Here is a 115,343-nt window from a genome sequence, read left to right on the forward strand (position 1 = left end):
TCCGGCGAGGTCGAGGGCACGAGCGCGTGCCGCTACCTCATGTCGTACTACGACGAGACGCGCTGCGAGACCGTGGCGATGGAGGAGTTCACCGGCCGCGTCGGCGACCGCGAGGGCACGATCATCCTGAGGCACATCGGTGCCTACGAGGACGGCAAGGTCACCGCCGAGATCACCGTCGTCGGCGCGTCCGGCGGGCTCACCGGTCTGCGTGGTGCGGCCGTGGCGGACTGGGCGGAGACTGGCACCGCCACGTTCACGCTGGAGTACGACGTGTGAGGTCACCCATGAGCAATGCGGCCATCTACGACGCGACCAAGCAGCGGATCACCGACCTGGTGACGGGGAAGGACGGCGGCACGCCCGTGAACGCCTGTCCCGGTTGGTCGGTCAAAGACGTGGTGGCTCATCTCGGCGGCGGCCTGCGCGACTTCGTGGACCGCCGCTTCGACGGCGTCGAGTCCGGCGAGTGGGGCGAGCGGCAGGTCCGCGACCGCAAGGACAACACCATCGACGACGCGTTCGTCGAGTGGGACTCCAACCGGCAGCTCGCCGAGCCGCTGTTCGACACGCCCATGGGCTCGGTGCTGATCACCGAGGTCGTCATGCACGAGCACGACCTGCGCGCCGCACTCGATCAGCCGGGCGAGCGCGAGAACGTGGCAGTGCGGTCCGCGTTGACGAAACCCTTGCAGGAGCTGGACAAGCGGATGCGCGAGAACGCCGTGCCCGCGTTGCGCGTCGAGCTGGAGCACGGCGAGCGGGTCATCGGGAGCGGCGATCCGCAGGGCACGCTGCACGCGTCGTCGTTCGAGCTGCTGCGGGCCATCGGCGGGCGGCGGAGCGCGGACCAGATCAAGGCCATGAACTGGGATGGCGACCCGGACACCTGGATCTCCAGCCTCGCGTTGTTCGGCAAGCACCGGCAGTCCGACTTCACCGAGTAAGTCGCGTCCAAGGCTTGACAGGCACGGTCCCGAAGCGGACCGTGCCTAACCATGAGCGCTGCACCTAATCGCGATAGGCGGGCCGAACGACGTGAGGCCACACGAAGGGAGATAGTCGACGCCGCGTGGGAGATCGCGCGGCGCGACGGGATCTCCGCGGTCACGTTGCGCGAGGTCGCGGCCATCGTCGGCATGCGCTCACCGTCGCTGTACTCGCACTTCGAGTCGAAGAACGCGATCTACGACGCGATGTTCGGCGACGCGTGGGCGCTCTACCTCGACCGCGTCACCGAGCACCTCCGGACGCTGCCCGACGCACCGCGCGAAGCGCTGCTGTCGATGTTGCGGCACTTCTTCGACTTCGCGACGGCCGACCTGGCGCGCTACCAGCTCATGAACCAGCGCTCGATCCCCGGCTTCGAGCCGAGCCCCGCGTCGTACGCGCCGTCCGTCGAGGTCATGGCGCAGCTGCACCGGACGATGCGCTCACTCGGCATCACCGACGAGGCGGACATCGACCTCTACACGGCACTGGGCGGCGGGCTCGTCGACATGCAGCTGGCCAACGATCCCGGCGGCGACCGCTGGCGCCGTCACCTTCCCCGAGTCGTGGACATGTTCGCGGACGACGTGAACCTGCCAGGGCCGAGACTGAGGAGCAGCAGATGACCACCGCCACCGCCGAGAAGCCGCGCACGTCCGCACTCGACCGCGACACCGCGATGCGCCTGGCGCAGACCGAGTACGAGCGATTCCTCCAGCTGCTCCAGAGCCTCGCGCCCGGAGACTGGGCCAAGCCGACCGAGTGCGCGGGCTGGGACGTTCGCGCGATGGCCGCGCACCTGCTGGGCATGGCCGAGATGTCCGCGTCGATCCGGGAGAGCATGCGCCAGCTCAAGATCGCCCAGGGCCGCGGCGGCGAGTTCATCGACGCGTTGACCGGGTTGCAGGTCGAGGAACGCGCACACCTGAGCCCGGCCGACATCATCGAGCAGTACGCGCGGGTGACGCCCAAGGCCGCGCAGGCGAGACGCCGCACGCCCTGGTTCCTGCGCCGGCAGAAGATGTCTCCCAACCAGGTGATCAACGGCCGAGAGGAGACCTGGACGCTCGGCTTCCTCACCGACGTGATCATGACGCGCGACCCGTGGATGCACCGGGCCGACATCAGCAGGACGACCGGCGCCGAGCTCGTTCTCACACATGAACACGACGGCCTACTCGTCAACGACGTTGTCCAGGAATGGGCCGAACGGCACGGCCGGTCGTTCAATTTGCGACTGACCGGACCAGCAGGCGGCACTTGGAGCAGCGGCGCGGCTCCCGAGGTTGCGCTGGACGCCGTGGAGTTCTGTCGTGCCTTGTCAGGGCGTGCGCAGGCAGACGGCCTACCTCCGACGGAAGTACCCTTCTAACGAATGGCGTAACGCGGAAAAACACCGTTAACGCTAATATTTCCGCGTTCCTAGAAATCGGACCTCGACGGAGGTTGATTCACCATGCGATTAATTCCCTCTATTGGCTCAGTGCTCGTGGCTTGGGCGGTGGCGGTGGCCGTCGCAAGCCCGGCGCAAGCCGCCCCGGCGGCGGCGCAGAACGCGGGTTCCCCGACGGCGTCGACGATCCAGAGCTCCGAGGAGTACTGGACCCCGGAGCGCATGAAGTCCGCGATCCCGGCCGACCTGCCCCAGGCGACCGTCTCGCAACAACAGCAGGCGGTGCCCAGACCCGGACCATCGGGCAAGCACGACGGCGTGGCGCCGAAGGGCGTGCAGGCCAGCGCTGACGTGATCACCATGTCCGGCCGGGTGTTCTTCGTGAGCGACCAGGGCCAGAACATGTCGTGCAGCGGCAGCACGGTGAACAGCGACGGCAAGAAGCTGGTCTTCACCGCGGGCCACTGCGTGCACGGCGGCGGCGCGGGCCGCGGCTGGTTCGACGTCAACAGGTGGGTGTTCGTGCCCGGCTACAACAACGGCAACCGGCCGTACGGCACGTGGAACGCCTACCAGCAGTGGACGAAGACGGCGTGGATCAACAACGCCAACCGCGCCTTCGACGTGGCCGCGGTCGTCATGCAGCAGCTCAACGGACGCCGGATCGTCGACGCGGTCGGCGGCCAGGGCATCAAGTGGGGCGCCGGCTACGGTCTGCGCACCTACATGTTCGGCTACCCGGCGGGCCCGCCGTTCAACGGCAGCCTGCTGTACCAGTGCAACGGCAACACCCGCAACGAGGGCGGGTTCCCGACCCTCAGCTGCAACATGACCGGCGGCGCGTCCGGCGGGCCGTGGCTGGAGAACTACGGCGCCACGTTCTGGGCGTACGTCAACGGGGTCAACAGCTGGATGTTCTGGAACGGCAGCCCGTCGAACGTGTTCAAGTGGCAGAGCCCGTACTTCAGCTACGACACCGCGGGCAGCCTGTTCGACCAGGTGAAGAACATGTAGTGCAACGGGAATCGCCCGAATCCCGTCCTTCGGTCATGAGCAGACGTGTGCTGTTGGGGTTGCTGGCCGCGCTCGCCGTGGCGGGCATCGCGGTCACCGCCGTGGTGCTCACGACGTCGAGCCCCAAGTGCGGTGATGGGCACATCGCCGTGTCCGATGCTCCGACGGGCAATGCCGCAGGCCCGATCGTCACCTCGTCCGGCGAGGAGTACTGGACCGAGGAGCGGATGAGGAACGCCAAACCCGCTCCGATGCCCACCGTCGACAGCTGCGAGTAGCGCCGTCGGGGGCACTTCATCCGTGAAGTGCCCCCGGCGGACCAGCTGTCAGGCGTTGTAGGCGGAGAGCGGCGGGCAGGAGCAGACCAGGTTGCGGTCGCCCTTCGCGCCGTCGATGCGCCGCACCGGCGGCCAGATCTTCGGGGCACCGGTGCCCGCCGGGTAGACGGCCTCTTCGCGGGTGTACGGGTGGTTCCACTCGCCGATGGTCACGCACGCCGCGGTGTGCGGGGCGTTGCGCAGCGGGTTGTCCTCCACCGGCCACTCCCCCGCGCCCACGCGGTCGATCTCGCGCTTGATCGCGATCATCGCGTCGATGAAGCGGTCGATCTCGGCGAGGTCCTCGGACTCGGTCGGCTCGACCATCAGCGTGCCCGCCACCGGGAACGACATCGTCGGCGCGTGCAGGCCGTAGTCCGCGAGGCGCTTCGCCACGTCGTCGACGGTCACGCCGGTCGCCTTGGTGATCGGGCGCAGGTCGAGGATGCACTCGTGGGCCACGAAACCGCCCTCGCCGGTGTAGAGCACCGGGTAGTGCTCGTCCAGCCGGCGGGCGACGTAGTTCGCGGCCGCCACGGCGGTCAGGGTCGCGCGGCGCAGGCCGTCGCCGCCCATCATCCGCACGTACGCCCACGAGATCGGCAGGATCGACGCGGAACCCCATGGGGCGGCGCTGATCGGGCCGACACCGGTCGCCGGGCCCGCGGTGGGCTGCAGCGGGTGGTTCGGCAGGAACGGCGCGAGGTGCGCGCGCACACCGATCGGGCCGACGCCGGGGCCACCGCCGCCGTGCGGGATGCAGAACGTCTTGTGCAGGTTCAGATGCGAGACGTCCGAGCCGAACTTCCCGTACTGCGCGAGGCCGATGAGCGCGTTGAGGTTCGCACCGTCGACGTACACCTGACCGCCCGCGTCGTGCACCAGGCCGCAGACCTCGCGCACGGTGTCCTCGTACACGCCGTGCGTGGACGGGTAGGTGATCATGATCGCGGCGAGGTCGTTCTTGTGCTCGTCGACCGTCTCGCGCAGGTGGCCGAGGTCGATGTTCCCCTTGTCGTCACAGCGAACCACGACGACGCGCATGCCGGCCATGACGGCGGACGCGGCGTTGGTGCCGTGCGCGGACGACGGGATCAGGCAGACGTCGCGCTCCGCCTGGTCGTTCGAGCGGTGGTACGCGCGGATCGCCAGCAGGCCGGCGAACTCGCCCTGCGAACCGGCGTTGGGCTGCAACGACACCGCGTCGTAGCCGGTGACCTCCGCGAGCCACAGCTCGAGGTCGGACACGATCTTCAGCAGGCCCGCGGCGTCGGAGACGGGCGCGAACGGGTGCAGGCCTGAGAACTCCGGCCAGGTGATGGACTCCATCTCGGCCGTGGCGTTGAGCTTCATCGTGCACGAGCCGAGCGGGATCATGCTGCGGTCGAGCGCGACGTCCTTGTCCGACAAGGCACGCAGGTAGCGCAGCAGCGCGGTCTCGCTGCGGTGCGCGTGGAACACCGGGTGCGTCAGGTAGTCCGAGGTGCGGCGCAGCTCGGCGGGGATGCCGTCCGCGGTGTCCGCGTCGATGGCGTCCACATCGGACCCGGTGACGCCGAACGCCTCCCACACCGCGATGACGTGCGCCCGCGAGGTCTTCTCGTCGCAGGCGATCGCGACGACGTCGTCGGACACCTGGCGCAGGTTGATGCCGAGCGCGCGGGCCTTCTCGACGATCGCGGCGGCCTGGCCCGGCACGGAAACCCGCACGGTGTCGAAGAACTCGCCGTGCACGACGTCGAACCCGGCCTCGCACAGGCCGGTCGCGAGCACCGTCGCCATGCGGTGCGTGCGGGTCGCGATCGCGCGCAGGCCGTCCGGACCGTGGTAGACCGCGTACATCGACGCGATCACCGCGAGCAGCACCTGCGCGGTGCAGATGTTGGACGTCGCCTTCTCGCGGCGGATGTGCTGCTCGCGCGTCTGGAGCGCGAGGCGGTAGGCGAGCGAGCCGTCGGCGTCCACGGACACACCGACGAGACGGCCGGGCAGCTGGCGCTCGAGGCCCTGGCGGACGGCCATGTAGCCGGCGTGCGGACCGCCGAAGCCGATCGGCACGCCGAAGCGCTGGGTGGTGCCGACGACGACGTCCGCGCCGATCTCACCGGGCGGGCGGAGCAGCGTCAGCGCCAGCAGGTCCGCCGCGACGACGGCCTGCGCGCCCGCGGCGTGGATCTCCTCGATGAGCGCCGACTGGTCGCGCACGACGCCGGAGTCGCCGGGGTAGGACAGCAGCACGCCGAAGAAGTCACCGCCGAGGCCGAGGCCCTCGATGCCCTGCGACAGGTCGGCGACGACGATCTCGATGCCCAGCGGCTCGGCGCGCGTCTCGATGACGGCGAGCGTCTGCGGGAGCGTGTCCGCGTCCACCACGAACTTGTTCGACTTGGACCGTCCGGCGCGGCGCACCAGCGTCATCGCCTCGGCGGCGGCGGTCGACTCGTCCAGCATGGACGCGTTCGCCACCGGCAGGCCTGTCAGGTCGCCGACCATGGTCTGGAAGTTCAGCAGCGCTTCGAGACGGCCCTGCGAGATCTCCGGCTGGTACGGCGTGTAAGCCGTGTACCAGGCCGGGCTCTCCAGCACGTTGCGCAGGATCACGCCCGGCGTCACGGTGTCGTGGTAGCCGAGGCCGATCATCTGCGTCATCGGGCGGTTCCGCGAAGCGAGCTCGCGCAGCTCGGCGAGCGCCTCGGTCTCGGTGGCGGGCGCGGGCAGGTCCAGCACCAGGTCGCGCTCGCGAATGGACTCGGGGACCGCGCGCTGGGCCAGTTCCTCCAGCGACCCGACGCCGATGACGTCGAGGATCCGCGCCAGCTCTGCCGGCCGGGGGCCGACGTGCCGGTCCGCGAACGGGGTGCCGTGCTCGAGAGCGGCGAGAGGAATGCGGTCCTGCGACATAGAACGCCTCCGGGGCTGGTGCGGGCACACTGCTGCGGTGCCCTCCCCACTCTGTCCGTACCCGCTAGACGGGCGCCTGAGAGCTTCACCTGGCGAGCCAGGCTTTCACCGTCGGCGGGGCCTGAATCAGCCCACTTTCCAGAGGCGTCTCGCCCACGCGGTCCTGGGTGCCTGAGAGGTTCCGGGGAGGAACTTGCTCCTTCGGCGCCGAGCCGGGTTCGCTCGGACTCTCCCGCACGGGTTCAGCGACTACCCGCGAAGAATACCCGCCTGTTCACCCGCTAGTCCCACAGGCGCGACGGGAATCTCACTCGGGCCTGACGAGACGCGACGAACCCTCGGCGCTGCTCTTCGTCACCGGGGTCGTGAAGCCTGCTCGGCGACTAGCCGGTCGCGCGCTCGCGGCGACGACGGGACAGCTCGTCCTCGGTCATGGGAGCGATCTCGACGCCGTCGGCGCGTTCCGCGGGGAACTCGTGGATGGTGCCGCTGATCTCCCGCATGGCGCCGCTCACCGCGATGCCGAACACGCCCTGGCCGCCCTGGAGCAGGTCCACGACCTCTTCGGGGGAGGTGCACTCGTAGACCGTCGTGCCGTCGCTGAACAGCGTGATCTTCGCCAGGTCCTGCACGCCGTGCCTGCGCAGGTGGTCGACGGCGACGCGGATGTTCTGCAGCGACACCCCGGTGTCCAGCAGTCGTTTGACCACCTTCAGCACCAGCACGTCCTTGAACGAGTACAACCGCTGGCTCCCCGAGCCGTGTGCACTCCTTATGGTCGGAGCCACCAGCCCCGTCCTGGCCCAGTAGTCGAGCTGCCGGTAGGTGATCCCAGCGATCTGACACGCCGCTGGCCCCCGGTAGCCGACGAGTTCGTCCGGCAGCGAGGAGTCCGGGAACAGCTCACCCTGCTGCCCGGATTCGGCCCGGATGGGCGCTTCCTCGACCACGCCTGCCTCCCCTCGAACGGCCCGTACGCACCGGCCGTCAAGCCGCCGCGGAGCTCTAAGCACACCGTGGCGGTTCACTAGTCATCGACGGTAAGACCGGCATGGGGGCAGGTCAACGCGACGCGCGGGGTGTGTCGGCGGTCGACTCACAAGTCAACTTTCCCCATCACCCGAACTAACCGATTGAGGTGACATTTAGTGACCGTTTAGCGAGTCATGTTGCAATGAGTAGTCCGATCGAGCGACACGCACACGTGTGTCCACACCGGCCAAAAGAGACGCGGTGCGACACGCCGAACCTCTCAGGTGTCGGCGCCGCGGAAGTCCTCAGGGGACACCGAGTCGAGGAACTCGCGGAACTTCTCGACCTCGTCCTCCTGCTCGTCCGGGATGATCAGCCCGGCCTCGGCGAGCACGGACTCCTCGGCGTGGATGGGGACGCCGACGCGCAGCGCGAGCGCGACCGAGTCGCTCGGTCGTGCGGACACCCGGATGTCACCGTCGAACACGAGCTCGGCGAAGAACGTGCCTTCCTGGAGGTCCGTGATGCGGACCTGCTCCAGCTGCCGCCCGAGTGCCCCGATGACATCCTTCAGGAGGTCGTGGGTGAGCGGACGCGCCGGACGCACGCCCTGCTGTTCCAGTGCGATGGCCGTCGCCTCGACGGACCCGATCCAGATCGGCAGGTAGCGCTCACCCTCGGTTTCGCGCAGCAGGAGGATCGGCTGGTTCGCGGGCAGCTCCACCCGCACGCCGACGACGCGCATCTCGCTCATCGGGTCTCGCCTCCCTCTGCGTTCGACATCTGCGTTCGATCTCGGGAGCCCCGGTTCGTGTCCCGAGGATCCCCCGCGTTCATCTTCGACGCTACCCGCCAAGCGGGCCCCGTGCCGGGTCGCTGGACACAACGAAGCTAACTCCCCAGCACGTTCCGCAAGCTCGCCTTGACCAGCAACGAGTGCAATGCTGCGGAAAGTCCGGTCAATTCCCTGATCGTCTCGGGATCTGGGAAGGATCTCAACAGGGCGGCTTCCCGGTCGGCTGCGGCGCGAAACGCGCGGAGTTGTTCCTGCTCGACGCCCAGTCCGGTCATCGTCCGGATGATGCGGAGCATGGTGAGGTCGTCGACGGAATAGGCGCCGCCCCGACCTGGCCGGACGAGACCGTCCTGTTCGAGCTGTGCCAGTGTCGCGGCATCGATTCCGGACTGTGCAAGGAGATTCTCGCGGGAAAGGTCAGCGGATCCGATGTCGGAGAGCTGTTCCCTGATGACTCTCAGCGGCAGGTAGCGGTCACGTTGCGCGCACAGCACGAAACGGAGCCGCTCGACGTCCGACCGCGTGAACTCGCGGTAGCCGGACGACGTGCGCGCGGGGCGAACCAGTCCCTCGGACTCGAGGAACCGGATCTTCGAAATCGTGACCTCGGGGAACTCGGGGCGGAGCTCTGCGAGCACCGCCCCGATGCTGAGTCCCCGAGAGGCCACCATCAGCGCCGCTCTAGCTCTGGCCTCCGGCGCCCGGCCCCGTCAGGAAGACGAGCCGGAACTTGCCGATCTGAACCTCGTCACCGTTCGCGAGTACGGCCTGGTCGACCGGCTCGCGGTTGACGTAGGTGCCGTTGAGGCTGCCGACGTCGATGACGACGAACTCGCCGCCCTCCCTGCGGAACTCGGCGTGGCGGCGCGAGACCGTCACGTCGTCCAGGAAGATGTCGCTGTCCGGGTGGCGCCCCGCGCTGGTGGTGTCACGGTCCAGCAGGAAGCGGGAGCCCGCGTTGGGGCCACGCTTCACGACGAGGAGCGCGGAACCAGCGGGAAGTGCGTCTACGCCGGCAACGGCCGGCTCCTGGGCGGGCGCCTCGGCGCCCTCGACCTCGGCGAGGAAGTCCGCCCGGAAGACGGAGGTCCGCTCCGGGGACTGCTCCGGCGGAACGCCTGGGCCGTCGTTCGTGCTCACCTGAGCTCTCCTCCTGCTGCTGGAACCGTCTTGACCCTGCAAACCTATCGTGCCTGCGTCGTCGGCCGAGGAGCGGCTCCCCAACCGACCGAAGATGCGACGGAAGATCGTCGTCACTCCTTCTCCACCAACGCTTTGTACCCGCCCGCGTCGAGCAGGTCGTCAGCGCTGGCGGGATCGGTCAGCCGGAGCTCGATCATCCAGCCCTCGCCGTACGGATCGGTGTTCACCAGCTCCGGCTGCTGGTCGAGCTGGTCGTTGCGCGAGACCACCTCGCCCTCGAGCGGCGCGAAGATGTCGGACACGCTCTTGGTGGACTCCACCTCGCCGAGCGTGTCGCCCGGATTCACGGTCTGCCCGATCTCCGGGAGCTGGACGAACACCACGTCGCCGAGCTGCTCCTGGGCGTAGTCGGTGATGCCGATCCGAACGGTGTCCTCACCCGTGCGCGCGACCCACTCGTGTTCCTCGGTGTACCTGAGCTCCTCGGGAATCACCTAACTGCGCTCCTTGACTACTGGACCTGTTGACAGTGATCTTTCCACGCTCGATCAGGTACTTGACACCGGACGTCGCATGGCCAGGAAGAACTGGTAGACGTACAGCAGCGCCGACCACAGGTAGAGCGCGCCGCCCCAGGCGATGAACGCGTACGCGAACGGCTTCGCGGCCTGCGCCCAGCCGCTGTCCCCCTGCGCGAGCAGCAGCAGCGGGAACGCGTACAGCAGGTTGAAGGTCGCCGCCTTGCCGAGGTACGTCACCTCGAACGGCCCGTACCCGCGGCGCCGCAGGATCAGCAGGCAGATGCCCACCACGAGCTCCCGTGCCACGAGGACGGCCGCGATCCACACCGGAATGATGTCCCTGACCACGAACGCCAGCAGCGTGGAGAACACGTAGAGGCGGTCCGCGGCCGGGTCCAGGAGCGTGCCGAGGCGGCTCGTCTGGTCGAGCCACCTGGCGAGCTTGCCGTCGAGCCAGTCGCTCAGACCCGCGGCGACCAGGACCAGGAGGGCCCAGCCGTCCTCCTTCGGGACCAGCAGGAGGTACAGGAACAGCGGGACACCGGCCAGCCGCAGGACGCTGAGCAGGTTCGGGATGGTCAGCAGGCGATCAGCCGGGTCGCGCACACCCGCACTGTAATGGTCAAGTGGGCCTGATGCGGTGGCAGGCACGCGGTGGGGGCGCGGTGTCACGGGTGGGCCGGTCACGGGCTGCACGAGCGCACCGCAGACCGAAGCGCACCAGGAACTGAAGTGGACCTTCAGGAAGCGAACCGTCGAGCGTCCCGAACCAGTCGCGTCAGCGGGCCGTTGACACCGCGCACGCACCAGAACTGTCGGTGCTCACTGGCAAGAATGAGAACCCGGCGGGGACGGCTGCGAAAGCATGCGCGCCCCACGAGTTGCCGGCGAAGAAGGAAGATCAGGCGCAGCGTGTGCGGGTCCACCCACGACGCTGCAGGTCGGCACCGCTCAGAGCGTGCGGCCGGCCGCGGTCGTCGACGCCGACCCAGCGAGCGCGGAAACCCTCGAGCACGTAGGCGTGACCCTTGCTCCACACAACGCTGCAAGGCGCGGTGGGCAGGGTCGATCCCTGCGTCGGCTGGGCTTCCGTGGCGGTTCTCATCGCATTCCCTCCGTGTGTCAGGGATGTCGGTCGCCGGTGCTCCGGCGTTATCCCTGGAAACGAATTCTGGACCAATGTGGTTCAGGTCACCGCCAACTCGGGGGTGTGACGCGGTCGGCGGAGCTGATCTCGCGCCGAGCTGCAAATGGTCTAAGCCGGGCGGATGACCGGCCGCTCGTCTCATTTGCCGTTCACCGTGCGCGAGCTACCGCACACCCCGCGTCGGCCATAGGCCCGACTGAACGTCCGGCCTAATGTGGGCGCGTGGACCAGGTGAGATTCGGCCCCCAGCTGATCACGCGACTACTCGACTACCTGTGCGCCGAGCTGCACGGATGCCTCGGAGCGGGGCTCACCGTGTGGTCGGACGACACGCTCACGCCGCTCATCCAGCGCGGCGCGGCGGAGGGACGGGAGGAGGACGTCGCGAAATACGGCGCGCTCGAGGAGCAGGTGTGCGTCGACGACCTCGACGGCATGGGGTTTCTCGCGGTGCCCGGCAGCTGGGGCAACGAGGGGCCGTTGGTGCTCACCCTCTACCTCGACCACCCGCCGTCGAGTCACGACCTGCGGGTCGTCGAGGAGATCGAGCCGATGCTGTCGATGGCGGCCGCGGTCGTCGAGTTCTGCGCGGGCGAGGTCATGCGGGCGGACCAGATGGTCACGATGATGCAGCACAGGCGGGTCATCGAGCAGGCGAAGGGCCTCGTCATGGGGCAGCAGCGGATCCCGGCGGGCGCGGCCTTCCAGACGCTCGTGCGGGCCAGCCAGCACGCCAACGTCAAGCTGCGCGACCTGTGCTCCGCGCTCGTGCTGCAGGTGTGCGGCACTCTGGACGAAACGGACGTCGTGCCGGTCACCGCACCCGGCGACGACGCCGTGCGGGTCGCCCGGCAGGTGTGGGCCGCGCTACAGCCGGGTTGAGCACGATGAAACAGGGGTAGGACGTGGGCGTGCAGCGAACAACGGACCACTTGCAGATCCGCCTGTGGGCGGAGCAGCGGGACGCCGTCCCCACGTCCGGGCCCGCGTTCGACTTCCCCGCGTACGACGACGTGGACCCGCTCTCGTGGGACCGGTGGTTCGAGGAGTTCGACCGGCGCGGGCTGGAGTTCGTCTACCGGGAGGATCCCGGCAACTTCTACGAACTGCGACCGCGCTCGCACAGCTGACCCGGCTTGTGATCGCCCAGCCGCGTCCGTACGGTGAGTACGCAGCGGTTGAGCCACCAGCCGCGTTTCCAGGCTGTGGGGAGCACGCTGCGTCGCAGGTGCCCCTGTCGTCAGCGACAAGGGAGAAATAAGTGACCGTGCAGGATCCGAACGTCGTGCGACACGACACGGACCCGCTCATCGAGGTCGTCGTCAAGCGACTCGAGAACGGCGTCACCGTGCTCACCGTGGCCGGTGAGGTCGACATGACGACGGCACCCGGCCTGCGCACCACCGTCGGCGACCACAGCACCAGCGGCTCGAAACTGGTGCTCGACCTGAGCCGGGTCACCTTCCTCGGCTCCGCTGGGCTCGCCGTGCTCGTGGAGGCGTCGCAGCAGACCAAGACCCGCGGCGTCGAGCTGCGCGTCGTGGCCGTCGAGCGCGCGGTGACGCGTCCGCTGGAGGCCACCGGGCTCGGGGACGTGTTCAGCGTCCACCCGTCGGTCGAGTCGGCGATCAGCTCCTGAGGTCCACCACCGCGCTCAACCCTTCGACCGCCGCACGCGCCGCCGCTTGACGAGGCGCGTGCACGGTCAGGCGGTTGCCTGCCGCACGAGCGACTTCCGCGACCGCGTGCAACGCGTGCACCAGGCCGTCGGTCTGTCCGACGAACTCGGCCAGGTCGACGGTCAGCGGCACCGAGCCACCCCTGGCGAGCGTCGAGAGCGTGCGCCTCAGCGTCGGTCCCGCGTGCCCCGGCACGTTGCCCCGCACCACCACCTCGACCTGTCCGGAGGCCTCGTGCACCAGCACCTCGTGCCCGACGGGCACGCGCGGTCCCTCCTGCAGCGGCACGAGCACGGGGTGGCTGGCGAGGCGCAGCGTGACGGTGGTGCCCGTCAGCGCGCGGTCGACGATGACCTGGTCCACGTTCTCGCGCATGAGGAGCAGTCCCCGTCCCCTGCTGGACAGGGTGGCCGGACGGGGGCGCCACCGCCCGCGGTCGGTCACGGCGACGCAGACCGCGCCGTCGGCCGTCACTTCCGCGCGCAGCTGGACGCGGCCCTTCATGGGACCCTGGTAGGCGTGCTCGACAGCGTTGCTCACGGCCTCGCTGACCGCGAGAACCAGGTTGGCGACGGAGTCGTCGTCGAGCCCCGCGTCGTCGAGCCAGGAGGCCACCTGGTGCCTGACAGCCGCCACCTGCCGCGAATGCGCGGGGAACTCCAACGCCAGCTCGTTGGTCACAGCCCTCCAAACGGGGGCTACAACCTCACCCCAGGGTGGTTTTCCCCCGTGGCGCTTTGCCTACACGTGTGAAATGAGATCAATTCGGGTACGGCAGAACATGTGCCGAACCACAGGAGAAACGGACTACGAGGTGGGTGTGTCGCAGTTGGGAGAAGACGAGGGCGTCGAGCTCCGCATGTCGGCGGACGCGAAGCAGCTCGCGGTCGTGCGCACGGTCGCGGCTGACATCGCGATGCGACAGGACTTCGACCTCGACTCGATCGAGGACCTGAAGCTCGCCGTCGACGAGACGTGCTCGACGTTGATCACGCTGGCGGCGCCGAAGGTGGTGCTCTCGTGCCGGTTCGTCGTCGCTCAGGACGGCGCGATCCACGTCTTCGCGCAGGTTCCGTCGAACGGCTCCGCTCCGCCCGACCGGGAGAGCTTCGGCTGGCGGGTGCTGACCGCGCTCGTCGACTCGGTCACGACGTGGGTCGAGCCCGCCACGACCGGCGACGGTCACGTGGTGCACATCGACCTCGTGAAGAGGTCGGCGGGGACGGTGGATGAGTGAGCGGTTCGGACTCCGGCGGATACGACCACCTGGCGCCGCTGTTCGCCGAGCTGGCCGCGACCGAGGAGGGGCCGGCTCGGGAGGCGCTGCGCGACCAGCTGGTCACCGAGCACCTGCCGGTGGCCAAGCACATCGCGCGCCGGTTCGGGCACCGCGGTGAGCCCTACGAGGACCTGGTGCAGGTCGCGACCGTCGGGCTGATCAACGCCGTCGACCGGTTCGACCCCGAACGGGGCAGCGACTTCCTGTCGTTCGCGGTGCCCACGATCATGGGCGAGGTCCGCAAGTACTTCCGCGACTCGTCGTGGTCGGTCCGCATGCCGCGGCGGCTCAAGGAGCTGCACCTGGCGATCAACGCGGGCACGTCGCGGCTCGCGCAGAGCCTCGGTCGCGCGCCGACGCCGTCGGAGCTGGCCGCGCACCTCGGGATGACCCGCGAGGAGATCCACGAAGGCCTCGCCGCGGGCAACGCCTACCAGAGCGCGTCGCTGGACGACATGCTGATGGCGTCGGACGAGTCGTCGATCTCGCTGGGGAGCACGCTCGGCGCCGAGGACCCCGAGCTCGAGATGATCGAGCAGCGGGAAGCGTTGCACCCCTTGCTGGAGCGGCTGCCGGAGCGCGAACGCAAGATCGTGATCATGCGGTTCTTCGGGAACATGACGCAGACGCAGATCGCGCAGAAGGTCGGCATCTCGCAGATGCACGTGTCCCGCCTGCTGGCGAAGACACTCCGCCAGCTGCGGGACGTGCTGGAAGAGGCTTAGGTGATCTCGAGGGTGGCGCCGGATCGCAACGGTCCGGCGCGCCCCTCACCCACACAGCCTGTTCGGCTGCAGCTCAGGCGATCTTCAGACGGCGCCGGGTGGCGGCGATGATCTGGCGCCGCTCGTCCTCGCCCATGCCGCCCCACACGCCGTACGGCTCCTGAGCCCTCAACGCGTGCGCGCGGCACTGCGCGAGCACCGGACAACTCCGGCAGATCTCCTTGGCCTTCGACTCACGGGCGACGCGCGCGTAGCCGCGTTCGTTCTCGGGGTGGAAGAAGATCGCACTGTTGCGGCCCCGGCACAGCCCTTCGAGCTGCCAGTCCCACACGTCGGTCACCGGTTTGGGCAGACGGGTCGTGCAGGTCATCGCGACTCCCTCACGTGGGCGGATCAGGTCGTTGCGATCACTGCGTACCCCCGGCGTCAGCCTGCCCAAACCTCCCGAGTTGCGATCAAAGCCTTTCCGGTGCCTCGATACCCAGAAGTGACAGCCCCAGGGTCAGCACGCGCGACGTGAGGTCCGCCAGGAGCAGGCGCGAGTCCTGGACCTCCTGCGACGGGGCGGTCAGCACCGGGCACTCGTTGTAGAACGTCGAGAACGCGGTGGCCGTCTCGAACAGGTAGCCGGTGAGCTTGTGCGGCGCGTAGCCCTCGATGGCCGCCTGCACGGCCGGCGGGAGCTGGAGCAGCTTGAGCAGCAGCTCGCGCTCGGCAGGCTCCCCCACGACGATGCGGGCAGCGGCCTCGGGAACCCGGCCCACCTTGCGCGAGATCGACAGGGCGCGGGCGTTGGCGTACTGGGAGTAGACGGACGTGTCGCCGTTCTTGGCGAGCATCTTGTCCCAGGTGAAGACGTAGTCCTTCTCGCGGTCGTTGGAGAGGTCCGCGTACTTCACCGCGCCGATGCCGATCGCGCGCGCGACGTCGGGCTGGTCCGCCGCGTCCACTTCGGACTTCTCCGGCATGACCTTGCCGGCCTCGAAAACGGCTTCCTGCAGCAGGTCCGCGAGCTTGACCGTCCCGCCCGTGCGGGTGCGGAACATCTTGCCGTCCTCACCGAGGATCGAGCCGAACCCGATGTGCACGGACGTGTGGTCGTCGGTCAGCCAGCCGGCCTGGCGGGCGATCGCGAACAGCATCTGGAAGTGCTGGGACTGCGGCGATCCCACGACGTACAGCAGGTCGTCGACCTTGCGGTCGCGGATCCAGTAGCGGATGGTCGCGAAGTCCGTCGTCGCGTAGCCGTAGCCGCCGTCGCTCTTGCGCACGATCAGCGGCAGCCGGTCGCCGTCGCGGTTGCGGAAGCCGGGCGGGAACACGCACAGCGCCCCGTCGCTCTCCTCGATCTGCCCGGCGTTCTGCAGCTCGGTGATCGTGTCCGCGAGGAACGGGTTGTAGAAGCTCTCGCCGTAGCTGTCCTCGGCCGTCATGCCGACGCCGAGCAGCTCGTACACCTGCTGGAAGTGCCGCAGCGACTCGTCGACCAGGTCGCGCCACAGCGCGAGGGTCCGCTCGTCGCCGCCCTGGAGCGCCACCACGCGCTTGCGCGCACGGGTCGCGAAGTCCGGGTCGGCGTCGAACTTCTGCCGCGCCTCCTGGTAGAACGCGTTCAGGTCGCTGATCGAGTGGTCGTCGCCCGCGTCCGAGGTCTCGGTGAGGTGCTCGATGAGCATGCCGAACGGCGTGCCCCAGTCACCGAGGTGGTTGTGCGGGATGACCTCGTGCCCGACGAACGTCAGCAGCCGCGACAGCGCGTCGCCGATGATCGCCGACCGCAGGTGGCCGACGTGCATCTCCTTGGCGACGTTCGGGCTGCTGTAGTCGATCGCGATCCGGCGCGGCGACTCGACGACGGGCACGCCGAGGCGGTCGTCGGTCAGCAGCGACACGGCCTCGGACTCGAGCCACGAGGTGCGCAGGGTCAGGTTGATGAACCCCGGCCCGGCGATCTCCGGTTCCTCGACCGCGTCCGCCGCGTCCAGCGCGCCGACGATCAGCGCGGCGACCTCGCGCGGGTTTTTCCCGAGCTTCTTGGCGAGGCTCATCGCGACGTTGCACTGGAAGTCGACGCCGTCGCGGTTGGACGGTCGGATCACCGCTTCCTCGGGGGTGATCTCGACTCCCAGCGACACGCGCAGCGCCGCCGCGACCCGCTGGCCAAGCTCCAGCCCGACATCTCCCCGCAACACGCGAATCGCCCTCCTGAACCGTAAAAGGCCAGTATTCCATCACCGCCCGAGCAGCAGCCCACCGCCGAGCACCAGCGAGCCGACGGACACGACGAGGAACAGCAGCACCCACGCCAGCGCGGGCACCGGCGTGAGCCTGGCCAGGATGTCCGCGTCCGAGCCGCGGGCCTGCCGCCGCCAGCGCTTCACCTGCAGCTCCCACACCGGCCGCACGCCGCCGAAGAGCAGGAACCAGCAGAAGCCGAACGCGCACGCGTCGCGCACCGGGTCGGACGCGTAGAAGGACACCCAGACGAGGATCGCGCCGGTCGCGATCACCGAGATGACGCCGAAGACGTTGCGGGTCATCACCAGCACCGCGGCGAGCAGCGCGATCGACAGCCACAGCATCAACCGCACCTGGTCACCGACGACCAGCAGCGCGAACCCGAGGCCGAGCAGCGACGGCGCGACGTAGCCCGCCATCGCGGTGAACACCATGCCGGGCCCGGTCGGACGGCCGCGCGAGACGGTGAGGCCGGAGGTGTCGGAGTGCAGCTTGATGCCGGACAACCGCCTGCCGGTCAGCACCGCCACCAGGGCGTGCCCGCCCTCGTGGGCGATCGTCACGACGTTGCGGCTCAGCCGCCACAGGACCCCGATCGCGACGAGGAGGAACGCGGCCGCGGCCGGGCCCCACAGGACCAACTGCTCTTGGGTGGGCATATCCGATGTTGACATGGAGCGCGCTCCAGGATGAAACCTGCTCCCCATGGGACACGAGATCTGCTTGGGCGCACTGCCGTTCGGAAACACGCTCGACGAGCGCACCTCGTTCGAGATCCTCGACCGCTTCGTCGACGCCGGCGGCACGTTCATCGACACCGCGAACAACTACGCGTTCTGGACGGGCACCGGCGACGAGAGCGAGGACATGCTCGGCCGCTGGATCAAGGCACGCGGCAACCGGGACTCGCTTTACCTGGCAACGAAGATGGGCGCGCGGCCGCTCACGCCGGGAACCGGACTGGAGAACGCGGAGGGCCTGTCCGCGACGGCCGTGAAGGCGGCGATCGACGGCAGCCTCACCCGGCTGGGCATCGACCGCGTGGACGTCTTCTACGCGCACATCGAGGACCGCGCGGTGCCGCTGGAGGAGACGCTGGGCGCGTTCGCCGAGCTGGTCGACGCGGGCAAGGTGACGACGATCGGCGCCAGCAACCACGCGACCTGGCGGCTGGAACGGGCTCGCGCGCTGGCGAAGGCCAACGGCTGGCCGCTGTTCACGTACGTGCAGGGCAGGCACAGCTACCTGCGGCCGCGGCCGAACGCGGTGCTGAACGAGGCGGGCCACACGCAGCTCACCGACGAGCTGTTCGACTACGCGCGGGCCGAGGGCGACCTGAAGCTGGTGGCGTACACGACGCTGCTGTTCGGCGCCTACACCAACCCGGAGAAGCCGCTGCAGGAGTACTACGACCACCCCGGCACGACGCGGCGGCTCCGGGTGCTGAACGAGGTCGCCGCCGAGCTCGGGGTCACCACCAACCAGGTGGTGCTCGCGTGGCTGCTGCACTCCGACCCGCCCGTGGTGCCGATCGTGGGCGTCAGTGCGGTGGCACAGCTGGAGGAGGCCCTCCAGGCACGCGAGATCGAGCTCGACGGCGACCTGATGTCACGCCTTGATGCTGCTCGCTGAGTCCTTCGGCTTCGGCAGCTTCTCCGTAGCCGGGTCGATCACCGCCTGCTCCTTGGTGATCGGCTCGGGCCTGGCGTCCCGCGCGGCCCGCGGCTCGGGAACGTCCTTCTCCCGCACGTCCTTCTCCCGCACGTCGGTATCCCGCAGGTCGTTCTCCGGCACGTCGGTCTCGGAGGAGGCGACCGGCTCGTCCTCCATCTCGATCAGCTTGCGCCGCGCGGGCAGCACGGCCATGAAGAGACCGAGCACGGCGATGCCGAGGTGCAGCCAGTTGTCGAACGCGTTGAGCGCCAGCGGGTTCCCGAGACCGGAGACCGGGTTGGCTGTCAGCACGCCCGCGATCATCAGGCCCCACACGAACACGGCGCCGTAACCGAGGAGCAGCAGCCAGCCGTACAGCCGCGAGAGGCCGGAGCGCATGGCCATCAGCAGGCCCAGCACGCCGACCGCGACGTGCAGAGCGTTGTGCATCGGGTTGACCGAGAAGCCGAGCACGAACGCGTGGTCGTCGCCGGTCGCGCCGGTGCGGGTGAAGCCGACGACACCGAACACGACGAACGCGATACCGGTGAGCGCGGCCAGCACCTGCACGGGTTGCAGGCCCGCGACCTTGACAGTGACGCGGTGGGTCATGACGCCTCCAGAGGTCTGTCTCACCCACCGCAGGTACCCGAGCGGTCACGCTGGCAAACCCCCGGCGTGCCGTCAGGCGGGCTTGTGCCCCACCGCGGCGTACCCGCCGTGCAGCAGCCGGACCTGCCCGTCCCCGACCAGCGTCAGACCGTCCAGATAGGACTCCATGCGCCCGGTGTGCGACACCGCGAGGAACCCGTTGGGCGGTAACGCGTCCCGGTAGGCCGCGACGAGCCGGTGCGGGTCGGTGGCGTCGTCCACGTACCGGAGCACGTCGACCATGAGCACCGCGAACGGCTCGTTCAGGTCGATGCTCATCTCGGGGTGGTGCAGCAGCCGGTCCGGGCAGCGGAAGTCCGCCTGCACGATCCGCGCGTTCGGGTCGCCGCGCAGGATGGCGCGGCCGAACGCGACGGTCGGCTTGTCGTGGTCGACGTACACCACGCGCGCGCCAGGAGCGGTCTCGTGGACGCTGCCGCACGTCGGTATGCCGGAGCCGAGGTCGAGGAACTGGCGCACGCCCGCGTCGTGGCAGTGCTTGACGGCACGCCGCAGGAACGCCCGGTTCGCCCGGCTGACGAGCGGCAGCTCGGGCTCGATGCGCACCGCCTGCTTGGCGAACGCGCGATCGACGGCGAAGTTGTGCACGCCGCCGAGGTAGTAGTCGTAGATCCGTGCGGCACTCGGCCGACGTACGTCGACCTCGTAGCGTGCGCAGACAGGGACCGCAGGCATCACCAGAGGGTAACCGTCCTCTAGTCCGAACGAGCGAAGTATCCCAAAATCTTTGGGTCCATCTGACATGGGTTTCGGCACCGCGCGCCAGACCCTTTAGACCAGCTTGACAGGTTGACCGGACAGAGACTGGACAAGTGGCCCGCTGGACGTGGGACGGCCCGGTCCACCCCACTGAGACCGGGCCGAGTAGCGCGTACGGGGATCGAACCCGTGTTTCCGGATTGAGATTCCGGTGTCCTCACCACTGGACGAACACGCCGGGGACGCGCATGCGAAAATGACATATCGGCATGCGCGCTGGAAGATTGTGCGAACTAGGTGGCCGACAGCGGCGGTTGTCGACGAACTACCAGGTCAAGTTGAGGGAACCTCGGCAAGTGCGCTCACCGCCGAGGATGGCGGGAGCACCGTTCCAGTCTTCCGCTTCAATAGCGGACAAGAACCTGAATTCGGTGGTCATCGAGGTCCCTCCTTTCTTGTTCACGGGTATTACCTTGCCCCGTGCGGAGGGAGTGGTCAAAGCAATTAATCAGGCCATCCGGGCGGTAGCCAGTGCACCGCCTGCCACAGGTCAGCTCGCACACCGGCGTCCGCCAGGTCAAGACCCAGCATGCGTTCGATGTGCCTGATTCGGTGCCGAACGCTGTTGCGATGGATACCGAGCACGGAGGCGCTGCGGTCCCAGTTGCCATGTTGCGCGAGCCACACCCGCAGTGTTTCGACCAGCCCGCGCGCCGATCGGCCGCTCGCCAGCGGGGCCATCAGGCGCACCGCGAAACGGGCCGCCTGTGCCGGTTCGACCAGCGACGAAACGGATCCGAGTTCGGACGCGCGTTGTGAACGGCCTGACGCGAGCGCCGAACGGAGCAGCGACTCGGCCTCGTCCGACGCGGCGCCGAGCTCGCCTGCGCCGACAGGTCCGCTGACCCCGACGACCCAGCCCTGCTCGGCCACCCGGTCGAGGTCGACGGAGTTACCCGCAGCCACCACCGCACGCAGTCCGGGTTCACCCAGATCGATCAACGGCGTCCCTAACGTCTGGGTCAGCAGCTCGTGGTCCGCGGGAGCTCTTCGCAGGCTCCGCCCGGCGATCACCCGGTACTCGCGGCTGTCCAGCACGAGCGCCAGCTGGTCGGCGGCGGGCAGGCCGAGCAGCAGCCTGGCGGCGAGCCGCGCGGGGTGGCCGCGTGAGGTGTCGGCGTCGCGGCGCAGCAGGCTGAGCACCGCGACGGCGACGGCGACGACCGCGCGTTCGGCGACGGAAAGCGCTGTCTCCCTTCCCACGACGAGGATCGCGGGACGCAGCGACAGCTGTTCGACGGGGTTCAGCACGACGTGGTCGTCGCCGACGGACGTGCTCGCGCTGCGCGGGCCGGTGCCCGCGCCGACGCGCCGGGCGAGCCCGGCCAGTTCGCCGGACAGCTCGGGCGCGCGGGCGGACCTGCCGAGCACCGCGCCGTTCGCGTCGAGCAGCAGCACCCAGCAGTCGAGCGCGACGGCGAGCGCGGTGACCGTGCCGTCGACGGGCCTGATCCGCACCGCTGCTCGGGTGAGCGCGCGTTGCGAGTCCGCGAGCATGCGCAGCTCGGCGTTCTGACGCTCGGCGAGCAGGTCGCCGACTGCCTGGCTGACCGCCAGGAACGGCGTGTCCGGCGGTACCGCGACGAGTGGCATGCCCTGCGCCGCGCACTCCTCGACGAGCCGCGCGGGCACCTCGGCGTACTCGGGCATGACGCCGAACGCGACCGCGCTGACGCCGGACGACACGAGTCCGGCGACGTAGCGGTCGACGTCGTCGGGGAACTTCACGCCCGCCGTCATCAGCAGTTCCTGGCCGACCAGGAACGGGGTCGGGTCGGCGAGCTCGCTCACGTGGGCCCAGCGCACGGGCCGGTCGAGCTGGTCCTCACCGCACAGGACGGCGAGTCCGAGCTCGGGGCGGGCCACCACCGCACGCAACGAGACGGTTTGCACAACCATGGTCCGTCAATTGTGCACATCAACCACTTACCAGCGCCACCGACCATTTCTAGTGTGATCTGCAACCTAAGGAGGTCCGAAGTGGCTCTCGACTACGCGGTGATCGCGGCCTACGTGCTCGGCATGGTCGGCATGGGCTGGTGGGGCATGCGACGCGCGACGAGCAAGAGCGAGTACCTGGTCGCCGGACGGCGGCTCGGGTTCGCGATGTACTCCGGCACCATGTCCGCTGTCGTGCTCGGTGGCGCGTCGACCATCGGCGGCGTCGGGCTGGGCTACAAGTTCGGCATCTCGGGCGCGTGGATGGTGTTCTCCATCGGCCTGGGCATCCTGCTGCTGAGCGCGCTGTTCGCCCGCCGGATCGTGCGGCTCAAGGTCTACACCGTCTCCGAGATGCTGGACCTGCGCTACGGCGGCAACTCCAGCGCCATCTCCGGTGTGGTCATGTGGGGCTACACGCTCATGCTGACGGTCACGTCGACCATCGCGTACTCGACGATCTTCAACGTCCTCTTCGGCTTCGACAAGTGGATCGGTGTCGTCATCGGCGGCAGCATCGTGGTTCTCTACTCGGTGCTCGGCGGCATGTGGTCGATCACGCTGACCGACATCGTCCAGTTCATCGTGAAGACGGTCGGCATCCTGTTCCTGCTGCTGCCCATCGCGTTGTTCCAGGCGGGCGGTTTCGACGGCATCCAGCAGCGGCTCAACGACCCGGCCGTGTTCGACGTCGGCACGATCGGCATCGACACGATCATCACCTACCTGCTGATCTACGTGTTCGGCCTGCTGATCGGCCAGGACATCTGGCAGCGCGTGTTCACCGCGAAGTCCCCGAAGGTCGCGACCTGGGGCGGCATCACGTCCGGTCTGTACTGCCTCGTCTACGCCGTCGCCGGTGCGTTGATCGGCACCGCGGGCAAGGCGCTGTACCCGAACATCGCGAACAAGGACGAGGCGTTCGCGACGATCGTGGAGAACCTGCTCCCGACCGGTGTCCGCGGCCTGGTCCTGGCGGCGGCTCTGGCCGCGATGATGTCGACCTCCAGCGGCGCTCTGATCGCGTCTGCCACGGTGGCCTCCAACGACATCTGGCCGCGTCTGTTCGGGAAGAGGGTTGCCGCGAGGGATGAGAACCACGACGAGGTGCGCTCGAACCGGATCTTCACGCTGGTGCTCGGCATCGTCGCGATCGGCATCGCGGTGGCGCTGAACGACGTGATCGCCGCGCTGACCGTGGCCTACAACATCCTCGTCGGCGGACTGCTCGTCGCGATCATCGGCGGACTGGTGTGGAAGCGCGGCACGCGGGCCGGTGCGATGGCGTCCATGGCCGTCGGCTCGCTGACCGCGATCACGTTCATGGTGATCGACGGGGTGCTCGCCAACACCCCCATCTACTACAGCCTCGCGGCGTCGTTCGTCGTGTACGTGGGCGTCAGCCTCGTCACGCCGCCGACCGAGGCCTCGGTGCTCCGCGTCTGGGAGAGCCGGGTCGCTGGTGAATCAGCTGAGAAGGAACTGGTGAAATCGTGATCGGCCCCACCGACTCCTCGGTCGTTCCCCGGTACGCCGGGCCCGCGACCTTCGCCCGCCTGCCGCGCATCGACCAGGTGCCGAAGGCAGACGTCGCGGTCATCGGAGTCCCCTTCGACACCGGGGTGTCGTACCGCCCCGGTGCGCGTTTCGCCCCTTCGGCGGTGCGCGAGGCGTCGCGGTTGCTGCGGCCCTACAACCCCGGTCTGGACGTCTCGCCGTTCGAGGAGTTCCAGGTCGTGGACGGCGGCGACATCAGCGTCAACCCGTTCCACATCGGCGAGGCCATCGAGACGATCGACGCCGAGTCGAGCGCGCTGCTCGACACCGGCGCCCAACTGGTGACGATCGGCGGTGACCACACGATCGCGCTGCCGCTGCTGCGCGCGGTGTCCCGCAAGCACGGTCCGGTGGCGCTGCTGCACTTCGACGCGCACCTCGACACGTGGGACACGTACTTCAACGAGGCGTACACGCACGGCACGCCGTTCCGCCGCGCGGTCGAGGAGGGCCTCCTCGACACCGAGGCGCTCTCGCACGTCGGTACCCGCGGTCCGTTGTACGGCAAGTCCGACCTGGAGGACGACAAGCGTCTCGGGTTCGGCATCGTGACTTCGGCGGACGTGATGCGGCGCGGTGTCGACGAGACCGTGTCCGCGTTGCGGGACCGGATCGGGAACCGCCCGCTGTACGTGTCGATCGACATCGACGTGCTGGACCCGGCGCACGCGCCCGGCACCGGCACGCCCGAGGCGGGCGGCATGACGTCGCGGGAGCTGCTGGAGATCCTGCGCGGCCTGGCGGGCCTCAACCTGGTGGGCGCGGACGTCGTCGAGGTGGCGCCCGCCTACGACCACGCCGACATCACTTCTGTGGCAGCCTCGCACGTGGCCTACGACCTGGTGAGCCTGATGGCGTTGAACGCGAAAAACGCCCAACGGACAGCCCCCACCCGTCCCGGGGGGACGACCCCGACCCAGTCTACCAGCGCAAACGCCGGTCAAGGCACCGCTCGGCGATCTGTGGACAACTTGCTGGAGGAGGCGAAGTGACCACCCGAACGGGCGGCGACGTCGTCGTCGAAACGCTCGAAGCGCTGGGCGCCCACACCGTGTTCGGCATCCCCGGCCAGCACGCGCTGGGCCTGTTCGACGCGCTCAACCGCTCGGACCTGCGCTACGTGGGCAGCCGCACCGAGGTGAACGCCGCGTTCGCCGCGGACGGCCACGCCCGCGTCACCGGCCAGGTCACGCCGCTGCTCGTGTCGACCGGGCCGGGTGCGCTGCAAACCCTTGCGGGACTTCAGGAATCGGCCGCGGCGAGCGCCCCGGTGCTCGGCATCAGCAGCCAGATCCCGAGCCAGGGCCTCGGCGGCGTGCGCGGCGGGTACCTGCACGAGCTGACCGACCAGCTGGGCAGCTTCCGCGACGTCGTGAAGCACGCGCGCGTGGTGCGGTCGGCGTCGCAGATCCCGTCCGCGCTCACCGAGGCGTGGGAGGTCGCCGCGTCGGCGCCGCACGGCCCGGTGTGGGTGGAGATCCCGCAGGACGTGCTGCTCGGGCCGGCGGGCATCCCCGTGGTCGGGGAGATCACCGCGACACCCCGCCCGCTGCCCCCGCGCCAGGAGCTGGTGGCCGAGGCCGCCCGCCTGCTCGACGGGGCGAAGCGGCCGGTGATCCTCGCCGGTGGCGGCGTCGGCCGGTGCGGTGCGCACGCGGAACTGCTGGAGCTGGCGGAGAAGCTGCGCGCGCCGGTCGTGACGACGTTCGGCGGCAAGGGCTGCTTCCCTTGGGAGCACCCGCTTTCCGCGCAGTCGTGGCTGGAGGACTGGCACACCACTGAGTTCCTCGCCGACGCCGACGTGCTGCTCGTGCTCGGCTCCGGGCTCGGCGAGCTGTCCAGCAACTACCGGACGTTCCGGCCGCGCGGCGCGGTGATCCACGTCGAGGCCGACCTCGGCAAGCTGGAGTCGAACTACCCCGCACTCGGCATCCACGCCGACGCCGGGCTGTTCCTGGAGGCGATCACCGCCGCGACCACCCGCCGCGAACCCGACGGGCAGGCCGAGGAGTCCGTCCGGACGCTGCTCGTCGCCGTCGCGGAACGCCTCACTGAGCAGGAGCTGGACCTCGAGCAGGAGGTGCTCGCGGCGGTTCGCTCCGCGGTGCCGGACGGGACGCCGACGTACTGGGACATGACGATCCTCGCGTACTGGGCGTGGTCGGCGTGGGACCCGCGCGGCGGCGTGCAGTTCTCCGCGCAGGGCGCGGGCGGCCTCGGCTACGGCCTGCCCGCGGCGCTGGGTGCGGCGGCCGCGGTCGACGGTCCGGTGCTCGCGGTGTCCGGTGACGGCGGCGCGATGTACGGCATCCCCGAACTCGCGACCGCGCGCCAGCACAACTCGCGCGTCACGTGGCTGATCATCGACGACGGCGGCTACGGCATCCTGCGCGAGTACATGACCGACGCGTTCGGCCGGGCCACGGCCACCGAGCTGGCGCGCCCGGACTTCGTCGCGCTCGCCGAGGCGTTCGGCGTGCCCGCGACCAGGAGCACGCTCGAGTCGTTGCGCGAGGACCTCGCGAAGGCGCTGGCCGGTGACGGCCCGCACGTGGTAGTGCTGCCGGCTGTACTTCGGATGTTCGCACCGACACACCTGGAGAACCACTGATGACCCTCACCAACGTGATCAACGGCGCCCGCCAGTCCGGTGCGGGCGGCAGCGACCTGGTCGATCCCGCGACCGGCGAGGTGTTCGGCACGGCCGTGGTGTCGGGCGAGGCCGAGGTCGACGCGGCGGTGCGGGCGGCGGAAGCCGCGTTCCCCGCGTGGTCGCGGACCACGCCCGGTGAGCGCATGTCGGCGCTGCTGAAGCTCGCGGACCTGTTGGAGGCCAACGCTTCCACGGTCGCGGACGCCGAGGTGCGCGAGACGGGCAAGATCCGCGACGTGGTGCTCACCGAGGAGATTCCCCAGTGCGCGGACCAGATCCGCTTCTTCGCGGGTGCCGCGCGGCTGCTGCACAGCGCGTCGGCCGGTGAGTACCTGGAGGGCCACACCTCGTACCAGCGGCGCGAGCCGGTGGGTGTGATCGCGCAGATCACGCCGTGGAACTACCCGCTGATGATGGCCGTGTGGAAGATCGCGCCGGCGCTGGCGGCGGGCAACACCGTCGTCGTGAAGCCCGCCGACACCACGCCGACCTCGACGGTGCTGCTCGCCGAGCTGGCCGCGCAGGTGCTGCCGCCCGGCGTGTTCAACGTCGTGCTGGGCGACCGCGACACCGGCCGCCTGCTCGTCGAGCACCCGGTGCCCGCGATGGTGTCGATCACCGGCTCCACGCGTGCCGGCATCGAGGTCGCCCGCAGCGCGGCGGCCACGCTGAAGCGCACGCACCTCGAACTCGGTGGCAACGCGCCGGTTCTGGTGTTCGACGACGTGGACGTGCCCGCCGTGGCGTCCGCGGTCGTCGGTGCCGCGTACTACAACGCGGGCCAGGACTGCACGGCCGCGACGCGCGTGCTGGTGCACTCCGCGGTGCACGAGCAGTTCGTCGCCGCGCTCGCCGATGCCGCTTCCGCCACGGTGCCGGGCAAGGACTTCGGGCCGTTGAACAGCGCGGCCCAGCTGTCCCGCGTGCTCGGCCTGATCGAGCGGCTGCCGTCCCACGCGACCGTCCACTGCGGCGGCAAGCAGTTCGGGGACCGCGGTTTCTTCTTCTCCCCCACCGTGGTCTCCGGCCTGCGCCAGGACGACGAGATCGTGCAGGAGGAGGCGTTCGCGCCCGTCATCACCGTGCAGTCGTTCGCCGATGACGACGAGGCCGTCTACCTCGCGAACGACGTGCCGCAGGGACTGGCGTCGTCGGTGTGGACCGGGTCGGCGGACCGGGCCGCGCGCCTCACCCCGCGCCTGGACTACGGCGTCGTGTGGGTCAACACGCACGGCCCGATCACCCCCGAGATGCCGCACGGCGGGTTCGGTCAGTCCGGGTACGGCAAGGACCTCTCCATGCACGGACTCGAGGACTACACCCGCGTCAAGCACGTCATGCAGGCTCACTGACAGAGCAGCCCCGGCAGCCACTTCTTCTGCGAGAACCGGAGTGGCTGCTGGGGCGCCATCAGCGTGCGCACGGTCGGGCAGTCGGCGTCGGTGTACTCGACGGCCATCAGGAAGGTCGAGCCGTCGCTGACATCACCCTCGAACTTCCCGTAGTGCCGCTGGATCTCGCCGAGCCCGAACTCGGTGCGCAGGTCGAGCGCGCGCCGTCGACCGTGGGGACGCCGGTCCCGCCAGAAGCTCGCGATGCCGCGCCCCAGGCCCTCGTAGCTGGAGGCGATCACGTGGACCGGCTAGCCGGTCTGCAGGACGAAGAACAGGAAGCCCAGGAAGCTCGGGCCTGCGAACCTGCGGAATTCTTCGGGGAACAAGTCGCGGGCGGCGGGCGCGGGCGGCGGCTCGCTGATGATGTTGATGCGGAAACCAGCCGCGGTGAAGGCGTCTGTCATCGCGTGCAGCGGGCGGTCCCAGAAGCTCATCTGGGCGGTCTGCCCGCCCAGAGTCCATTCCTCGGTCCGGTTGCGGGTCTGGAAGTAGTCGAGCTTGTCCCCGGCCAAGCGCTGCATCAGGGTGATGGCGAACGGATGCTCGACCGAGACGATGAGCCGTCCGCCGGGTGTCAGCACGCGTCGCAGTTCGGCCAGTGCCGGCCCCCAGTCCTCCAGGTAGTGCAGCACCAGGGATGCGATCACGTCGTCGAACGCACCGTCGGCGAAGGGCAGCGGGTCGGTCAGGTCGGCGACCCGCAGATCCGCGTCGGCGCCCAGCCGCCGCCGGGCCAGCTCCAGCATGCCTGCGCTCGCGTCGATGCCGGTCACGGCAGCTCCCCGATCGCGCAGCGCGGCGAACAGGGGCCCCGAGCCGCAGCCGGCGTCGAGGATCCGCCGGCCGGTCACGTCCCCGGCGAGTTCCAGCATCGCGGGACGCTCGTAGTACGCGTTCAGGAGACTGGTCTCGTTCTCGGCCGCGTACCCCTCGGCGATGCTGTCGTAGTCGTTGGCCCGAACTGGATCAGTGAGAGACGCATTGCTTTCTGAAGTCGACGTCATGCCAACAGGACGTCCGAGCAGTGAATGAGGTTGGTCAGAACAGCCCGGCCAGCGTTCGCGAGACGGGAGCCGTGGCCGCCTTCGGGTAGTGCGGACGGAGGCTTGCCGCGAGGACGCGGTCGAGCATCCGGTCGGACAGCACCCGCGACAGGCGCGTGATCAGGGCCGCGTCACGGCCGACGGTGTAGCGGGTGCGAGGCTTTCGCGCGGTCACGGCCTTCGTGATCACCAGGGCCGCGGCGTCGGCGGGCGTGCCACCGGGGGCGTGGGCGGCGGACTGCGCGTTGATCGCCTGGATCAGGCTTCCGTAACGGTCGCGCTGGTCCGGTGACATGGCAGCGGCCTGCTGGTTCGTGGCGGCGATGACCCGGTCCGACATCTCCGTGCGGACGGCGCCGGGCTCGACGACGACCACCCGCACACCCAGCGGCGCCAGTTCCCGGCGCAGCGAGTCGCTCACCGCCTCGAGGGCGAACTTCGTGCCCGCATAAGGGCCGTACGCGGGCATGGCGACCCGCCCGCCGACCGAGCTGATGTTGACCACCCGGCCCGAGTGGCGCAGCAACGCGGGCAGCAGCGCCTGGGTGACGGCGACGTGACCGAAGAGGTTGATCTCGAACTGCCGGCGCCACTCGCTCAACGGCAGGATCTCGACCGGGGCGTTGATCTGGATGGCGGCGTTGTTGATCAGCGCCCGCAACGCACCTGCCTGCGAGTCTTCGTCGAGGCGGGCAGCCAGCCGCGCGATGTGGTCGGGCCGGGTGATGTCGAGGATGACCGGCTCGATGCCGTCGGCGCGCAGCGCGTCGGCGTCTCGATCGCGGCGGACTCCGGCGATGACGTGGAACCCCCGGCGAGCCAGTTCGCGCGCGGACGCCGCGCCGATCCCGGTCGAGGCTCCCGTCACGACGACGCGTTCCCGAATTTCAGATGACATTGTCACCTGACTGACGGTAGATATCTCAGATGACACTGTCAACTGTAGGATGATCGGCATGGTCAGCCGTACGGAATCCGCCGCCGCGACGCGACGCGCCCTGCTCGACGCGGCCGCCGAGCTGCTGGACAGCGGTGGCCCGGACGCGGTGACGTTGCGCGCGGTCGGGGCGAGTGCGGGCGTCACCCGCGGGGCGCCGTACCGGCACTTCCCCGACAAGGACAGCCTGCTGACCACCGTCGCGGCCGAGGCGTTGGACCGGCTCGCGGACCAGGTGCGGGCCGTGCGCGCCGATCCGCGGGTCCCCCCGGCCGACACGCTGCACCAAGCCCTGTCCGCACTGATGACGGTCGGCCGCCGTCAGCCGCACCTGTACCGGCTGATGTTCACCTACCCGGCCGGTGACCCGGCCGCGATCCACGCGGCGACCCAGGCGGGCGAACGCGCCCAGGACGAGTTCCTCGCCATCGTCGGCGACCTGGTCGGCGGACAGCACGCCCAGCGGTTCGCCGCGCTGCTGCTGACCAGCGCGCACGGGATCACGGACATGGAGGTCAACGGGCACCTGTCCGCGGACAAGTGGCGCGTCACGGCCGAGGAGCTCGTCTCGACCCTGGTGTCCATGATCGACAAGCAGGCCCGGAGCGAGTAGCGGTGCACGAGCGTCAACGCAGCCGTTAGATGGTCTGATGCGAGTGACAGTCCTGGGGTGCAGCGGCGGCTGGCCCGCGGCGGGCCGCCCGTGTTCGGGTTACCTGCTCGAGGCGGGCGGACGGCAGGTGTGGCTGGACGCGGGCACCGGCACGATGCCGGAGCTCCTGCGCCACACCACGCTGGCCGACCTGGACGCGGTGTGGATCAGCCACCTGCACCCCGACCACTGCTCGGACCTGTTCGGCGCGTTCCAGGCGCTGAAGTACGGCAACGCCCGCGACGATCGGCTACCGGTCTACGGACCGCCGAGGTGGGCGTCGGCGTTCGAGGCGTTCGCCGGGCCGGCCACCGGCGTGTTCGAGGTGCACGAGCTGGTCGACGGCGGGCGCGTCGACCTGGGCCCGCTCCAGCTGGAGGCGGTGTTCGTGCCGCACGTGCTGCCGACGTTCGGTGTGCGCGCATCGGCGGACGGCAAGGTGTTCGGCTACACCGCGGACTACGAACCGGGTGCGGACCTGAGCCGGTTCGCGGACGTCGACCTGCTGCTCGCCGAGGCGTGGCGGTCGGCCGACGCGGTGGCCGCGCTCGGCGTGCGCGCGGTGATCACCCACGTGCATCCCGACCTGGACCCGCTCGAGGTCGCCGGGGACATGGAGGCCGCGGCACCCGGCATGGTCATTTCGATGTGAACCAGCCGATGTCGCGGAACAGCTGCACGCCCTCGCGGGTCAGCGGCCGGAACACGCGGGTCGCGGACAGCTGGAGCAGCCGGGCGATCAGCGGCGTGCTGCGCCGGACCAGCATGCCGGTCTTCGCGGCCTTCTCGGACTTGTCGTGCACCCAGAACAGCACGACCGCCATCTGGTAGAGCCACAGCAGCTCGGGCAGGTCCTCCCGCAGCTCGGGGTCGACCTTCGCGGTCGACCCCAGCAGCACGGACCGCATGAGCCCGATGCCCGCGTCACGGGCCGGGCTCGACTCGTCGGAGAACGGCGACAGCGGGCTCGCCGGGTCTGCGGCGTTCTTGAAGAACTGCGCCGCGAACTCGTGGTACGGCTCCGAGACCTCGAGCCACGCCTGCATCACGCCGTCGAGCCGGGCGGCGAACTTCGGCTCGGACGCCAGCAGCGGCGCCACGGCCTCCCGGTGCAACGCGACCATCCGGTCGTAGAACCCCTGGACCAGGTGTTCCTTCGACTCGAAGTAGTAGTACGCGTTGCCGACCGAGACACCGGCGTCCTTGGCGATCGCCCGCATGGTGGTGCGGTCGTAGCCGTTCTCCTGGAAGAGCCGGAGCGCCGTCTCGAGGATCAGCGCTCTGGTCTGCTCCCCCTTAGGCGCACTCGGCGTGGTTGCAGGTTGATCCACGCGGCACATTCTCCCCACCCAGGCTGTTCGCGCGCAGCCGGTCCGCCAGCGCGGTCGCGGCCCGCACGAACCGCGCCTTCCCAGGCCTGCTCAGCGACACCGCCATCGGCCGCCACGCGGCCAGCGCCCACAGGCACACCAGCCACGCGTCGTCGCCGCGGTAGACGTCGCCGCGATCCGAGATCACCGTGATCTTCCGCAGCGTGTCGTCGTGGTCGAGCTCGGGGAACCGCGACCGGGCCGCCTCCGACCCGGCCGCGACGAAGTCGAGCCACACGACCTGCCGCTGGTTGCGCAGCCACTTGCTCGCGCGCCGGCAGAACCCGCAGTTCTCGTCCGCCAGGACGGTCAGGTACTTCATGCCGTCACGACCGTGTGCGCGGTGGGCACGATCGGCGGCTCCGCCTGCGCGTCCATGATGCTGCGGCGGCGCATCTTGCTCAGCACGATCACGTTGGTGATGTGCAGGACACCCAGCACCACCAGCACCGTGCCGACCTTGACCGACAGCGTCTCGAACACCTGCCGCGCCTCCTCGACGGTGTCGCGGGTGCGCAGGAACCAGCTGACGAACCCGAGGTTCACGAGGTAGAAGCCGACCACCAGCAGCCGGTTGACGGTGACCGCCAGCTCCTCGTTCCCCCGGAACACGTCGACCAGGAACACCTTGCCGTTGCTGCTCAGCACCCGCCCCACCCAGACGGTCAGGCCCACGCTGAGCACGATGTAGATGACGTAGGTGACAACCAGGCTGTCCACTTGAACCCCCATTTGAACGTGTTCAACTCTTGCCCGGCCGACTATACGCCGCGCTTTTGAACGCGTTCAAGTGTTAGCCGCGCCACCGCCACGACGTCAGCCGCTCACGGCCGGGCAGGTCACCGCGCCCGGTCGCCCACAGCAGCGTCTGCCACCGGTTCGTCTCCTCCGGCGCGTCCGGGAACAGCCGCTTCAGGCTGCGGTCGCACAACGCGGCGGGCGGATGGAACTCCAGCCCGAGGCCTTCGGCGATGTCGTGGGTGTGCACCAGCGTCTCCACCACGCCCATGGCCGCGAACCCGTCCGGCGTCGACGCGCCGTACACGTGGTACGCGACCGCGTCCGCGGGCGCCACGCTCACCATCCGCACCAGGAACGCCCCGCACGCCTCCAGCACCTGGAACAGGCCCGGCACCCCGGCGGACCGGTCGGCGAAGATCGTGCTCCGCGGACCTCCCGGCCGGCGCGCCACGAAGTCGAACGCCACCTCGCTCTCGGTGGGCGGGATCCTGGGACCGAACCTGGCCGCGTAGGAGAACAGGTCGTCTGCCAGGTGCTCGACCGTCTCCCAGCAGGTCCACTCCAGGGTGCCGGCGCGGTCGTCCCAGTCGGCGTCCTTCGCGGCGGACAGGGTCTCCAGTGCCAGTTGGACTGCTTCATCGACATCAGCGGCGGTGACCAACGGAAAGCCCTTCAGCAGGGGTGGGATCTCGGGCCATCCTAGGAACTCGGTCGCCTCTTGTCGCTGGACATGCTTCCGGCGAACTCGGCGGCGATCTTCGAGATGAGCCGTTCACCCCGGAGTGCGCCCCTGGGGAGAGGCATCGCGCGGACCGTGATCTTCCTCCAGTCTGCTCGACGCGGGACACCTCGCACCCGGCGCATACGAGAGGTGTTGACCTCGACCTAACTGGAGTTCATACGGTCGGGTCATGTTCGCCATCAGGCAGTACGAGTTCGGTCCGGCCGACAACCTCCGCTTCGAGGAAGTACCGGATCCCCAGCCACAGCAGGACCAGGTGCTCATCAGGGTGACAGCGGCAGGCGTGCACCTGGTCGACACGTCGATCCGCAAGGGACAGTTCGGCAACCCGGAACTCCCGATGACACCGGGCCGCGAGGTAGCGGGCGTGGTCACGCGAGGCCCGGAGGAGTGGATCGGCAGACGTGTCGTCGCGCACCTCGGCATGACGAACGGGGGCTACGCCGAGCAGGCCGTCGCGAACGTGAGCGCGCTGCACGCGTTGCCGGACACCGTGTCCGACGAGGCGGCGGTCGCGATGATCGGCACCGGGCGCACGACGGTCGGCATCCTCAACGCCGCGAATATCACGCCGGAGGACACCGTCCTGGTGCTGTCGGCGGCGGGTGGCATCGGGGCGCTCGTCGTCCAGGAAGCGCGCAACGTCGGCGCGAAGGTCATCGGCGTGGCGAGCAAGAGCAAGCTGCAGCACATCAAGGCCGACCAACAAATCGACTACAGCGAGCTCGAGTCGATCAAGGGCACGACAGTCGTGTTCGACGGCGTGGGCGGCGACGCCGGCGACCAAGCGCTGAAAAGCCTCGCACCGGGCGGCCGCACGATCATCTACGGCTGGGCGTCCGGCAGGTCCACGGACACGTCGGTCGAAACCCTCTTCCGAGCCAGCCTCACCGCGACGGTCGCGCTCGGCCCCGGCCTGATGAAGAACGGCCTGCGCCCGCTGGAAGACGAAGCACTGCAAGGCCTCACCACCGGCCGCTTCGTCCCGCTGATCAACCCGCCGTTCGCGCTGCGGGACGCCGCGAAGGCCCACGAGGCACTGGAATCCCGCGCCACCATCGGCAAAGTGGTGCTCAAGCCGTGAAACGCCGTCAGGGGCACCCTTGCCGCTGAAGCAAGGGTGCCCCTGACGGAACAACGATCAGGCAGGGACTGGCACCGACACGAACTTCTTGCCGTCGAAGTTCTCGATCTCGACGGAAGCGACGTCGTTCGGCGCGACCAAGGCGGAGCCGTCGAGGTTCGTGCCCTCGGTGGCGCCCTTCTTGGAGACGACCCAGCTACCGGCTTCCTGCCGGCTGCCGTCGCGGGCGACGACCCAGATGCGGCACTTCTGCCCCTCTGGGATACCGCCCGACCGCATGTTCAGCCGAACCCACCCTGCGGCGGGAACGACCTTCACGGTCAGCGACGCACCCGTCGCGGCGTCGGTCGCCGTGGCCAGCTTGGTTCCAGCCGGATCCGGTGCGGTCGACTGCGTGGGCAGCGCGACGTTCCCACCGGGTTCGACAGTCGTTCCCTTGCCGAGCCAGACACCGGTGCCCAGCACAGCGGCCGCGATGACGGCCGCGGCGATGCCGACGGTGAACTGACGGCGGCGGGCCACGCCGCCGCGTTCGGTGCGCACCTGACGGAGCGTGCGCTGGAGCAGCAGGTCGCCACCCTCCGGCGGGCCGTCGAGCATGGCCTCCGGCGGGACCTCGCCGAGCGCGGCCTCCATGGCCTTGAGGTCGTCGATCTCGCGGGCGCAGTCGGGGCAGGACGCCAGGTGCTCGTCCACGTCGCGCACCTCCTGCTCGTCCAGAGCGCCGAGGACGTAGGCACCGAGCAGCTGCGGGTCGTGTTGCGTGGTCATCCGGCCACCCCCTTCAGTGCGACCTGTTGACCGACGAACGTCTCCCTCAGGGCTCGCAACGCATAATATGATCTTGATTTCACCGTTCCCGGAGGAACGCCAAGAGCTTCTGCCGCCTCGGTCACGCTACGACCTCGGAAGTAGATCTCCATCAGCACATCGCGGTGATCGGAGGACAACCGGTCGAGCGCTTCCAGCACCACGACCGAGTCGACCACCTGGTCGGCGTGGTCGCGCTGAATCGGAGGCGTCGCCGGTGACTCCGCGACCTCCTGCGGACGCGCCGCCTTGGCCCGGACCCTGTCGGTGACGATGTTGCGCGCCACCGTGAGCAACCAGCCACGCACCGATCCCTTGCCGTTGACGAGGGCGTCGGGGTGTCGCCAAGCGCGGACGAGGGTCTCCTGGACCACGTCCTCGGCCGCCGCCCGATCACCGGTCAACCGCGTCGCGTAGGCGAGCAGAGCCCGACCGTGCTCTTCGTAGAGCGATCGGATCAGCGCCTCGTCGGCCGCGGTCTCCCGTTTGCGGGAGAACAAAGCCGCCATCCACCCACTCCTCCCCGCCCGTGAACATCTTTGGTCGGGCGTCTGCCATGGACCTCAAGCCGACACACGAACGTGGATCGACTTCGGTTCAAAGATTTTCGGGGATACTACGGATCAATGTGCCGAGCTGCAGGAACGGGCTTCGTTGATGCAGCGGACGACGTCGCTCATCATGGCGACGGACATCACGTTGATGAACATCGCGTGGTCGCTGGCCGGATCGCGGTGCTGCTCCGGGAAGCTGTCGATGGCGAAGGGGCGTCCCTGCGGCAGGTCATAGGTCACCGTAAGCCGCAGAACCGGCACGGGAAACGTCTTGGCGGGGCAGATTCCCGCAGCTGACGGGAAGACGACGTGCGTGCGGTGCGAAGCGCTGTCAGCGTTGCCGCCGTCCCAGCAGCTCGCGAACTCGAAGGTGCGGACGACGTCGGCGCCGTCGTCGCAGAGCGGGTACTTCGTGGTGTGGCGGTCGGGCTGGTTCGCGCAGCTCCACCTGGCGCGCACCCGGTCGCCGTGGTCGTGCGTGAACGCCATCGGGTCGCCGGTGATCATCCTGAGGAACCTCGGCATCGGCAGCACCTTGCTCACCGGGTTCCCGTGGTACGACACCCTCACCTGCCGGGGCGGCACCACCTCCCCGGTGTTGCCGTGCGCTCCCCCGCCGTTGGCGTGCGCGTCGTGACCAACCCCGTCGGTCAGCCGCAGCACGGGCCAGAAGTACGCCGACCGGTCGTCGTCGCCGCAGGTGCTCGACGCGGCGGCGAGGCTCTCGTTGGTGGACCTGTGGTCCGACGTCGTGTTGCCGACGTATTCGTGCGTGTGGTGCGCGCCTGCCGGTATCCCCGGTGACATCACGGGGTTGTCGGCGTTGAGGTGGCGCTGCTCGTTGGTGCCGCACTCGATCGTGAACGACCCGGCGGCCGCGGGGTCGTGGGCGACCGGCACGTCCGCGATGTCGACGTACTGGTCGCCGGACGGCGTCGAGCCCTCGGAGGTGCCCACGAGGATCGCCGCCGCGCCGAGCACGACCAACGCCACGGCGACCGCGACGACCAAGGTCATCGGGGAGCGGCGGCTGAGCTCGGGCACCCGGACAGCTTGCCCGGTGGAACAGGGCTGTGACAAACCGTTGTCTCACTACGCGGCACGGCGCATGCGCTGAACTTGACGATCAGCCCAGAAGTTCACCGGAACGGATTCAGCGCCTCAACTGGTGGAGCTTGTCGTAGGAGCCGCGCAGATGTTCCTCGGCGAGTGCCACTGCCCGTTCTCCGTCACCGCTGCGCAACGCGGCCACGAGCGCCGCGTGCTCAGGGGCGATGATCGTCCCGTAGTCGTCGTCGCCCTGGATGCGCGTCAGCAGGAACAGGTGGATCTGGTTGCGAATCGCCCGCCACGCCTCGGTGAGCCGCGCGTGCCCCGTCGCCGCGTACACGGCGTCGTGGAACCTCATGTCGAGTGCGACCAGTTCCTCGCGGCGCGCGGTGCGCATCTCGTCGACGATCTTGTCGAGTGCGTCGAACTGCCGCGCGTCGTTCTTGGCCGCCGCCGTCCGCATGGCGAGGTTGTCCAGCGCGTTGCGCAGTGTGTAGAGCTCGTCGACGTCCTGCGGCGACAGGCTGCGCACCCAGGTGCCCTTGTGCCACTCGGACACGACGAGCCCCTCGCGTTCGAGAATGCCCAGCCCCTCCCGCACCGAACCGCGGCTGACCTGCAGGTTCTGCGCGAGCTCGACCTCCTTGAGCGCGGCGCCTGGCGGGAACACCCCGGCGAAGATCGCCTCGCGGACGCGGTCCGCGGCCTCACCGGCGAGTCCGCGTCGCTGTGCTGGCTGCAACATGTCTGAATGTTGACATTCGGACATGTGCCAGGTCAAATGGACTGCATGACTCCTTCGATCCCTCGTTTCCACCTGGCCGTCCCGGTGACCGACCTGGAGGCGTCGCGCGCCTTCTACGGGGCGGTGCTGGGGTGTCCGGAGGGGCGGTCGAGTGACCGGTGGATCGACTGGAACCTCTACGGGCACCAGTTCGTGACGCACCTCGTCGACTCGGTCAAGGCACCGGACGCGTTCAACCCGGTCGACGGGCACTCGGTGCCGGTGCCGCACTTCGGGGTGCTGCTCTCGGTCGACGAGTTCCAGGTGCTCGCGGAGAAGCTCGAGTCCGCGGGGACCGACTTCGTGATCGCGCCCTACCAGCGATTCGCCGGCGAGCCGGGCGAGCAGTGGACCATGTTCTTCCGCGATCCCTCCGGCAACGCCATCGAGGTCAAGGCCTTCGCCGACGACGCGCAGGTGTTCGCGGTCTGACGTTGGGACCGCGGGCCGGAGGTCCGACCGGCCCGCGGCCGCGAGCTCAGGTGTTGTCCACCTGAGCAGCCACTAATTCACGCTTGTCCGTCCCCATGACGGCAACGCCCGTGACGTCACGAGCGTCCACCACGGCCGCGGCGGGCAGGGTGACGCTCCGGTCGTGCGAGAGCCAGCTGCCCGCGGTGATGGTGCGGCCGTCCTTGGTGCGCACGACCAGCCAGCACTTCTCGCCGTCGGTGATGCCGTCGACGGTGGCGACCAGGCGGACGCCGCCGTCGGTGTTCGTCATCTGGACCGACATCCGCGCTCCACCGGCGGTGCCGCCCTCGAACAGGTGGGTGCTGTCGCCACCCAGTCCCTGTCCAACGAACACCCCTCCGGCGAGTGTCGCCGCGATGAGTGTCGCCGTGACCGCGGCGGCGAGCCTGCCACGACGGCGGACGGCACGCGTGCGCTCAGCGCGCACCGTGCCCAGAGTCCGCTGCAGCAGCAGGTCAGCCTCCGGCGGCGGCCCTTCCATGAAGGCCTCCGGCGGTATTTCTTCCGTCAGCATGTGTCGATCTCGGTTCAGCTCGTTGGAATCAGTGGCGGTGTGGCCGCCACCTTCAAAACGGAACCCGCCGTTAGTTGGTTCAACCGGCGCACAGGGAAGATCGCCGGATCACACAAGACGGTTGACCAGGGCAGCAGGACGGTCGTAGCGTCTCGTATATGATGTACGACCGGGTTGGCGCACCTCCCGCGTCTAGGACCGACTTTGTTCTGGAATCGATCAAAGAAGCGATACTGAACGGAACTCTGCCGCCCGGACAGGCCCTTGTTGAATCCGAACTGGCCACTTCCCTGGGCGTGTCCAAGACCCCGGTGCGGGAGGCGTTGAAGACGCTCGCCGGTTCCGGGCTCGTGATGATGTCGCCATACAAAGGCGCGTCCGTGCGCACGGTCGACGCCGCGATGGCCAACTCCGTGTACGACGTGCGGATGCTGATGGAGCCCGAGGCGCTGCGCCGGGCGATCATGCTGAAAGCGTCGTTCAGCCACGCCCGCGAGACGCTCACGCAGCCGCGCACGGACCTCGCGAAACTGAGTCTGGCCAACAGGTCCTTCCACCGCGCCCTGTACGTCGGGTGCGGCAACCCGCTGATGATCAGCATCCTGGACGGGCTGCGGGACCAGGCCGCGCTGATCACCGTCGCCGGCTGGGGCATCTGCCCCACGTGGGACGACGAAGCCGCCGAGCACCACGCCATCCTCGCCGCCGCCGAGCAGGGCAAGAGCGACCTCGCGGCCGAACTGCTCCGCTCGCACATCCAGACCTTCGCCGACCGAGTGATCGAGGAGCTTCCCCATGGCATTCGATGACGTCTCCGCCCAGCTCGCCGGAGTCGTGGCCATCACCGTCACGCCCTTCGCGGAGGACGGGACCATCGACGAGAAGGCGTACGGCGCGATCGTCGAACGGATGGTGGACGGCGGCGTCGGCGTCGTCACGCCGAACGGCAACACCAGCGAGTTCTACCAACTGTCCGAGGCTGAGCAGCAGCGGTCCGTCAAGGTCACGCTGGAGGCCGTCGGCAACCGGGCCGCGGTCGTCGTCGGTGTGGGCCACGACCCGGAGTCGGCCGTCCGCGCCGCGCGGTTCGCGGACGAGGCCGGTGCGCAGGGCATCATGATCCACCAGCCGGTGAACCCGTACGTGGCTCTCGACGGGTGGGTCGAGTACCACCGGCAGATCGCGCTGACCGTGCCCGAGCTGTCCGTCATCCTCTACGTGCGCAACCCGCGCATCGGCGGCGCGCAGATCGCCGCGTTGAAGGAAGCGTGCCCGAACGTCGTCGGGGTCAAGTACGCGGTGCCGGACCCGGTGCGCTTCGCGTCCGTCGCCCGTGACGCCGGGCTCGACGACTTCACCTGGGTCGCCGGCCTCGCCGAGCTGTCCGCGCCCGGCTACTTCGCGACCGGCGCGACCGGGTTCACGTCCGGTCTCGCGAACGTCAGCCCGGAGATCTCGGTGCAGATCTTCAACTCGCTCAAGGCGGGCGAGTTCGCCGCGGCCATGGTGTTGTGGGAGCTGATCCGGCCGTTCGAGGAGATGCGGGCGGCCAACGAGTCCGCGAACAACGTCGCCGTCGTCAAGGAAGCGCTCGCACAGCTGGGCCTGTGCCGGCGCGACGTCCGTCCGCCCAGCCATCCGCTCACCGAGGTCGAGCGCGCGAAGGTCGGTGACGTGGTCAAGTCTTGGGGTCTGAAGTGAAACCGTTGAGAAGCGCGCAGTGGTTCGAAGGCGAGGCGCTGCGCAACTTCAGCCACCGCGCACGGGCGCGGCAGCTGGGCCTGAACGCCGAGGAGCACATCGGCAAGCCGGTGATCGCCATCCTCAACACGTGGAGCGGCATCAACCCGTGCCACATGCACCTGCGGGAACGCGCCGAGCAGGTCTCGCGCGGCGTGTGGCAGGCCGGTGGCGTGCCGATGGAGTTCCCGGTGTCGACGCTGTCGGAGACCTACCAGAAGCCGACGCCGATGATGTACCGCAACATGCTCGCGATGGAGACGGAGGAGATCCTCCGCTCCTACCCGGTCGACGGCGCGGTGCTGATGGGCGGCTGCGACAAGTCGACGCCCGCGTTGCTGATGGGCGCGGCCTCCGCGGACCTGCCGGCGATCTTCGTGCCGGCCGGGCCGATGCTGCGCGGCAACTGGCGCAACCAGAAGCTGGCCAGCGGCACGGACATGTGGCGGTTCTGGGACGACAAGCGCGCGGGCGTGATCGGCGAGACGGAGTGGAACGAGATCGAGTCCGGTCTCGCCCGCTCCCCCGGTACGTGCATGACGATGGGCACCGCGTCCACGATGACGTCCGCCGCCGAGGCGCTCGGGCTGACGCTGCCCGGTGCGTCGTCGATCCCGGCCGTCGACTCGGCGCACCACCGGATGGCGGCCGCGAGCGGCATGCGGATCGTCGAGATGGTCCGCGAGGACCTGACGATGTCGCGGATCCTCAGCGCGGAGGCCTACGAGGACGCCGTGACGACCGTGCTCGCGATCGGCGGCTCGACGAACTCGCTCATCCACCTCGTCGCGATGGCCGGACGCAGCCAGCTCCCGCTGTCGCTGGACGACTTCGACCGCCTCGCGCGCACCACGCCCGTGCTCGCCTCGGTGCAGCCCGCCGGGAAGTACCTGATGGAGGACTTCTACTACGCGGGCGGACTGCGCGGCCTGTTCTCCCGGCTGCGCGAGTCGCTGCACCTGGACCGGGTCACGGTCACCGGCCGCACGTTCGGCGAGGAGCTCGAGGGCGCGGCGGTGTTCGACGACGACGTGATCCGGCCGCTGGACAACCCGGTCGCACCGGAGGGCGGGCTCGCCGTGCTGCGCGGCAACCTGGCTCCGGACGGCGCGGTCATCAAGTACGTGGCCGCGGATCCCGCGCTGTGGAAGCACTCCGGCCCGGCCGTGGTGTTCCACGGCTACAAGGACCTGCAGCAGCGGATCAACTCCGCCGACCTGGAGATCACCCGCGACTCGGTGATCGTGCTCGCCGGCGGCGGGCCGAAGGGCGGTCCGGGCATGCCCGAGTACGGCATGCTGCCGATCCCGGACAAGCTGCTCAAACAGGGCGTGCGCGACATGGTGCGCGTCTCGGACGCCAGGATGAGCGGAACCTCTTACGGCGCCTGCGTTCTGCACGTCGCACCCGAGGCGCACGTCGGCGGGCCGCTGGCGCTGGTGCGCGACGGCGACATGGTCACGCTCGACGTCGAGGCGCGCGTGCTGAGCGTCGAGGTGTCCGACGACGAGCTCGCGAAGCGCCGTTCCGAGTGGACTCCGCCCGAGTCGAAGTTCGAACGCGGCTACGGAGCCCTGTACTACGAGCACATCACGCAGGCGAACGAGGGCTGCGACTTCGAGTTCCTCTCGCGTCCCGGCACCAACCCGGAGCCGAACGCCCTGTAGTGCCAATGGGAAGGCCCCGGTCCGATGTGGACCGGGGCCTTCTTCTTATCGGTTCTGGTGTGGACCGGCCTAGCGCCGCCGCAATTCCGGGCCACACCAGACCCGTCTAGTTCAGCGCCACCCTGAGAATCTTGGTGTTGCTGTTGCCCGCGGTGGAGTCCTTGTCACCGTTGGACGTGGTGACCCACAGCGAACCGTCCGGCGCGGGCTCCGGAGTGCGGAGACGGCCGTACGTGCCCTCGAAGTGCGCCGTGGTGGCGCCGACGCTCGAACCGCTGATCGTCATGCGGTACAGGCGCTCACCGCGCAGCGCGGCGAGGAACAGCACGTCGTTGACGATCGCGAGACCCGACGGCGACGCCGAGCTCGTGGAGAAGGTCTTCTTCGGCGCGATGAACCCGCTGCACGAACCCGTGGTGCCCTCGCAGCCCGGCCAGCCGAAGTTGCCGCCCTTCTGCAGCAGGTTGACCTCGTCCATGGTGCCGTCGCCGAGCTCGGCCTGCCACATGCGGCCCTGCGAGTCCACGGCGAGGCCCTGGACGTTGCGGTGACCGTAGGTCCACACGTAACGGGCGTTGCCGCCCTCGGCGAAGAACGGGTTGTCCGCGGGCGGCGTGCCGTCCGGGTTCAGGCGCAGAACCTTGCCGCCCAGGCTTTGCTTGTTCTGGGGGTTGTTCTTGTTCTGGCCGTCACCGGTGCCGGCGTAGAGCTTGCCGTCCGCGCCGAAGCGCAGGCGGCCGCCGTTGTGGAACTTGTTGCGCGGGATGCCCGTCAGCAGGGTCTCGTAGCCGGAGAGGGAGTTGTTCTCCAGCTTGGCGCGCACGATCCGGTTGTCGCCGGAGGCCGTGTGGTAGATGTACACGAAGTGGTCGACGGCGAACGTCGGCGACAGCTCGATGCCGAGCAGACCACCCTCACCGTTCGTGCCGGACACACCGGGAACCTTGCCCAGCGTGGTCTTCTGGCCGGACGGCGTGATCTTCACGATGTCCTGCGCGTCGCGACGCGCGTAGACGCCCGAGCCGTCCGGCAGGAACGCCAGACCCCACGGCACGTCGTTGTCGGTCGCGATCTGGGTGACCGCACCGACCTGGTCGCCACCGGACTTGGTCTTCACCTTGACCTCGTTGGACGCGGGACCGGCGTTGCCGACCGCGTCGAACGCCTTGACGGTGAAGGCGTACTCGGTGTTGGCCTTGCGGCCGCCGATGGTGGCGGTGGTGCCGGTCGAGTCGCCGACCTTGCCCTCACCGGCCGCGTAGACCTCGTACCGGGTCACGCCGATGTTGTCGGTCGCCGCGTCCCACGCCAGCGAGACGCTGTTCGCGGTCTGCGCCGTGGAACGCAGGTTCTTCGGCGCGGTCGGCGGGATCGGGTCGTCCTGCGCGGGCGGCGTCTTGAACTCCGCCGTGTTGGACGCCTGCGAGACGTTGCCGGCCGCGTCCCGCGCGTTGACGTAGAAGCCGTAGTTCACGTTCGGCTTCAGGCCCGTCATCACCGTGGTCGTCGAGGTGGCAGGCACCGACTTCTGGAACTGGCCGAGGTTGTAGATGTCGTACGCGGTGACCGCGACGTTGTCGGTCGCGGGCTTCCAGGTGAGCTTCGCGGAGTCGGACTTGATCTCCGATGCCACGAGGTCGGTGGGCGCCGACGGCGGTTCGCCGTCCACCGGACCGGAGTTGCCGAAGACCTGGAACTCTTGCAGTGAGTAGCCGAAGCCCCCACCGGTCCGGCACCGCGTGGTGCCGTTCATGCGGACGTAGCGGCCACTGCCGGTGACCGTCAGGTCCTCGACACCGCCCTTGCCGTCAGCGGTGGTGTAGACGCTCGTCCAGTTGGTCTTGTCGGACGAGGTGTCGACCGTGTAGGCCTTCGCGCAGGAGAGGTCCCACTGCAGGCGGACTCGACTGATGTTGACGTTCGAGCCGAGGTCGACGTAGATCCAGCCGGGGTCGACACCGCCCTTGCTCGACCAGCGCGTGGCCGAGTTGCCGTCCACTGCCATGGCGCCCGCGTACTGAGCGCCACCCACGACCGAAGTCGTCGTGGGCTTGCCTTGGGACAACAGCGTGTCGGCAGCAGCAGCTTGCGGCGCTGCGGACACGAGTGAGGTCACCGCCACTGCTAGCGCAGTGGCCAGGATGCCGGACTTGGCCGACAACCGCCGTGAACGGGGTGCCACAGGAGCCTCCCACTTTCGTCGGGGGATGGGTTGTTGCGGCGGCCTTGCGTTCGACTGGGAGCGGCGGGCCAGTCATCGGAGGAATGCTCACCTACCTGTTGACCGATCCGGTGATCAGGTGTAGGCATTCGACCGTTACAGAAAAACCGTAAACGTTTTCGAGCGCCAGGTCCAGAGTCAGTTAGGGAGCCCCAGATGCGCTGGACAAGGAAGTTACAGCTCGTCATCCCAGCCCTGCTAGTCGCGACCTCCGCCTGTGGCGCGCCCGCAGGCGCGCCTGCTCAGGGGACACCGACGAACGTCCCGGACAAACCGTCCAAGCCGGTCGAGCTCAACGTGCTGGACGTGGCCGGGAACCTGCAGCTCACCCAGGGCATGATCGACGAGTTCGTCAAGAACAACCCCGACGTCGTCAGCAAGGTCAACTACACCAAGGCGACCGCGCCGGACATGCCGGGCAAGCTCAAGGCGGAGCAGAACGCCGGTCAGTCCCAGACGCACCTGGTGCTCACCGGCACCGACGGTCTGGCGGCTGTCGTCGAGCAGAAGCTCGTGATGAACCTGCTGCCGGACTACTCGGCGAAGTTCCCGAACCTCGAGTCCAACTACCTGCCCGCGGCGGCGGCGATGCAGAAGCTGGCCGAGAACCAGGGCATCACGGTCACCTACTACCCGGCGGGCCCGCTGCTGGAGTACGACCCGGCGAAGGTCCCGAATCCTCCGACCACTCCGCAGGAGCTCCTGGAGTGGGCGAAGGCCAACCCGAAGAAGTTCCAGTACGCCAAGCCGGCGAACTCCGGTCCCGGCCGGACGTTCCTCATGGGACTGCCGTACATCCTCGGTGACAAGGACCCCAAGGACCCGGTCAACGGCTGGGAGAAGACCTGGGCGTACCTGAAGGACCTGGGTCAGTACGTCGACTACTACCCCGGCGGCACCACCGACACGATGAAGAACCTCGCGAACGGGACGTCCACGATCGTCGCGTCGACGACCGGCTGGGACATCAACCCGCGCGTGCTCGGCACCGTGCCGGAGGGCATGAAGATCAGCACGTTCAAGGGCTTCCACTGGGTGACCGACGCGCACTACGCGGTCGTCCCGAAGGGTGTCTCCGGTGACGTCCTGTCCGCGAACCTGGCGCTCATCAAGTTCATGCTGGACCCGAAGCAGCAGGCGAAGGCCTACGACAAGGGCTACTTCTACCCCGGCCCGGCGGTCAAGGACGTCACGCTCGACATGGCGCCGCAGGAGTCGAAGGACGCGCTCGCGAAGTTCGGTCGCAGCGAGTACGACAAGCTGATCGAGTCCAACCCGAAGGAAACCTCGCTGCCGGCGAAGCAACAGGTCGAAGCGTTCCAGAAGTGGGACCGCGAGATCGGAAGCGGGAAGACGAACAAGTGAGCACTGGAGCTGCGCGCTTCGCCGAGCTGCACATCGACCACGTGCAGCGGGCTTTCGGCGACACCGTCGCATTGCGCGGTATGGACCTGACGATCAAGGGCGGCGAGTTCATCGCGCTGCTCGGCCCATCTGGCTGCGGCAAGTCGACAGCGTTGAACTGCCTGGCCGGTCTGCTGCCGCTCACCGGCGGCAAGATCACCATGGACGGCAAGCGCATCGACGACCTGCCGCCGGAGCGACGCGGCTTCGGCATGGTGTTCCAGAACTACGCGTTGTTCCCGCACATGTCCGTGCGGCGCAACATCGGTTTCGGCCTGTCCATGCGCAAGGTGGGCAAGACGGAGCTGAACCGGCGGGTGGACGAGGCGATCAAGCTCGTCCAGCTGACCGAGCACGAGCACAAGTTCCCGGCGCAGCTGTCCGGTGGCCAGCAACAGCGTGTCGCGATCGCGCGCGCCATCGTCCTCGAGCCACCACTGGTGCTCATGGACGAGCCACTGTCCAACCTGGACGCTTCGCTGCGACTGGAGATGCGCACCGAGATCAGGCGACTGCACCAGTCGCTCGGCCTGACGACGGTGTACGTCACGCACGACCAGGAGGAGGCGCTGGCTCTCGCCGACCGCCTGGTCGTGCTGCGCTTGGGCGAGGTGCAGCAGATCGGCTCGCCGGAGGACGTCTACGCACACCCGACGAACGCCTACGTCGCCGGGTTCATGGGCTACCGCAACATGTTGCGGGTGACGGTGGAGTCCGTGGACGGCGAGAACGCGGTGGTCACCGGGGAAGGCGTCCGGCTGGCGGGGGTGAACCGCGAGTCGCTGCCGTCGGGCGCGGCGGCGGTGGCCGCGGTTCGTCCCGAGGACTTCTCACTGGTCGTGCCGAACGCCGCCAGCACCGAGAACACGGTGTCGGCGGTGGTGGAGATCGTCGAGTACCACGGCCGCGAGCAGGCCGTGGAGGCTCGGCTGCCGTCCGGTGAGCAGTTGCACGTGCGGACGAACAGCAGGCTCGCGCCCGGCGACACCGTGCAGCTAAGGGTGCCCGTCGAGCGCGTGCTGATCTTTGCCGAGGGGTCGTCCTCATGACGGCCACCCTGGAGAAACCACCTCCTCCACTGGAGAAGGCATCGCTGAAGCACCGGCTCGCGGAGCGCGGCGTCGACCGGACGCTGTGGCTCCTCGTGCCGGGCGCGATCTTCGTGGTGGTGCTGTTCCTCTACCCGGTGCTGTACGGCCTGCAGCTGTCCTTCCAACCGAAGGACGGCGGCGGGCCGTTCGGGAACTACATCAAGTTCTTCAGCGACCCGTACCTGCGCGACACGATCTGGATCACGCTGCGGCTGGGCCTGCCCGCCGCGTTGATCAACGTGCTCGCCTCGATCCCGATCGCGTTCCAGCTGCGCGGGAAGTTCCGGGGCAAGCGGACCATCACGACGATGCTGGTCGTGCCGATCACGCTCGGCACCGTGCTCACGGCACAGGGCCTGATCGAGTACCTCGGGCGCGCGGGCTGGTTCAACCGCGTGCTGCTCACCCTGGGTGTGGACGAGCCGATCCGGCTGGTGCACAACTACTGGGGCGTGTTGTTCTCGTTGGTCATCACGGGGTTCCCGTTCGCGTTCCTGCTGACGTTGTCGTACCTCTCCGGTATCGACCCGTCGCTGGAGCAGGCGGCCGCCACGCTGGGCGCGTCGCGGCGGGACAGGTTCCGCCACATCACGCTGCCACTGCTGGCACCGGGTCTGGCGATCACGTTCTGCCTGACGTTCGTGCTGGCGTTCTCGGTGTTCCCGTCCGCGATCATGGTGGGCGAGCCGTCGGGTGAGACGCACGTGATGTCGATCGCCGCGTACGAGACGGCGTTCCGCGACTTCGACTACTCGTTGGGAGCCGCGGTCGCGATGCTCATGGCGCTCGTGATGCTCGCCGTGATCGCCCTGGTGCTGGTCTGGCGCGCGACCCTGTACCGCGGTGCGACGGGAGGCAAGGGATGAGAATCGCCGCCCGTCCCGGCGCGTGGATCACGTGGGGCCTGCTGATCTTCTTCATGATCAACCTGGTCGGCGTGGTCGGCGCACCGCTGCTGAACTCGTTCGCGGTGCAGTGGTTCGACACCTGGCTGCCGAACGGCTACACCACCTCCTGGTACACCGAGGCGTGGCGCGAGTTCGACCTGCTCGAGGTCCTGCTCGTGACGTTCCAGGTGGCCGTCGCGGTGGTGGTGATCTCCGTGCTGGTCGGCGTGCCGACCGCGTACGCACTGGCCCGCAGGCAGTTCCCCGGCAAGAAGCTGCTGAACGTGCTGTTCCTGCTGCCGATCCTGATGCCGCCGATGACCTACGGCATCCCGCTCGCCACCGTGCTCTACAAGTTCCACCTGGCGGGCAGCGTGACCGGCGTGATCGTGGCGAACCTGGTGCCGGCGGTGCCGTTCGTCATCATGACGATGACGCCGTTCATCGAGCAGATCGACACCAAGATCGAGTCGGCGGCGCGCATGTGCGGGGCCAAGACCTCGGCGATCTTCTTGAGGATCCTGGCTCCGCTGCTGGTGCCGGGCATCCTGGCCGCGTCGATCCTGGTGCTGGTCAGGACCGTCGGCATGTTCGAGCTGACGTTCCTCACCGCGGGCCCGGACTCGGAGACCCTGGTCGTGTCGCTGTTCTACTCGGTCTCGGCCGCGGGCATCCGCGCGACCCAGACGGTGGACGCGATGGCCGTGATCTACACGAGCTCGATGCTGGTCCTGCTGGTGATCGCTCTCCGTTTCGTGAATCCGACACAGCTGGTTACGAGGCTCAAGGAACCGTCGTAGCGCCGGACCCGTCATGATTGTTGTTCCGGCTTGGTGAGGGTGAGGTTCAAGTGGCAGTCACGATCCGCGACGTGGCACGCAGGGCACACGTGTCGGTAGCCACGGTCTCCCGCGCGCTGACGTCCCCCGAACTGGTCAGGCCAGAGACCAGGTCACGGGTACTGGCTGCCGCTTCGGACCTCGGCTACCAGCCGAACAGAGCCGCCCGCGGCCTGATCACCGGCAAGACGGGCAACATCGGAATCGTCGTGCCGGACCTGGACAACCCCTTCTTCACGGGAGTGCTGAAGGCCGTCCAGGCCCGCGCGATGCAGGCCGACTACGCCGTGTTCGTCGCCGACTCCGACGAGGACCCCGTCGCCGAGGCCAAGCTCGTGCACGCGATGGCCAAGCAGGTCGACGGCGTCGTGCTGTGTGCTCCCGGTCTCGAGGACTCGCAGGTCTACGAGGTGGCCGGGGCTACCTCTTTGGTTCTGTTGAACCGACGGCTGCCTGGCGTGCCCGCTGCACTGATGGACTCCGCCGGTGGGATGCACGCCGTTGTCGACCATCTTGTGGCTTTGGGGCATCAGCGGATCGCGTATTTGAACGGGCCGCGCACCTCTTGGTCCAACCAGGAGCGTCGTCGGGGGCTCTTGTCCGCTGTTGCCCAGCACAAGGTCGACCTTGTGGATCTCGGGCCGTTCGCACCTCGGTACGAGGGTGGGTTGCAGGCCGCTGATCTGGCCGTTGCCGCTGACACCACCGCGATCATCGCTTACAACGACATCATGGCTCTCGGCGTGTTGGCTCGGTTGCGGGATCGTGGGATTTCTGTGCCTGGGGACGTGTCTGTCACCGGGTTCGACGACCTGACTTATGCCGCTCTTTGCTCGCCTGCGTTGACCACCGTTGCCATGCCTGTTGCCTCGGCTGGGCGTACCGCGGTCAACCTGCTTCTGGACTGGCTGGACTCCGACAACACCGACGTGCCTCACGTGGTGCTGGAGACGCAGCTCATCGTGCGGGGGACAACCACTCCCCCGCGCCGCTAGTACGGCCTGCGGATCCCGTTCTCGCGCAGCGTGGTCTCGATCGCCACCTCATGCACGTGATCATCCCTTGCCTCATGATTCGATCACAGGATTGCAGGGCGACAGGAATGGATCTTCCTTTACCGCAAGGGTTCCCCGCGCCAGCACGGTGACTTTGAATTCGTTCCCACCTGGCGGGTCGAGCAACTCGTCGTCACGTTCGTACAGAAGACCGTACGACCAGGAAGGGTCTGTCGGACCGGTTCAGCGGGGGCGCGCCCTCAGGAACGCCCACACGAGCACCGCGCACACCGCCAGAAGCGCCGCGCAGAGTGCGAAAGCCACGTGATACCCGTGCATCGTCGCCGCCTCCGGGCCGGACGAGGCCAGGTACGCGGCCACCGACGTGGTGAAGATCGTGTTGAGCAACGCGGTTCCCAGCGAACCGCCGATCTGCTGCGAGGTGTTCACCAGCGCGCTCGCGACGCCGGCGTCGGCGTGGTCGACACCGGACAAGGCGACGTCGTTCATCGGTGTGTACACCAAGCCCATGCCGATGCTCATCACCACGAACGCCGGTAGCACCAGGCCGAAGTACGACGAGTCCGCCTCGAGCAGGGTCAGCGAGAGCATCGCCGCCGCGGCGAGTGCCGCGCCCGTCGTCATCAGCGCCCGTGCCCCGAACCGCGGCAGCAGCCGCGCCGTGCACGTCGCGGTCACGACTATGCCGATGGACAGCGGCAAGTAGGCGATGCCTGCCTGCAACGCCGTGTACCCCAGCGTCTGCTGGAGGTAGAACGTCATGAACAGGAACATGCCCATGGTGCCGACGCCGAGCAGAACCGAGGCCAGGTAGGCGATTCCGCGGGCGCGGTCGAGCACGACGCGCAGCGGCAGCAGCGGCGTGTGCGCCTTCGTCTCCACGAGGACGAACGCGATCAGCAGCACGAGCGCGAAGCCGATGACGCCCGATGTCCTGCTGGAGGCCCAGCCTTCGTTCGCCGCGGTGGTGAACCCGTAGACCAGAGCGATCAGGCCGCCGGTGCCCAGCAACGCGCCCGCGACGTCGTACCGCGCCCGGCCTTCCATCCTGCTCTCCCGCATGGCAGGCAGCGCGAGGGCGAACGCGATCGCCGCCACCGGGACGTTGATGAACAGGCACCAGCGCCAGGTCGTGTACTCGGTGAGCACGCCGCCGACGAGCAGGCCGACCGCCGCGCCGCCGCCGGACACCGCGCCGAAGACGCCGAACGCCTTGGCGCGCTCCCGCGCTTCGGTGAAGGTGACCGTGATCAGCGAAAGCGCGGCGGGGGCGAGCAGTGCGCCGAACACGCCCTGCAATCCGCGGGCGGCGAACAGCATGCCGGCTCCCGTCGCCGCGCCGCACAACGCCGACGCGGCGGCGAAGCCGGCCAGCCCGACCAGGAACGTCCTCTTGCGACCCGCGTAGTCCGCGATGCGGCCGCCCAGCAGGAGCAGCCCGCCGAACGTGAGCGTGTACGCGGTGACCACCCACTGACGGTCCGCGTCGGAGATGTGCAACGCCTGCTGGGCGGACGGCAGCGCGATGTTGACGACGGTGGAGTCCAGCACCACGAGCAGTTGTGCGGTGACCACCACGGCCAGCAGCATCCAGCGGCGGGGATCCGGTGGTGCCGCGGACGCCTTCTCCGCGATGACGGTGCGGTATTCAGACATGACCCTCCTCTTAGGACGATTCAAGACCGCTCAGGACGACACGGCGAGGGTGAGCTTGTGCGCGTTGAGCATCTGGGAACTGCGGATGAACTGCGGCGGCTCGTCCGGGATGGTGGCGATCTCGGGGAACCGGTCGAACAGGATGTTCAGCGCGATGCGCCCCTCCAACCGGGCCAGGCCGGCCCCGATGCAGTAGTGGATCCCGCGCGAGAACGTCAGGTGCGGGTTCGGGTCGCGGCCGGGACGGAACTCGGCGGGCTCGTCGAAGACCCGCGGATCGCGGTTGGCGGCACCGATCCAGACCATCACCAGCTGGTCGGCCGGGATCGTCACGCCGCCGACCTCCGCCTCGGCGGTGGTCACCCGCGTGGTCACGGCGAACGGTGGCAGACACCGCAGCGACTCCTCGATCACGTCCGGCAGGCGCGATCGGTCCGCGCGGACGCGGGCGAACTCGTCCGGATGCGCGTCCAGGCACAGGATCGTGTTGCCGAGCAGCATGGTGGTGGTCAGGTGCCCGGCCAGCAGCAGCACGTCGGCGAGCGTGGTGATCTCCTTGTCGCTGAGCCGTTCTCCTTCCACCTCGGCGTGCACGAGCCCGCTCAGCAGGTCGTCGCACGGGCGCCGGCGCCGGTCCTCGAGGTACTCGCTCAGGTACTCGCCGAACTCCTCGCGCTGCCGCATGGTCGCCGCGGTGGCCTCTTCCTGGCCCTCGAACCGGCCGGCCAGCGAGAAGTCCTCGGACGTGGTCGGGATCAGCGACTCCGCCCAGCGCCGGAACAGGTCGCGGTCGCTCGCGGGCACGCCGAGCAGCTCGGCGATCACGATGACCGGGAGCGGATGAGCGAGGGCGCTGACCAGTTCGAAGCGGTCGGTGGTGGCGGCGGCGTCCAACAGCTCGTGGGTCAGCGACGCGATCCTCGGCTCGAGATCGGCGAGGACCTTCGGCGTGAAGGCGTGGTTGACGAGCCTGCGCAGCCGGGTGTGCCGCGGCGGGTCGAGATAGAGGAGCTCGCCGGCCTGGGCCTCCTCCGGGTCCGCGCCGATCTCCGCGGCCATCAGCCGCATCAGGTTCGAGGAGAACAACCGCGGGTTGCTCAACACCCCGACCGCCTCCGGGTGGCCGTAGACGTTCCACATGCGACCCTCGGCGTTGTAGTCGACGATCTCGTCGGGAACCGCTCCGCGCAACCAGAACTGACGCTCGTCCACGCCCCACGCATCGAATTCGGTGATCATGATATCCGTCCTTTCTGGACTTGGGTCATGCTGGCCGTTGGGTCGCGCCGCGCCAGAACGCGGTGAGATGCGACGCCGCGCCGTCGAGCAGCATCCGGCCGATCTCGTCGGCGTGCCGGTGCCGCCAGGACTCCTGCGGGGTGCCGCGCACCCACTGGTTGAAGGAACCCAGCGCCGGTCCGGTGTGGACCTGGTAGTTGACCTTGTCGTCGGGCCGGCCTTCCAGCGCGATCCGCGCGCTGTACCCGAAGTAGCGCCGGAAGATCAGGGCCATCTTCTGCTTCGGCTGCCGCTCGGCGCGCTCGAGCAGCTCGTGACGGTTGGTCGCGCGCAGGTGCCGGACGACGTCGGCCCAGACCTCGTCGAGCGACTTGCGGAAGTACGTGCGCTCGAGCAACGCCCTGGTCTTCGCGGGCAGGTCGTCGATGCCGTCGTGGTGGGTGTAGAGCGAGTACAGCTTGTTCCCGCGCGTCGGGAAGAACACGCCCTTGCGCAGCACCTGGACCTGGCTGCCGAGCTCGAACATGTCACCCGCCGGCGCGTAGTCGGTGTCGTGCACGTCGATGTCCTGCAGCATGTCCTTGACCGCGTCGCTGGTCGCGGCCTCCACCGTGCACTGGTTGACCGAGCCGGTGACGACGTAGTCGGCGCCGAGCACGAACGCGGCCGCCACCGCGGCGGGCGTGCCGATCCCGCCGGCCAGGCCCAGGCAGATCGGCTCGTCGTACCCGTACTCCTCCTGTGCGCGCCGGCGCACTTCGAGCATGGTGGGCAGCAGCGCGGTCGCGATGCCACCGTCGGTGTGCCCGCCCGAGTCCGCCTCGACGGTGATGTCGTGGCTCATCGGCACCCGCCGGGCGAGGTCGGCCTGCTCGGCGGTCAGCTCACCGTTCGCCCGCAGGCGGTCCAGCACCGAGTCGGGCGGGGGTGCCATGAACGTGGCCGCGACGTCGGGCCGGGACACCTTCGCCACGACGCGGTGGTCGCACACCGGCCTGCCACCGGGTCCCCGGCGCAGCCCCAGTGCGCGGTAGCGCACGAGCGCCGGGGTCACCTGGATGAACGCGGACGCTTCGACGAGCCGCACGCGGTGGCGCAGCAGCACGTCGACCATCGCGTCTTCCGTCGCGGGGTTGTCGTGGTCGGCCAAGAAGTTGACCCCGTAGGCGTGCTCATCGCCGAGTGCGCTCTGGATCTCCTTGATCCCGCGCTCGGTCTCCTCCGGCGCCAGGCCGGCGGTGCCGAGGAACCCGAGCATTCCCGCGCGTCCCAGCCTGGCGACCAGCTCGGGCGAGGCGATCCCGCGGTACATCCCGCCCGCGGCGTAGGCGTAGCGCAGGCGGTGGCGTTTCCGGAAGACCTCGCTGCCCAGGTCCCGGCCCCGGAGCCCGGACACCCGGTGCGTCGCGCGGGTCTGCTCGACGAGCTTCGTCAGCACCGCGCCGCCCAGTTCGACGAACTCGGTGATGCCCTCGTCGAGCACGTGCCGCACGCTCTCGGTCCACCGCACCGGCCGCACGATCTGGTCGGTGAGCATCCCTGCCGTGGCGCCGGTCGGATAGGGGCGGGCGGTGCAGTTCGCGATGACCGGCACCAGCGGGGTGCCGAGGTCGAAGCCCTCGAGGAACCGGCGGAACTCCCGCTGTGCCGAGCGCATCAGCGAGGAGTGGAACCCGCCCGACACGCGCAGCCGCACCCAGCGGACGCCGCGCGCCTGCAGGAAGTCGCCCAGCTCGTCGATCGACTCGGCGTCACCGGAGACCACGCACTGCTCCGGCGAGTTGTCGTTGGCGACGACGAGCGTGCAGAACCGGCCTTCGTGCAGGAGTTCGGTGACCTGGTCGCGACCGAGACCGGTCACCGCGATCATCCCGCCGCCATCGGCGCGGGCCATCAGCTCGCCGCGGCGCTGCACGAGGCGCAGCCCTGTCTCGAAGTCGAACGCGCCCGCCGCGTGCAGCGCGCAGTACTCGCCGAGGCTGTGCCCGGCGTAGTACGCCGCGTCCTCGCCACCGCGTTCCCGCCACTGCCGGTGGGCGAGCGCGCCGACCACGAACAGCGCCGGTTGGGTGAACTCCGTGCGGTTCAGTTCGCGCCGGGGGTCCTCGAGGCACAGTTCGCGGATCGAGTGGCCGAGCAGATCGGAGGCCTGCTCGGTCTGCTCGGGGAAGGCGTCGAACAGCTCGTGGCCCATGCCGCACGTCTGCGCCCCCTGGCCGGGAAAGATCACCGCTTTCATCGGCCCTCCCCGTAGAGCTCGTCGCACAGGCGAAGGATCTTGTTCAGCGACTGCGGGGCCACCACGACGTCGGCGTGGCTGGTCGTGTCCACCTCGGTGACGAAGAAGTCGTCGATCTGCTCTTCCCACTCGCGCCAGTACGCGGTTCCGTCGAGCGACGGGATGTCCGGGTTCGGGTGAAGCACCATGTACTCCTCGAAGTTCCCGAAGAACACGCCGCTGCGGTTCCGGACGTAGTAGCAACGCACCGCGTCCCGCCGCGGCAGCGGGTGAACCACGTGCTTCTCCGTGTGCAGCACCTCGAAGTAGCGCACCAGGTGCTCGACCTGGCTCCGCAGCTGCGCGTCGGTCTTGCCGGCCGTCAGGCGCGCGGCGGCGGCGATCAGCGAGTCGAAGAACTCCGGGTAGCTCTGCCGCGGATCCACCGCGTCGCGGTGCAGGACCCGGCTGGTCCCCGCGTCACCGTTCAGCTGGTTGTTGCCGAGCACCAGGTTGACCGCGCGGAACGCACTCACCTTCGCCGCGACGTCCGGCTCGTCCCTGCCGCCCTGCACGATCTCGTTGACCCTGTTGGTCGAGGTGGCGTCCAGGGAGTCCAGCATCACGAGTGAGTTGACCTCCGCGCCCTGCAGCTGGAGCTGGCGCACGACCTCGTAGGCCAGCAGGCCGCCGACGGAGAACCCTCCTACGTCGTAGGGGCCCTCCGGCTGGACCGCGCGGATGACGGACGCGTAGTGCCGGGCCATCGGCACCTGGCCGGTGAGGATCTCTCCCGACCCGGCCCAGCCCTTGGGCTGGATGCCGTAGAACGGACGTGCGGAGCGCTCCGCGATCGGGCGGTACAGCTCCACGCCACCGTTGCCGTGGTGGATCCAGAAGACCGGCCGGCCGGTGCCACCGGAGTTCATCCGCACCAGTTCGGGGAAGTCGGCCCTGGATTCCGGCACGCCGGCACGACCCGTGGTGTCCGTGATCCGGTCGATGACGTCCTGCAACGTCTCGCACTCGGCGACGACGTCGAGAGGAGGCGCCTCGCCGAGGTGCTTCTTCACCTGCGCCAGGAACTGGGCCAGGAAGATCGAGTCGAAGCCGTGCTGCCGCAGTGGCACGTCCCGGCCCAACTGCTCGGGGCCGAGCTCCAGCACACCGGCCATGAGCTCGGTGATCCGGGCTTCGAGGTCCGGCGACGCGAGGTCGGCGGACGTCACCACCTCCTCCGGTGCACGCCCGGTGTCCTCCGGCATCGGAAGCGGCGCGGCGGGCTGACGGACGACGCCGTCGCTTTCCGCCACCATCACCTGCTGCCCCAGGTCTCCTGCGTCCTCGGCACCCACGAACGCGCCGCGGAAACCGGCCTCGCCGAGCAGACGGCACCACGTGGCCGGTGCCAGGGCGGGAGATCCGCTGATGCGCGGTGCGGGGTCGTCGTAGCGCCACCAGCCGTCGAGCAGGCCGAAGGTGAGGTGGCTGAACAGGCTGTTGGTGCTCAGTTCGTTGAGGAGCAGGACACCCCCTGCCCGCAGGGCGGCCTTGGTGTTGCGCAGGGTGGTGCGGATGTCGCGCGTGGCGTGCAGCACGTTGGCGGCGATGACCAGGTCGAAGCCGCCCGCCGGCACGGACTGCCCGGCGAGGGGCTGCTCGACGTCGAACAGTTGGGTGTCCAGATAGGGGGCGATGTCGCCGTAGGTGCGCTGGGCGTGCAGCAGGAACACCTTGGAGATGTCGGTGTAGCAGTAGGTCTCGACGTGGTCGGCCCAGGGCTCGAGCGCCCGGAACACGGCCGCGCTGGTACCGCCGGTGCCCGCGCCGATCTCCAGGATGCGCAGCTTCGCGTCCGGGTCTTCGGCCAGGCGGCACCGGATGTACTCCTCCGCGGTGTCCGCGAGCACCTGGTTGAAGTAGCCGGCGACGGGGCTGTCCCGGTAGACGCCTTCGACGAGCTCGACGGAGGAGTCCGGGAACAGGACGTCGGTGGCCGGACGGCGCCCGGTCAGGACGTCCGCCAGTGCGCGCAGCGAGGTGTCCACGAGGACCGCCTGTGCGCGTTTGCCCTCGTCCGCCAGCCACCCGTCACGCTCGCGGTCCCACTCGGCCCACGCGGTGCCGAGGTCTGAACCCGTGTCCCCGGCGCGCGCGTACCTCCCTTCGCCGCGCTGGCGCAGATAGCCGGCCTGGGTCAGCACGGCCAGCGTGTGCCGCAGCCAGCCGTCGTGATGCTCCGCGATCGCTGCCTCGGCACGCAGTTCGGCGGCGGTGGCGGCGCGATCGTCGCCGAACAGCCCGAGCGACCGCAGAACACTCCAGGTGATCCGGGCGAGGGTGGCTTCCATCGCCGCCACGTGCTCGTCCGACTTGGCGCGGAGGCGGGCGACCTCGCCGGTGCGGTCCGGCCGGTTGTCGCGCAACGTCGTGATCGTGGACGGCACCAGCGCGGGCTGGTGGTCGAGGGTGTCGCCGCCGCCGAACTCGCCGACGGCGTGCGGTCCGGTCGTCTTCAGCAGTGCGAGCTGGTCGTGCGGCGACGCCATGAGCGCGTCGTAGGCGGCCATCCCGTCTTCCGGCTCGATCGACGCCACACCCGCCTCGGCCATCCGCGCGCGGTGGGCCGGGCTCGCAACGACACCGACACCGCCCCAGTAACCCCAGTTGATCGTCTTCACCGGGCATTCGAGCCGCGTGGCCAGGTGCTCGGCGAAGGCGTCGGAGAAGGTGCACCCGGCGGCGTAGTTGGCCTGGCCGGGAGCGGGGTCGAAGGACTGCAGGGAGGAGAAGAACACCGCGAAGTCCAGAGGCTGGTCCCCGAAGGCCTCGGCGATGTTGGCCGCCACGTCCGCCTTGGCCGAGTAGACCGAGTCGAAGTGCTCCTCGTCCATGGCTGCCAGACTCCGGTCGCCGAGCACGAGAGCGGAGTGCAGGACGCCTCGGACGGGACCGTGCCTGCGCACGATCTCGTCGCGGGCGCGGCACAACGCGGCGAGATCGGTGGCGTCGGCCCGCACGTACTCCGGCGCCGGGCCGAAGGCCGAGAGAGCCTGGCGGCGCGCCTCGATCTCCGCGTCCAGGGGCCTGCGGCCGATCCACACCACGCGCGCCTGGTGGCGGCGCATCACGTGCTCGGTCCAGACCGCACCGATACCGCCCGCACCACCGATGGCCACGACGACATCACCGGGCGGCGGTGCCACACCGGCGTTCCCGAACTCCGGCGCGGGCACCTCCAGCAGCCGCTGCCGGTACCACTCCCCGTGGCGGTGGGCCAGCAGCTCGCCGCGCTGGTCCGCCGGCAGGCACAGCACGTCGTCCCACGGCACGGGCTGGTCGGCGGAGACGTCCACGACGCGGACAGACCAGTGCGGGTACTCCTTGGCCAGCGAGCCGAACAGGCCGTGCGCCCCAGCGGACGAGGGCTCCACGCGGGTGTCACCGGGCAGCAGCCGGGCTTGCCGGGTGAGCACGGTCCAGCCGATCTCCCCGGCGTCTGCACCGGCTGCCAGCACGGCCTTGACCAGCCGGAACGCGGTGCCGACGTCGGCCGGACCGACCCAGACCACGTGCTCGAAGCCGGCCTGGAGGCGCAGGTCAGCCGAGGCGACGTCATCGGCGTCGAGCACGACGGCGCCGGGACAGCGGCGGCGGAACTCGGCCTGCTCGGCCTCGGTACCGCCGAGCAGCACCACGCGTGCTCCTTCCGCCGGCTCCCGCGGGCACTTCTCGATCCGCACCGCGTCCCACACCGGCGCCAGCAGGCGGGTGCGAGCCTGCGACCGCGGCGAAGGCCGCGGAGCCGAGGTGGCGCGCGTGCTGAAGCCCAGCCAGCGCGCGCACACGTTCCCGTCGGTGTCGCACAGGTCGATGTCCAGCGTGTTCGCTTCAGCGGTGCGACGGACGACGGCCCAGCCTTCACCGGGCATCGCGGACAGCACCTGGAACTCGCGCACGGCGAACGGCACCTCCGTGCCCTGCGGGTCGCCGCGCTCGGCGAGCCACAGGCCGAGGCACGTCTGCAGCGCGCCGTCGAGCATCGCCAAACCGGGCCTCGCCGAGCGCGGTGCGCGCAGGCGCGCGACCGCGAGTCCTTCGCCGCAGTGCAGCGTGTCGATGGTGCGCAGTGCGGGTCCGTAGCTGATGCCGATGCGCTCGAACAGCTCGTAACACTCGGCGCCGGTGTGCTGCGCCTGGCAGTTCTCGACCAGCGCCCGGACGTCGACGGCCGGGATGTCCGGCGCGGTGCCGACCTGCGCGACGCCCGTCGCGTGGACCGTTCGCTCGTCACCGCGAACGCACAGCTCGAATGAACGCTGCTCGCCATCAGTCTGGTTCCAGCGCACCTCGACCTGGCACGGCCCGGTGACCTGGATCGGCCGGAGCCACGCCACGTCGTGCAACCGGAAGCCCTCTGGCACGCCCAGCGCGTCCCCGACCAGCGCGAGCTGCGCGACACCGGGCAACAGCGGCGTCCCGTGCACGCGATGGTCGCGCACGTGCTCTTCGTCGCCGGTGAGGCCGGACCGGTGGCACGTCTCCACCGGCTCCGCAGGCACCGCCTTCGGCCGGTCGCCCGCGTCGGCCGCCCAGTAGCGCCGCAGGTGGAAAGGATAGGTGGGCAACGGGATGCGGCGCGGTGGCGCACCGCGGTGCAGCCGCTTCCAGTCGAAGTCGAAGCCGGTGGCCCAGAGCTCCAGCAGGCGGTCGAGCTTGCCCTTGTCGACCCAGCTGTCCATCGCGGCCGCGATGTCCTCGTCGCCCGCGAGGACGCGCCACATCGGTTGCTGGTCGCGGTGGCCGCGGTGCAGGCCCTGCGACCGGTCACCGGCGACGAACTCCTTCAGCCGGGCCTGCAACTCCGCGACGGTCCCGGCGACGAACGCCAGCCGCTCGGGCATCGCGACCCGGCCGACCTGGAGGGTGTGCGCGACCCGCGGCAGGTCGTCGTCCGGCGGCCCGGTTTCGTCGATCCAGGCGAGCAGCTGCTCGGCCCGTGCCGTCAGCGTGCCGGAGTCGTTCGCGGACAGGACCACGGCGACCGGGGTTCGCACCTCGGGGACCGGAGCGACCGGCGGCACGTACTCCTCCAGGACGACGTGCGCGTTCACCCCGCCGAAGCCGAACGAGCTCACCCCGGCCCGGCGCGGCAGTTCCGCCCCGGTGTCGTCGACCGGCGCGGGCCACGGCGTGCGTTCCCGCACGAGGTAGAACGGGGTGTCCTCGAGTTCGATGTAGGGGTTCACCGGCTCGCTGTGCAGGCTCTGCACCAACGTGCGGTGGCGCATCTGCAGGAGCACCTTGATCACTCCCGCCACACCGGCGGACAGCTCCAGGTGCCCGATGTTCGTCTTCACCGACCCGATACCGCAGTGGACGTCGTCCAGCTGCGCGCCGCGGTCGGCGTAGAGGTCGCGGAACGCTTCGGCCAGCGCGCCGATCTCGATCGGGTCGCCGAGCTTGGTGCCGGTGCCGTGCGCCTCGACGTACCCGATGGTGCGCGGGTCGATCCCGGCCCTCCGGTGCGCTGCGCGGATCACCGCAGCCTGCGCCTTCGGGTTCGGCGAGGTCAACGAGTTCGCCCGGCCGCCGTGGTTCGCCGCGGTTCCCCGGATCGCGCCGTAGATGTGGTCGCCGTCGCGCTCCGCCGCCGACAACCTCTTCAGCACCAGCATCCCGACGCCTTCACCCCGCGCGTAACCGTTCGCGCGATCGGAGAAGGTCTTGCACCGGCCGTCCTCGCTCAGCATCCCGACCCGGCCGAAGCTGATGTGCCCGTCCGGGACCAGCAGCGTGTTGACGCCACCGACGACGGCCAGCGAGCACTCCCCGCGTTCCAGCGCGGCGACCGCCCGGTGCAATGCGACCAGGGAGCTGGAGCAGGCCGTCTCGACCGGCTCGCTCGGACCGTGCACGTCGAGGAAGAAGCTCATCCGGTTCGGGCCGATCGACGGCACGGTGGCCGTGGCCGCGACTCCGTCAGCACGCCGGCCGCCGGCGTCGATCAGCCGCTCGTACCCGGTGTTCGCGGTTCCCGCGATGATGGCGAGATCGGTGCCCGCCAGCGCGTCCGCCGCGTAACCCGCGTCCTCGAGCGCTTTCCACACGTAGAGCATCAGCAGCCGCTGCTGCGGGTCCATGAGTGCGGCTTCCTTCGGCGCGATGCCGAAGAACTCCGGGTCGAAGTCCGCGACGCCGTCCATGAACCCGCCCCACTTGACGTTCGTGCGCCCGGCGTCGTCGAAGGGGTCGCCGTACAGCTCTCGCCAGTCCCACCGGTCGGCTGGCACCTCGCTGATGCAGTCCCGGCCCTCGGAGAGGTTGCGCCAGAACGCATCCACGTCATCGGCCTGCGGGAACCGGCCACTGATCCCGACGATCGCGACCGGATCCACCGTCTCCGGCTCGGTGCTCGACGGGGCGGTCGCCGGTTTCGCCTGCCGTTGCGGCGCGGGTGTCCGAGTACGCGGAATCCTCGGTGCGGGCACAGAGGACTCGGGCGCGGCCGTCTCGGGCACAGCGGGGCTGGGCGCGGCGGGGCGCAGTCCGAGCCGGTCGGCCAGAACGGCCCCGTGCTCGGCGACCAGGTGCGACGCCAACGCGGCCAGCGTCGGGTGCTCGAACACCACCGTCGGCTTCAGCTCCAGGCCCAGCTCGTCGTTCACCGTGCTCACGAGCTGGCTGATGACCACTGAGTCCAGCCCGTACTCACCGAGCTCCACCTCCACGTCGAGGTCCTCGGCACCGACCTTCAGCAACAACCGGACCTTGTCCGCGAGCACGTCACAAACCCGGTCGCGCAACACATCTCCGCTGACACCGGCCGGCGCAAAAGCGCCGGTCCGTTTCATCGCGCGGGCCAGGCGCAGGGCCTCGCGCTTGTCGATCTCTCCGCGGCTCACCAGCTCGTAGAGCTCGGCCGCCGAACTGACGTGAACGCTCATGTCAGGCTCCGTTCGAAGTCGTCCGCGCTGATCGAGCCGTCCCCCGCGGCTTCGATCAGCTGGAACAGGAACTCGTCTTCGTCGGGATCCGCCGGTTCGGCCGCCGGCCCCGTCGGCGCGCGATCGAGCGAGCGGACGCGGAAACCACGCAGCCGCACGCAAATCTCGCCTTCCTCGTCACACACGTCGATGTCGAGCGCTTGCTCCGCGGCCACCGGACCGTCCGCGCCGAACCGGACGACCACCCACGCGGACGCGGGCAGCGGCCGCAGCACGCGGACCTCCGCGACCGAATGCGGCAGCGCGGCGGGCACCGCGTCGTCGCCTGCCCCTGCGAACAGTCCGACCGTGCTCTGGAACGCCGCGTCCAGCAGGCTCGGGTGCAGCACGAACGAGGCGTCGGCCGCCGCGGTCGACGGCAGCCGCAGCCGGGCCACCGCGAGGCGTGAAGTCCCTGAACCGCAGTGCAAACGCTCAACCGCTCGCATCGCGGGGCCGTAGCCGAGACCGAGGCCCCCGAGCCGCTCGTAGCACTCCTCCGCGTCGAACACGGGACCGTCGCACTCCTCGACCAGTCGCCGGACGTCGACCCGCGGCAACGGTTCGGATCCGGTCTCCTCGGTCAGCACGCCGTGCCCGTGCACGACGCGTTCGCCATCCGCCCCGGTGGTGAACACCTGATAGGACAACGTGTCCGGCGCCTCCGCCGACACTCCGATGTGGACGTCGGTGGCCTGTTCCACCAGAAGAGGCCGTTCCCAGGTGGCGTCGGCGAGCGACCAGGACCGGTCACCACCTGCCGCGAGCGCGGCCGCGGCGCGCGCCATCTCGAGGTAGGCCGCCCCCGGCAGCACCGGCACGCCGCGCACCCGGTGGTCGGCGAGGAAGAACTCGCGGCCGGTGAGGTGCGAGGTGTAGCGCTGTCCGGTCAGGTCCGAGGTGTTCGTGCGCACCAACGGGTGCAGCGCGGCGACGCCGGCCCCGGCCACCGGACCGCTCGTGTCGAGCCAGTAGCGCTTCAGGCGGAACGGGTAGGTCGGCAGCGGGATCCGCCGCGGCGACCCGGTGTGCCACCGGCTCCAGTCGATCTCGGCTCCGCGCACCCAGGCGCACACCGCGTCGGTCGCGTCGGTTCCGGCGGGCGCCGCGGGAACATCGTCGCGGGCGACACGACCGGCCACGACGGTGTCGTCCGGTGTCCCGCGCAGCCACGACTCCAGGCCCGCGGCGAGCTCGTCGACGCTGCCCGCGACGCAGCCCAGCCGCTCGGTCATCGCGGTCCGTCCGACCTGGGAGGTGTAGGCGATCGACGGCAGGTCGCCGTCGCGGTGGGTGCCGTCGCGCAGCGCTTCGACCCACCGCTCGGCCAGCGTGCGCAGCACCTCGGGGTGGCTCGCGGACAGCACGACCGGCAGTGGTCGCGCGGGCGGTGCGTCGGCCACCGGCTTCGGCACGTACTCCTCGAGCACGACGTGCGCGTTCGCGCCGCCGAAGGCGAAGGAGCTCACCCCCGCCCTGCGCGGCAGTTCCGCCCCGCTGCCGTCGACCGGCGCCACCCACGGCCGCCGCTCGCGCACCAGGTAGAACGGGCTGCCGTCCAGCTTGACGTACGGGTTGACCTCGTCGCAGTGCAGGCTCGGCACGAGGGTGCGGTGCTTCATCTGCTGCAGCACCTTGATCATGCCCGCCACGCCGGCCGCGACCTCGAGGTGCCCGATGTTCGTCTTCACCGACCCGATACCGCAGTGGGCGCCGGTCACCTCCGCCCCCGCGTCGGCGTAGAGGTCGCGGAACGCCTCCTTGAGCCCGTTGATCTCCACCGGATCCCCGAGCTTCGTGCCCGTGCCGTGCGCCTCGACGTAGCCGACCGTGCGCGGATCGATCCCGGCCTTCCGGTGCGCCGCGCGGATCACCGCCGCCTGCGCCTTCGGATTCGGCGCCGTCAACGAGTTCGCGCGACCACCGTGGTTCTCGGCCGTTCCCCGGATCAGCCCGTAGATGTGGTCACCGTCGCGTTCCGCCGCCGACAACCTCTTCAACACCAGCATCCCGACGCCCTCGCCCCGCGCGTAACCGTCCGCGCGGTCCGAGAACGTCTTGCTCCGGCCGTCCACGCTCAACATGCCTGCCTTGCTCATGCTGATGTGCAGGTCCTTGCTGATCACCGTGTTGATGCCGCCGACGATCGCCATGTCGGACGTGCCGTCCTGCAGGACACCGACCGCGCGGTGGGTGGCGATCAGCGCGCTGGAGCACGCGGTGTCGACGGGCTCGCTCGGACCGTGCACGCCGAGGAAGAAGCTCATCCGGTTCGGGCCGAGGCAGGGTGCCGCCCCGGTCGCGTCGTAGGGCTCCACGACCGGCGAGTGCTTCGCGACCATCGTGGGATATCCGGTGCTCGCGGTGCCGACGATGACGGCCATGTCGCTGCCCGCCACGGACTCCGCCGCGTACCCGGCGTCTTCCAGCGCCTTCCACGCGTACAGCAGCAGGAGCCGCTGCTGCGGGTCCATGAGCTCGGCCTCACGCGGCGAAATGTCGAAGAACAGCGGGTCGAAGTCGCCGACGCCCTCGATGAACCCGCCCCACTTGACGTTGCTGGTGTTGGGTTCCTTGATCGGGTCGCCGAAGCACTCCCGCCAGTCCCAGCGGTCGGCCGGGATCTCGCCGATGCAGTCGCGGCCCTCCGAGAGGTTGCGCCAGAACTCGGCGATGTCCTCGGCCATCGGCAACCGCCCGCTCATGCCGATCACGGCGATCGGTTCCGGGCCTGCCGGGAGCGGCGTGGGCTCTGCCACCACCGGTTCGGGCGTGACCTGGTTCGAGTGGTGCTCCAGCAGGAACTCCGCCAGCCCGTTCAAGGTCGGGTACTCGAACAGCACCGTCGGGTCCAGCGCCACCCCGAACCGCTCGTTCACCGCCGTGACCAACTCGGTCAGCGACAACGAGTCCACGCCGTACCTGCTCAGCTCACGGCCGCCTTCGATCCGCTCCACCGGCAGCCGCAACACCGACGCCGTCAACTCCACCAGCTCGGCGAGCAACGCCGCCCGCGACGACGGACCGCCGGTCGGCTCGCTGGTCGGCTCGACCGCCGGCTCGGGTGCTGGTTCGGGTGCTGTTACGGGCGCTGGTTCGGGCGCTGGTTCGAAGACGTCGCGGTGGTCATCCAGCAGGTGTGCGGCGAGGCTGTCGAGAGTCGGGTGCTCGATCAGCAGCGTGGGGACCAGGTTCAGCCCGAACTCGTCGTTCAGCACGCCAACGAAGTCGACCAGCGAGATCGAGTCGAACCCGTACTCGCTCAGGTCCACCGCTCCTTCGATCTCGTCGGCGGGAACGTCGAGCAGGCGCGACACGCGGTCGGCGAGCAGTCCCACCAGGGCTCGGGGTTCGGACACGACGTCGACCTCCGGTTCGGTCACGGGATCCGGTGCGGCCAGCAGGGTCTGCTGGATCCGGTCCGGGTCGCCGTACATCACGAGAACGTGCGGTTCGCCGCTGCCGCAGGCGCGGTACAGCGCTTCCACCCCGGCTGCCGCGGGCATGGGGAGGATGCCGAGCGCGTCGCGCACGCTCCGCTCGGTCGCGGCGTCCACGCGCATCCCGCCGTCCGCCCACAGCGGCCACCCGACGCTGAGCGTCCGGCCGTGCCGCTCCCCCGCGGCCACCGACGCGGCGCGCCGCGCGGCATATCCGTCCAGGAAGGCGTTGGCCGCGGCGTAGTCGGCCTGACCGGGGTTCCCGGACGCCGACAGCGAGGAGAAGCCGATGAAGAACTCCAGGTTCTCCCCCGCGGTCGCCTCGTCGAGGTTCACGAATCCGGTGACCTTCGCGGCGAGCACCTCCCGCAGGTCCGCGGTGTCCTTCTTGGCGAGGTAGCCGTCCCGCAGCACCCCGGCGCTGTGCAACACGCCGTCGATGCGACCGTGTTCGGCCACGACCTCCGCGACACACCGTTCGACGGCGGGCCGGTCGGCGACGTCCAGCCGCCGGTAGCCCGCGGTCGCACCAGCCGCACGCAGTTCGTCGAGCAGCTGCGCGGGTTCCTCGGGCGAGCGCCCGCACAGCACGAGCACGGGTCCGGCGACGCGGGCGGCGATCTCCCCGGCGAACACCCGGCCAAGACCGCCCGCACCACCGGTGATCAGGTACACGCCGCCCGCGCGCCACGGCTGCACCGCGGGGGCTTCGATCTCGGTCCACCGCGCCACCTCGCGGCGCCCGGCCACCTCCCTGGTCATCACCTCGTCCGCGTTGCCCGCCTCCTGGCTCAGGCGCGTCGCCACGCTGTCCGCGTCAGCGCCGGAAGACACCACGACCAGCTGGGTGACCAGCTTCGGGTGTTCGAGGCGCGCGGTGCGCAGGAGCCCGGCGAGCCCGGTGTGCGGTCGGTGCTCGGCACCGTCCGGTACCACGACCTGGAGCAGCACCCGGCCTTCCCGGCTCGCGGTCACGGCCTTCTGCAGGTGGGTGAGCAACTGCTCGGACTGCCGGGTGAAGTCGGTTGCGACGTCCTCACCGCTGGGCAGCTCGACACACGTGACGCCCGTGCGGGCCGCGAGATCACCGGGGTCGACGGTGGCGAGACCGGCCAGCAGCACCTCGTGCCGGACGAACCGCTCCGCCCCCAGGCCGTTGGTGGCGGGGTGCCAGCTGGGGCGCGCGAGCACGAGCGCGCCGGAGCCGACTCCGGCGGCCTGGCCGGTCGCAGTCCGGCCGGCCACGGCCTCGTCGGGGACCGGCTGGCCGGTCGCCGCCTGATCAGGCACCGTCTGGCCGGTCGCCGCCTGGTCAGGCACCGTCTGGCCGGTCGCCGCCTGGTCAGGCACCGTCTGGCCGGTCGCCGCCTGGTCAGGCACCGTCTGGCCGGACACCGCCTGGTCAGGCACCGTCTGGCCGGACACCGCCTGGTCAGGCACCGTCTGGCCGGTCGCCGCCTGGTCAGGCACCGTCTGGCCGGACACCGCCTGGTCAGGCACCGTCTGGCCGGACACCGCCTCGTCGGGCACCGGCTGGTCAGGCACCGGCTGGTCGTCCGTGGTCGGCAGTGCCCGGAAGGTGAATCCGAGCAGCCGCACGCACACCTCGCCCGCCTCGTCGCACAGGTCGATGTCCAGCCGCCGCACGACCCCCGGCCGGTCGTTGCCCGAGGGCCGGATGACCGCCCAGCCCGCGTCCGGAGTCGCCGCGTGCACGCGCACCTCGGTGAGCGCGAAAGGCAACGCGGCGGACACCTCGTCCGCGCCTTCGGCCAGTGCGAGGCCGAGAGTGGCCTGTAGCGCGGAGTCGAGCATCGCGGGATGCAAGGTGAGGTCGTCACCGCCGGGCCTGCGCAGGCGGGCGACGATCAGGCCGTCGCCGATGTCGAGCTGCTCGACGCCGCGCATCGCGGGTCCGAGGCCCATCGCCGTTCCCTCGTAGAGGGCATAGCACTCGGCGCGGGAGAGGGACCGCCGCGTGCACCGCGCCCGCAGCGCGGTGATGTCCAGGCGGGGCGGCGCCGCGGGGACGGACGGTTCGACCTGGCCCTGGCCGTGCGTGCCGCCGGTGGACGTCGAGATCCGGTAGGTGAACGCGCCGCGGTCCTGTGGTTCGAGGGTGACCTCGGCGGCCGTCGGGCCCGTGATCCGGGCCGGGCGGGTCCAGACGACGTTGCGCAGCGCCACCCCGGTCGCCGGGAACCCCTCGGCCTCGGCGGCGGCCCTCGCCAGCTCCAGGTACGCGACGCCCGGCAGCACCGGCACGCCGGAAACCCGGTGGTGGTCGAGGAAGAACTCGCGGCCGGTGAGGTCTGCGGCGTGGCAGCGCTCGGCACCAGGTCGCTTGTGGACGATGAGTGGTGCGACGGCGGGCGTGGTGATCCAGTACCGCTCACCGCCGAACGGGTATCCGGGCAGCGGGACCACGCGGAAGCCGTCGTCGGCGAACAGCCGGCCGAGCGAGGTGACCTCGCCGCGCACGTACCGCCGCGCCACCTCGGTGAGCGCCAGACCGTCCGGGACCGCAGCGGGTTCCGGCTCGTCGGGCACCGCACCCGTGACGACCGACTCGGCGTGGCCGTCGCGCAGCCACGTGCGCATGGCCTCGAGCCACACCGTCCGGTTCGCCGCGACACAGGCCCAGCGCAGGTTCTCGTGGCGGCGGCCGGTCGCCATGGTGTGGGCGGCGTCGCCGAGATCGAGGTCCTCGCGGGCTTCGACGTGGGCGAGCACGCGTTCGACGTGCGTGCGCAGCGCACGCTCGTCCTGTGCGGACAGCACCATCAGCCACTCGGCGCGCTCCGGGTGCGCCGGGCCGCTGGACGCGGGCGCTTCCTCGACGACGAGATGCGCGTTGGTGCCGCTGGCCCCGAACGAGCTCACCCCGGCGCGGCGCGGACCGGACTCGGGTTCGCGCCAGTCGAGGCACTCGACCGGGACGTAGAACGGACTGCCTTCCAGTGCGATCGCCGGATTCGGCCGTGTGAAGTGCAGCGACGGCGGCAGCCGGCGGTGGTGCAGCGCGAGCAGTGCTTTGATCGTGCCGGCGACGCCCGCGGTGAACTGCGTGTGCCCGATGTTGGTTTTGATCGAACCCAGCGCGCAGCTGCCTTCCGGCGCACCGGCGAACGCCTTGACCAGCGCGCCGAACTCGACCGGGTCGCCGAGCGGGGTGCCGGTGCCGTGGGCCTCGATCAGCTGGGCGCCGCCCGGTCGCACGCCCGCGTCGCGGTGGACCTGGCGGACCAGGTCCTCCTGGGCCTCGGCGCTCGGCGCGGTGATGCCGTTGGTCGCGCCGTCCTGGTTCACACCGGAGCCGCTGATGACGCCGTACACGTGGTCGCCGTCGCGCACGGCGTCGCTCAGCCGCTTCAGCACGAGGACGCCGGCTCCCTCACCGGGCACCATGCCGTCCGCACTCGCGTCGAAGGTACGGCACCGTCCGTTGGGCGACAACATCTTCGCGGTGGCGGAGTACTCGTAGAGCCTCGGTGTGGCCTGGACGAACACGCCGCCCGCCAGCGCCATCGACACGGTGCCGAGCCGCAGGCTGTCACAGGCCATGTGGATGGCCACGAGCGAGCTCGAGCACGCCGAGTCGACCGCGACCGCGGGGCCGGACAGGTCGAGCAGGTACGAGATCCGCGACGCGATGACCGAGGCCATGTTGCCCCACATGGTCTGCGGGGGCCGCTCGCCGCCGATCAGCTGGTGGTAGTCACCGGGGTAGGCGCCGACGTAGACGCCGCACGCGCGGTCGGTGAGCCGCTCGCCCGCGTAGCCGGCGTCCTCCAGCGCGTGCCAGCACTCCTCGAGGAACACGCGCTGCTGCGGATCGGCGTGCACCGCCTCGGTGCCGGAAACGCTGAAGAACAGCGCGTCGAAGCGGGCCGGGTCGTCGAGGAAGCTGCCGAACTGGCGGCCCGCCTTCGGGCCGAGCTTCCCGGTCAGGTCCCAGCGAGTCACCTCGCCCACCAGGTCGTCACCGGCGGCCAGGTGCGCCCACAGGCTCTCGGCGTCCGGGCTGCCCGCGAACCGGGCGGCGACGCCGACGACCGCGATGGGCTCGCGCGCCGGAGCGGCCTGCGGCAGCGGGCTCGCCGGGGACGCCCCACCCACCCAGGCGCCGCGGCGCTGGAAGGGATAGGTGGGCAACGGCGTGCGGCGCACGTCGAGGCCGGTGAACAACCCGTCCGCCGCCAGCTCCGCACCGCCGGACCACCGCGTCCTGATCCGCTCCAGCTCCGCGTCCGCCGCGGGGTGCGCGGTCCCGTCCGCGAGCCAGCTCTCCAGCCGGCTCACCAGGGTTTCGCGGTCCGCAGCGGCGAAGGCCACCCGGTGGGCGAAGTGACCGCGGCCGTGCGCGAGCACGTAACTGATGTCGCCGAGCACGGCATCCGGCGTCGCGGACAGGTGACCGGCCAGGTCGGCGACGAGCTGCCGCAGCGGCTCGGGACGCGGCGCGGACAACACGAACAGCAGTTCGCGGCCGTCGTGGTGCCGGGCACCGACCGCGGGCGGCTCCTCGACCACGAGGTGCGCGTTCGTGCCGCTGAACCCGAACGAGCTCGTCGCGGCCACCAGCTTGCCCTGGCTGTTCGGCTCCCAGGGGCGCAGCTCGGTGTTGATGCGGAACGGGCTGCCGTCGAGCCGGATCGCCGGGTTCGTCACGTCGTGGCGCGGCGACGGCGGAAGCGCGCGGTGCCGCATCGCGAGCACGATCTTGAGCACGCCCGCCACGCCGGCGGCCGACATGGTGTGGCCGATGTTCGTCTTCACCGAGCCGAGTGCGCAGCCGCGGGAGCCCTCGGCGGCGCCGAACGCGCGGACCAGCGCCTCGGTTTCGATCGGGTCACCGAGCTTCGTGCCGGTGCCGTGCGCCTCCAGCATGCCGATCTCGGCCGGGTCGATGCCGAAGCGGTCGTGCACCTCCCGGATGAGCCGTTCCTGCGAAGCCGCACTGGGCGCGGTGATCCCGTTCGTCGCGCCGTCCTGGTTGACGGCACAACCGCGGATCACCGCGTGCACGTGGTCGCCGTCCGCGAGCGCGTCGGCGAGTCGCTTGAGCACGACGACTCCGACGCCTTCACCGGGGACGAAACCGTCGGCGGCCGCGCCGAACGTGTGGCAGCGGCCGGTCGGGGACAGCATCCCCGCGCGGCCAGCCGTCAGGTAGGTGCGCGGCGTCGTCTGCACCGCGACACCACCGGCGACCGCGAGCTCGGTCTCCCCGCTCCGCAGCCCCTGGCAGGCGAGGTGGATGGCGACCAGGGAGCTCGAACAAGCCGTGTCGACCGCGATCGCGGGCCCGTGCAGGTTCAGGTGGTAGGCCACCCTCGCCGGCACGATCGCGGGGTGGTTGCCCCACGCGGCCTGCGCGGGCGGCCGCTCGGTGAACCAGGCGGTGTAGTCCCCGCCGGTGCAGCCGACGTAGACGCCCGCGCGCTTGCCGTCGAGCGCGGCGCCCGCGTACCCGGCGTTCTCCAGTGCCGTCCACGCCTCCTCGAGGAACAGCCGCTGCTGCGGATCGGTGCAGGCGGCCTCGCGCCCGGACATCCGGAAGAAGCGCGCGTCGAACTCGTCGATGCCGTCGAGGAAACTGCCCGACCGGCACGCGACGTCCGTCCACTCCGGACCGGAGGTGTCCCAGCGCTCGATCTGGCCGACCAGGTCGTCTCCGTCGGCGAGGTGCCGCCAGAGAGCGTCCAGGTCGGGCGACTGGGCGAACCGGCCGCTGATGCCGACGATGGCGATCGGCTCGTGCGGCGCCCCGGCCGGCGGTGACAGTGCCACCTCCCGGACCAGCTCGGCACTTCCGGTCGCCGCCGGGGCGGTCGCTCCCGGCAGCGTCGGCTGGTGGATGCTCGCGACGTGCGCGGCGAGCAGGTCGACGCTGCGGTGATCGAAGATCACGGTGGTGAGCAGGTCGATGCCGAGTGCTTCGTTGAGCTGCTGGACGAACCCCGCGCCCACGATCGAGTCGAGGCCGTAGTCGGCGAACGCCCTGGCCGGGTCGATCGCGTCCTCGGTCATCCGCAGCGCGGCGGCCAGCTTCTCCAGCACCACGGCGGCGACCGAGGCCACCGGCACAGGCTCCGGCTCGGACTCGGACTCGGGCTCGGCGACTGGCGGGGCTGGTTCCGCCGCCATGTCCAGCCCGCGGACCACCCCGTCGCTGTGCGCGAGGACGACCTGCTGCCCGAGCGGCTCGGCTTCGGCCGCCGCGTGCGCGACGGCGGTGAACCCCTCCTGCTCCAGCACGGCGCGCCAGGCGGCCGGGGCCAGCGCCGGGCTGCCGGGCACGCGCAGCTCCGGGTCGGAGTGGGCCCACCAGCCGTCGAGCAGCCCGAACGTCAGGTGGTTGACGAGGTAGAACCCGCTGATCTCGTTGAGCGCCAGCAGTCCGTTGCCCCGCAGCAGACCCTTGACACCGCGCAGGGTCGCGCGCACGTTCGGCGTGGTGTGCAGCACGTTGGCCGCGATGACGACGTCGAACGCCCCGATGGGAAGGCCCTGGCCGTGCGGCGGCTCGGCGGCGTCGTAGACCCGATAGGTGAGGTCGGCTCCGAACGCGTCCTCGGCGCGGTGCAGGAACGCCCTCGACACGTCGGTGAAGCAGTACTCGGCGACCTCCAGTCCGGCCCGCGCGAGCCGGTCGAGCACCACGCGCGTCGTGCCGCCGGTGCCCGCACCGACCTCCAGCACGCGCAGCGGGGCGGCGGGCTCGGCCGCGCGCCGGGCCGCCAGGAACGCGGCGACGTGCTCGGCCAGCACGCTGTTGAAGTGGTCGGCGACCCGGTTGTCCCGGTAGACGCCCTCGACCAGCTCGAAGGAGCCGTTCGGGAAGAGCACGTCGGTGGCGAGGACGGCGCCACGCAGCACGGCGGGCAGCGCGGGCACGGTCCGGCCGAGCAGGTCCAGCGGGGTGCGCAGGTCGGGGTTGGCGTCAGCCCAGTGCCGGGCGGACCGGGCCCACTCCGCCCGGCACGCCGCGGCATCGGGTGCCGGTGCGCCCCACCGGCCCGCACCGTCGACGAGGCCGTGCTCGGCGAGCGCGCGCAGCATCGGGGGCAGCCAGGCGGCGAACCGGTCGTCGGTGCCGATGTCCGACGGGTCGGAGAACCCAGCCTCGCGGAGCTCGGCGGCGACCCAGCGGCACAGCGCCACGGCGATCTCGTCCGGCACGGGCCCCGCCTGGTGCGCGGCGAGCGGTTCGGGCAGCGGCGGTTCCACCGGACTGGACGCGGCGGCCGCGGCAACGGGCTGCACCGCGGCGGTCTGTCCGATGAGCACGCCCTCCACCGGCAGCGGCCGCCCCAGCCGCAGGAACCCGATCTGGTCGAGCGGCCCGGCGAGCAGAGCCTCCAGCGCGGTCATGGCGGTGGCGGGGTCGATCGGGGCGAGCCCCTGCGCCGCCACGCCCTCGAGCACGTCGTCGGTGACGTTGCCCCAGTAGCCCCAGTTCACCGTCTTCACCCGGCAGCCGAGCGCGTCGCGCAGGCCGGCCGCCGCGGCGTCGACGTAGGCGCAGGCAGCGGCGTAGTGCGCCTGGTTCGCGTTGCGGATGAAGCTGACCAGCGACGACACCAGCAGGACGAAGTCGAGGTCGAGCCCGGCGAAGGCGTCCGCGAGGTGCCCGCACGAGTCCACTTTGGACCTGAGCGTCGCCTCCAGCTCGTGCTCCCGCAGTGCGGCGAGCGGGGTGTGGCTGAACGTCATCGCCAGGTGCACGACACCGTCGATCCGGCCGTACCGGGCGACCACCTCCTCGCGGACCCGCCGCAGCGCGGCCGCGTCCGCGGCGTCGGCACGCAGGTACACCGGGGCGGTGCCGTCGATTCCGGCGCTCCTCGCACGGATCTCGTCGTCCTCGGCGCGCCGCCCGACCCAGACGATCCGGGCGTCGTACGTGCGCGCCAGGTGCTCGCTGAGCACGACACCGAGGTCTCCGGCGCCGCCGATGAGGACGTACACCCCGCCCCGCCGGAACGCGGACGTCTCGGGCCGAGCCTGCTCGACCGGCACGAGCCTGCGGCGCAGCCACTGGCCGCCGGTGCGCACGACCGGGTGGGTCCGCCGGTCGGCAGGCAGGGCGAACACCTCGGCCGGGTCGAACGGCTCGTCCCCGGTGAGGTCCACGGCGCGGACCCGCCAGTGCGGTTGCTCCTTGGCCAACCCGCCGACGAGACCGTGCAGGCTCGCCTGGGCCGGGTCGGTGGTGCCATGACCGAACGCGTTGCGGGTCACGAGCGTCAGCTCCACCTCGCGGTCGCCGTAGCGGTCCTGCACCGCCTTGAGCACGCGGACCGCGCGGTGGACCACGGCACGGGGTTCGCCGGACGGCGTCGGGAACCTCAGCACAACCCGGTCGGTCTCACCGGGCGACTGCTGTGCGGCTTCGCCGTCCCAAGTGGACACTTCGGCGTCGGTGTCCCTCAGTGCGGCGATGTCCGTGTCGTCCAGGCCGATCGCGAGGACCCGCCCGGCGGGTGATGCGCGGCCCGGCCGTTCCGCCTCCCACACCGGGATCACGGTGAGGTCGCCTGCCGGGAGCGCGTCACCGGCAACGGTCGCGGGCGCCGGGCTCGCGGCGCAGTCACCAGCCACGGCGGCAGGCACCGCAACGGGTTCAGGCGGCTGCACCACCGGCTCCGCCTGCTCCGGCAGGACATCGGTGTACCAGTAGCGGTCACGGGCGAACGGGTACGTCGGCAGGCCGACGCGGCGTGGCCTCGGACCATCGGTGTGCAGGCGCGCCCAGTCCACCGCGGTGCCACCCACCCACGCCTCCGCCAGCGGGGCGAGCTTGCCGCGTGCGACCCAGCGGACGAGGGTCTCCTGGAAGTCGTCGTCCGCGGCGATCGCGGCCGGCAGAGCCGAAGGCCCGGCCCCGCCCACGTAGGTGTCAGGCGGCAGTTCGGTGCCGCGGACGCAGGCGTCCAGCGCGGCTGCCAAGGCCGCGAGGTCACCTGCCACCGTTGCGAAGCGGGCGGCCATCGGTTCCCTGCCCACCTGGAGGGTGTAGGCGATGTCGGCGAGATCCGTGTCGCGCCACGAGCCGCCGCGCAGTTCGTCGCGCAGGCGCCCCGCCGACTCGCGCAGGCGCTGTTCGTCCACTGCGGACAGCACCACGGCCTGTGGTGCGACCGGCCGCTCCGGAAGTTCCGGCACGATGTACTCCTCCACGAGAAGGTGGGAGTTGGACCCGCCGGCACCGAACGCCGAGACCACCGCGGTCCGCGGCGCGCCGCCTGTCCTCGACCACGGCGCGGCCTCGCGTTGCAGCACGAAGGGCGTGCCGTCGAAGTCGATCTCCGGGTTGACCTGCGCGGCGTGCAGCGACGGGGTGAAGGTGCCGTGCCGCATCTGCAGCAGGACCTTGGAAAGGCCCGCGATTCCCGCTGCCGCTTCGAGGTGCCCGATGGCCGACTTGACCGAGCCGATCGCGCAGAAGCCCCGGTCCTCGGTGAACTCGGCGAACGCCGCGGTCAGCCCGGCCACCTCGATCGGGTCGCCGAGCGGTGTCCCGGTTCCGTGCGCCTCGACGTAGCCGATCCGCCTCGGGTCCACCCCGGACCGGCGGTACACCTGCCGGATCACCGCAGCCTGCGCCTTCGGGTTCGGCACGGTGAACCCGTGCGTGTGGCCGCCGTGGTTGACCGCGCTGCCCCGGATGACGCCGAGGATGCGGTCGCCGTCGGCCTCCGCGTCGGCGAGCGGGCGCAGCAGCACGGTGCCGACCCCCTCACCGGGAACGTAGCCGTCGCCACCCGCGCCGAAGCTGCGGCAGCGCCCGTCGCTCGAGGCGAACTGGGCCTGCCCGATCATGAGGTACTTGCTCGGGTGCAGGGACAGGTTCACCCCACCCGCCAGCGCCACACCGCACTCCCCGCTGCGCAACGCGGCACACGCGAGGTGGATCGCCGACAGCGAGGATGCGCACATGGTGTCCACGGCGACGCTCGGACCGCTCGCGTCGAAGAAGTACGAGACCCGGTTCGCGATGGACGCGAGGCTGCCGGGAACGACCACCGGTTGTTCCGCGCCGTAGAGCTGGTACTCGGTGTACATCGCTCCGGCGAACACGCCGATGTCACCGGCGTCCTCGCCGACCCTGGCCATCGCTGCGGCGCGCAGCGAGTCGCGCGTGTACCCGGCGTCCTGCAGCGTCTCGTACGCGGACTGCAGGAACAGCCGTTCCTGCGGGTCCGTTGTGGACGCGGCAGCCGGGGAGATGCCGAAGAACAACGGGTCGAACTCGGCGACGCCGTCGATGAACCCGCCCCACTTGGCGTAAGTCTTGCCGGGGATGCCGCGCCGCGGGTCGAAGTGGCGGTCGTGGTCCCAGCGGTCGGCGGGCACCTCCGTCACGCAGTCCGTGCCGGCCATGAGGTTGGCCCAGAACTCGGCGAGGTTCCGCGCGCCGGGATAGCGGCCGGACGTTCCGATCACCGCGATCGGCATCTCCTCGTCCCGGCGAACGGGCACGTCGGCGACGAGCGGCCCGGCGGCGGGTTCCGGAGCCGGTTCGGGTGCGGATGCAGGTTCCGGTCCGGTCATGCCGACGAGCGCGGCGAGCGCGTCCGGCTGGGTCCGGGCGAAGTGGCGGGCGAGCCCGTCGATCGTGCGCACCTCGAAGAACAGCGTGCTGCCGACGTTGCCGAGCACCTTGCGGACCGCGTCGGTCAACTGCACCACGAGGATCGAGTCGATGCCGTAGCGGTCGAACGTCACGTCGGCGCGCACCGACGACACCGGTAGCTGGAGCACGTCGGCGACGAGAGCGCGGAAGTGGTCGCGCGCCCGCTGGAGCAGCTCGGCCTCCCGGTCGGCGCTCGCCACAACGGTTTCCGGTGCCGACACAGGTGCCGGCACGGGTGCGGGCGCGGGTGCGGGCACCGCCGCCGGTTCGTCGTCAGTACCGGGCGGGAAGGCAGGGCCACCGGCGGGAACGGGCTGCCGGACGACGCCGTCGCTTTCGGCGACGAACACCTGCTGCCCGAGGTCGTCGGCACCCTCGGCGGCGACGAACGCCGGCCGGAAACCGGTCTCGCCGAGCACCCGCAGCCAGTTGTCCGGGGTCAGGCCGGGTGAGCCGGGGATCCGCACCGCCGGATCGTCGTAGCGCCACCACCCGTCCAGCAGGCCGAAGGTGAGGTGGCTGAAGAACACGTTGTCGCTGAGCTCGTTCAGCAGCAGCATGCCGTTCGCGCGCAGGGCCGCCTTGGTGTTCGTCAGCGTCGTGCGGATGTTCCGCGTCGCGTGCAGCACGTTCGTCGCGATGGCGACGTCGAAGCCGCCGGCCTCGACCTGTTGCCCGTCCAGTGGCTTCTCGACGTCGAGGATGCGGGGGTCGAGGTACGGCGCGATGTCGCCGTACGCCCGGCGCGCGTGCAACAGGAAAGCCTTGGAAATGTCGGTGTAGCAGTAGGTTTCGATGTGCTCGCGCCATGGTGCGAGGCGGCGGAACAGCACCGCGCTCGTGCCGCCGGTGCCCGCGCCGATCTCCAGGATCCGCAGCCGCGCGTCCGGGTCGTCGGCCACCCGCGCGCGGACGTGCTCGACGAGCGTGTCCGCGAGCACGTCGTTGAAGTAGTCGGCGACCGGGTTGTTCCGGTAGACGGCTTCGACGAGCTCGAGCGAGGACTTCGGGAACATGACGTCGGTCGCGGGACGGTGCCCGGTCAGGATGTCGGTGAGCGCGCGCACCGTCGTGTCGACGAGCACCGCCTGCGGACGCTTGCCGTCGCTCTCCAGCCACGGCTCCCGGTCGAGGTCCCAGCGACGCCACGCGGCCTCGAGGTCCACCGGGCTCACGTCAACGGCTTCGCAGCGACCGTCGGCGGTGCCGCGGAGCAGTCCCCGGCGGGTGAACACGGCGACGGTGTGACCGAGCCAGCGCTCGTAGCGCGGTTCGATCCCGCCTGCCGCGAGCCAGTCGGCGACGGTGCCCGCACGACCGGGCGTGAACAGGCCCAACTGGCGCAGCAACGCCCAAGTGATCCGGACGAGCGCGTCCTCCATGGACCGGCCGTGCCCGTCGGCGGCGGTGCGCACGCGTTCGATCTCGGCCCGCCGATCGGGGCGCGCGTCGTGCAGGGCCGCGACCGGCGAGGATCCGCCGCCGGGCAACGTGGTGAGCACGCTGCCCTCGTAGAAGGTGGCGATGCTGCGGGCGTCGGCGGCCTTCAGCAGCGCGAGCCGGTCGTGCGGCGAGGTGAGCAGCCGGTCGAACGCGGCCGTGCCCTCGTCCGGCTCGATGGAACCGAGGCCGAGGCGCGCCATCCTCCTGCGGTAGCCGTCTTCGGCTACGACGCCGACGCCGCCCCAGTACCCCCAGTTCATCACCTTCACCGGGCAGCCGAGCCGATCGGCGAGGTGGTCGGCGAAGGCGTCGGCGAACGTGCAGCCCGCCGCGTAGTTGGCCTGGCCGGGCGCGGTGAAGAACGCCTGCATCGACGAGAAGAACGCGACGAACTCGAGGGGCTGGCCCGCGAAGACCTCGGCCAGGTTGACCGCCACGTCGGCCTTGGCGGCGTAGGTGGCGTGGAAGCGTTCCTCGTCCATCCGTGCCACGCTCTGGTCGCCCAGCACGATCGCGGTGTGCAGCACACCGTGCACCGGGCCGTGGCGCCGCACGACCTCCGCGCAGGCACGACGCAGATCGTCCACATCGGACGCGTCGGCCCGCACGTAGTCCGGCTTCGGCCCGAAGGCGGCGAGCCGGTCCTGGTTCGCAGCGATCTGCGCGTCGAGCGGCCTGCGGCCGATCCACACCACCTGGGTTCCGTGGCGGCGCAGCAGGTGCTCGGTCCAGACCGTGCCGATGCCACCCGCGCCGCCGATGGCGACGACGACGCCGCCGGGAGCGTGCGGTGAGGCGATCGGCTCCGCGTCGGCGACCTCGAGCAGGCGGGGCCGGAACCACTCGCCACGCCGCAGGGCGACGACGCCGCCCCGAGCAACGGCCGGTGGGTTCAGCACCGCGTCCCACGGCACCGCCTCGTCCGCGGCGATGTCGACCACCCGGACCTGCCAGTGCGGGTACTCCTTGGCGACCGACCCGAGCAGGCCGTGCACACCCGCGTGCGTCGCGTCGACGAGCCGATCTCCGGGCGCCCGGCACGCCTGCCGGGTGACCGCCGTGAACCCGATCTCGCGGCCGTCCGCACCGCTCGCCAGCAACGCCTTGACCCACCGGAAGACGGAGAGTGCGCCGTCGCGTTCGGCTGCCTCCGAGGCGAGCCAGACGATGTGGTCCACGTCGGCGGGCATGTCGGCGGCCTGGTCGTCGTCGAGCACCGCGGCGCCGGGGAACCCCTCGCGGTCACCGGCGGCGCCACCCGCGAGGACCAGCCGGGTAGCCGTGGCGCGCTCGCACTCGACGTCGCCGGGCAGCGCGTCCCAGACCGGGGCGAGCAGCGCCGTGCGGACCGCCGGTTCGTTCGTCAGGTGGCGGAACGCGAGTCCGCGCAGGCGCACCGCGACGCGGCCGGCGTCGTCGCACACGTCGATGTCCACTGTGGTCACGTCGGCACCGCTGGTGGCGCGCCGCACATGGGCCCACATCGTCTCGCCGACGGGTGTGAGGAGGTCGGCCTCGTCGACGGCGAACGGGAGGGCGGGGCGACCTTCGCGCTCGGCCAGCGTCCCGGCCGCGTCACCGAACAGGCCGACGACCGCCTGCACCGCGCTGTCCAGCAGGGCCGGGTGCGCGGCCAGGTCCGGGTCGTGCGCGTCGGCGGGCAGGACGAGCCGCGCCAGCACCTCGCCGTGGCCGACGGCCAGCCCGTCGAGTGCCCGCAGCCGGTCGCCGTGGACGATGCCGACCGCGTCGAGCGCCGCCCGGCACTGCTCCGCGGTCAGGGTCCGGGCACGGCACCGCTCGCGCACCGCTTCCAGTGGCACGGTCGTGGCCGGTCCGGCCTCGGCGTAGCGGCCCTGCGCGTGCACCTCCGTCCCGTCGCGACACACGCGGAAGGCCTCGCCGTCGCGTTCCACCGACAGGTCGGCCCCTTCGGCGCCGACCGGGAACGGCGTGGCCCACACGAGGTCGCGCAGGCCGGTCGGGGTGAACGCGCCGGACGTCACGGCCCGCCGCGCGAACTCCAGCGACAGCACAGCGGGCAACACCGGCCGTCCGTCGACGTGGTGGTCCGCCAGGAAGAACTCCTCCCCGGTGAGCCGCACGCGGTACGCGGAGCCAGTGACCTCCGGCCGAGTGCGGTGCGCCAGGTCGGAGCTCGCAGGCCAGTAGCTCTGCCGCTCGTACGGATAGGTCGGCAACGGCACGACGCGCCGCACGGCCGCAGGGAAGGCGCCGGTGAGGTCCACCGCGTCCCCGCGAACGAACGCCGAGGCCACTTCGGCGGCGGTACCGGGCCGTGCGGTGACCTCCGGCCGCGTGTCGGCGGGCACCTCGCCGACCAGCACCTCGTCCGCGGCACCGGACGGCCAGGCACGCAGGTGGTCGGCGAGCGCAGCGGTTCCCGCGGCGACGACGGCGAGCCGGTGCGGCATGGCGGCGCGCCCGGCGGCGAGGCTGTAGGCCACTTCCGCGGCGGAGAGCTCCGGCTCGCGGTCGAGGTGCGCGACGAGCCGTTCGGCCACGGCCCTGAGCGCTTCCGGTGACCGCGCGGAGAGCAGGAACGCTTGCGAGCCGGGCACTTCACCGGCGGGCGGCCGCTGGTACTCCTCCAGCACGACGTGCGCGTTGGTTCCGCTGGCGCCGAAGGAGCTGACGGCGGCGCGCCGCGGACCTTCCTCGGGCGCGGGCCAGTCGGTCGTCTCCGTCGGCACGACGAACGGGCTGCCGTCCAGCGGGATCCGCTCGTTCGCGGCGGTGAAGTGCAGTGAGGCCGGCACCTTGCGGCGGCGCAGCGCGAGGACCGCTTTCACCACTCCGGCCACCCCCGCGGCGAACTGGGTGTGCCCGATGTTGGTCTTGATCGAACCGAGCGCGACGCTGCCCCGCCGCGCCCCGGCGAACACGCGGAACAGCGCGCGGAACTCGATCGGGTCGCCCAGTTGGGTCCCGGTGCCGTGCGCCTCCACGAGCTGGATGCCGCCGGTGCCGATGCCGGCGTGCACCTCGCGCAGCAGCCTTTCCTGGGAGGCCGCGCTCGGCGCGGTGATGCCGTTCGTGGTGCCGTCCTGGTTGACGCCCGAGGCCCGCACGACGGCGTGCACGTGGTCGCCGTCCCGTTCCGCGTCGGCGAGCCGCTTGAGCACGAGCGCGCCCGCACCCTCGCCCGGCACGAACCCGTCGGCGCCCGCGTCGAAGCTGCGGCAACGGCCTGAGGCCGACAGCATGCCCGCCCGCGCGGCGGAGGCGTAGAGCCGTGGTGTGCTTTGGACGAACACGCCACCGGCGATCGCCAGGTCGGCGGTGCCCGCCCGAAGATCCCGGCAGGCCAGGTCGATCGCGACGAGCGAGCTGGAGCACGAGGTGTCGACGGTGAGCGCGGGGCCGGTGAGGTCGAGCAGGTAGGCGATCCGCGACGCGACGACCGAGCCCATGGTCCCCCACAGCGCCTGCGGGGGTGCCGCCGCGTCCAGGTGGTCCCCGTAGTCGCCGGCGTAGCAGCCGACGTACACGCCGACGCGGTCGCCGCGGTGGCGCGGCCCGGTGTACCCGGCGTCCTCCAGCGCGTTCCAGCACTGTTCGACGAAGATCCGCTGCTGCGGGTCCATCGCGGTCGCCTCGACGCCGGAGATCCCGAAGAACGCCGGGTCGAACCGGTCGATGCCGCGCAGGAAGCTGCCGGTGCGGCAGGTGATCTCCGGTGCGAGCGGCCAGCGCGTGACCGGCTCGACCAGGTCGGTGCCCGCCGTGAGGTGGGTCCACAGCGCCTCCGGGTCCTCCGCGTCGCCGTACCGCGCGGCGAGGCCGACGATCGCGATCGCGTCGTCGCCTGCGTCGCGCGGAGCGGCCGTGGTGGGTCCGGTGGCGGCGCCCGTTCCGGCCAGGAACGCGCCGAGCCGGTCGAGTGTGCCGTGGTCGAAGAGGTCGGTGGTGTCGAGGGCGGTGCCGAGCGCTTCGTTGAGCCGGTGCACGAGGCTCACGCCCAGGATGGAATCGAGCCCGTAGTCGGCGAACGGCCGGTGCCGCTCGATGTCGTCGACCGGCGTCTGCAGGATGTCCGCGAGCTCGGCCAGCAGAACACCTTCGGCGTCGACCTCGCCGCCGCGCCGTGCGACGGGCGCCTCCGCGCTCTCGTGCTCCGCGGGCTCGAACCAGAACTCGGGACCGCTGAAGGGATAACCGGGCAGGTGCACCCGGCGCCGGGCACCGTCCACCTGGGACCAGTCGAGCGGCATTCCCTTGGTCCAGAACGCGGCCAGCTCGCTCCACGCACCGGTCGCGACCCACTGCTCGACGAGCGCCCGCAGCTCGGCCTTGCCCGCCAGCTCGGCGAGGGTTTCCTTGCTCACCTGGACCCGGCCGCGGCACCACGGCCCGTCGGCGCCCTGATCGTCCAGGAACGCGCGGAGCTGTTCCTGCCACTCCTGCGCGCTTCGCGCGAGGAAGCACAGCCGTTCGTCCATCGCTTCGCGGCCGGTCCGCAACGTCGCCGCGACGGCCGTGAGGTCTGGGGCGTCCTGCCCGTCGAGCCATGCGACGAGCCCGGCGGCGCGGGCGCGCAGATCCTCCTCGGTCCGCGCGGACAACGGCAGCAGCACCGGGTTGCGCGGCGGGACGGCCTCCACCGCGGCCCGCTGGTGTTCGGCGACGATCACGTGTGCGTTCGCGCCTCCGGCGCCGAACGAGGAGATCCCGCCGATCCGGGGTCCGCCGGACGGACGCGGCCACGGGCGGCCTTCCCGGCACAGGGTGAACGGGGTCGCGGCGAAGTCGATGTCCGGGTTGGCCGGGTCGGCCTGCAGGGTCGGCGCGAGCTCGCCGTGTTCCAGCTGCAGCACCACCTTGGTCAGCCCGGCGATGCCCGCCGCCGCCTCCAGGTGGCCGATGTTGGACTTGACCGAGCCGAGCGCGCAGGTGCCCGGTCCCGGCGCGTCCGGCGCGAACGCCTGGGTCAGGCCGTCGACCTCGATCGGGTCGCCGAGGCGGGTGCCGGTGCCGTGCGCCTCGACGTAGCCGACGTCGGCCGCGTCCAGCCCGGCCCGCTCCAGCGCCTCGCGGACGACCGCTGCCTGGGCACGCGGGTTCGGCACGGTGTAGCCGTTGGTGCGGCCGCCGTGGTTGACGGCGGACCCGAGGATCACCGCGTGGATCGGGTCCCCGTCGGCCTCCGCCGCGGCGAGCGGCTTGAGCAGGACCGCGCCGACTCCCTCACCGGGGACGAACCCGTCGCCGTCGGCGCCGAAGCTGCGGCAACGACCGTCGGCGGCGAGCATCCGGGCCCGGCACAGCTCGACGTAGGTCGAGGGGTGCAGGTACAGGTTCACCCCACCGGCGATGGCGAGGTCGCACGCGCCGTGACGCAGGTGCTCGCACGCTTCGTGGATCGCGGTCAGCGACGCCGAGCACATGGTGTCCACCGGCATGCTCGGGCCACGCAGGTCCAGCAGGTAGGAGACGCGGTTCGCGAGGGAGGCGAACGACGTCCGCGGCGCACGCCGCGGACCGCTCACCGCCGGTGGCCGGTTGCGGTCGAACCCGGTCTTGGTCACCCCGGCGAAGACGCCGACCCTGCCCTGGTGCTGCTCGGCGAGCCTGGCCCGCGTGTATCCGGCGTCTTCGAGCGCGCACCACACGGTTTCGAGGAACAGCCGTTCCTGCGGATCGATGTCGGCCACGTCGCGCGGCGCGATGCCGAAGAACGCCGCGTCGAACCGGGCGAAGCCGTCGAGGAACCCGCCCCACTTGCTGTAGCTGGCGCCCGTGTCCACCGCGCGCTGCTGATCGGGTTCGTAGAAGCCGTCCAGCGACCACCGCTGCTCGGGAACCTCCCGCACGCTGTCGCGGCCGGCGCGCAGGTTGTCCCAGAACGCCTCCAGCGTCGGCGCGTCGGGATAGCGGCCGCTGATCCCGATGACGGCGATGGGCTCACCGGCCGGCGCCGGGCGCCGAGTGCTCGCCTCGGCCGCCGGGGCGGGGGCGGGGGCGGCGGACACCGGTGCTGGCGCGTCGTCGAGCCAGCGGGCGCAGCCGTCGGGGTGCCGCTCGGTCAGGTGGACGGCCAGTTCGCCGAGGGTCGGGTACTGGTAGAGCACGGTCTTGGGCAACGCGCCGAACCACCGCGCGAACCGCTGGTTCAGCCGGGTGACCGTGAGCGAGTCGATGCCGTAGCCGTCCAGCGGTGCCGCCGCGTCGAGGCGGTCGGCGTCGAGCCGCATCACCTCGGCGACGAGCTCCTTCAGCCGCATGACGACCTGGGTGCGGAGGTCCTCCGCATGAGCCTGCTTCTCGGTCATGTCGTTCCCTTCCCCCGTGATGACGACGTGGGCGGCACCGAGCGCGATCGCCGCGTGCAGGGCGTTCAGGGCGGTCTCGGTCGGAAGTGGCGGGCCGAACCGGTCGGCGAGCGCGGGCAGCTCCTCCTCGGGCACCCGCATGCCGCCGTCGCGCCACAGCGGCCAGCCCAGCGAGACGCTCACGCCGTGCCTTTCGCCGCGGGCGGCGAGCTCGGCGCGGCCGTTGAGGTGGGCGTCGAGGAACCCGTTGGCCGCGGCGTAACCCGACTGGCCCGCGTTGCCCAGCGTCCCGGCCGCCGCGGAGAACGCGACGAAGAAGTCGAGCGGCACGTCGCGGCTCGCCTCGTCGAGGTTGACCAGGCCCGCGACCTTCGGCGCGAGCACCCGGCGGAAGTCCTGACAGGACGCGTGGATGAGGTAGTCGTCGCGCAGGACGCCCGCCGCGTGCACGATGCCGTCGAGCCGCCCGTGCGTGCGGACGACGTCCGCGACCAGCTCGCGCACCGCCGCCGCGTCGGTGACGTCCACGCTGCGGTACTCGCCGGGCCCGCCGGCCCGCGGGGCCCGCCCGCACCGCACCACGACCGCGTCCGGGGCGTGCCGGGCGACGTCCTCGGCGAGGAGCCTGCCGATGCCGCCACCACCACCGCTGATCAGGTAGACGCCGCCGGGCTTCCAGGCGCACGCGGCCGAGGCGGGTGCGGCGGGCTCCCAGTCCGGCACCTCGAGACCGGCCGAGGTGTGGCGGACGTGCTCCCCGCTCACGTCGGCGTTCAACGCGGCGGTGAGCTCCGCGGTCGACGGGTCGTCCACGAACTCGACGAGCCGGACGCGCACACCGGGGTCCTCCTGAGCGGCCGTGCGCAGCAACCCGAGCACGCCGGGGAACACCGAGCCGGCGCGACAGGCGACCTGGACGGTGCACGGACGGCCGTCGTTCACGGCGAGCAACCGCTTCATCTCGCCGAACAGCCGGATCGCCGCCCGCTCGTAGGCGGTGGCCGGGTCGTCATCACCGCTGTGCACCTCGGCGACGGAGACGCCGGGCAGCCGGTCGCGGACGACTGCGGCGGCGGTGGACAGGTCGCACACCACGATCAGCCGCCTGCCCTCGGCCGGGAGTGCGGCCGATGCCGGTTCCCGGTGCCAGACGGGCACGCGCACGATGCTGCGGGTCATGGGACGACTCCCTTCCGGGGACGGTGCGGACTCAGACGCCGTTGAGCGCATCAGGGCTCTCCTGGTTGGCGAGGACCGCTTCGAGCAGCGCGGCGCGGGCGTCGACGTCGAACGAGACGGGTTCGGGGCTACCGGCCGACTCGGGCACCCAGTAGCGCTCGCGTGCGAACGGGTAGGTGGGCAACGGCACGACACGGCCTCCGCCCGCCGGGTGCAGGTGCTCCCAGACGACCGCGCGGCCTTCGCACCACGAGGCCGTGACGAGATCCAGATCGCCGTCCCGCACGGCGGCGGTCACCGCCGGGTCCGGCGTGCGGTCGCGGCGCACCGCCGCTCCGCGCGTCCGCCGCACGCTGCCGGTGTGCAGACCGGACCGGCCGGTGCCGTTGAGGAACGCTTCGAGTGCGGCGACGACGTCGTCCACGCTCGAAGCGGTGAACCCGAGACGGTGCTCCATCTCCTCGCGGCCGACCTGGAGCGTGAACGCCAGGTCCGCGAGCGCCACCTCGCCGCCGTCGCGGAGGAAGTCGTGCAGTGCCACCACTCGCTCCCGCAGGCGGTCGGTGTCACGCGCCGACAGCACGATCACCTGGGGCCCGGAGACCGGCACGGGTGCGGGCCTGGCAGGCGGCGCCTCGAGGACGACGTGCGCGTTGACTCCGCCGAAACCGAAGCTGCTGACCCCGGCGCGCAACGGCAGCTCGCGTCCCGCGGCGTCGGTCACCGGCTGCCAGCGGCGGTGATCCCGCAGCACCTCGAACCCGGTGCCGTCGAGCCTCAGGTGCGGGTTCAGCCGGTCGCAGTGCAGCACCGGGAGCAGCTCGCCGTGGCGCATCTGCTGCAACACCTTCAGCACACCGGCCAGACCGGCCGCCGCCTCCGCGTGGCCGATGTTCGCCTTCACCGAGCCGAGTGCCCGCACCCGGTCCGCCGAGGCGCCGAGGTTCCGATAGGCGGTGGCGAGCGCGTCCACCTCGACCGGGTCACCCAGCGCGGTGCCGGTGCCGTGCGCTTCGACGTAGCCGATGGTGTCCGGGGCGACGTCCCGCATCGCCGCCTGGACGACCTCGGCCTGCGCGGCGGCGTTCGGCGCGGTGAGCGACGCGGCCCGGCCGCCGTGGTTCTCCGCGCTGCCCAGTACGACACCTCGCACGGCATCGCCGTCGCGCAACGCGGCGGCCAACGGCTTCAACAGCACCGCCGCGGCACCCTCGGCGCGGACATAACCATCGGCGTCCGCCGAGAAGGTCTTGCACCTGCCGTCCGGGCTGAGCATCCCGGCGGCCTGCGTCGCGGCGAACGTGTCCACGCTCAGCAGGAGGTTCACCCCGCCGGCGACGGCCATGTCGCAGCGCCCCGACCGGATGCTCTCCACCGCGCGGTGCAGCGCGACGAGCGAGCTGGAGCACGCGGTGTCGATCGGTTCGCTCGGCCCGTGCACGTCGAGCAGGAACGAGATGCGGTTGGCGAGCACGGCGTGCGAGTTGCCGGTCGCGGTGTAGCCATCGGGCGCGACCCCGCTCCCGTTGAGGAGGTGGTGGTAGTCGTTGCCGGAGACGCCGAAGAACACACCCGTGTTGCCGGGCAGCCGGACGGGCGGGTAGCCGCCGTCCTCCAGCGCCGTCCACGCGGTCTCCAGCGCCAGCCGCTGCTGCGGGTCCATCAGCTCGGCTTCCAGCCGCGACACGGCGAAGAAGTCCGCGTCGAACCGGTCGATCCCGTCGACCAGCCCGGCGAACTTCGGGAAGTCCGCCCGCGCCACGACGTTCGCGTAGCGGCCGTCGAAGCGGTCGCCGGGGTACCGCGACACCAGGTCGGTGCCCGCCCGCAAACGCTGCCAGAAGACGTCCGGGTCGTCCGCTCCTGGGAAGCGTCCGGCGATCCCGATGATCGCCACGGCTCCGTCGTCGGTCGCGGGCGCGGACAACGCCTCAGGCGCTGACGGCGTCGTCGGCACGGGTGCCGGGGGCGCGGACGGCGGTACCGGAGCCTGGACCTGCCCGGCCAACTGGTCGACGAGGTCGCGGATGTTGGGGGACTGGAAGAACACCGCGGGGCTCAGGTCGGCACCGAGCCGGTTGCCGAGCTCCGCCGCCAGCGAGGCGAGAGTGATGGAGTCGAAGCCGAAGGCGGGGAAGTGCGTGTCGAGGTCGACCTCGGCCGGGTCGGCCTTGAGCAGTCCGGCGACCGCGTCCCGAACCGTGGCCGTCAACCGATCACGGCCGTCGTCACCCCTGGTGCCGCCGGCCACGTCTCCGGCCGTCAGCCCATCGCGCCCCTCGTCACCCCGGCCACCAGCGACCGCGTCCGGCAGCGGGCCGCTGCCGAACTCGGCGTCGGTGATCCGCCCCAGCACCCGGCCGTTCTCGTCGAGCAGCCGGACCTGGAACGTCGTGCCAGTGCGCTCCAGCAGGACACCGCGCGTGCGTTCGAGGTCCCGTCCCACCACCGAACCGACCCGCGCGATCGCGACGTCGGCGTCCGCGCACAGGTGCTGCACGCCCTGCACGAGACCTGCGAGCACCCACGCCGGAATGCGGACCCGCCGCTTCCCGGGGTCCTGGCACGCGGCGGGTTCCACGACCCGCACCAGCAGCCGGCCGCCGAACTCGTTGACGCCTTCGACGACGCGGGCGTACGGCCGTGCGTCCACACCGAGTTCTCCCAGCTTCGCGTAGAACTCGTCGTCGTCCAGCGACAGAGGCGCGCTCATGTCGCACTCCGGCTCGGCGACGGGCACGAAATCATCAGGAACGAGGTCGGCGCTGAACAGCACGGCGCCGTCCGCGTCTCGCAGCTCCGCGCGGTGCGCGTCCAGCCGCCACTCGAGCCGCTGTTCCTCCGCCGACGGAGCGGGCAAGGCGGCCCACCGGGCGTCGCGAACGGCCGGCGAGTCGTGGAGGCCCGCGAGTTCGGCGAGGGCCAGCGCGCCGTCCAGCAGAGCGGCGGTGACGTACCGGCGTTCGCGCCGGACCGAGTAGACGTAGTCGAGCAGTTCGTCGCCGCGCAGCGCGTGCCGGTAGCGGATCCCGGTCAGGTCCGACTCGTTCACGCCCACCCAGGGGTGCTCCCGCCGGGCGAACGCGATCGGGTTCAGCACGCTCGGCGCGTCGCCGAAGCCGGGGTACCAGCACCGCACCCGCTCGAACGGGTAGCCGGGCAGCGACAGCTTCGCCGGACGCGTGGCGGGCGGCCAGAGCACGTTCCAGTCCACGTCCGCGCCCGCGGTCCAGCAGGCGGCGAGCGCCGCCAGGTCCGCCTCGGCGAGCGCCCGCGTCACCTCGGCCTCGTCCAGCGGCTCGGACACCCCCATCGTGCTGGGCGTGAACCAGACCTCGCCCGGCACCGGCGCGGAGCCAGTCCAGTCCACTTCGGACAGCTCGGTGAGCCGGGCTTCGGCGGCAGCCGCGTCCCCGGCGGCGAACGCTAGGCGGCAGGGCAACTCGTTCTTGCCCGTCTGCAGGGCGAAGGCGAGCGCGTCCAGGCCGGGCCGCTCGGCGCGCACGTGGGCGAGCAGGTCGCGCAGCACGCGGCCGAGCGCCTGGGGAGTGGTCGCGGAGAAGACCAGCAGCCGCGGTGCTCCGGCGTCCGCCACCGGGGTGCCCGCCGCGTCGTGCTCCTCGACGACGATGTGCACGTTCGCGCCCCCGGCCCCGATCGACGTGACCCCTGCCCTGCGGGGCACTTCCTGGCCGTCGAGCACCGGGCGTTGCCACTCGGCGCGTTCGCGCTGCACGACGAACGGGGTGTCGGCGAAGTCGATCGCCGGGCTGAGCGTCTCCGAGTGCAACGACCTCACGAGCGTGCGGTGCTTCAACTGCAGCAGCACCTTGGTCAGCCCGACGATGCCGGAGCCGGACAGCAGGTGCGCCACGTTGGACTTGACCGAGCCCAGTGCGCAGAAGCCGCGGTCGGCGGTGTGCCGGCGGAACGCCGTCGTCGCGCCGCGGATCTCGATCGGGTCGCCCAGCGAGGTCGCCGAGCCGTGGCCTTCGAGGTAGCTGATCGTGCGCGCGTCCGCGCCCGCGTCGTCCAGCGCCTTCTCGATGGCGCGGGCCTGCTGCACGGGGCTCGGCACGGTGAACCCGTTGCGCACGCCGGCGTTGGTCATACCGGTGCCGCGGATGACGCCGTACACGTGGTCGCCGTCGGCGACCGCCTCGGTCAGCGGCTTGAGCACGACCATCCCGACGCCCTCGCCGAGAACGGTGCCATCCGCGCCGACGCCGTAGCTGCGCAGCAGGTCGGCGGTCTTGCTGGTGAAGTGCGCCTGGGACGTCGCGATCAGGTCGTGGGGGTGCAGCATCAGGTTGATCCCGCCGACGACCGCCATCCGGCAGTCGCCCGCACGCAGCATCCGCACGGCCTGGTGCACGCAGGTCGCCGACGACGCGCACATCGTGTCGAGGAACATCGACGGCCCGGTGAAGCCGTAGAAGTAGGACAGCATGTTGGCCATCACGCCGATTTCGCTGCCGCTCGTGGACGTGCCGCGCACGAGCATGTTCTCGAAGCCGTAGAGCGAGTAGCTGTTGTTCATCGAACCGACGAGCACGCCGACGTCGCCCTGGTAGCGGCGCTGGATCGTCTCGCGGGAGTAGCCGGCGTCCTCCAGCGCCGTGACCCCCGCCTGCAGCAGCAGCCGGACCTCCGGGGACAGCAGTTCGGCCTGCCGCTGGGAGATCGAGAAGTACCGCGGGTCGAAGGCGTCGATGTCGCGGATGAACGTCCCGGTCTTCACGACGGTCTTGCCCGGCACGTCCCGCTCGCCGAAGTACAGGTCGTCGTGGCGCCACCGGTCACGCGGCACCGGCTCGAAGCTGTGCCGCCCGTCGCTGAGCAGGTCCCAGAACTCGTCGAGCGTGTCGGCTCCCGGATACCGGCCCGCCATGCCGATCACGGCGATGTCGTGGTCGTCCCGCTCGTCGCGGGGCCGTTCGACGGTCCGCGCCGGAAGCGGTGCGCTGGTGGGTTCGGGGACGGGCTGCGACTCGCCGAACATCTCCTGCAGCCGCCCGCGGTGTTCGGCGAGCAGGTACCCCGCGACGCCGCGCAGGTCGACGTGCTCGAAGAACAGCGTCTTGGGCAGCGAGCCGAAGTCGTCCTCCAACCGGCTCGTGACGCCGACGACGATGAGCGAGTCGATGCCGTAGCGCTCCAGCTTCTGGTCGGCCCGGATCTGCTCCGGCTCCCGCCCGGTCAGCTCGGCGAAGAGCCGCCGCAGGTGGTCCTCGGTGCGCACCGCGAGCGTCCGGTCGTCCACTTCGGACCGTGCGGGCGCGGCCGTCGCGGTCTCGGCCGGTTCGTCCGTCGTCAGACCCGCGTACCGGCGCAGCTTCGGCGCCTCGCCGTGCAGAACAGCGCGCTGCGGCGGGGCGTCGACGCGCAGCGCGCGCTCCAGCGCGGCCAGCGCGACGGTGGTCGGGACCGGGACGGTGCCCGTCGTCTTGCGGAGGTAGGCGTCGGTCGCGGTGTCGACCCGCATGCCGCCCTCGGCCCACAGCGGCCAGTCGACGACGCGCACCGCGTACCCGGCGGCGCGCACCGCGTAGGCGTCGAGGAAGGCGTTCGCCGCCGCGTAGCCCGTCTGCGCCGCGCTGCCGAACGCACCCGCGACCGAGCCGAACAGCAGCAGGAAGTCGGCACCGTGCTCGCGGCACGCGACGTCGAGGTGCACGGTGCCGGAGAGCTTCGGCGCGAGCACCGCGGCGGTGGTCTCCACCGGCGTGGCCACCAGGTAGCCGTCGTCGAGCACACCGGCCGCGTGGAAAACACCGTCGAGCCGCCCGAACCGCTCGCGGATCGCCGCCGCGGCCGCTCGCACACCAGCCGCGTCCGTCACGTCGACCGGCTGGTAACCGATCCGGTCGCCGAAGCGCTCACGCAGCGCGCCGACCTCCGCACCCTCGGCCCGACGGCCGCTCAGCACGACGGTGGCCCCGTGCCGCTCGCACAGGTGCGCGGCGAGCAGCCTGCCGACACCGCCTGCGCCGCCGGTGATCCAGTAGACACCGCCCGCGCGCAGCAGCGATTCGCCGCCGTCGTCCGCTGACAGCTCCACGGTTTCCCGGCGCAGGCGCCTCCCCGACCGGTCGTAGGCGATCTCCGCACCGGGCGCCGCGGCCTCGGCACGCACGATCGACTCGAACCGCTCGACGTCGTCCGGGCCGAGCCCGTCGGCGAGCACGAGCCCGCCCCGGACCGCCGGGTTCTCCTTGTGCAACGACTTCAGCACCGCGGCGAGCGGCGCGTGCACCGGGTCGTCCGGCCCGCCCGGCGCGACGACCAGCACGGTGCGGGCGGCTGGACCTGGCCTGGCCAGCAACGCACGCAGGTGCTGGTAGCAGGAGTCGAACACCGCCTTCGCGGCTTCGGCCGGTTCCAGCGCGGCGACACGGGGCAGCGGGAGGATCTCCGCGTCCAGCCGCTGGGCGGCTGCGCGGGCGTGTTCCTCGGCCAGCACCGCGTCGAGCACCACGAGCTGCCCGGTCGTGGAGGCGGTGGTCGCCTGCGCGGGCGCGGGCCGCCACACCTGCCGCACCTCGAGCAGATCTGCGCCGGCCGAACCGGGCGCAGACGACCCAGCCGCACCGGTCACCGGCGACCCCACCTGGCGCTGCTCGACGAGCGCAACGCCTTCCGGGCGGGCCGCGAGCGGACGGGACGTGTAGCCGCGCAAGCGGACGCACAACGCCCCGTCCTCGCCGTGCACGTCAACGTCCACTTTGGACCCATCTCGGCCTTCGCGCACGACCGCCCAGTTGACCCGGCCGATCGCCCCGAAAACCGTCAGCTCCTCCAGCGCGAACGGCACCGCGGCGGCGGACGGGTGTCGCCAGCCGGACTCGTCCGCACCGAGGGCGAGCACCGCCTGCAGCGCGCTGTCGAGCACGACCGGGTGCAGCAGCCATCCCGGCGCGGCCTGTGCGGGCACCAGGATCCGGGCCAGAACGCCGTCCTCGCCGCGCGACACCTCGTCGAGCCCGCGCAGTGCAGGCCCGTGCTCGACCCCGCTGGCGCGCAGCGCCGCGTAGCCGCGGGACACGTCCACCGGGTCCGGGAACCGCGTGCGCAGGTCGACCGGATCCTCATGGGAGACAACGGGTTGCCCGGTGACGAGCCGACCGGTCACGTACCGGGTGCCCGCGTCGTCGAGCACCTCGAAGTCGAAGCCGTCACCGCCGGGCACCAGGCGCAGCCGCACGTCCAGCCGCTCGGCGGTGACGACCAGCGGCCTGATCCACCCGACGTTGCGCAGGCACGGGACGGCGATGGCACCGGCCAGCCGCGCGGCGGCGAGGACGAGGCCGAGCACGGCGACTCCCGGCACAACCGGGTTCCCGTTCACCACGTGGTCACGGATGACGTCCTGCCCGCGGCGCAAGGTCAGCGGGAACGTCCAGCCATCCCCCTCCTCGCGGCCATCGCCCAGCGACGGGTGACCCGGTGCGTCGAGCGGGCGGAACCAGAACGGCGTGCGCGCGAGGGCGGAACCCGGCAGGTGGATCCGCCGCCCGGTGGCGGGCCAGTCCGACCAGTCCAACGGCAGGCCGTGCACCCAGGCGCGGATGAACTTCTCCACGCGGCCCTGGTCGAGCCAGCGCGCCGCGAGCTCCGCCAGGTCGGACTCGTCCAGCCCGCCGACGAGTTCGTCCGGTTCGGCTTGTCCGCGCAGACAGCCAGGGGGCAGGGCACCGTCGCCCGCGACCGCTTCCAGCTGACCGGCCCAGGTTTCGAGGTCGTGTGCGCGGAACACCACGCGCGCGGACATCGGCACCCGGCCGTGCCGCAGGGTGTGCGCGACGTCGGCCAGCGACGGGACATCGTCCCCGGCCAGCCGCGTCCGCGCCCACGTCGCCAGTCCGGCGCACGTCTCACGCAACCGGTCCTCGTCCACCGAGGACACCGGCAGCCATTCGTCCTCTTCGGACACCGCGGTGGGTTCGGCCGGTGGCACGGACTCCAGCACGGCATGCGCGTTCGTGCCTGCGAACCCGAACGAGCTGACCCCGGCGCGCAGCGGCCGTCCCTCCGGCGCCGACCAGTCCGCGAGCCGGTCGACGACGCGGAACGGCGTGCCGGTCAGTGTGATCAACGGGTTCAGCCGCTCGAACCCGACGGTGGCCGGCAGTCGCCGGTGCCTCATCGCCGCGATCACCTTGAGGATGCCCGCGATGCCCGCGGCACCTTCGAGGTGCCCGATGTTCGTCTTGACCGAACCGAGCCCGCAGCGCTGGTCGGTGCTGGTGTCGCCGAGCTCGGCGAACGCCTTCTTCAGGCCGCGCACCTCGATCGGGTCGCCGACGGGGGTGCCGGTCCCGTGCGCCTCGACGTAGCTCACCGACGCCGGGTCGATCCCGGCACGCCGGTAGGTGTCGATGATCAGCTGCGCCTGCGCGTCCGGGTTGGTCACCGTCAGCGAGCTGGTGCGGCCGCCGTGGTTGGTCCCGATCGCCTTGATGATCGCGTGCACGGGGTCGCCGTCGCGACGGGCGTCGGCGACGCGCTTGAGCACCAGGACGCCGCAGCCCTCACCGCGCACGTATCCGTTCGCCGCCGCATCGAACACCTTGCTGCGCCCGTCCGGGGACAGCATGCCCGCCTTGCTGAACGCGACGAAGTGGCGCGGCGACCAGACGAGGTTGACGCCACCGGCGAGGGCCAGGTCGCAGTCGCCGGCAGCGAGCGCCTGCACCGCCTGCTGCACGGACACCAGCGAGCTCGCGCAGGCGGTGTCGTTCACGACGCTCGGGCCGCGGAAGTCGAAGTGGTGCGAGACGCGGTTGGCGATGACCGCGTACGCCGCGCCGGTCGGGTAGTAGGAGTCGATCGAGTCGAGCTCCTGCTCGACCAGCTCGGCGTAGTCCCAATGGCACACGCCCATGAACACACCGGTGCGCGAGCCCGCCAGCCGGTCGGCGCGGTAGCCGGCGTCCTCGATGGCGTGCCAGCTCAGCTCGAGTGCCATCCGCTGCTGCGGGTCCATCATCCGCGCTTCGCGCGGCGACACGCGGAAGAAGTCAGCGTCGAAGCACTCCACGTCGGCGACGAAACCGCCCCAGACGCTGCTCGTCTTGTCGCCGTCCCGGCGCGGGTCGCCCGCGAACTCCTCGGCACGCCACCGTTTCCCGGGCACCTCGCTGATCGACGAGCGCCCCTGCTCCAGGTTCGCCCAGAACTCGTCGGCGGTCCGCGCGCCGGGCAGCCGCAGCGCCTGACCGACGACAGCGACGTCGTCGTCGTGGCGGTCGGCCGGATGTCCGTTGGTGTCAGCCATGAAATCCTCGTCTTCCGTGCCGGGCTAGGCCGGCAGCGCGCTCGTGCGGCGGTCCACCACGCGCAGCCCGACGCGCAGCGGCGAGCTCTCGCGCGCCTGCCCGCGAACGAACCAGTGGTGCAACCAGAACAGCGAAGCCAGCAGGGTGAACGCCTGGTTCTCCTTGGTCCCGATGCGTTCCGCGGGACCGTCGAACACGCGGTCCACGAGCGCGCGGACGAACCGCGTGTCGAAGACGCCGATCTCGTCGAGCGTGGACTGGTCGGTCAGGGTGTCGCGGAAGTCCGGCCAGGCCTGCACGAACGCCGCGCTGTCGGTGGCGCGGTAAGGGAACTTGCCCTTGGCGACCACCCGCTCCGGCAGCACGTCCGCGTAGGCGCGCTTGAGGAGGTACTTCTCGTCGAACGGGTCGCCGAAGCGGTGGTTGAGCGACGCGGCCAGCCGCACCACCGCGGGGTCGAGGAACGGGCAGCGGTTCTCGACGCCGTGCCCGAGCGTCATCCGATCGCCTTGCGTGGACAGCAGATAACCCGCCAGCAGGGTGCGGAACTCCAGCCACTGGGCCTTCTGCACGGTGCCGAGGCCGTGGTAGCCCGGCTCCCCGGCGACCAGCCGCTGCGCCGCGTCGAACGGGGCCGTCGCGTCACGCAGCAAACGCACCGCGAAACGTCCGTTCTGGAACCGCATCTGGTGGGAGAACAGCCCCGGCAGGTACTCCTCGGTGAAACGCCGGTACAGGCCCAGCATCCGCCGCGGCGCGCCCTCACCGCTGAAGTGCGGCAGATACGGGTAGATCCGCGCGATCCGGTCGAGCCGCGCGCCCTCGTCGAGGTCGTCCCACGCGTCCAGCAGCAGCGCGTCCTTGAAGATGCCGTAGCCGAGAAACGCCTCGTCCGCGCCCTCACCGCTGAGCACCACCTTGATCCCGGACTGCCGGACGCGCTCGGCGAGCAGGTACATCGGCACGAACGCGGTGCGGAACGCGGGCACCTCGGCGTGCTTGACCGCGGCCGGGAACGCGCGCACGACGTCCTCGTCGCGCACGCGCAGCGCGTGGTGGCGGGTGCCCAGCTTCTCGGTGAGCGCGGCCTGTTCAGCGGACTCGTCGACCGCGGCGTCCTCGAACTCCAGGGAGAAGGTCCGCAGTGGACCGGACTGCCGCTCGGCGGCGAGGTGCGTGATGATCGACGAGTCCAGGCCGCCGGAGGCGTACACCCCGACCTCGACGTCGCTGCGCAGCCGCACGTCCACCGCGGCGGCGAGCTCCGCGCGGACCAGCTCGACCGCCTCTTCCTCGGACGCCGGCGCCGGACCGGGCTCCAGGTCGAGCGCGGTCCAGCGGCCTCGCTCCACCCGGTCGCCGCGCAGGCACAGGTACTCCCCCATCGGCAGCTGCTCGACGTCGCGGTAGCCGCTCTGGTCGGGCAGCGGTGTCCAGGTGGCGAAGATCGACGCGAGCTGCTCCTGATCGAAGGAGAACCGGAAACCGGGATACGCCAGGAAGGCCTTCATCTCGGAGGCGAAGAGCCAGACCCCGCCGTGGCGCGCCACGAACAGCGGGCGCTTGCCGAACCGGTCACGGGCCAGGGTGAGCTCGCCGGTCAGCGAGTCGTAGACGGCGAAGGCGAAGGCCCCGTTGAACCGGGACAGGCAGGAGCGGCCCCAGGTCAGCCACGCCTGCAGCACGACCTCCGTGTCGGAGTCGGTGCGGAAGCGGACACCCAGCCCGTGCAGTTCCCGGCGGAGCTCGCGGTAGTTGTAGAGCTCGCCGTTGTAGCAGAGCCACCACCGGCCGTCGGCGCTGCCGACCGGCTGGGATCCGCCCGCCTGGTCGATGATGCTCAACCGGACCGTGCCCATCGCGAGCCGGTCGTCCAGGTAGCACCCGGCCTCGTCCGGACCGCGGTGCTCGATCTGGCGCAGCATGCCCTCGATCAGGTCCCGGTGGCCATCGGACGGCCGCGCACCACCGTAGACGCCGGCGACTCCGCACATGCCGGTCACCTGCCGTTCGCGCCGTGGACGGCGTGCGCCTCGACGAACTCCACGATTCCGCGCAGCGACACCAGCACCGAGTCGAGCAAGTCCTCGCCGAGCTCGACGCCGTGGCGCTCGCGCACGTGGTTCATCAACGAGACGTAGCCGAACGAGTCGAGCACCCCGGCCTTGAAGAGGTCGGTGTCCTCGGTGATCTCGTCGTCGAACCGGAACAGCGCCTCGTTCTCGAGGTAGCTCTTCAGCTCGGCGGTCAACCTCGCGTCGGGCATCAGGCTCCCCCTTCGATCAGGCCGGCCAGCTGCGGCCAGTGGTCGCGGATGAAGAAGTGGTCGCCGGCGAGCCGGTGGCGGACCAGTGGTTCGGTCGTCTCGCGCTGCCACGCCGCGATCTCCGCACCGGTGAACGGTTCCCGGTCGCCGGTGACAACGGTGATCGGCACGTTCAGCGGCGGTTCCTGTTCGTGCGCGTACCGCCCGAGCAGGGTGAAGTCCGCGCGCAGCAAGCGTTCGTAGTGCGCCATCAGGTCCTCGTAGTGCCGCAGTTCCGCCGGAACGCCGCCGAGCCGGTCGAGGTGCGCCCAGAACGCGTCGCCGGTCAGCCGCCAGGTGTCGCGCTCCCGGCTCGGCACCGACGGCCCGCACTCACCGGAGACGACGAGGCGCAGCGGCAGCGGCAGGCCCTCGGCGCGGAGGCGGCGGCAGAGCAGGAACGCGAGCCGGGCACCAAGGCTGTGGCCGTAGATCACGTACGGCTCACCGACCTGGTTTCGCAGCTGTGCCATGAGGTCTGCCACCACGGCGTCGACGTCCGTCAGGAGCGGCTCGCTCACCCGCCTGCCGCGTCCCGGCCGTTCGAGCGGCACCGGCTCCACGTCTCCGTGGTGCGGCGCGAGTGCGCGGTAGGCGTTCTCGTCACCACCGGCGTAGGCCACGGTGAACACCCGGCGCGGCTTCTCCGGCGGCGCAGCCGGTACATCGTCGATCTGGCGCACCATCCTGGTGAGCACGCCCTGACCGCCGACTTCGTGGACGGACTCGGCCGGCAGCAGGCGCAGCACCGCGCGGACGCTTTCCGTCCAGCGCACGGGCCCGGCGATCTGCTCGCTCAACGTTCGCGCCACCTCGCCGTCGCGGTACGGGCGCGCGGTCGCGTTGGCGATCACGGTCCTCGTCAACGGAGCGAACTGGAACCCGTGCAGGAAGGCGGCGAACTCGTCCTGAGCGGCGCGCATGTACCGCGAGTGGAACGCGGTCGACACGCGCAGCGGGGCCGTCCGGACATGGCGGTGGGCGAGCGTCTCCCGCGCCCGGCCGATGTCCTCGGCGGGCCCGGACAGCACGTTCTGCTCCGGGGTGTTGCGGTTCGCGATGTCCAGCGTCGTCAGGTCTTCCTCGACGAGCAGTGCGGCGAGCTGCTCGCCGGACATTCCGAGCACGGCGAGCATCGCCCCGCCGCGCTGGGCGGCCATGAGCTCCGCGCGCTGGGCGACGAGTTTCAGGCCGGTCTCGAAGTCGAACGCTTCCGCGGCCAGCAGCGCGTTGTACTCGCCGAGGCTGTGGCCGAGCAGGATGTCCGCCTCAGGCTCACCCCGGTCAAGACCGTGCCAATAGGACAGTGCGTTGACGACGTAGAGCGCGGGCTGGGTGTACCGCGTGTCGTCGAGCCGGCAGTCGGGGTCCTCGAGGCACAGCCGCACGATGTTGTAGCCGAGGACGTCGTTCGCGAGGGCGACCTGCTCGGGGAAGCGGTCGAACAGCCCCTCTCCCATTCCCCTGACCTGGGTTCCCTGGCCGGGGAAGAGCGCTACGGGTACACCGCCCGTGCTCGTCGCGGCATCCCAGGCCTGGCGGAGTCCGGTGGTCATGCCGATGCCCTGTTCTCGAACGCGGACGCGCGGGTCTTGCCGGTCAGCACGACGTGGTGCAGCCTGCGCAGCTCGTCCGACGGGTCGAGGCCGAGTTCCTCGTTGAGCAGATGGCAGGTGTGCCGATACGCGCTGAGGGCTTCGGCGCGCCGGCCGGCGCGGTTGAGTGCCCAGACGAGCTGATGGTGGAAGCGCTCCCGCAGCGGGTAGCGCCGGATCAGCGCCTGCAGCTCGGGAATCGCCTCGGACCAGTGCTCCTGCTCGAGGTCGGCCTGCACGCGCAGTTCCTGCGCGGCTTCGCGGAGTCCCTCCAGACGGACGGCCTCGGCGTCCAGCCGCGGCCCCTTCCGCACGTCGGCGAGCGCGGCCCCGCGCCACATCCCCACCGCCTGGTCCAACCTGCGCGAAGCCTCAGCGGCCCGGCCCGCGTCGAGCGCCGCCCTGCTCTCCCGCACGGCCTGCTCGAACCGGTGGACGTCGACGCGCTCGGGGACGACCGTCAGCAGGTAGCCGCCGTTGAGGGTGGCGACGAGGCCGGCGCCGCCGTCGACGTGATCAGCCAGCTGTTTGCGCAGTTGGTAGATGTAGGTGTGGATGGTCCGCACGGCCGACTTCGGCGGCCGCTGCCCCCACAGCTCCTCGATGATCTGGTCGAGGCCGACAGCGCTCGGACTCTCCAGCGCCAGCAGGGCCAGTATCTGCTTGATCTTGGACGGCGTGCGGATCTCCCCGCGCGGGCTGGTCACGCGCAGAGGCCCGAGCAGGCTGAGTTCCAGCATGGGATCTCCTCAGTGGATGAGCCGGGTTTCCGGCGCCGGAAAGGTGTGCGGGTCCGAGCCGCGCGATGAGGAAACGCTCAGTGCCCATGCGCGAGCCGCAGCCCGTCAGCTGTTGGGCCCCTCACCGGACCCACCACCGGCCGGCACCGCCGCTCCCGGAATGAGTGCCGCGGAGTGCGCGCCGAACGCGGCAGGCGCACCCTGAGTCACACCGAAGCTCGCCGTGATGACGGCGAGGACGAGCAACGCCTTGTGTGCCGCACGGGCACCGGACGCCTTCGTCTCGCGCTTCGTCACCTTTGTCAATCCGCTTCGCATGTCATCACTCCCTCTTCGTCGTCATCGATATGAAGAGGTTCACAGCTCCGGTTACCGATTCCTTCCGTCCTCGATACCGCGCGGTTCCCACTGGCGCGGCAATCCGGACACGGCGGACGGGAACCGGCCCTCACACACGTCGACGAGCGGCGTCGAGGCACTGCTCGACGATCTCCGGCGTCGCGCCCTCGGCCACGAAACGCAGATGGGGCAACAACTCCGCGCCCGCGCACCACCGGGCCACCGGCGGACGGATCGGCACCCCGGCCAGCGCGCGGAGCAGCTCGGTCTGCACGTCGAGCCCGGTGGCGGCCTCGATCAGCCGCGGAATCGCACGGCCGAAGCCCGGACGCACGCGCAGGATCCTGGGGCCGCACCGGGACAGGACGACCGAGGTCTGGGCGGGGCCGAACTCGTAGCCCGCCAGGTCCAGCACAGCGGTGACGGCCGCGCGGACGACCCGCGCGTCCGCCTCGCTCATCACCGCCGGATGCAGATAGCGCTCCCCGTGCGCCACAGCCCGCTTGGCGGTGATGCCGACCACCCGGTGCATGCCGTCGTGGGTCAGCGTCGTGATCACGACCTCCGGCCCGGTCACGAGCTCCCCCACGGCGAACGGCCCCGTGCGGTCCCCGCTGCGGCGCACCCAGTCCCGCAGAGCCGCGTCGGACCACACGACCGACTCCTCGCCCGCCGACCGGATCACCGCAGGGCGGCCGATCTCCGCGACCGCGCCGGCCACGTCCTGGGCGGCGGCGGCCACGCGGGTCCGCACCAACGGGTGCCTGCTCCGGGCGAGCACCTCTTCCAGCCTGCGGTCGTCGGCCAGCACGTGGGGAGCACGGGCGGACTCGGCCCCACCGGCCTCGGCGGGGCTGATGGCGGGAAACCCCTCGCCGTCGAGCACGTGCGTGGTACCGCACCGCCGGACGACGCCGGCGACGGCACCGGCCACCGCGGTCTCGTCACGCGGGTTCACCGGGGTCATCCGACCGGTCGCCAGCGGGGCGAACACGGCCTGCTGTTCCTCGTCGAGGACGAGCCAGAGGTCGAGACCGCTGCGCATCGCCTTGCGCGCGAAGGAGAACGACGGAAAGCAGAGCAGCAACCGCGGTGATCGCGGCTGCGCGCTGTCCGGACTCATGGTGACTCCTGCGGCTCGGTGACCTGCGATCCGCCGGAGTCGTACCGCGGGTCACGACGTCTGGTGGCACGTCCCCCGCGCAAGATTGCCCACATCGGTTACCGATTCGTTCCCGCCGCACCCGTGGGGCGCGGGCTCAGCCTCGCGCTTCGGGCGGCACGCCGACGATCCGGAACACCTCGTCGGCCTGCTCGCGGCAGGCCCGAGCCTCGTCCGCCCGGCCGACAGCGGCGTGGACGTCCGCCAACCTGACGAGCGCGCGGGCCTCCTCGACCTGGTAACCGATGTCGGCCGCCAGGGCGCGTGCGCGCTCGTGCATCACGCGTGCCTCCGCGTGGTCGCCCTGTGCCCGGCGCAGGCGGCCGAGCAGGTTGTCGATGACGACGCGCCGGATCGGGGGCCAGTGCGCCCTGTTGCCCGTCTGCGCGAGCGTGGCGAACCGACGGGCCTGCTCGACCCGGCCCAGCCGATGGGCCACCAGCGCCGACAGGGCGTGCACCAACGCCACGTCGCCGGGTGCGCCGAAGTCCTCGCAGAGGTCGCGAGCGGTGCGCAGCTGTTCGTCGGCCTTGTCGGCGGCACCCGCTCCGAGGTGGGCGAACGACAGGTCGGTGAGCGCGACGATCTCGTTCTTCCTGGCGCCGAGCTCGTGGTTCAGATCGCGAGCCCGTTCGGCCGCCTCGACCGCCTCGGCGTGGCGGCCCCACTGCTCGTAGAGCGAGCTGAGGTTGACCAGCGACTCGGCCTCGGCCCGGTCGGCGGAGAGCTCCCGCTTGATGCGAATGGACTCCCGCAGCAGCGGAAAAGCGTCGGCGAACCGGCCGCAGGTGCTCATCAGCAGGCCGAGCACCCCGGTGTCCTTCGCGATTCCCCGCTGGTCGCCCAGCCGCATGGCGATGCTCAGCGCCTCCGACGCCGCCTCGATGCCCTCGGCGAACTGACCGAGGTTCCAGTGGGCGACCGCGCAGTTCGACAGGCTCAGGCGCAACAGCTCGGCATCACCGAGCCGACGTGACGAGATCACCGACAGCCGCGCCATCTCGGCGAACTCCGCGACCAGCCCCTCGACGTCCAGCTGGAAGACGACGTTGCGGGCGAGCAGGGCCACGTGGCGGTCGAAGCCGTGGGCGTGGGCGACCGCGATGACGTCGCACAGGGTGACCAGCTCGCGGTCGAGCCACTTCCGCGCGGCGCCGCGGTTCGGCAGGTGCGGCAGGCCGGGGTCCTCGCCTGCGCTCTCCGCGGACAACCTCACCCGGCCGGGGAACAGCAGGTCGCAGGCGTGGTCGGTGGCGGCGACGTAGTAGTCGAACAATCGCTCGAACGCCGCCGAGGCGTCGCTCGCGTCGTCACCCGCCCCTTCGATCTGGTTGAGCCGGTTGACGAAGCTGCGCACCAGGTCGTGGAACGTGTAGTAACCGATCTCGTGCTGCTGCAACATGTGCGCGTCCAGCAGCACCTCGAGCACGCCCTCCGCCGTGTGCAGGGGCATGCCCAGCAGCGCCGACACCGAGTGGACGTCGATGTCGCGGCCGGGGTGCATGCCCAGCACGCGGAACGCCGTGCGGTGCCGCAGCCGGAGACCCTCGTAGGAGATCCTCAGCGTCAGGTCGACCCCGCGCTCCCCTGACCGGAGCTCGTCCAGGCGTCTGGACTCGTCGCTCATCCGGTCGGCCAGGTAGCCGATCGGCCACCGCGGGCGGTTGCCGAGCCTGCTCAACGCGATCCGCATCGCCAGCGGCAGGTGACCGCACAGCTCGACGAGCTCGGCCACCGCCGCCGGCTCGGCCTCCGCGCGACGGCTGCCCAGCACCCTGGCGGCCATCGCGGCACCGTCTTCGCTGGTCATCGTTCCGAGGGACATCCAGTGCGCGCCGTCCAGGTCGATCAACCGCGTCCGGCTCGTGACCAGCACGAGCGACTCGGCGCTCAGCGGCAGGAGCGGCGACACCTGGGCGACGTCGATGGCGTTGTCCAGCAGGACCAGCAACCGGCTCTCCGCCGTCATCGTCCGCCAGAGCGCCTCCGGGTCGTCCGGCATCTGGTCCGCCTCCACGCCGAGCATGCCCAGCAGCATCGCCGCGGCAGCCTGGGACGACAGCGGTTTTCCGCCTGTGGTGTACCCGCGCAGGTTGAGGCAGAGCTGCCCGTCCGGATAGCGGTCGGCGAGCAGGTGCGCGGCGCGCACGGCCAATGACGTCTTCCCGACGCCGCCCATCCCGTCGATCGCGATGATGCGCGGGCCGGAGCCCGCCGCCGCGTCGAGATACCCGAGCAGGTCGTCCAGGTCGGCCTTGCGGCCGGTGAAGTCGGCGAGGTCGTGCAGCAGCGTGCGCGGCACCGCGGGCGATTCCGCGGTGCGCACGACTTCGGCCCCCATCGGCTCACGGGGAGCGGGCACCTCCAGTGAGGGATCGCTGCGCAGGATTCGTTCGTACAGCTCGGAAAGGGCGCTGCACGGGGAGATGCCGAGCTCGTCGGCGAGCAACGCGCCGAGCCGGCGGTACTCCTCCAGGGCGTCCGCCTGCCTTCCCGAGCGGTACAGGGCGACCATCAGCTGGCCCCGGAGCTTCTCCCGCAGCGGGTGGGCCGAGATGTGCTCGCGCAGCTCGCCGACCAGTTCGCTGGAGTCGCCGCGGGCCAGGCGCAGCTCGGTGAGCTGCTCGACCGCGTCCAGGTAGCGTTCCTGCAGCGCGGCATCCGCGGCCCTGATCGCCGGCCCGCCGCCACCGGCGAGCACGGATCCGCGCCGCAGCGCGAGCGCGCCCTTCAGGTGCGTCACGGCCTCCTCCCACCTCTGGTCCGACGACGCCCGCCTGGCCTCGTCCAGCAGGTTCAGGAAGACGTTCAGGTCCACCTGCTCCGCGGGCAGCACAGCGCGGTAGCCCGGTCCCTCGGTCAGGATGATCTCGCCGCCCGCGGGGATGAGCTGACGCAACCGGGCCACCGCCTTGCGCACCTGGTGCGTCGCGGTGGCGGGTGGCTCCTCGTCCCACACGGAGTCGACCAGCTGGGAAACGCTGAGCACGTGCCCGGACTCGAGCAGCAGAGCGGTCATCACCCGCTCCTGGACGGCACCGCCGAGGTGGATGCGGCGCTCGCCGGACCAGCACTCCAGTGAACCCAGAACGTTGATCCGGAGGTTCTGCTCCTGCCACGACGGTGGATCACTCATCAGATGCCGACACCTTTCGGCGCCGGATCACGGGACCGTCCCGTCGGATGTGGTGGCACCACCAATGAGCTACCCGGGTCCGCGCTACCGCAAATCCCGAAAACGCGAGAAGTCACCAATCAAGACACAGCTCCCGCCCGGACGGACGGGCGGGAGCCAAATGAAAAACTTCCTAACTCACATGGTCAGCACCGGAATCACCGCACCTCATACCAGCACTGGTCACACGAAACTCTGGACAATTCACCAGTGTCGAGGCAATGCAAGCTGTTGGAACCATGTCAGTTGTAGAGGTCGTCGTACAGCGACGCGTGGAGCTTGTGCACCACGTTGCGCTTCACCTTCAGCGTCGGGGTCAGCTCCCCGTCGTCCTGCGACAGGTCCCGCCCCAGGATGCGGAACTTCTTGACCTGTGACACCGAGGCGAAATGCGAGTTGGCCTCATCCACGACCGACTGGACGAGCTCCTTCACCTCGGGATGCGAAGCCAGCACGTCGACATCAGAAGGCAAGCCGCGGGAAACGGCCCACGGCACGATCTCCTCGGCGTCCAGCGTGATCAGCGCGACCAGGTAGGGACGGCGGTCGCCGAACAGGATCGCGTGCGAGATCCAGCGGGACTGGCGCAGCGCGTTCTCCACGTTGGCCGGCGCGATGTTCTTGCCGCCCGCGGTGATGATGATGTCCTTCTTGCGGCCGGTGATCGTGACGAAGTCGTCGGCGTCGATCGCACCGAGGTCGCCGGTGTGCAGCCAGCCGTTCACAATGGTGTCCGCGGTGGCCGACGGGTTGTTCCAGTAGCCCGCGAAGATGTGCGGGCCGCGGAGCAGGATCTCGCCGTCCTCGCCCAGTGAGACCTCGGTGCCGCCTGGACCGAACGTGCCGACCGAGCCGATGCGGAAGTTGGTCAGGGTGTTGATGGTGCCGATGGCGGTCGATTCGGTCATGCCGTAGCCCTCGAGCACGGGCACGCCCGCCGCGTGGAAGAACTCCAGCACCTCGGGCGAGATCGGGGCCGCGCCCGAGATCGCCTGGACCAGCGAGCCGCCGAAGATGCCGCGGACGCGTGCGAACGTCGCGTCGACGGGCACGAACGCCTCGGCGAGCGCCGGCGGCACAGGCTCATTCGCGGCTTGCAGCGCACGCACCTTCAGGCCCAGCTGGACCGCGCCCGCCAGTTGCTCCGGAGGGATGCCGGCCGTCGCCACCGTGTAGATCTTCTCGAAGATGCGCGGCACCGAGGGCAGGAACGTCGGCTTGACTTCGGCGAGCTCGGGCACGATCGCCTTCATGTCGCCGCCGAAGAAGGCCAGGCAGCCGCCCGCGTACGTCGCGGCGAACTGAACGATCTGGGCGAAGACGTGGGCCAGGGGCAGGAACAGATAAGTGACGCCCTCCATCGCCTCGATCGACACCTCTTCGCACAGGCGGCACAGTGCGATCCAGTTGCCGGAGGTCAGCACGCAGCCCTTGGGCGGGCCGGTGGTGCCGGAGGTGTAGATGATCAGGGACGGGTCGTCGGCCTTGATGCCCGCGCGGCGGGTGTCCAGCTCGTCGGACAGAGGCGCCGTGCGGCCGGTGTCCATGACCTCGGCCAGGGTGGTGCGGGAGCCCGCGGGGTCGATGACCACGACCAGGCGCAGGGAGGGCAGCGACACCGACTCGACCTTCAGCGCCTGCGACTCGTCCTCGCAGACGATGAAGGACGCGCCGGAGTCGCTGGCCACCCAGGCGATCTCCTCGGGCGTGCTGCTCGGGTAGATCGGCACCACGATGCCGCCCGCCGCCAGGACGGCCAGCTCCACGGCCAGCCATTCCCAGCGGGTGTTGGCGAGGATGCAGACGCGGTCGCCCGCGTGCAGGCCCGCGTGGACGAAGCCGGAAGCCAGCTCGCGCACGGTTTCCGCCACGTCCACGAAGGACCGCGACTGCCAGGTGCCGTCCTGCTTGAACCTCCACGCCTCCCGGTCGCCGAACACCTGCTCGGCGAGGAACGGGAGGTCCGCGATTCTGCGGACGGTCTTGACGGAACTGACGACACCGGCGGTCATGGCGGCTCCTCGTGAACGTGAATCAGGCGGGCATGACCTGCACTCGGATGCCGTTCAGCACGGCGGTTCCGGAGAGCGGGTCCAGACGGAGGTCGTCGGTGATGAGGTTGACGTTCACGCCGGCGTGCTCGCGTGCGACGGTCAACCGCGTGCCCGGCTGGTCGTGACCCCATCCGTGCGGCATGCTCACCACGCCGCGCGAGATGTCGTCGGTCACCTCGACGGTGACCTCGACCTTCCCCACGCGGGAGGTGACCTGTGCCGCTCCGCCGTCGACCAGGCCGAGGCGGGAGGCGTCATCGGTGTTGACCAGCAGGGTGCACAGCTGCTTGCCCTTGACCAGGCTCGGCACGTTGTGCATCCAGGAGTTGTTGGTGCGCAGGTGGCGGCGGCCGACGAGGACCATGCCCTCCTCCACAGTGGACAGACCGGCCAGCACGCGCGGGATGTCGGCCGCGATGAACGCGGGCGCCAGCTCGATCTTGCCGGACGGCGTGCGCAGGATCTCCGGGATCCGCTCGCACAGCGGGCCGAGGTCGATGCCGTGCGGGTTGTCCAGCAGCTGCTGCAGAGAAACGCCGTACGCGCCGGTGCGCAGCTTGAAGTCGAGCAGGCGCTCCTCGCGGGTGATGCCGTCGAGCTCGAAGGAGGTGCCCGCCTTCTCCTGCAACGAAGCCAGCTGGAACGCCGCGATCGCGTCCAGGTCGGCTGCGGGGCCCATGCCCAGCAGGATCGTGGTGAGGCGGAAGAAGATGTCCGTCTCGTCGAGCCTGCCCTGCTCCAGCGGAATCACGGCGCGCGAGTACTTCGCGACGTTGCGCACCGCGTTGTTGAAGAACGCCAGGTCGTAGTGGTCACGACGGGAAGGAGGCGGTGGCGGCAGGATCACGTCCGCGTGCCGCGTCGTCTCGTTCAGGTACGGATCGACCGAGACCATGAACTCCAAAGAGGACAGTGCCTCGTTCAGGCGCGCGGAGTTGGGCACGGACAGCGCCGGGTTGCCGCCGACGGTGATCAGCGCGCGGACCTGCCCCTCCCCCGGCGTCTCGATCTCGTCGGCCATCGTGACGGCCGGGAGCTCGCCCATGATCTCGGGGTAGCCGCGCACACGGCTCGTCCAGCGGCCCGTCTCGAAGCCCGAACCGGTGCCGCGCCCGCGCTTCGAGTGCACCGGCAGCGGGAACATCATGCCGCCGGGGCTGTCCAGGTTGCCGGTCAGCGCGTTCAGCACGTCGACGGCCCAGCTGCCGACGGTGCCGTAGTCCACGGTGGTCGTGCCGATCCGGCCGTACACCGCGGCACGCGGCGCGGCGGCGATCCGCTGCGCCAGCGAACGAATCGTCTCGGCCGGGATGCCGCACCGAGCCGACACCGCGTCCGGGCTGAAGTCCGCGACCAGCGCGCGCACCTCGTCGACACCGGCGACGTGCTCCTCGAGCCGGCCGAGTGAGACCAGCGACGACGCGAACACCTCGTGGATCAGCGCCAGCAGCAGGAACACGTCCGTGCCCGGCTGGATCGGCACGTGCTCGTCAGCGGCCGCCGCGGTCCGCGAACGGCGCGGGTCGACGACGACGAACGAGCCGCCGCGCTTCTGCAACGCCTTCAGCCTGCCGGGCGCGTCCGGCACGGTCCACAGGCTTCCGTTGGAGGAGAACGGGTCCGCGCCGAGGATGAGCATGAAGTCGGTGCGGTCGATGTCCGGCACCGGGATCGAGAAGATGCTGCCGTACATGTACCCGCACGACACGTGCTTCGGCATCTGGTCGACGGTCGACGCGGTGAACACGTTGCGCGACCGGAGAGCCTTGCGCAGCGGACCGGCGTACAGGCCGCCCGCCAGCGAGTGCACCACCGGGTTGCCCAGGTAGATGGCGATCTGGTTGCGGTCGGCGTAGGAGTTCAGCTTCTCGTCGACGATGCGGAACGCCTCGTCCCACGACACCGGCACGAACTCGCCGTCGCGCTTGACGACCGGCCCGGCGAGCCGGTCCGGGTCCGCGTCGAGCTGGCCGAGCGAGGCACCCTTGGGGCAGATGAAGCCCTTGCTGAACTCGTCCTGCCGGTCGCCGCGCACGCGAGTGATGCGGTCGTCCTCGATGGTGAGCTCGAGCCCGCAGGTCGCCTCACACAGTGGGCAGGTCGTGTATTCGGTCCTCATGCTTCCCCTCTTACCGGCTGGCTTCTTTCAACGAGTAGTCGTCGTCCACCAGAGGACGCAATCGCCCAGCCGAGGTCAACCCGAACAGCTCACTGAGTGCACGGGCGATCATGTCCGGCCGTTCGAGGCAGTGCGCGAACCAGAATCCGATGACAGCGCGCGAGCCCGCGTGCAGTCGTTTCAGCTCAACGGACTCGCACTGGTCGGCACCGTGGCAGACGACCCGGCCGAACGGGGCGACGGCGTCCAATGACGGTCCGAACATGCCACCTGGATCGAGTACGACGTCAACCGGCCGCCCGTCGTTGGCCTCGACGAGCCGCGCGGCCAGGTCCTCGTGGCACGCTTCGACGGCCACGTCGGCGCCGAGCTTCACGGCCCGGCGGCGGCGCAGCTGCGACGTCTCGGTCGCGATGACCTTGCCCGCGCCGAACGACCGCGCCAGCTGCACGGCGAGCGACCCGACGCCGCCCATGGCGTCGTGCACCACGATCGTCTCGTCCGGCCGCAGGTGGGCGCACGTGCGCAGCAGGTGCCAGGCGGTCGTGCCGTCGCGCACCAGCGTCAGCGCCTGACCGTCCGTTATCCCGCCCGAAACCGGGAAGACCAGACGCTCCGATACGGTGACCGTCGCGTCGTCAGGGGTGTCCAGGGCGAGCGCCACCACCCGGCGGCCGTCCTCGGTGGTGCCGACGACCTCGGTCCCTCCGGATCGGCTGACGCGGATGGTCTCGTGACCGTTCCCCTGGCCTGTGCGCATGGTCACATCGAACGTCCAGGTGAGTACCGGTCAGTAGTGCGGCTTCCACGACAACTAACGATGGCGAGCCGCTGAACGCAGGAGCAGCATGAGATCGGTGAACGCCGGAGTACGCACCGCACTCACGGTCCTGGCGGTGGCCGCCGCCTACTACGCGACCGCACAGGTGGGGCTGGTGCTCGCCCTCGTGCGCGGACAGGTCACCCCGTTGTGGCTGCCGACCGGCATCTCGCTGGCCGCGTTGCTGCTCGCGGGCGGCCGCATGTGGCCGGGCATCGCGCTCGGCGCGTTCTGCGTCAACATCGGCCTCGGGCCGAACCTGCTGAGCGTCCTGCTCATCACCGCGGGCAACACCCTGGCGCCGTTCGTCGCATATCTGCTGCTCAGACGGGTCGGCTTCCGGATCGAGCTGGACCGGCTGCGGGACGCGCTGGCGCTGGTGTTCGTCGGCGCGTTCGGCGGGATGGCGGTCAGCGCGACCATGGGCGTCACGTCGCTGAAGGTCGCCGGGGCGCTGCCGTGGAGCGAGTACCCGGCGGCGTGGTCGGTGTGGTGGACCGGTGACGCGATGGGTGTCCTGGTGTTCGCGCCGCTGCTGCTGACGTTGCGCCACAGCTGGCGGATCCAGCGCCGTCGCGTGGCCGAGGCGGTGCTGCTGCTGACCGCGACGATCGGTCTCACGATGTTCGTGACGTCGACGCAGCTGCGGCTGCTGTTCCTGGTGTTCCCGCTGCTGATCTGGGCCGCGCTGCGCTTCCAGCACGCGGGGGCGGCGCCGTGCGCGCTGATCGTGTCGACGATCGCCGTGCTGACGGCATCGGACGGCTACTTCGCGCCGAACGCGAGCGTGCTCACGACCATGATCGTGCTGCAGCTGTTCAACGGCAGCATCGCGCTGACCGGGTTGCTGCTGTCCGCGATCACCAGTGAGCGCAACGAGGCGCGGCGCGCCATCGAGCACGCCTGCGAGCAGCTCGCGGACACGGTGGCGCGCTACCAGGGCAAGGACGTTCGGACGAGCCTCGGCCGGGTCGTCCCACCTACCTAACGCTGCTGCATCGTGTCCAGCACGCGGGCGAGCTCCAGGCGTGACGAGACGTGCAGCTTCGCGTAGATCCGCGACAGGTACACCTCGATGGTGCGCGGGCTGTAGTGCAGCGCGGCGGCGATGTCGCGGTTGCGCATGCCCTGCTGGACGAGCCGCGCGACGTTCTCCTCGGCCTCGGTGAGCAGGCCGGGCGTCTTCGACCGGGCGCGCGGCACCTTCGCACCGAGCACGCGCAACCGGTTGCCCGCCTGGCGGCGCAGGCCGTGCGCGCCGAGCCGCTGGAACGTCGTGTACGCCTCGACGAGGGTCGGGACGGCGGACGGGTCGACCTCGCCCAGCGCGAGCTGCGCGCGTGCCTTCTCGAACTCGAGGCCGCCGGTCTCGGCCTCGTTGATCGCGCTGTGCAGCATCTCGACGTCGTGGTTGACGAGGCCGGTGACGCGGCGGGTCGCGGTGCGCGACCACGGCGAGACCCGCGTCGCGGACACCTCGTGCAGCTGCGCGAGGGTGCGCTTCGCGGCGTCGAGGTCGCCGACCTCCAGGTCCAGCTCGATCAGCCTGGCCATGAGCACGCAGCTGTACGCGGCCTCGACGTTGATGCCGACGGCCAGGTCGATCAGCTCACGCGCGTGGGTGAGCTCGCCCTTTGCGATGAGGTAGCCGGACATGGCGAGCGCGTGCATCCGCGACATGTTCGCCGCGGTCGGCGGGCTGAGCGCGGCGAGGCGGGCCGCGACGTCGAGCTCGCCGCGCCACGTGCGGATGTCCAGCTCGATGGCGCGCATCGCCTCGAGCATCATGACTTCCTGGCTGGCCTCCATCTCGGGGACCACGCGACCGATGCGGTCGAGCGCGGTGTCCCAGCGGCCGCCGAGCCAGTCGAGCGCGACGCGCGCGGTGTTCAGCTCGCCGCGGAACCCGTGGGCGCCGACCTGCTCCATCAGCTCCTCGGCCCGGCGCACGCGCCACGACGCGTCGTGCACGAGTCCGGCGAGCGCGCCGGTCGACGCGCACACGGCCAGCGCCTGGAACTCGAGCATCGGCTGGCCCTCGCTCGCCCGGAGCGCGCGGTTCGAGTACTCGACGGTCTCGTCGTGGCGGAACAGCATCGACGTGAGCATCGCCAGCTGCTCGAACACCACGACGCCCTCGGCGGGTGACGAGATCGGGAGGTGCTCGATGCCGTCGGCCTCGGCGAGCGCGTCGTCGTAGCGGCCGTGGAAGATCAGCAGCAGCGCGCGCTGGGCGTGCAGGGCGGCCGGGACCTCGCCGGCGGCGACCTCGCGGTCGGCCAGCTCCATCGCCTCGGCCAGTCTGCCGACGGAGAACAGGCTCGCGATCAACGCCGTCGCGACGCGGCCGCGTTCCGTGCCGGGCGGCAGTTCGGCGAGCGCGATCTGGCCCGGTCCGATCGCAGCCGCCGGACGGGACGCGCGCGCCAGCACGCGGCACTGCAACGCCAGCAGCTCGGCGCGCTCGGGTGCGTTGTGCGGCAACAGTTGCAGCGCGCGGCCGCACAACCCGGCCGCAGTCTCGGGGGCGCTGCCGCGGGCGAGCGCGGCGGCCTCGGCGAGGACGCTCACCGCGACCAGGTCGCCGGGCGCGGCCGACTCGGCGAGGTGCCACGCGAGCTGGAGCAGGTCGACGGGAAGGCCCTGGGCGCGGTCGTCCATGAGGCGTGAGCTGATGAGGCTGTGCAGGTGGCGGCGCTGCGCGGGGCCGACCTCCTGGTAGAGCGCCTCCCCCACCAGCGCGTGCGAGAACCGGTAGCCCTGGTCGTCGTCGCGGACGACGATCGCCGCGCGCAGCAGGTCGTCGAACGCCTCGACGACGGTGGCCTCCGGCAGCGAGGCGACGCGGGCGAGCAGGCCGATCTGGTCGATCCGGACGCGGCGGAACACGGCGACCGCCCGTGCGACCGCGCGGGTGTCGTGCGTCAGCGGTGCGACGCGGCGCAGCACGGCCTCGCGGCGGGTGAGCCGGATGGCGTTGGGGCTCACGGCCAGCCGCGCGCGGTTGCCGTCGACCGTCACCAGGTCGAGCTCGCGCAACGAGCGGGCGATCTCGGTGGCGAAGAACGGGTTGCCGTCGGCGCGTTGATGCACTTCACGGGCCAGTGCGTCGTCGACCGGCGACTCGAGGACGGCCTCGACGATGCGCGCCACGTCTGGTCCGGTCAGCGGAGCGAGCTCTACGCGCATAACCTCTGCGTGCTGCTCCAATCGGTCGAGCAGCTCCTCGGCCGCGGTGTTGTCCTCGTTCGAATGAGAGCGGCTGGCCACGACGAGGACAAGAGGAGCGGCGGACACGCGTCGGAGCACCAGGGTGAGCAGCGCCAGAGAGTCGTCGTCCACGTGATCGAGGTCGTCGACGAGCAATGCCGTCGGATGAGCCGACGCCATCTCCGTGAGCAGGCGGACCATGCGCTCCGCCGCGCGGCCGAACCACGCACCGGTGTCCTCGGCGTCGCTGAGGTCGAGCGCGGCGAGCGCTTCCGCGCGCACCTTGTCGAGCGGCCCGCGCGAGGTGGCGCTGCGCAGAGCCGCGACGATCGCGCCGTACGGGATGCGCCTGCCGAGCACGTCGGAGTCCGAGACGAGCACGCCGTAGCGCCGATCCTTGAGCCTGCGCGCGAGCTCGGCGAGCAGGCTCGTCTTCCCGATGCCCGGCTCACCCGACACCCTGACCGCGACGAGCCCCGTGGCGGGCGCGCGGTCGACGCAGTCGAGCACGGCCTTCAGCTCTGGTTCTCGTCCGACGAGCGGCATCACCGCGCTCCGGGTCGGCGTGTCGACGATGACTGCTACCTCCCGACAGCCCTGGCGGTAAGGCACCCAGTCTTCCATGTGGGTGTATCTGTTCGACAAGTGGCGGTTTGCGTGCCCGAACGACCACTCAGCGTAGGCACTTCACCCGGTGTGAGGGCGAACACGTTAGCCGCTAAGTGTTCCCTACTAATCCGTGGTTCCTCTCAGTGATGGCATTTGCCTGCACAACGAAATGGCCGCCGCCGCAGCCCCGGACGAGGAGAGGGTCAATGTCGATCCAGGGAACTTGTGACCCGCAGTTCAGCGAGGTCCGGAGTGAGTTCGAACGCAACTTCGCCGAGCGTGGCGAGGTGGGCGCATCCGTCCACGTGACCATCGACGGTGCTCCCGTCGTAGACCTGTGGGGAGGCGTCGCCGACCCCGCGACGTCCCGCCCGTGGACCGAAGACACCGTCGTGCACGTCTGGTCGTGCACCAAGGGCGCCACCTCGCTGTGCGCCCACATCCTCGCCTCGCGCGGACTCCTCGACCTGAACGCCCCCGTCTCCTACTACTGGCCGGAGTTCGCCCAGAACGGCAAGGAGAACGTCCTCGTCCGCCACCTGCTCAACCACTCGGTCGGCCTCCCCGCACTCAGCGAGTGGCTGCCGGCGGGCGCGTTCTACGACTGGGAGGCCATGACAACGGCTCTGGCCGCCGCCTCGCCCCTGTGGGAGCCCGGCACCCGCCACGGCTACCACGGCCTGACCTTCGGCTTCCTGGTGGGCGAGGTCGTCCGCCGCGTCACCGGCGTCTCACTCGGCTCCTTCTTCGAGAAGGAGGTCTCAGGCCCGCTGGGCCTCGACTTCTGGCTGGGCCTCCCCGAAGACCTAGAGCCACTGGTGTCGCACACCATCCCCGTCGACCCGACCCAGCCCGGCATCCTGCTGCCGACGCTGTACATCACGGCCCTGACCCAGCCGGAGTCGACGGCGGGCATGATGCTGCTCAACAACGGCGGCTACATGGCCCCCGGCGAATCCGACTCCCGCGCCGCACACGCAGCCGAGATGGGCGCCATCGGCGGCATCTCGAACGCCCGAGGCCTGGCCGCCCTCTACCGCCCGCTCGCACTAGGCGGTTCCTACAACGGCGTGCGCCTGGTGTCCGAGGAGCAGATCCCACAGATGTCGGCCGTGAGCTCGTCCGGCATGGACGCAGTGGTGAGCGTCCCGTCCCGCTTCGCACTGGGCTTCCAGAAGGCGGCCGACAACACCTACCTGGCCCCCAACGACCGCGAGGGCTGGCTGGTCCCCGAAGAAGCCTTCGGCCACAGCGGCATGGGCGGCTCCCTCGGCTTCGCCGACCCACGGGCACGCCTGTCCTTCGGCTACGCCATGAACCGCCAGGGCCCAGGCCTGGCCATCAACGAGCGCGGCCAGTCCCTCGTGGACGCCGTCTACCGCGCACTGGGCTACCGCCAAACCGGCGGCGGCGCCTGGTTCGCCTGATCCCACCCGCTCAGGGCTGCCCTCGCAACGACGCGGGGGCAGCCCTGTTTCATGTGCGCAGGTTGCCCACAGGGCCGGGGTGCGTGGGCCGCGTGTCGATGCTGCTGGGAGAACTCCCCAGGCCGGGCTGCGGGCGCTGCCGCGATGCCGGTGTGTCTGCGCCACGACCACTACGGCGGCGCCGGGTACCCAGGTAGGCGGCGGACGCCGAAGGCGCCAGAGGTCAGGCCGCGAAGCCGAAGGCAAGCAGGGCCACGCGGCGACGCCGAGGGCAAGCAGCCCATGCCCGCGATGCCGGTGTGTCTGCGCCACGGCAACTACAGCGGCGCCGGGTACCGGGTAGACGGGCGGACACCGAAGGCGCCAGAGGTCAGGCGACGAAGCCGAAGGCAAGCAGGGCCAGGCGGCGAAGCCGAAGGCGCCACGGGCCAAGCGGCGACACCGAAGGCGCCACGGGCCAAGCGGCGACACCGAAGGCGGGCACCCCAAGTCCGCGATGCCGGAGGCGAGCCGTCCCAAAGCCAGCGATCGCCGAAGGCACGAAGCCGAAGGCGAGCACCAAGAGGCGCCGAAGGCGCAACAAACCACGGGGTGGTGGGGTCTCCGTACGGCGCAGGCGAAGCCCTGCCATATTTTTAGGGCGGGGTCAAGACGTCTTTTTGTCTTGACCCCGCCCTAAAAATATGGCTGCCTCTGGTGCGCCGTACGGAGACCCCACCACCAAAGCAACCATCTACGAAAAGCAACCAGGGACCTCCGGTGGTGCCGGGGTCCGGGGCGGAGCCCCGGCGGGGGCAAGGGGCAGCGCCCCACCCACTTACCCCAACAGCAGCACCAACCAGGCGTCCCCCCGCGAGAAGACCCCCTTGCACATACCCAACCACGCACCACCGACAATCCCGGCCCACGCACAGGCAACAAGCAACAACCACCGGCAGCAAGCAGCAAACAAAGCGGGGCCAGCCGGCAACGCCGACCAGCCCCGCAACACCTCAACCACGTCAGAACGGCTGAGGAGCCTGCCCAATCTCGGTGAACAACGCACTCAACGGCTTAACGGAAGCAACCCCAACCTGCCCAGGAGCAACGTTCTCCGCAACATCAGTACCCGCACAGGTAGTACGAGAAGCAGGAAGAACCCCAGACACGAGGTACTTGTTCACGATCTTGTCCACACAAGCGTTGCCCCGCAACGCATAATGCCCGTGCTGCCCGTCATTGGACACGGAGATCAACGGCTCCCGAAGGTGCTCAGCCATGGCCTGCCCATTGGCGTACGGAGTCTGAGTGTCCCCGTCAGAGTTGATCACCAGCCCAGTCGGGTACTTCCGCGTAATGGCAGGAATCAACTCAGGCCGCGTGAACCCCCGGAAGGTGCAGTTCTGCGGAGCCCCGTACTCAACAGTCCCACCGTACGGGTGGTTGTCCCGATACCGCCGCATGTCCGCGTAGTACGACTGAACATCGGTGGACCAGTCCCACTCACACGTGACCGCGTAGTACGTACCAGGCGAAGTCGGCTCGATGTCCATCGCCGAGATGGCCTTGTTCATGGCCTGAGTCTCAGCGGGATCAGCAGTACCGACCTTCAACGACTGCACGTGCCGCGAGAACGAGGCCCACGTCCGCCGATACCGCGTGGAAGCCCCAGCGGCGTTGTCGAACTGCGACTGGTTCGTGTACCCGCCGTACGGCCCGGCGACCAGCTTCTGCGCGATCTTCTCGACCTCAGCGCGCACCGCGGCGTAAGAAGTACCCAGCCCGAACGTGGAGTTGCGGGCCGCGGTCCACTCCGCCCACTTGCGGAAGTTGAACACCATGGAGTCGACGACATCGGGGTCGGACCCGTGCCACGTCTTGTTGGGGTCGAGCGCGGAGTCCAGAACGGACCGGTCGAGCTTGGTCGGGAACAGCGTCCCGTACACCGAGCCGAGATGCGTCCCGTAGGAATACCCGACGTAGTTGAGCTTCTTCTCCCCCAACGCCCCGCGCACGACGTCCATGTCGCGAGCGGTGTTCATCGTGTTGATGAACCGCCGCATCTCGCCGCCGC

General features: G+C 70.5%; 76 protein-coding genes, 1 tRNA gene and 1 riboswitch (2 of these 78 running past the window's edge). Of the genes, 30 read left to right on the forward strand and 47 right to left on the reverse strand.

Going from position 1 to position 115,343, the window contains the following annotated elements; genetic code table 11:
* The 6 genes from FKR81_RS11565 to FKR81_RS11590 form a co-directional block, all read left to right on the forward strand.
* Positions 1 to 279, forward strand: the 3' portion of a protein-coding gene (locus tag FKR81_RS11565; RefSeq protein ID WP_146351000.1) for a DUF3224 domain-containing protein. It extends 117 nt beyond the left edge of the window; 279 of the gene's 396 nt are visible here — the last part of the coding sequence; its start codon lies off the left edge, out of view; its stop codon occupies positions 277 to 279.
* Between the two features lie 8 nt (positions 280 to 287).
* On the forward strand, positions 288 to 947 hold the full coding sequence (locus FKR81_RS11570; RefSeq protein WP_146351001.1) for a maleylpyruvate isomerase family mycothiol-dependent enzyme: 660 nt from the start codon (positions 288 to 290) through the stop codon (positions 945 to 947).
* A 51-nt stretch (positions 948 to 998) separates the two neighbouring features.
* Positions 999 to 1,616 (forward strand): TetR/AcrR family transcriptional regulator, encoded by a 618-nt coding sequence (locus FKR81_RS11575; protein ID WP_146351002.1) that lies wholly within the window; start codon positions 999 to 1,001, stop codon positions 1,614 to 1,616.
* The gene (locus FKR81_RS11580; protein ID WP_222598228.1) at positions 1,613 to 2,362 is read left to right on the forward strand and encodes a maleylpyruvate isomerase family mycothiol-dependent enzyme; all 750 of its coding nucleotides are present in this window, start codon (positions 1,613 to 1,615) and stop codon (positions 2,360 to 2,362) included. Before FKR81_RS11575 ends, FKR81_RS11580 begins: the two co-directional genes overlap by 4 nt.
* 111 nt (positions 2,363 to 2,473) lie before the next feature.
* Positions 2,474 to 3,397: a trypsin-like serine peptidase gene (locus FKR81_RS11585; protein WP_146351003.1), complete on the forward strand. Its 924-nt coding sequence runs from the start codon at positions 2,474 to 2,476 to the stop codon at positions 3,395 to 3,397.
* Between the two features lie 35 nt (positions 3,398 to 3,432).
* A complete protein-coding gene (locus tag FKR81_RS11590) occupies positions 3,433 to 3,675 on the forward strand; it encodes a hypothetical protein (protein WP_146351004.1) in 243 nt (80 codons plus the stop codon).
* A gap of 48 nt (positions 3,676 to 3,723) precedes the next feature.
* Here FKR81_RS11590 and gcvP read toward each other — a convergent pair whose 3' ends face one another.
* From gcvP to FKR81_RS11625, 7 genes are all read right to left on the reverse strand, one after another.
* Positions 3,724 to 6,615: an aminomethyl-transferring glycine dehydrogenase gene (gene gcvP, locus FKR81_RS11595; protein ID WP_146351005.1), complete on the reverse strand. Its 2,892-nt coding sequence runs from the start codon at positions 6,613 to 6,615 to the stop codon at positions 3,724 to 3,726.
* A 148-nt stretch (positions 6,616 to 6,763) separates the two neighbouring features.
* Positions 6,764 to 6,860: riboswitch (glycine riboswitch) on the reverse strand.
* 138 nt (positions 6,861 to 6,998) lie between these two features.
* Positions 6,999 to 7,565: a MerR family transcriptional regulator gene (locus tag FKR81_RS11600; RefSeq protein ID WP_146351006.1), complete on the reverse strand. Its 567-nt coding sequence runs from the start codon at positions 7,563 to 7,565 to the stop codon at positions 6,999 to 7,001.
* 302 nt (positions 7,566 to 7,867) lie between these two features.
* The gene (locus FKR81_RS11605) at positions 7,868 to 8,341 is read right to left on the reverse strand and encodes a bifunctional nuclease family protein (protein ID WP_146351007.1); all 474 of its coding nucleotides are present in this window, start codon (positions 8,339 to 8,341) and stop codon (positions 7,868 to 7,870) included.
* 137 nt (positions 8,342 to 8,478) lie between these two features.
* Positions 8,479 to 9,054, reverse strand: a complete 576-nt coding sequence (locus FKR81_RS11610) for a MerR family transcriptional regulator (RefSeq protein WP_146351008.1) — start codon at positions 9,052 to 9,054, stop codon at positions 8,479 to 8,481.
* 10 nt (positions 9,055 to 9,064) lie between these two features.
* Positions 9,065 to 9,523, reverse strand: a complete 459-nt coding sequence (gene garA, locus FKR81_RS11615; RefSeq protein WP_146351009.1) for a glycogen accumulation regulator GarA — start codon at positions 9,521 to 9,523, stop codon at positions 9,065 to 9,067.
* Positions 9,524 to 9,636: 113 nt separating this feature from the next.
* Positions 9,637 to 10,020 carry a glycine cleavage system protein GcvH gene (gene gcvH, locus FKR81_RS11620; RefSeq protein ID WP_146351010.1) on the reverse strand — a complete coding sequence of 128 codons (384 nt, stop codon included), beginning with the start codon at positions 10,018 to 10,020 and terminating at the stop codon, positions 9,637 to 9,639.
* A 54-nt stretch (positions 10,021 to 10,074) separates the two neighbouring features.
* Positions 10,075 to 10,653: a CDP-alcohol phosphatidyltransferase family protein gene (locus FKR81_RS11625; protein WP_146351011.1), complete on the reverse strand. Its 579-nt coding sequence runs from the start codon at positions 10,651 to 10,653 to the stop codon at positions 10,075 to 10,077.
* Between the two features lie 763 nt (positions 10,654 to 11,416).
* Here FKR81_RS11625 and FKR81_RS11635 point away from each other — a divergent pair.
* The 3 genes from FKR81_RS11635 (at position 11,417) to FKR81_RS11645 (ending at position 12,833) form a co-directional block, all read left to right on the forward strand.
* Positions 11,417 to 12,076, forward strand: a complete 660-nt coding sequence (locus FKR81_RS11635) for an ANTAR domain-containing protein (protein ID WP_146351013.1) — start codon at positions 11,417 to 11,419, stop codon at positions 12,074 to 12,076.
* 29 nt (positions 12,077 to 12,105) lie between these two features.
* Entirely contained in the window at positions 12,106 to 12,324 is a 219-nt protein-coding gene (locus FKR81_RS43495) for a hypothetical protein (protein WP_186762919.1), read from the forward strand.
* Positions 12,325 to 12,455: 131 nt separating this feature from the next.
* Positions 12,456 to 12,833: an STAS domain-containing protein gene (locus FKR81_RS11645; protein ID WP_235921462.1), complete on the forward strand. Its 378-nt coding sequence runs from the start codon at positions 12,456 to 12,458 to the stop codon at positions 12,831 to 12,833.
* Here the strand turns inward: FKR81_RS11645 and FKR81_RS11650 are convergent.
* On the reverse strand, positions 12,823 to 13,554 hold the full coding sequence (locus FKR81_RS11650; protein WP_146351014.1) for an ATP-binding protein: 732 nt from the start codon (positions 13,552 to 13,554) through the stop codon (positions 12,823 to 12,825). The genes FKR81_RS11645 and FKR81_RS11650 overlap by 11 nt on opposite strands.
* Positions 13,555 to 13,693: 139 nt before the next feature.
* Here FKR81_RS11650 and FKR81_RS11655 point away from each other — a divergent pair, with 139 nt between their 5' ends.
* Entirely contained in the window at positions 13,694 to 14,110 is a 417-nt protein-coding gene (locus FKR81_RS11655; RefSeq protein ID WP_235921463.1) for an ATP-binding protein, read from the forward strand.
* Positions 14,107 to 14,877: a SigB/SigF/SigG family RNA polymerase sigma factor gene (locus tag FKR81_RS11660; protein WP_146351016.1), complete on the forward strand. Its 771-nt coding sequence runs from the start codon at positions 14,107 to 14,109 to the stop codon at positions 14,875 to 14,877. The genes FKR81_RS11655 and FKR81_RS11660 overlap by 4 nt, the downstream gene beginning before the upstream one ends.
* 73 nt (positions 14,878 to 14,950) lie before the next feature.
* Here FKR81_RS11660 and FKR81_RS11665 read toward each other — a convergent pair whose 3' ends face one another.
* The 3 genes from FKR81_RS11665 to FKR81_RS11675 form a co-directional block, all read right to left on the reverse strand.
* Positions 14,951 to 15,247 (reverse strand): WhiB family transcriptional regulator, encoded by a 297-nt coding sequence (locus tag FKR81_RS11665; RefSeq protein ID WP_146351017.1) that lies wholly within the window; start codon positions 15,245 to 15,247, stop codon positions 14,951 to 14,953.
* Positions 15,248 to 15,332: 85 nt separating this feature from the next.
* Positions 15,333 to 17,069, reverse strand: coding sequence for an arginine--tRNA ligase (argS, locus tag FKR81_RS11670; protein WP_146351018.1), 1,737 nt, complete (start codon positions 17,067 to 17,069; stop codon positions 15,333 to 15,335).
* A 39-nt stretch (positions 17,070 to 17,108) separates the two neighbouring features.
* Positions 17,109 to 17,789 carry a M50 family metallopeptidase gene (locus tag FKR81_RS11675; protein ID WP_186762920.1) on the reverse strand — a complete coding sequence of 227 codons (681 nt, stop codon included), beginning with the start codon at positions 17,787 to 17,789 and terminating at the stop codon, positions 17,109 to 17,111.
* Positions 17,790 to 17,820: 31 nt separating this feature from the next.
* On the opposite strand from FKR81_RS11675, the gene FKR81_RS11680 reads away from it, so the two are divergent.
* Positions 17,821 to 18,747, forward strand: coding sequence for an aldo/keto reductase (locus FKR81_RS11680; RefSeq protein WP_146351020.1), 927 nt, complete (start codon positions 17,821 to 17,823; stop codon positions 18,745 to 18,747).
* Here FKR81_RS11680 and FKR81_RS11685 read toward each other — a convergent pair.
* The 4 genes from FKR81_RS11685 to FKR81_RS11700 all read right to left on the reverse strand — a co-directional run bounded on the left by FKR81_RS11685 (position 18,724) and on the right by FKR81_RS11700 (position 22,098).
* On the reverse strand, positions 18,724 to 19,380 hold the full coding sequence (locus FKR81_RS11685; protein ID WP_146351021.1) for a DUF4383 domain-containing protein: 657 nt from the start codon (positions 19,378 to 19,380) through the stop codon (positions 18,724 to 18,726). The genes FKR81_RS11680 and FKR81_RS11685 overlap by 24 nt on opposite strands.
* 72 nt (positions 19,381 to 19,452) lie before the next feature.
* On the reverse strand, positions 19,453 to 20,115 hold the full coding sequence (locus FKR81_RS11690) for an SAM-dependent methyltransferase (protein WP_146351022.1): 663 nt from the start codon (positions 20,113 to 20,115) through the stop codon (positions 19,453 to 19,455).
* A gap of 190 nt (positions 20,116 to 20,305) precedes the next feature.
* Positions 20,306 to 20,377, reverse strand: a tRNA-Glu gene (locus tag FKR81_RS11695).
* A gap of 266 nt (positions 20,378 to 20,643) precedes the next feature.
* Positions 20,644 to 22,098: a PucR family transcriptional regulator gene (locus FKR81_RS11700; RefSeq protein WP_146351023.1), complete on the reverse strand. Its 1,455-nt coding sequence runs from the start codon at positions 22,096 to 22,098 to the stop codon at positions 20,644 to 20,646.
* Between the two features lie 81 nt (positions 22,099 to 22,179).
* On the opposite strand from FKR81_RS11700, the gene FKR81_RS11705 reads away from it, so the two are divergent.
* From FKR81_RS11705 to FKR81_RS11720, 4 genes are read left to right on the forward strand one after another with little or no spacing between them, the layout of a single operon-like run.
* Complete coding sequence (locus FKR81_RS11705; protein ID WP_146351024.1) at positions 22,180 to 23,634, forward strand: sodium:solute symporter; 1,455 nt, start codon at positions 22,180 to 22,182, stop codon at positions 23,632 to 23,634.
* Complete coding sequence (speB, locus tag FKR81_RS11710) at positions 23,628 to 24,686, forward strand: agmatinase (RefSeq protein WP_146351025.1); 1,059 nt, start codon at positions 23,628 to 23,630, stop codon at positions 24,684 to 24,686. Before FKR81_RS11705 ends, speB begins: the two co-directional genes overlap by 7 nt.
* Positions 24,683 to 26,305 carry a thiamine pyrophosphate-binding protein gene (locus tag FKR81_RS11715; RefSeq protein ID WP_146351026.1) on the forward strand — a complete coding sequence of 541 codons (1,623 nt, stop codon included), beginning with the start codon at positions 24,683 to 24,685 and terminating at the stop codon, positions 26,303 to 26,305. The genes speB and FKR81_RS11715 overlap by 4 nt, the downstream gene beginning before the upstream one ends.
* Positions 26,302 to 27,699: an aminobutyraldehyde dehydrogenase gene (locus FKR81_RS11720; protein ID WP_407936519.1), complete on the forward strand. Its 1,398-nt coding sequence runs from the start codon at positions 26,302 to 26,304 to the stop codon at positions 27,697 to 27,699. The genes FKR81_RS11715 and FKR81_RS11720 overlap by 4 nt, the downstream gene beginning before the upstream one ends.
* Here FKR81_RS11720 and FKR81_RS11725 read toward each other — a convergent pair.
* From FKR81_RS11725 to FKR81_RS11735, 3 genes are read right to left on the reverse strand one after another with little or no spacing between them, the layout of a single operon-like run.
* A complete protein-coding gene (locus FKR81_RS11725) occupies positions 27,693 to 27,980 on the reverse strand; it encodes a hypothetical protein (protein WP_146351028.1) in 288 nt (95 codons plus the stop codon). The genes FKR81_RS11720 and FKR81_RS11725 overlap by 7 nt on opposite strands.
* 9 nt (positions 27,981 to 27,989) lie before the next feature.
* Positions 27,990 to 28,745, reverse strand: coding sequence for a class I SAM-dependent methyltransferase (locus FKR81_RS11730; protein ID WP_146351029.1), 756 nt, complete (start codon positions 28,743 to 28,745; stop codon positions 27,990 to 27,992).
* A gap of 34 nt (positions 28,746 to 28,779) precedes the next feature.
* Positions 28,780 to 29,682 (reverse strand): SDR family oxidoreductase, encoded by a 903-nt coding sequence (locus tag FKR81_RS11735; protein WP_146351207.1) that lies wholly within the window; start codon positions 29,680 to 29,682, stop codon positions 28,780 to 28,782.
* Positions 29,683 to 29,740: 58 nt separating this feature from the next.
* Between FKR81_RS11735 and FKR81_RS11740 the strand changes: the two genes are divergently transcribed.
* Together FKR81_RS11740 and FKR81_RS11745 are read left to right on the forward strand one after the other, a co-directional pair.
* On the forward strand, positions 29,741 to 30,334 hold the full coding sequence (locus FKR81_RS11740) for a TetR/AcrR family transcriptional regulator (RefSeq protein WP_186762921.1): 594 nt from the start codon (positions 29,741 to 29,743) through the stop codon (positions 30,332 to 30,334).
* 37 nt (positions 30,335 to 30,371) lie between these two features.
* Positions 30,372 to 31,025, forward strand: a complete 654-nt coding sequence (locus FKR81_RS11745; protein ID WP_146351031.1) for an MBL fold metallo-hydrolase — start codon at positions 30,372 to 30,374, stop codon at positions 31,023 to 31,025.
* Here the strand turns inward: FKR81_RS11745 and FKR81_RS11750 are convergent.
* The 4 genes from FKR81_RS11750 to FKR81_RS11765 form a co-directional block, all read right to left on the reverse strand.
* Positions 31,012 to 31,704 (reverse strand): TetR/AcrR family transcriptional regulator, encoded by a 693-nt coding sequence (locus FKR81_RS11750; RefSeq protein ID WP_235921465.1) that lies wholly within the window; start codon positions 31,702 to 31,704, stop codon positions 31,012 to 31,014. The two genes, FKR81_RS11745 and FKR81_RS11750, sit on opposite strands and share 14 nt — an antisense overlap.
* Positions 31,670 to 32,065 carry a thiol-disulfide oxidoreductase DCC family protein gene (locus FKR81_RS11755; protein WP_146351033.1) on the reverse strand — a complete coding sequence of 132 codons (396 nt, stop codon included), beginning with the start codon at positions 32,063 to 32,065 and terminating at the stop codon, positions 31,670 to 31,672. The genes FKR81_RS11750 and FKR81_RS11755 overlap by 35 nt, the downstream gene beginning before the upstream one ends.
* The gene (locus FKR81_RS11760; RefSeq protein ID WP_146351034.1) at positions 32,062 to 32,463 is read right to left on the reverse strand and encodes a hypothetical protein; all 402 of its coding nucleotides are present in this window, start codon (positions 32,461 to 32,463) and stop codon (positions 32,062 to 32,064) included. The genes FKR81_RS11755 and FKR81_RS11760 overlap by 4 nt, the downstream gene beginning before the upstream one ends.
* A gap of 73 nt (positions 32,464 to 32,536) precedes the next feature.
* Positions 32,537 to 33,145, reverse strand: a complete 609-nt coding sequence (locus FKR81_RS11765; protein ID WP_146351035.1) for a maleylpyruvate isomerase N-terminal domain-containing protein — start codon at positions 33,143 to 33,145, stop codon at positions 32,537 to 32,539.
* Between the two features lie 250 nt (positions 33,146 to 33,395).
* On the opposite strand from FKR81_RS11765, the gene FKR81_RS11770 reads away from it, so the two are divergent.
* A complete protein-coding gene (locus FKR81_RS11770) occupies positions 33,396 to 34,310 on the forward strand; it encodes a zinc-binding dehydrogenase (RefSeq protein ID WP_146351036.1) in 915 nt (304 codons plus the stop codon).
* Between the two features lie 57 nt (positions 34,311 to 34,367).
* On the opposite strand, the gene FKR81_RS11775 is transcribed toward FKR81_RS11770, so the two are convergent.
* The 4 genes from FKR81_RS11775 to FKR81_RS11790 form a co-directional block, all read right to left on the reverse strand.
* On the reverse strand, positions 34,368 to 35,081 hold the full coding sequence (locus tag FKR81_RS11775; RefSeq protein ID WP_146351037.1) for an anti-sigma factor family protein: 714 nt from the start codon (positions 35,079 to 35,081) through the stop codon (positions 34,368 to 34,370).
* On the reverse strand, positions 35,078 to 35,629 hold the full coding sequence (locus tag FKR81_RS11780; protein WP_146351038.1) for a sigma-70 family RNA polymerase sigma factor: 552 nt from the start codon (positions 35,627 to 35,629) through the stop codon (positions 35,078 to 35,080). Before FKR81_RS11780 ends, FKR81_RS11775 begins: the two co-directional genes overlap by 4 nt.
* 114 nt (positions 35,630 to 35,743) lie before the next feature.
* On the reverse strand, positions 35,744 to 36,718 hold the full coding sequence (locus FKR81_RS11785) for a DUF1996 domain-containing protein (protein ID WP_235921466.1): 975 nt from the start codon (positions 36,716 to 36,718) through the stop codon (positions 35,744 to 35,746).
* 109 nt (positions 36,719 to 36,827) lie between these two features.
* Complete coding sequence (locus tag FKR81_RS11790; protein WP_222598229.1) at positions 36,828 to 37,469, reverse strand: GntR family transcriptional regulator; 642 nt, start codon at positions 37,467 to 37,469, stop codon at positions 36,828 to 36,830.
* Between the two features lie 36 nt (positions 37,470 to 37,505).
* Here FKR81_RS11790 and FKR81_RS11795 point away from each other — a divergent pair, with 36 nt between their 5' ends.
* Positions 37,506 to 37,940: a VOC family protein gene (locus FKR81_RS11795; protein ID WP_407936516.1), complete on the forward strand. Its 435-nt coding sequence runs from the start codon at positions 37,506 to 37,508 to the stop codon at positions 37,938 to 37,940.
* A gap of 46 nt (positions 37,941 to 37,986) precedes the next feature.
* Here FKR81_RS11795 and FKR81_RS11800 read toward each other — a convergent pair whose 3' ends face one another.
* Complete coding sequence (locus FKR81_RS11800) at positions 37,987 to 38,496, reverse strand: anti-sigma factor (protein WP_146351040.1); 510 nt, start codon at positions 38,494 to 38,496, stop codon at positions 37,987 to 37,989.
* A gap of 158 nt (positions 38,497 to 38,654) precedes the next feature.
* Here FKR81_RS11800 and FKR81_RS11805 point away from each other — a divergent pair, with 158 nt between their 5' ends.
* Genes FKR81_RS11805 through araD form a run of 3 tightly spaced genes read left to right on the forward strand, consistent with a single transcriptional unit; the run spans position 38,655 to position 41,903 of the window.
* Positions 38,655 to 39,305 (forward strand): GntR family transcriptional regulator, encoded by a 651-nt coding sequence (locus FKR81_RS11805; RefSeq protein ID WP_235921467.1) that lies wholly within the window; start codon positions 38,655 to 38,657, stop codon positions 39,303 to 39,305.
* Positions 39,292 to 40,197: a dihydrodipicolinate synthase family protein gene (locus FKR81_RS11810; RefSeq protein WP_146351041.1), complete on the forward strand. Its 906-nt coding sequence runs from the start codon at positions 39,292 to 39,294 to the stop codon at positions 40,195 to 40,197. The genes FKR81_RS11805 and FKR81_RS11810 overlap by 14 nt, the downstream gene beginning before the upstream one ends.
* Complete coding sequence (araD, locus tag FKR81_RS11815) at positions 40,194 to 41,903, forward strand: L-arabinonate dehydratase (protein WP_235921468.1); 1,710 nt, start codon at positions 40,194 to 40,196, stop codon at positions 41,901 to 41,903. Before FKR81_RS11810 ends, araD begins: the two co-directional genes overlap by 4 nt.
* Positions 41,904 to 42,009: 106 nt before the next feature.
* On the opposite strand, the gene FKR81_RS11820 is transcribed toward araD, so the two are convergent.
* Positions 42,010 to 44,019 carry a PQQ-dependent sugar dehydrogenase gene (locus FKR81_RS11820; RefSeq protein WP_235921469.1) on the reverse strand — a complete coding sequence of 670 codons (2,010 nt, stop codon included), beginning with the start codon at positions 44,017 to 44,019 and terminating at the stop codon, positions 42,010 to 42,012.
* A gap of 261 nt (positions 44,020 to 44,280) precedes the next feature.
* Here FKR81_RS11820 and FKR81_RS11825 point away from each other — a divergent pair, with 261 nt between their 5' ends.
* From FKR81_RS11825 to FKR81_RS11845, 5 genes are read left to right on the forward strand one after another with little or no spacing between them, the layout of a single operon-like run.
* Positions 44,281 to 45,489 carry an extracellular solute-binding protein gene (locus tag FKR81_RS11825; protein WP_146351043.1) on the forward strand — a complete coding sequence of 403 codons (1,209 nt, stop codon included), beginning with the start codon at positions 44,281 to 44,283 and terminating at the stop codon, positions 45,487 to 45,489.
* Positions 45,486 to 46,577, forward strand: coding sequence for an ABC transporter ATP-binding protein (locus FKR81_RS11830; protein WP_235921470.1), 1,092 nt, complete (start codon positions 45,486 to 45,488; stop codon positions 46,575 to 46,577). Before FKR81_RS11825 ends, FKR81_RS11830 begins: the two co-directional genes overlap by 4 nt.
* On the forward strand, positions 46,574 to 47,485 hold the full coding sequence (locus FKR81_RS11835) for an ABC transporter permease (protein ID WP_146351044.1): 912 nt from the start codon (positions 46,574 to 46,576) through the stop codon (positions 47,483 to 47,485). Before FKR81_RS11830 ends, FKR81_RS11835 begins: the two co-directional genes overlap by 4 nt.
* Positions 47,482 to 48,306, forward strand: coding sequence for an ABC transporter permease (locus tag FKR81_RS11840; RefSeq protein ID WP_146351045.1), 825 nt, complete (start codon positions 47,482 to 47,484; stop codon positions 48,304 to 48,306). The genes FKR81_RS11835 and FKR81_RS11840 overlap by 4 nt, the downstream gene beginning before the upstream one ends.
* Positions 48,307 to 48,356: 50 nt before the next feature.
* On the forward strand, positions 48,357 to 49,340 hold the full coding sequence (locus FKR81_RS11845; protein ID WP_146351046.1) for a LacI family DNA-binding transcriptional regulator: 984 nt from the start codon (positions 48,357 to 48,359) through the stop codon (positions 49,338 to 49,340).
* Between the two features lie 72 nt (positions 49,341 to 49,412).
* On the opposite strand, the gene FKR81_RS45975 is transcribed toward FKR81_RS11845, so the two are convergent.
* The 17 genes from FKR81_RS45975 to FKR81_RS11930 all read right to left on the reverse strand — a co-directional run bounded on the left by FKR81_RS45975 (position 49,413) and on the right by FKR81_RS11930 (position 107,984).
* Entirely contained in the window at positions 49,413 to 49,547 is a 135-nt protein-coding gene (locus FKR81_RS45975) for an Imm7 family immunity protein (RefSeq protein WP_146351219.1), read from the reverse strand.
* A 36-nt stretch (positions 49,548 to 49,583) separates the two neighbouring features.
* Positions 49,584 to 51,017: an MFS transporter gene (locus tag FKR81_RS11855; protein WP_146351047.1), complete on the reverse strand. Its 1,434-nt coding sequence runs from the start codon at positions 51,015 to 51,017 to the stop codon at positions 49,584 to 49,586.
* A gap of 30 nt (positions 51,018 to 51,047) precedes the next feature.
* Positions 51,048 to 52,256 carry a cytochrome P450 gene (locus FKR81_RS11860; RefSeq protein ID WP_146351048.1) on the reverse strand — a complete coding sequence of 403 codons (1,209 nt, stop codon included), beginning with the start codon at positions 52,254 to 52,256 and terminating at the stop codon, positions 51,048 to 51,050.
* A gap of 25 nt (positions 52,257 to 52,281) precedes the next feature.
* Complete coding sequence (fabD, locus tag FKR81_RS11865; protein WP_146351049.1) at positions 52,282 to 54,495, reverse strand: ACP S-malonyltransferase; 2,214 nt, start codon at positions 54,493 to 54,495, stop codon at positions 52,282 to 52,284.
* Complete coding sequence (locus tag FKR81_RS11870) at positions 54,492 to 61,421, reverse strand: SDR family NAD(P)-dependent oxidoreductase (protein WP_146351050.1); 6,930 nt, start codon at positions 61,419 to 61,421, stop codon at positions 54,492 to 54,494. The genes fabD (FKR81_RS11865) and FKR81_RS11870 overlap by 4 nt, the downstream gene beginning before the upstream one ends.
* Positions 61,418 to 84,457 (reverse strand): SDR family NAD(P)-dependent oxidoreductase, encoded by a 23,040-nt coding sequence (locus FKR81_RS11875; RefSeq protein WP_186762922.1) that lies wholly within the window; start codon positions 84,455 to 84,457, stop codon positions 61,418 to 61,420. Before FKR81_RS11875 ends, FKR81_RS11870 begins: the two co-directional genes overlap by 4 nt.
* Before the next feature lie 31 nt (positions 84,458 to 84,488).
* On the reverse strand, positions 84,489 to 93,734 hold the full coding sequence (locus tag FKR81_RS11880) for an SDR family NAD(P)-dependent oxidoreductase (protein ID WP_146351052.1): 9,246 nt from the start codon (positions 93,732 to 93,734) through the stop codon (positions 84,489 to 84,491).
* A 24-nt stretch (positions 93,735 to 93,758) separates the two neighbouring features.
* Positions 93,759 to 95,729, reverse strand: a complete 1,971-nt coding sequence (asnB, locus tag FKR81_RS11885) for an asparagine synthase (glutamine-hydrolyzing) (protein ID WP_146351053.1) — start codon at positions 95,727 to 95,729, stop codon at positions 93,759 to 93,761.
* 5 nt (positions 95,730 to 95,734) lie between these two features.
* Positions 95,735 to 96,001 (reverse strand): acyl carrier protein, encoded by a 267-nt coding sequence (locus tag FKR81_RS11890; protein ID WP_222598231.1) that lies wholly within the window; start codon positions 95,999 to 96,001, stop codon positions 95,735 to 95,737.
* Positions 96,001 to 97,596, reverse strand: a complete 1,596-nt coding sequence (gene fabD, locus FKR81_RS11895) for an ACP S-malonyltransferase (RefSeq protein ID WP_146351054.1) — start codon at positions 97,594 to 97,596, stop codon at positions 96,001 to 96,003. The genes FKR81_RS11890 and fabD (FKR81_RS11895) overlap by 1 nt, the downstream gene beginning before the upstream one ends.
* Positions 97,593 to 98,375 (reverse strand): AfsR/SARP family transcriptional regulator, encoded by a 783-nt coding sequence (locus FKR81_RS45625; protein ID WP_146351055.1) that lies wholly within the window; start codon positions 98,373 to 98,375, stop codon positions 97,593 to 97,595. Before FKR81_RS45625 ends, fabD (FKR81_RS11895) begins: the two co-directional genes overlap by 4 nt.
* Before the next feature lie 105 nt (positions 98,376 to 98,480).
* Positions 98,481 to 98,693 carry a hypothetical protein gene (locus FKR81_RS11905; RefSeq protein ID WP_146351056.1) on the reverse strand — a complete coding sequence of 71 codons (213 nt, stop codon included), beginning with the start codon at positions 98,691 to 98,693 and terminating at the stop codon, positions 98,481 to 98,483.
* Positions 98,694 to 98,823: 130 nt separating this feature from the next.
* Entirely contained in the window at positions 98,824 to 99,837 is a 1,014-nt protein-coding gene (locus FKR81_RS11910) for an ATP-grasp domain-containing protein (protein WP_146351057.1), read from the reverse strand.
* A gap of 136 nt (positions 99,838 to 99,973) precedes the next feature.
* Positions 99,974 to 103,012 (reverse strand): AfsR/SARP family transcriptional regulator, encoded by a 3,039-nt coding sequence (locus FKR81_RS11915; protein WP_146351058.1) that lies wholly within the window; start codon positions 103,010 to 103,012, stop codon positions 99,974 to 99,976.
* Positions 103,013 to 103,293: 281 nt separating this feature from the next.
* Entirely contained in the window at positions 103,294 to 105,063 is a 1,770-nt protein-coding gene (locus tag FKR81_RS11920; RefSeq protein ID WP_146351059.1) for an AMP-dependent synthetase/ligase, read from the reverse strand.
* Between the two features lie 22 nt (positions 105,064 to 105,085).
* The gene (locus FKR81_RS11925; protein ID WP_146351060.1) at positions 105,086 to 107,224 is read right to left on the reverse strand and encodes a molybdopterin oxidoreductase family protein; all 2,139 of its coding nucleotides are present in this window, start codon (positions 107,222 to 107,224) and stop codon (positions 105,086 to 105,088) included.
* A gap of 10 nt (positions 107,225 to 107,234) precedes the next feature.
* Positions 107,235 to 107,984, reverse strand: coding sequence for a quinone oxidoreductase family protein (locus tag FKR81_RS11930; RefSeq protein WP_146351061.1), 750 nt, complete (start codon positions 107,982 to 107,984; stop codon positions 107,235 to 107,237).
* Between the two features lie 97 nt (positions 107,985 to 108,081).
* Here FKR81_RS11930 and FKR81_RS11935 point away from each other — a divergent pair, with 97 nt between their 5' ends.
* Positions 108,082 to 109,032 (forward strand): MASE1 domain-containing protein, encoded by a 951-nt coding sequence (locus tag FKR81_RS11935; protein WP_222598232.1) that lies wholly within the window; start codon positions 108,082 to 108,084, stop codon positions 109,030 to 109,032.
* Here the strand turns inward: FKR81_RS11935 and FKR81_RS11940 are convergent.
* Positions 109,029 to 111,866: a helix-turn-helix transcriptional regulator gene (locus FKR81_RS11940; RefSeq protein WP_186762923.1), complete on the reverse strand. Its 2,838-nt coding sequence runs from the start codon at positions 111,864 to 111,866 to the stop codon at positions 109,029 to 109,031. The genes FKR81_RS11935 and FKR81_RS11940 overlap by 4 nt on opposite strands.
* A gap of 203 nt (positions 111,867 to 112,069) precedes the next feature.
* On the opposite strand from FKR81_RS11940, the gene FKR81_RS11945 reads away from it, so the two are divergent.
* Entirely contained in the window at positions 112,070 to 113,290 is a 1,221-nt protein-coding gene (locus FKR81_RS11945) for a serine hydrolase domain-containing protein (RefSeq protein WP_186762924.1), read from the forward strand.
* A gap of 1,001 nt (positions 113,291 to 114,291) precedes the next feature.
* On the opposite strand, the gene FKR81_RS11950 is transcribed toward FKR81_RS11945, so the two are convergent.
* Positions 114,292 to 115,343, reverse strand: partial view of an alpha/beta fold hydrolase gene (locus FKR81_RS11950; protein WP_146351065.1) — the 3' portion only. 532 nt of this gene lie beyond the right edge of the window; 1,052 of the gene's 1,584 nt are visible here — the last part of the coding sequence; its start codon lies off the right edge, out of view; the stop codon is at positions 114,292 to 114,294.

This window comes from Lentzea tibetensis, from assembly GCF_007845675.1.
In the GTDB taxonomy this organism is placed as follows: Bacteria; Actinomycetota; Actinomycetes; order Mycobacteriales; family Pseudonocardiaceae; genus Lentzea; species Lentzea tibetensis.

What these genes read in the sequence shown, in the direction of transcription:
- FKR81_RS11925 (WP_146351060.1), bottom strand. Translation starts at nt 107,224, where the DNA reads ATGAGGACCGAATACACGACCTGCCCACTGTGTGAGGCGACCTGCGGG.
- gcvP (WP_146351005.1), bottom strand. Translation starts at nt 6,615, where the DNA reads ATGTCGCAGGACCGCATTCCTCTCGCCGCTCTCGAGCACGGCACCCCG.
- FKR81_RS11575 (WP_146351002.1), top strand. Translation starts at nt 999, where the DNA reads ATGAGCGCTGCACCTAATCGCGATAGGCGGGCCGAACGACGTGAGGCC.
- FKR81_RS11835 (WP_146351044.1), top strand. Translation starts at nt 46,574, where the DNA reads ATGACGGCCACCCTGGAGAAACCACCTCCTCCACTGGAGAAGGCATCG.
- FKR81_RS45625 (WP_146351055.1), bottom strand. Translation starts at nt 98,375, where the DNA reads ATGCTGGAACTCAGCCTGCTCGGGCCTCTGCGCGTGACCAGCCCGCGC.
- FKR81_RS11690 (WP_146351022.1), bottom strand. Translation starts at nt 20,115, where the DNA reads ATGCCTGCGGTCCCTGTCTGCGCACGCTACGAGGTCGACGTACGTCGG.
- FKR81_RS11915 (WP_146351058.1), bottom strand. Translation starts at nt 103,012, where the DNA reads ATGAGTGATCCACCGTCGTGGCAGGAGCAGAACCTCCGGATCAACGTT.
- FKR81_RS11680 (WP_146351020.1), top strand. Translation starts at nt 17,821, where the DNA reads ATGGGACACGAGATCTGCTTGGGCGCACTGCCGTTCGGAAACACGCTC.
- FKR81_RS11740 (WP_186762921.1), top strand. Translation starts at nt 29,741, where the DNA reads ATGGTCAGCCGTACGGAATCCGCCGCCGCGACGCGACGCGCCCTGCTC.
- FKR81_RS11700 (WP_146351023.1), bottom strand. Translation starts at nt 22,098, where the DNA reads ATGGTTGTGCAAACCGTCTCGTTGCGTGCGGTGGTGGCCCGCCCCGAG.
- FKR81_RS11910 (WP_146351057.1), bottom strand. Translation starts at nt 99,837, where the DNA reads ATGAGTCCGGACAGCGCGCAGCCGCGATCACCGCGGTTGCTGCTCTGC.
- FKR81_RS11685 (WP_146351021.1), bottom strand. Translation starts at nt 19,380, where the DNA reads ATGACCCACCGCGTCACTGTCAAGGTCGCGGGCCTGCAACCCGTGCAG.
- FKR81_RS11610 (WP_146351008.1), bottom strand. Translation starts at nt 9,054, where the DNA reads ATGGTGGCCTCTCGGGGACTCAGCATCGGGGCGGTGCTCGCAGAGCTC.
- FKR81_RS11825 (WP_146351043.1), top strand. Translation starts at nt 44,281, where the DNA reads ATGCGCTGGACAAGGAAGTTACAGCTCGTCATCCCAGCCCTGCTAGTC.
- FKR81_RS11875 (WP_186762922.1), bottom strand. Translation starts at nt 84,457, where the DNA reads ATGACCCGCAGCATCGTGCGCGTGCCCGTCTGGCACCGGGAACCGGCA.
- FKR81_RS11860 (WP_146351048.1), bottom strand. Translation starts at nt 52,256, where the DNA reads ATGATCACCGAATTCGATGCGTGGGGCGTGGACGAGCGTCAGTTCTGG.
- FKR81_RS11745 (WP_146351031.1), top strand. Translation starts at nt 30,372, where the DNA reads ATGCGAGTGACAGTCCTGGGGTGCAGCGGCGGCTGGCCCGCGGCGGGC.
- FKR81_RS11580 (WP_222598228.1), top strand. Translation starts at nt 1,613, where the DNA reads ATGACCACCGCCACCGCCGAGAAGCCGCGCACGTCCGCACTCGACCGC.
- FKR81_RS11665 (WP_146351017.1), bottom strand. Translation starts at nt 15,247, where the DNA reads ATGACCTGCACGACCCGTCTGCCCAAACCGGTGACCGACGTGTGGGAC.
- FKR81_RS11855 (WP_146351047.1), bottom strand. Translation starts at nt 51,017, where the DNA reads ATGTCTGAATACCGCACCGTCATCGCGGAGAAGGCGTCCGCGGCACCA.
- FKR81_RS11730 (WP_146351029.1), bottom strand. Translation starts at nt 28,745, where the DNA reads ATGACGTCGACTTCAGAAAGCAATGCGTCTCTCACTGATCCAGTTCGG.
- FKR81_RS11590 (WP_146351004.1), top strand. Translation starts at nt 3,433, where the DNA reads ATGAGCAGACGTGTGCTGTTGGGGTTGCTGGCCGCGCTCGCCGTGGCG.
- FKR81_RS11920 (WP_146351059.1), bottom strand. Translation starts at nt 105,063, where the DNA reads ATGACCGCCGGTGTCGTCAGTTCCGTCAAGACCGTCCGCAGAATCGCG.
- FKR81_RS11790 (WP_222598229.1), bottom strand. Translation starts at nt 37,469, where the DNA reads ATGTTGCAGCCAGCACAGCGACGCGGACTCGCCGGTGAGGCCGCGGAC.
- FKR81_RS11605 (WP_146351007.1), bottom strand. Translation starts at nt 8,341, where the DNA reads ATGAGCGAGATGCGCGTCGTCGGCGTGCGGGTGGAGCTGCCCGCGAAC.
- FKR81_RS11945 (WP_186762924.1), top strand. Translation starts at nt 112,070, where the DNA reads ATGTCGATCCAGGGAACTTGTGACCCGCAGTTCAGCGAGGTCCGGAGT.
- fabD (WP_146351054.1), bottom strand. Translation starts at nt 97,596, where the DNA reads ATGACCACCGGACTCCGCCAGGCCTGGGATGCCGCGACGAGCACGGGC.
- FKR81_RS11805 (WP_235921467.1), top strand. Translation starts at nt 38,655, where the DNA reads ATGATGTACGACCGGGTTGGCGCACCTCCCGCGTCTAGGACCGACTTT.
- FKR81_RS11810 (WP_146351041.1), top strand. Translation starts at nt 39,292, where the DNA reads ATGGCATTCGATGACGTCTCCGCCCAGCTCGCCGGAGTCGTGGCCATC.
- FKR81_RS11880 (WP_146351052.1), bottom strand. Translation starts at nt 93,734, where the DNA reads ATGGCTGACACCAACGGACATCCGGCCGACCGCCACGACGACGACGTC.
- FKR81_RS11570 (WP_146351001.1), top strand. Translation starts at nt 288, where the DNA reads ATGAGCAATGCGGCCATCTACGACGCGACCAAGCAGCGGATCACCGAC.
- FKR81_RS11800 (WP_146351040.1), bottom strand. Translation starts at nt 38,496, where the DNA reads ATGCTGACGGAAGAAATACCGCCGGAGGCCTTCATGGAAGGGCCGCCG.
- FKR81_RS11775 (WP_146351037.1), bottom strand. Translation starts at nt 35,081, where the DNA reads ATGACCACGCAACACGACCCGCAGCTGCTCGGTGCCTACGTCCTCGGC.
- FKR81_RS11840 (WP_146351045.1), top strand. Translation starts at nt 47,482, where the DNA reads ATGAGAATCGCCGCCCGTCCCGGCGCGTGGATCACGTGGGGCCTGCTG.
- FKR81_RS11770 (WP_146351036.1), top strand. Translation starts at nt 33,396, where the DNA reads ATGTTCGCCATCAGGCAGTACGAGTTCGGTCCGGCCGACAACCTCCGC.
- FKR81_RS11675 (WP_186762920.1), bottom strand. Translation starts at nt 17,789, where the DNA reads ATGTCAACATCGGATATGCCCACCCAAGAGCAGTTGGTCCTGTGGGGC.
- FKR81_RS11930 (WP_146351061.1), bottom strand. Translation starts at nt 107,984, where the DNA reads ATGCGCACAGGCCAGGGGAACGGTCACGAGACCATCCGCGTCAGCCGA.
- FKR81_RS11905 (WP_146351056.1), bottom strand. Translation starts at nt 98,693, where the DNA reads ATGCGAAGCGGATTGACAAAGGTGACGAAGCGCGAGACGAAGGCGTCC.
- FKR81_RS11870 (WP_146351050.1), bottom strand. Translation starts at nt 61,421, where the DNA reads ATGAGCGTTCACGTCAGTTCGGCGGCCGAGCTCTACGAGCTGGTGAGC.
- FKR81_RS11795 (WP_407936516.1), top strand. Translation starts at nt 37,506, where the DNA reads ATGGACTGCATGACTCCTTCGATCCCTCGTTTCCACCTGGCCGTCCCG.
- FKR81_RS11780 (WP_146351038.1), bottom strand. Translation starts at nt 35,629, where the DNA reads ATGGCGGCTTTGTTCTCCCGCAAACGGGAGACCGCGGCCGACGAGGCG.
- FKR81_RS11755 (WP_146351033.1), bottom strand. Translation starts at nt 32,065, where the DNA reads ATGAAGTACCTGACCGTCCTGGCGGACGAGAACTGCGGGTTCTGCCGG.
- fabD (WP_146351049.1), bottom strand. Translation starts at nt 54,495, where the DNA reads ATGAAAGCGGTGATCTTTCCCGGCCAGGGGGCGCAGACGTGCGGCATG.
- FKR81_RS11735 (WP_146351207.1), bottom strand. Translation starts at nt 29,682, where the DNA reads ATGTCATCTGAAATTCGGGAACGCGTCGTCGTGACGGGAGCCTCGACC.
- asnB (WP_146351053.1), bottom strand. Translation starts at nt 95,729, where the DNA reads ATGTGCGGAGTCGCCGGCGTCTACGGTGGTGCGCGGCCGTCCGATGGC.
- FKR81_RS11890 (WP_222598231.1), bottom strand. Translation starts at nt 96,001, where the DNA reads ATGCCCGACGCGAGGTTGACCGCCGAGCTGAAGAGCTACCTCGAGAAC.